Origin of the sequence: Nitrosomonas sp. (genome assembly GCA_016703745.1) — a bacterium.
GTDB lineage: Bacteria > Pseudomonadota > Gammaproteobacteria > Burkholderiales > Nitrosomonadaceae > Nitrosomonas.
This window is the reverse complement of record JADJBK010000004.1, coordinates 1-98165: the sequence shown is the minus strand read 5'-3', so window position 1 is coordinate 98165 and position 98165 is coordinate 1. Positions and strand designations below refer to the sequence as shown.

108 protein-coding genes and 17 pseudogenes are annotated in these 98165 nt (G+C 48.3%); 65 read left to right on the top strand and 60 right to left on the bottom strand.

Features of this window, described 5'->3' with window-relative positions; genetic code table 11:
- Window positions 1–87: 87 nt before the first annotated feature.
- From IPG31_00915 to IPG31_00885, 7 genes and pseudogenes are all read left to right on the top strand, one after another.
- A complete protein-coding gene (locus IPG31_00915) occupies window positions 88–321 on the top strand; it encodes a hypothetical protein (protein ID MBK6616976.1) in 234 nt (77 codons plus the stop codon).
- A 168-nt stretch (window positions 322–489) separates the two neighbouring features.
- The gene (locus IPG31_00910) at window positions 490–645 is read left to right on the top strand and encodes a hypothetical protein (GenBank protein ID MBK6616975.1); all 156 of its coding nucleotides are present in this window, start codon (window positions 490–492) and stop codon (window positions 643–645) included.
- 293 nt (window positions 646–938) lie between these two features.
- Window positions 939–1216 (top strand): annotated as a pseudogene (locus IPG31_00905) (hypothetical protein).
- 27 nt (window positions 1217–1243) lie between these two features.
- Window positions 1244–2225 (top strand): annotated as a pseudogene (locus IPG31_00900) (quinone-dependent dihydroorotate dehydrogenase).
- Between the two features lie 31 nt (window positions 2226–2256).
- Window positions 2257–3006 carry an RnfABCDGE type electron transport complex subunit B gene (locus tag IPG31_00895; protein MBK6616974.1) on the top strand — a complete coding sequence of 250 codons (750 nt, stop codon included), beginning with the start codon at window positions 2257–2259 and terminating at the stop codon, window positions 3004–3006.
- Window positions 2939–3560: pseudogene (gene nth / locus IPG31_00890) on the top strand (endonuclease III). The gene IPG31_00895 and the pseudogene nth (IPG31_00890) overlap by 68 nt, the downstream one beginning before the upstream one ends.
- Before the next feature lie 39 nt (window positions 3561–3599).
- Window positions 3600–4035, top strand: a pseudogene (locus IPG31_00885) (DUF1841 family protein).
- A 106-nt stretch (window positions 4036–4141) separates the two neighbouring features.
- Here IPG31_00885 and IPG31_00880 read toward each other — a convergent pair.
- The 10 genes and pseudogenes from IPG31_00880 to IPG31_00835 form a co-directional block, all read right to left on the bottom strand.
- On the bottom strand, window positions 4142–5326 hold the full coding sequence (locus IPG31_00880; protein MBK6616973.1) for a transporter: 1185 nt from the start codon (window positions 5324–5326) through the stop codon (window positions 4142–4144).
- Window positions 5327–5639: 313 nt separating this feature from the next.
- Entirely contained in the window at window positions 5640–6113 is a 474-nt protein-coding gene (locus tag IPG31_00875; GenBank protein ID MBK6616972.1) for a hypothetical protein, read from the bottom strand.
- Between the two features lie 36 nt (window positions 6114–6149).
- Window positions 6150–6852 (bottom strand): annotated as a pseudogene (locus IPG31_00870) (C39 family peptidase).
- A 7-nt stretch (window positions 6853–6859) separates the two neighbouring features.
- Entirely contained in the window at window positions 6860–7093 is a 234-nt protein-coding gene (locus tag IPG31_00865; protein MBK6616971.1) for a hypothetical protein, read from the bottom strand.
- Window positions 7053–7232: a hypothetical protein gene (locus tag IPG31_00860; GenBank protein ID MBK6616970.1), complete on the bottom strand. Its 180-nt coding sequence runs from the start codon at window positions 7230–7232 to the stop codon at window positions 7053–7055. Before IPG31_00860 ends, IPG31_00865 begins: the two co-directional genes overlap by 41 nt.
- 121 nt (window positions 7233–7353) lie before the next feature.
- Complete coding sequence (locus IPG31_00855; protein MBK6616969.1) at window positions 7354–8355, bottom strand: hypothetical protein; 1002 nt, start codon at window positions 8353–8355, stop codon at window positions 7354–7356.
- Window positions 8356–8400: 45 nt separating this feature from the next.
- Complete coding sequence (locus tag IPG31_00850) at window positions 8401–9408, bottom strand: hypothetical protein (protein ID MBK6616968.1); 1008 nt, start codon at window positions 9406–9408, stop codon at window positions 8401–8403.
- A 331-nt stretch (window positions 9409–9739) separates the two neighbouring features.
- A pseudogene (locus IPG31_00845) lies at window positions 9740–10375 on the bottom strand (response regulator transcription factor).
- Between the two features lie 16 nt (window positions 10376–10391).
- Window positions 10392–11333 (bottom strand): PAS domain-containing protein, encoded by a 942-nt coding sequence (locus IPG31_00840; protein MBK6616967.1) that lies wholly within the window; start codon window positions 11331–11333, stop codon window positions 10392–10394.
- Window positions 11275–11607 carry a PAS domain-containing protein gene (locus tag IPG31_00835; GenBank protein ID MBK6616966.1) on the bottom strand — a complete coding sequence of 111 codons (333 nt, stop codon included), beginning with the start codon at window positions 11605–11607 and terminating at the stop codon, window positions 11275–11277. The genes IPG31_00840 and IPG31_00835 overlap by 59 nt, the downstream gene beginning before the upstream one ends.
- A gap of 115 nt (window positions 11608–11722) precedes the next feature.
- Here IPG31_00835 and IPG31_00830 point away from each other — a divergent pair, with 115 nt between their 5' ends.
- Entirely contained in the window at window positions 11723–12676 is a 954-nt protein-coding gene (locus IPG31_00830) for an IS5 family transposase (GenBank protein MBK6616965.1), read from the top strand.
- A 152-nt stretch (window positions 12677–12828) separates the two neighbouring features.
- Here the strand turns inward: IPG31_00830 and IPG31_00825 are convergent, their stop codons facing one another.
- A complete protein-coding gene (locus IPG31_00825) occupies window positions 12829–13020 on the bottom strand; it encodes a transcriptional regulator (protein ID MBK6616964.1) in 192 nt (63 codons plus the stop codon).
- A 168-nt stretch (window positions 13021–13188) separates the two neighbouring features.
- Between IPG31_00825 and dcm the strand changes: the two genes are divergently transcribed.
- A complete protein-coding gene (dcm, locus tag IPG31_00820) occupies window positions 13189–14532 on the top strand; it encodes a DNA (cytosine-5-)-methyltransferase (protein MBK6616963.1) in 1344 nt (447 codons plus the stop codon).
- A gap of 1 nt (window position 14533) precedes the next feature.
- Window positions 14534–14998: a DNA mismatch endonuclease Vsr gene (gene vsr / locus IPG31_00815; GenBank protein MBK6616962.1), complete on the top strand. Its 465-nt coding sequence runs from the start codon at window positions 14534–14536 to the stop codon at window positions 14996–14998.
- A gap of 35 nt (window positions 14999–15033) precedes the next feature.
- On the opposite strand, the gene IPG31_00810 is transcribed toward vsr, so the two are convergent.
- The 4 genes and pseudogenes from IPG31_00810 to IPG31_00795 all read right to left on the bottom strand — a co-directional run bounded on the left by IPG31_00810 (window position 15034) and on the right by IPG31_00795 (window position 16338).
- Window positions 15034–15183 (bottom strand): IS3 family transposase, encoded by a 150-nt coding sequence (locus IPG31_00810; protein MBK6616961.1) that lies wholly within the window; start codon window positions 15181–15183, stop codon window positions 15034–15036.
- Window positions 15184–15240: 57 nt separating this feature from the next.
- A pseudogene (locus IPG31_00805) lies at window positions 15241–15486 on the bottom strand (transposase).
- Complete coding sequence (locus IPG31_00800; GenBank protein ID MBK6616960.1) at window positions 15453–16079, bottom strand: IS3 family transposase; 627 nt, start codon at window positions 16077–16079, stop codon at window positions 15453–15455. Before IPG31_00800 ends, IPG31_00805 begins: the two are co-directional and overlap by 34 nt.
- Window positions 16039–16338, bottom strand: coding sequence for a transposase (locus tag IPG31_00795; protein MBK6616959.1), 300 nt, complete (start codon window positions 16336–16338; stop codon window positions 16039–16041). The genes IPG31_00800 and IPG31_00795 overlap by 41 nt, the downstream gene beginning before the upstream one ends.
- Before the next feature lie 75 nt (window positions 16339–16413).
- On the opposite strand from IPG31_00795, the pseudogene IPG31_00790 reads away from it, so the two are divergent.
- A pseudogene (locus tag IPG31_00790) lies at window positions 16414–17140 on the top strand (IS5 family transposase).
- 223 nt (window positions 17141–17363) lie between these two features.
- Entirely contained in the window at window positions 17364–19478 is a 2115-nt protein-coding gene (locus tag IPG31_00785) for an AIPR family protein (GenBank protein ID MBK6616958.1), read from the top strand.
- Between the two features lie 15 nt (window positions 19479–19493).
- Here IPG31_00785 and IPG31_00780 read toward each other — a convergent pair whose 3' ends face one another.
- Together IPG31_00780 and IPG31_00775 are read right to left on the bottom strand one after the other, a co-directional pair.
- Window positions 19494–19937, bottom strand: a complete 444-nt coding sequence (locus tag IPG31_00780; GenBank protein ID MBK6616957.1) for a restriction endonuclease — start codon at window positions 19935–19937, stop codon at window positions 19494–19496.
- Complete coding sequence (locus IPG31_00775) at window positions 19934–21604, bottom strand: DEAD/DEAH box helicase (protein ID MBK6616956.1); 1671 nt, start codon at window positions 21602–21604, stop codon at window positions 19934–19936. The genes IPG31_00780 and IPG31_00775 overlap by 4 nt, the downstream gene beginning before the upstream one ends.
- Here IPG31_00775 and IPG31_00770 point away from each other — a divergent pair.
- Window positions 21557–21760, top strand: coding sequence for a hypothetical protein (locus IPG31_00770; protein MBK6616955.1), 204 nt, complete (start codon window positions 21557–21559; stop codon window positions 21758–21760). The two genes, IPG31_00775 and IPG31_00770, sit on opposite strands and share 48 nt — an antisense overlap.
- Here IPG31_00770 and IPG31_00765 read toward each other — a convergent pair.
- The 8 genes and pseudogenes from IPG31_00765 to IPG31_00730 all read right to left on the bottom strand — a co-directional run bounded on the left by IPG31_00765 (window position 21747) and on the right by IPG31_00730 (window position 30291).
- Entirely contained in the window at window positions 21747–22586 is an 840-nt protein-coding gene (locus tag IPG31_00765) for an HNH endonuclease (protein ID MBK6616954.1), read from the bottom strand. The two genes, IPG31_00770 and IPG31_00765, sit on opposite strands and share 14 nt — an antisense overlap.
- Window position 22587: 1 nt before the next feature.
- Window positions 22588–24216: an ATP-binding protein gene (locus IPG31_00760; GenBank protein MBK6616953.1), complete on the bottom strand. Its 1629-nt coding sequence runs from the start codon at window positions 24214–24216 to the stop codon at window positions 22588–22590.
- A gap of 180 nt (window positions 24217–24396) precedes the next feature.
- Window positions 24397–24897 (bottom strand): hypothetical protein, encoded by a 501-nt coding sequence (locus IPG31_00755; GenBank protein MBK6616952.1) that lies wholly within the window; start codon window positions 24895–24897, stop codon window positions 24397–24399.
- A 373-nt stretch (window positions 24898–25270) separates the two neighbouring features.
- A pseudogene (locus IPG31_00750) lies at window positions 25271–26421 on the bottom strand (IS3 family transposase).
- 32 nt (window positions 26422–26453) lie between these two features.
- Complete coding sequence (locus IPG31_00745; GenBank protein ID MBK6616951.1) at window positions 26454–27161, bottom strand: hypothetical protein; 708 nt, start codon at window positions 27159–27161, stop codon at window positions 26454–26456.
- 65 nt (window positions 27162–27226) lie between these two features.
- A complete protein-coding gene (locus IPG31_00740) occupies window positions 27227–27682 on the bottom strand; it encodes a zinc ribbon domain-containing protein (protein ID MBK6616950.1) in 456 nt (151 codons plus the stop codon).
- Between the two features lie 184 nt (window positions 27683–27866).
- Window positions 27867–28784: an ATP-binding protein gene (locus IPG31_00735; protein ID MBK6616949.1), complete on the bottom strand. Its 918-nt coding sequence runs from the start codon at window positions 28782–28784 to the stop codon at window positions 27867–27869.
- Window positions 28777–30291: an IS21 family transposase gene (locus IPG31_00730; protein MBK6616948.1), complete on the bottom strand. Its 1515-nt coding sequence runs from the start codon at window positions 30289–30291 to the stop codon at window positions 28777–28779. Before IPG31_00730 ends, IPG31_00735 begins: the two co-directional genes overlap by 8 nt.
- Before the next feature lie 555 nt (window positions 30292–30846).
- Between IPG31_00730 and IPG31_00725 the strand changes: the two genes are divergently transcribed.
- Together IPG31_00725 and IPG31_00720 are read left to right on the top strand one after the other, a co-directional pair.
- A complete protein-coding gene (locus IPG31_00725) occupies window positions 30847–31110 on the top strand; it encodes an antitoxin (GenBank protein MBK6616947.1) in 264 nt (87 codons plus the stop codon).
- On the top strand, window positions 31110–31436 hold the full coding sequence (locus IPG31_00720; GenBank protein MBK6616946.1) for a type II toxin-antitoxin system PemK/MazF family toxin: 327 nt from the start codon (window positions 31110–31112) through the stop codon (window positions 31434–31436). Before IPG31_00725 ends, IPG31_00720 begins: the two co-directional genes overlap by 1 nt.
- Window positions 31437–31477: 41 nt before the next feature.
- Here the strand turns inward: IPG31_00720 and IPG31_00715 are convergent, their stop codons facing one another.
- The 3 genes from IPG31_00715 to IPG31_00705 form a co-directional block, all read right to left on the bottom strand.
- Window positions 31478–32065, bottom strand: a complete 588-nt coding sequence (locus IPG31_00715; GenBank protein MBK6616945.1) for a recombinase family protein — start codon at window positions 32063–32065, stop codon at window positions 31478–31480.
- A 709-nt stretch (window positions 32066–32774) separates the two neighbouring features.
- Entirely contained in the window at window positions 32775–33053 is a 279-nt protein-coding gene (locus tag IPG31_00710) for a type II toxin-antitoxin system RelE/ParE family toxin (protein ID MBK6616944.1), read from the bottom strand.
- Window positions 33053–33262 carry a hypothetical protein gene (locus IPG31_00705; protein MBK6616943.1) on the bottom strand — a complete coding sequence of 70 codons (210 nt, stop codon included), beginning with the start codon at window positions 33260–33262 and terminating at the stop codon, window positions 33053–33055. The genes IPG31_00710 and IPG31_00705 overlap by 1 nt, the downstream gene beginning before the upstream one ends.
- A 140-nt stretch (window positions 33263–33402) precedes the next feature.
- Here IPG31_00705 and IPG31_00700 point away from each other — a divergent pair, with 140 nt between their 5' ends.
- A complete protein-coding gene (locus IPG31_00700) occupies window positions 33403–33681 on the top strand; it encodes an HU family DNA-binding protein (GenBank protein MBK6616942.1) in 279 nt (92 codons plus the stop codon).
- 110 nt (window positions 33682–33791) lie between these two features.
- Here IPG31_00700 and IPG31_00695 read toward each other — a convergent pair whose 3' ends face one another.
- From IPG31_00695 to IPG31_00675, 5 genes are all read right to left on the bottom strand, one after another.
- Complete coding sequence (locus tag IPG31_00695; protein ID MBK6616941.1) at window positions 33792–34064, bottom strand: hypothetical protein; 273 nt, start codon at window positions 34062–34064, stop codon at window positions 33792–33794.
- Between the two features lie 46 nt (window positions 34065–34110).
- Window positions 34111–34485, bottom strand: coding sequence for a hypothetical protein (locus IPG31_00690; protein ID MBK6616940.1), 375 nt, complete (start codon window positions 34483–34485; stop codon window positions 34111–34113).
- Entirely contained in the window at window positions 34482–35087 is a 606-nt protein-coding gene (radC, locus tag IPG31_00685; GenBank protein ID MBK6616939.1) for a DNA repair protein RadC, read from the bottom strand. Before radC ends, IPG31_00690 begins: the two co-directional genes overlap by 4 nt.
- A 236-nt stretch (window positions 35088–35323) precedes the next feature.
- Window positions 35324–35644: a hypothetical protein gene (locus IPG31_00680; protein ID MBK6616938.1), complete on the bottom strand. Its 321-nt coding sequence runs from the start codon at window positions 35642–35644 to the stop codon at window positions 35324–35326.
- On the bottom strand, window positions 35631–36437 hold the full coding sequence (locus tag IPG31_00675; GenBank protein MBK6616937.1) for a DUF1738 domain-containing protein: 807 nt from the start codon (window positions 36435–36437) through the stop codon (window positions 35631–35633). Before IPG31_00675 ends, IPG31_00680 begins: the two co-directional genes overlap by 14 nt.
- A gap of 93 nt (window positions 36438–36530) precedes the next feature.
- On the opposite strand from IPG31_00675, the gene IPG31_00670 reads away from it, so the two are divergent.
- Window positions 36531–36884 carry a hypothetical protein gene (locus IPG31_00670; protein ID MBK6616936.1) on the top strand — a complete coding sequence of 118 codons (354 nt, stop codon included), beginning with the start codon at window positions 36531–36533 and terminating at the stop codon, window positions 36882–36884.
- Between the two features lie 130 nt (window positions 36885–37014).
- Here the strand turns inward: IPG31_00670 and IPG31_00665 are convergent, their stop codons facing one another.
- On the bottom strand, window positions 37015–37224 hold the full coding sequence (locus tag IPG31_00665; GenBank protein MBK6616935.1) for a hypothetical protein: 210 nt from the start codon (window positions 37222–37224) through the stop codon (window positions 37015–37017).
- A 29-nt stretch (window positions 37225–37253) separates the two neighbouring features.
- On the opposite strand from IPG31_00665, the gene IPG31_00660 reads away from it, so the two are divergent.
- A complete protein-coding gene (locus IPG31_00660; protein MBK6616934.1) occupies window positions 37254–37424 on the top strand; it encodes a hypothetical protein in 171 nt (56 codons plus the stop codon).
- Between the two features lie 95 nt (window positions 37425–37519).
- Here the strand turns inward: IPG31_00660 and IPG31_00655 are convergent, their stop codons facing one another.
- From IPG31_00655 to IPG31_00625, 7 genes and pseudogenes are all read right to left on the bottom strand, one after another.
- Window positions 37520–38575: a recombinase RecT gene (locus IPG31_00655; protein ID MBK6616933.1), complete on the bottom strand. Its 1056-nt coding sequence runs from the start codon at window positions 38573–38575 to the stop codon at window positions 37520–37522.
- Window positions 38576–38833: 258 nt separating this feature from the next.
- Window positions 38834–40054: a toprim domain-containing protein gene (locus IPG31_00650; protein MBK6616932.1), complete on the bottom strand. Its 1221-nt coding sequence runs from the start codon at window positions 40052–40054 to the stop codon at window positions 38834–38836.
- Window positions 39996–40328 (bottom strand): hypothetical protein, encoded by a 333-nt coding sequence (locus IPG31_00645; GenBank protein MBK6616931.1) that lies wholly within the window; start codon window positions 40326–40328, stop codon window positions 39996–39998. Before IPG31_00645 ends, IPG31_00650 begins: the two co-directional genes overlap by 59 nt.
- Window positions 40329–40339: 11 nt before the next feature.
- Complete coding sequence (gene ssb, locus IPG31_00640) at window positions 40340–40720, bottom strand: single-stranded DNA-binding protein (protein ID MBK6616930.1); 381 nt, start codon at window positions 40718–40720, stop codon at window positions 40340–40342.
- Between the two features lie 298 nt (window positions 40721–41018).
- Window positions 41019–41903 (bottom strand): PD-(D/E)XK nuclease-like domain-containing protein, encoded by an 885-nt coding sequence (locus IPG31_00635; protein MBK6616929.1) that lies wholly within the window; start codon window positions 41901–41903, stop codon window positions 41019–41021.
- A 325-nt stretch (window positions 41904–42228) separates the two neighbouring features.
- A pseudogene (locus IPG31_00630) lies at window positions 42229–43314 on the bottom strand (transposase).
- 53 nt (window positions 43315–43367) lie between these two features.
- Window positions 43368–44595, bottom strand: a protein-coding gene (locus IPG31_00625; protein MBK6616928.1) for an IS3 family transposase whose coding sequence is annotated in 2 segments (ribosomal slippage) — window positions 43368–44301 and window positions 44300–44595 — 1230 coding nt in all. Because the reading frame shifts where the segments join, the coding sequence is not laid out codon by codon here.
- 364 nt (window positions 44596–44959) lie between these two features.
- Here IPG31_00625 and IPG31_00620 point away from each other — a divergent pair.
- From IPG31_00620 to IPG31_00605, 4 genes and pseudogenes are all read left to right on the top strand, one after another.
- Complete coding sequence (locus IPG31_00620) at window positions 44960–45592, top strand: ParA family protein (protein ID MBK6616927.1); 633 nt, start codon at window positions 44960–44962, stop codon at window positions 45590–45592.
- Window positions 45593–45597: 5 nt separating this feature from the next.
- Window positions 45598–45891, top strand: a complete 294-nt coding sequence (locus IPG31_00615; protein ID MBK6616926.1) for a hypothetical protein — start codon at window positions 45598–45600, stop codon at window positions 45889–45891.
- 120 nt (window positions 45892–46011) lie between these two features.
- Window positions 46012–46338: a hypothetical protein gene (locus IPG31_00610; protein ID MBK6616925.1), complete on the top strand. Its 327-nt coding sequence runs from the start codon at window positions 46012–46014 to the stop codon at window positions 46336–46338.
- Window positions 46339–46580: 242 nt separating this feature from the next.
- Window positions 46581–47776: pseudogene (locus IPG31_00605) on the top strand (replication initiation protein).
- An 85-nt stretch (window positions 47777–47861) separates the two neighbouring features.
- Here the strand turns inward: IPG31_00605 and tnpA are convergent.
- Complete coding sequence (tnpA, locus tag IPG31_00600; protein ID MBK6616924.1) at window positions 47862–48278, bottom strand: IS200/IS605 family transposase; 417 nt, start codon at window positions 48276–48278, stop codon at window positions 47862–47864.
- A 21-nt stretch (window positions 48279–48299) separates the two neighbouring features.
- Between tnpA and IPG31_00595 the strand changes: the two genes are divergently transcribed.
- The 5 genes and pseudogenes from IPG31_00595 (at window position 48300) to IPG31_00575 (ending at window position 52576) form a co-directional block, all read left to right on the top strand.
- Window positions 48300–49535, top strand: coding sequence for a transposase (locus IPG31_00595; protein MBK6616923.1), 1236 nt, complete (start codon window positions 48300–48302; stop codon window positions 49533–49535).
- A 91-nt stretch (window positions 49536–49626) separates the two neighbouring features.
- Entirely contained in the window at window positions 49627–50124 is a 498-nt protein-coding gene (locus IPG31_00590) for a thermonuclease family protein (GenBank protein ID MBK6616922.1), read from the top strand.
- Between the two features lie 83 nt (window positions 50125–50207).
- Window positions 50208–50843, top strand: coding sequence for a hypothetical protein (locus tag IPG31_00585; GenBank protein MBK6616921.1), 636 nt, complete (start codon window positions 50208–50210; stop codon window positions 50841–50843).
- Window positions 50844–51019: 176 nt separating this feature from the next.
- A complete protein-coding gene (locus tag IPG31_00580) occupies window positions 51020–52258 on the top strand; it encodes an IS701 family transposase (protein MBK6616920.1) in 1239 nt (412 codons plus the stop codon).
- Between the two features lie 90 nt (window positions 52259–52348).
- A pseudogene (locus IPG31_00575) lies at window positions 52349–52576 on the top strand (transposase).
- Window positions 52577–52628: 52 nt separating this feature from the next.
- Here IPG31_00575 and traD read toward each other — a convergent pair.
- A complete protein-coding gene (gene traD, locus IPG31_00570) occupies window positions 52629–54431 on the bottom strand; it encodes a conjugative transfer system coupling protein TraD (protein ID MBK6616919.1) in 1803 nt (600 codons plus the stop codon).
- On the bottom strand, window positions 54424–54810 hold the full coding sequence (locus IPG31_00565; protein ID MBK6616918.1) for a hypothetical protein: 387 nt from the start codon (window positions 54808–54810) through the stop codon (window positions 54424–54426). Before IPG31_00565 ends, traD begins: the two co-directional genes overlap by 8 nt.
- A gap of 126 nt (window positions 54811–54936) precedes the next feature.
- Here IPG31_00565 and IPG31_00560 point away from each other — a divergent pair, with 126 nt between their 5' ends.
- The 17 genes from IPG31_00560 to IPG31_00480 all read left to right on the top strand — a co-directional run bounded on the left by IPG31_00560 (window position 54937) and on the right by IPG31_00480 (window position 70116).
- Window positions 54937–55656: a DUF1845 family protein gene (locus tag IPG31_00560; GenBank protein ID MBK6616917.1), complete on the top strand. Its 720-nt coding sequence runs from the start codon at window positions 54937–54939 to the stop codon at window positions 55654–55656.
- A gap of 95 nt (window positions 55657–55751) precedes the next feature.
- The gene (locus IPG31_00555) at window positions 55752–56291 is read left to right on the top strand and encodes a DUF4400 domain-containing protein (GenBank protein MBK6616916.1); all 540 of its coding nucleotides are present in this window, start codon (window positions 55752–55754) and stop codon (window positions 56289–56291) included.
- Between the two features lie 68 nt (window positions 56292–56359).
- Window positions 56360–56791, top strand: coding sequence for a lytic transglycosylase domain-containing protein (locus IPG31_00550; GenBank protein ID MBK6616915.1), 432 nt, complete (start codon window positions 56360–56362; stop codon window positions 56789–56791).
- A complete protein-coding gene (locus tag IPG31_00545) occupies window positions 56791–57372 on the top strand; it encodes an OmpA family protein (GenBank protein MBK6616914.1) in 582 nt (193 codons plus the stop codon). Before IPG31_00550 ends, IPG31_00545 begins: the two co-directional genes overlap by 1 nt.
- Window positions 57369–57599: a hypothetical protein gene (locus IPG31_00540; GenBank protein MBK6616913.1), complete on the top strand. Its 231-nt coding sequence runs from the start codon at window positions 57369–57371 to the stop codon at window positions 57597–57599. Before IPG31_00545 ends, IPG31_00540 begins: the two co-directional genes overlap by 4 nt.
- Window positions 57586–57885, top strand: a complete 300-nt coding sequence (locus IPG31_00535) for a hypothetical protein (protein ID MBK6616912.1) — start codon at window positions 57586–57588, stop codon at window positions 57883–57885. Before IPG31_00540 ends, IPG31_00535 begins: the two co-directional genes overlap by 14 nt.
- Window positions 57886–57899: 14 nt before the next feature.
- Window positions 57900–58196, top strand: coding sequence for a type IV conjugative transfer system protein TraL (gene traL, locus IPG31_00530; protein ID MBK6616911.1), 297 nt, complete (start codon window positions 57900–57902; stop codon window positions 58194–58196).
- Window positions 58197–58198: 2 nt separating this feature from the next.
- Window positions 58199–58792 carry a type IV conjugative transfer system protein TraE gene (traE, locus tag IPG31_00525; GenBank protein MBK6616910.1) on the top strand — a complete coding sequence of 198 codons (594 nt, stop codon included), beginning with the start codon at window positions 58199–58201 and terminating at the stop codon, window positions 58790–58792.
- Window positions 58767–59432 carry a type-F conjugative transfer system secretin TraK gene (locus IPG31_00520; protein MBK6616909.1) on the top strand — a complete coding sequence of 222 codons (666 nt, stop codon included), beginning with the start codon at window positions 58767–58769 and terminating at the stop codon, window positions 59430–59432. The genes traE and IPG31_00520 overlap by 26 nt, the downstream gene beginning before the upstream one ends.
- Entirely contained in the window at window positions 59425–60675 is a 1251-nt protein-coding gene (locus tag IPG31_00515) for a conjugal transfer protein TraB (protein MBK6616908.1), read from the top strand. The genes IPG31_00520 and IPG31_00515 overlap by 8 nt, the downstream gene beginning before the upstream one ends.
- A gap of 2 nt (window positions 60676–60677) precedes the next feature.
- Window positions 60678–61403, top strand: coding sequence for a DsbC family protein (locus tag IPG31_00510; protein MBK6616907.1), 726 nt, complete (start codon window positions 60678–60680; stop codon window positions 61401–61403).
- Window positions 61400–62059, top strand: a complete 660-nt coding sequence (gene traV / locus IPG31_00505) for a type IV conjugative transfer system lipoprotein TraV (protein ID MBK6616906.1) — start codon at window positions 61400–61402, stop codon at window positions 62057–62059. Before IPG31_00510 ends, traV begins: the two co-directional genes overlap by 4 nt.
- A complete protein-coding gene (traC, locus tag IPG31_00500) occupies window positions 62056–64611 on the top strand; it encodes a type IV secretion system protein TraC (GenBank protein ID MBK6616905.1) in 2556 nt (851 codons plus the stop codon). Before traV ends, traC begins: the two co-directional genes overlap by 4 nt.
- A gap of 15 nt (window positions 64612–64626) precedes the next feature.
- A complete protein-coding gene (locus IPG31_00495) occupies window positions 64627–64968 on the top strand; it encodes a hypothetical protein (GenBank protein MBK6616904.1) in 342 nt (113 codons plus the stop codon).
- A 3-nt stretch (window positions 64969–64971) separates the two neighbouring features.
- Window positions 64972–65754, top strand: coding sequence for a conjugal transfer protein TraF (locus IPG31_00490; protein MBK6616903.1), 783 nt, complete (start codon window positions 64972–64974; stop codon window positions 65752–65754).
- A gap of 21 nt (window positions 65755–65775) precedes the next feature.
- Window positions 65776–67197, top strand: a complete 1422-nt coding sequence (locus IPG31_00485) for a conjugal transfer protein TraH (GenBank protein ID MBK6616902.1) — start codon at window positions 65776–65778, stop codon at window positions 67195–67197.
- 3 nt (window positions 67198–67200) lie between these two features.
- The gene (locus IPG31_00480; GenBank protein MBK6616901.1) at window positions 67201–70116 is read left to right on the top strand and encodes a conjugal transfer protein TraG N-terminal domain-containing protein; all 2916 of its coding nucleotides are present in this window, start codon (window positions 67201–67203) and stop codon (window positions 70114–70116) included.
- A 1-nt stretch (window position 70117) separates the two neighbouring features.
- Here the strand turns inward: IPG31_00480 and IPG31_00475 are convergent, their stop codons facing one another.
- From IPG31_00475 to IPG31_00465, 3 genes are all read right to left on the bottom strand, one after another.
- Window positions 70118–70456 (bottom strand): hypothetical protein, encoded by a 339-nt coding sequence (locus IPG31_00475; GenBank protein ID MBK6616900.1) that lies wholly within the window; start codon window positions 70454–70456, stop codon window positions 70118–70120.
- A gap of 99 nt (window positions 70457–70555) precedes the next feature.
- On the bottom strand, window positions 70556–71185 hold the full coding sequence (locus tag IPG31_00470; GenBank protein ID MBK6616899.1) for a hypothetical protein: 630 nt from the start codon (window positions 71183–71185) through the stop codon (window positions 70556–70558).
- The gene (locus IPG31_00465) at window positions 71186–71458 is read right to left on the bottom strand and encodes a hypothetical protein (protein MBK6616898.1); all 273 of its coding nucleotides are present in this window, start codon (window positions 71456–71458) and stop codon (window positions 71186–71188) included. It lies immediately after the preceding gene.
- 81 nt (window positions 71459–71539) lie between these two features.
- On the opposite strand from IPG31_00465, the gene IPG31_00460 reads away from it, so the two are divergent.
- Window positions 71540–71962, top strand: coding sequence for a helix-turn-helix transcriptional regulator (locus IPG31_00460; protein MBK6616897.1), 423 nt, complete (start codon window positions 71540–71542; stop codon window positions 71960–71962).
- A 59-nt stretch (window positions 71963–72021) separates the two neighbouring features.
- On the opposite strand, the gene IPG31_00455 is transcribed toward IPG31_00460, so the two are convergent.
- On the bottom strand, window positions 72022–72288 hold the full coding sequence (locus tag IPG31_00455) for a hypothetical protein (GenBank protein ID MBK6616896.1): 267 nt from the start codon (window positions 72286–72288) through the stop codon (window positions 72022–72024).
- A complete protein-coding gene (locus tag IPG31_00450; GenBank protein ID MBK6616895.1) occupies window positions 72285–73247 on the bottom strand; it encodes a ParM/StbA family protein in 963 nt (320 codons plus the stop codon). The genes IPG31_00455 and IPG31_00450 overlap by 4 nt, the downstream gene beginning before the upstream one ends.
- Before the next feature lie 748 nt (window positions 73248–73995).
- Here IPG31_00450 and IPG31_00445 point away from each other — a divergent pair.
- From IPG31_00445 to IPG31_00395, 11 genes are all read left to right on the top strand, one after another.
- Window positions 73996–74469, top strand: a complete 474-nt coding sequence (locus tag IPG31_00445) for a hypothetical protein (protein MBK6616894.1) — start codon at window positions 73996–73998, stop codon at window positions 74467–74469.
- Window positions 74470–74643: 174 nt separating this feature from the next.
- The gene (locus tag IPG31_00440) at window positions 74644–75138 is read left to right on the top strand and encodes a hypothetical protein (protein MBK6616893.1); all 495 of its coding nucleotides are present in this window, start codon (window positions 74644–74646) and stop codon (window positions 75136–75138) included.
- Entirely contained in the window at window positions 75135–75638 is a 504-nt protein-coding gene (locus IPG31_00435) for a Dna2/Cas4 domain-containing protein (GenBank protein MBK6616892.1), read from the top strand. The genes IPG31_00440 and IPG31_00435 overlap by 4 nt, the downstream gene beginning before the upstream one ends.
- Window positions 75639–76289: 651 nt before the next feature.
- Complete coding sequence (locus IPG31_00430) at window positions 76290–76793, top strand: S26 family signal peptidase (GenBank protein ID MBK6616891.1); 504 nt, start codon at window positions 76290–76292, stop codon at window positions 76791–76793.
- A gap of 47 nt (window positions 76794–76840) precedes the next feature.
- Window positions 76841–78907, top strand: coding sequence for a TraI domain-containing protein (locus IPG31_00425; protein ID MBK6616890.1), 2067 nt, complete (start codon window positions 76841–76843; stop codon window positions 78905–78907).
- Complete coding sequence (gene traW, locus IPG31_00420) at window positions 78904–79527, top strand: type-F conjugative transfer system protein TraW (GenBank protein MBK6616889.1); 624 nt, start codon at window positions 78904–78906, stop codon at window positions 79525–79527. The genes IPG31_00425 and traW overlap by 4 nt, the downstream gene beginning before the upstream one ends.
- Window positions 79511–80524, top strand: a complete 1014-nt coding sequence (locus tag IPG31_00415) for a TraU family protein (protein ID MBK6616888.1) — start codon at window positions 79511–79513, stop codon at window positions 80522–80524. The genes traW and IPG31_00415 overlap by 17 nt, the downstream gene beginning before the upstream one ends.
- A gap of 65 nt (window positions 80525–80589) precedes the next feature.
- Window positions 80590–81339, top strand: a complete 750-nt coding sequence (gene trbC, locus IPG31_00410) for a type-F conjugative transfer system pilin assembly protein TrbC (protein ID MBK6616887.1) — start codon at window positions 80590–80592, stop codon at window positions 81337–81339.
- Window positions 81336–83312, top strand: a complete 1977-nt coding sequence (gene traN / locus IPG31_00405) for a conjugal transfer protein TraN (protein MBK6616886.1) — start codon at window positions 81336–81338, stop codon at window positions 83310–83312. Before trbC ends, traN begins: the two co-directional genes overlap by 4 nt.
- Window positions 83305–84069 carry a hypothetical protein gene (locus IPG31_00400; GenBank protein MBK6616885.1) on the top strand — a complete coding sequence of 255 codons (765 nt, stop codon included), beginning with the start codon at window positions 83305–83307 and terminating at the stop codon, window positions 84067–84069. The genes traN and IPG31_00400 overlap by 8 nt, the downstream gene beginning before the upstream one ends.
- Complete coding sequence (locus tag IPG31_00395; protein MBK6616884.1) at window positions 84069–84467, top strand: hypothetical protein; 399 nt, start codon at window positions 84069–84071, stop codon at window positions 84465–84467. Before IPG31_00400 ends, IPG31_00395 begins: the two co-directional genes overlap by 1 nt.
- A gap of 60 nt (window positions 84468–84527) precedes the next feature.
- On the opposite strand, the gene IPG31_00390 is transcribed toward IPG31_00395, so the two are convergent.
- A complete protein-coding gene (locus IPG31_00390; GenBank protein ID MBK6616883.1) occupies window positions 84528–84854 on the bottom strand; it encodes a type II toxin-antitoxin system PemK/MazF family toxin in 327 nt (108 codons plus the stop codon).
- A complete protein-coding gene (locus IPG31_00385) occupies window positions 84851–85075 on the bottom strand; it encodes an antitoxin MazE family protein (protein ID MBK6616882.1) in 225 nt (74 codons plus the stop codon). The genes IPG31_00390 and IPG31_00385 overlap by 4 nt, the downstream gene beginning before the upstream one ends.
- Window positions 85076–85373: 298 nt before the next feature.
- Here IPG31_00385 and IPG31_00380 point away from each other — a divergent pair, with 298 nt between their 5' ends.
- Window positions 85374–85988, top strand: coding sequence for a recombinase family protein (locus IPG31_00380; protein MBK6616881.1), 615 nt, complete (start codon window positions 85374–85376; stop codon window positions 85986–85988).
- Window positions 85989–86207: 219 nt separating this feature from the next.
- On the opposite strand, the gene IPG31_00375 is transcribed toward IPG31_00380, so the two are convergent.
- From IPG31_00375 to IPG31_00360, 4 genes and pseudogenes are all read right to left on the bottom strand, one after another.
- Complete coding sequence (locus IPG31_00375; GenBank protein MBK6616880.1) at window positions 86208–86627, bottom strand: transposase; 420 nt, start codon at window positions 86625–86627, stop codon at window positions 86208–86210.
- Window positions 86628–86764: 137 nt separating this feature from the next.
- A complete protein-coding gene (locus IPG31_00370) occupies window positions 86765–86926 on the bottom strand; it encodes a hypothetical protein (GenBank protein MBK6616879.1) in 162 nt (53 codons plus the stop codon).
- Window positions 86927–87146: 220 nt separating this feature from the next.
- Window positions 87147–87391: pseudogene (locus IPG31_00365) on the bottom strand (DUF1640 domain-containing protein).
- Window positions 87392–87915: 524 nt separating this feature from the next.
- On the bottom strand, window positions 87916–88125 hold the full coding sequence (locus IPG31_00360) for a hypothetical protein (GenBank protein MBK6616878.1): 210 nt from the start codon (window positions 88123–88125) through the stop codon (window positions 87916–87918).
- A 207-nt stretch (window positions 88126–88332) separates the two neighbouring features.
- Between IPG31_00360 and IPG31_00355 the strand changes: the two are divergent.
- From IPG31_00355 to IPG31_00325, 7 genes and pseudogenes are all read left to right on the top strand, one after another.
- A pseudogene (locus tag IPG31_00355) lies at window positions 88333–89759 on the top strand (IS21 family transposase).
- A 30-nt stretch (window positions 89760–89789) separates the two neighbouring features.
- The gene (locus IPG31_00350) at window positions 89790–90527 is read left to right on the top strand and encodes an ATP-binding protein (GenBank protein MBK6616877.1); all 738 of its coding nucleotides are present in this window, start codon (window positions 89790–89792) and stop codon (window positions 90525–90527) included.
- 24 nt (window positions 90528–90551) lie between these two features.
- Entirely contained in the window at window positions 90552–90956 is a 405-nt protein-coding gene (locus IPG31_00345; GenBank protein MBK6616876.1) for a hypothetical protein, read from the top strand.
- The gene (locus IPG31_00340; protein MBK6616875.1) at window positions 90953–91933 is read left to right on the top strand and encodes a quinone-dependent dihydroorotate dehydrogenase; all 981 of its coding nucleotides are present in this window, start codon (window positions 90953–90955) and stop codon (window positions 91931–91933) included. The genes IPG31_00345 and IPG31_00340 overlap by 4 nt, the downstream gene beginning before the upstream one ends.
- A 32-nt stretch (window positions 91934–91965) precedes the next feature.
- Window positions 91966–92631, top strand: coding sequence for an RnfABCDGE type electron transport complex subunit B (locus IPG31_00335; GenBank protein ID MBK6616874.1), 666 nt, complete (start codon window positions 91966–91968; stop codon window positions 92629–92631).
- Between the two features lie 17 nt (window positions 92632–92648).
- Window positions 92649–93314: pseudogene (gene nth / locus IPG31_00330) on the top strand (endonuclease III).
- Window positions 93307–93740 (top strand): annotated as a pseudogene (locus IPG31_00325) (DUF1841 family protein). The pseudogenes nth (IPG31_00330) and IPG31_00325 overlap by 8 nt, the downstream one beginning before the upstream one ends.
- Window positions 93741–94102: 362 nt before the next feature.
- Here the strand turns inward: IPG31_00325 and IPG31_00320 are convergent.
- The 3 genes and pseudogenes from IPG31_00320 to IPG31_00310 form a co-directional block, all read right to left on the bottom strand.
- The gene (locus tag IPG31_00320; GenBank protein MBK6616873.1) at window positions 94103–94450 is read right to left on the bottom strand and encodes a hypothetical protein; all 348 of its coding nucleotides are present in this window, start codon (window positions 94448–94450) and stop codon (window positions 94103–94105) included.
- Window positions 94451–94699: 249 nt separating this feature from the next.
- The gene (locus IPG31_00315; protein ID MBK6616872.1) at window positions 94700–95053 is read right to left on the bottom strand and encodes a hypothetical protein; all 354 of its coding nucleotides are present in this window, start codon (window positions 95051–95053) and stop codon (window positions 94700–94702) included.
- Window positions 95054–95847: 794 nt separating this feature from the next.
- Window positions 95848–96550 (bottom strand): annotated as a pseudogene (locus IPG31_00310) (C39 family peptidase).
- A gap of 85 nt (window positions 96551–96635) precedes the next feature.
- Between IPG31_00310 and IPG31_00305 the strand changes: the two are divergent.
- Entirely contained in the window at window positions 96636–96800 is a 165-nt protein-coding gene (locus IPG31_00305) for a hypothetical protein (protein ID MBK6616871.1), read from the top strand.
- A 385-nt stretch (window positions 96801–97185) separates the two neighbouring features.
- Here the strand turns inward: IPG31_00305 and IPG31_00300 are convergent, their stop codons facing one another.
- Complete coding sequence (locus IPG31_00300) at window positions 97186–97635, bottom strand: hypothetical protein (protein MBK6616870.1); 450 nt, start codon at window positions 97633–97635, stop codon at window positions 97186–97188.
- Window positions 97616–97900: a hypothetical protein gene (locus IPG31_00295; GenBank protein ID MBK6616869.1), complete on the bottom strand. Its 285-nt coding sequence runs from the start codon at window positions 97898–97900 to the stop codon at window positions 97616–97618. Before IPG31_00295 ends, IPG31_00300 begins: the two co-directional genes overlap by 20 nt.
- Between the last annotated feature and the right edge of the window lie 265 nt (window positions 97901–98165).

Below are 98165 nucleotides of genomic sequence, written 5' to 3'. Positions count from 1 at the left end.
AGCCGGACATCCCAATCAAACAACACACTGCGGATACCTACGATCAACTCCTCAGCGGAAACTGGGCAACACAAGGAGGGCCAACTCATGTCTGAATCGCTCCCCACTGATGCTCAAGGAACTCAGACTCCCCTGCCTTTGGCCAGCATTACCGGCACTTCCAGGATCAAAGCCGCAGCACACGCCTGGGCTACACCCACATCTCACGCCGCCCTGTGCGAACAGGAAGTCGCCCAGCAAAGCTTCCAAAGCAGAATCAGAAACTGGACGCGATGGAAGCCAGACTACCGCGCGGCAAAAGCGATGCCACTCTGGCTCTGACCGAACTGGCCTCAAGCCGCTCAGAGAAAAATCATCGCGCTGCGCGACAGGCTACCTACTGAGGCGAGCCAGGCGACAATGTGTTGCTGATCGGATCTCCGGTGTCGGCAACTGCCATGTGGCGGCAGCATTGGGGTTGCATTTGATTGAACAAGGCATCCGCGTCAAGTGGATATCGGCTACCGCACTGCGTTCAACTCCTGCAGTAAGCCGAAAGAACTGGACTTGATGTCCGCCATGACGCGGCTGGATAAATACCGTGTACTGATCGTTGATGATATCGGCTATGTCAAAAAGACCGATTCGAACACAAGTATTGTTTGACTTCATTGCCCATCGCTGAAAGCGGAAGTCTCATCATTACTTCAAACCAGCCTTTAGCCAGTGGGATCAAATCTTTCTTACTACACGATGACTGTTGCCGCCATCGACCGGATCATCCATCACGCAACTATCATCGAAATCGACAGTGAAAGTTACAGGAGGAAAAACCAGAAAAAAATCATGAAGTAGCTAATAAACTCAACCGGCCATCATAATTGTCTAAAGCGGCCAAGATAATTCACGCGGATATCATGCACAATATCGTGATTTCCTGCTAAAAGTAATGTCAATTCATGCGGTTACTTTTCATGAAAATAATCAACTTCGGATGGTCATTATCAATCGATCAGGTGCCAGATGGTTTGCTCATCGGTTTATACCTTCTTGATCCGGATATTAAAGCAATGCCAGTTACGGAACATTCAACATCCTCTGGCAGATCGAACAGTGTCGCAGCAAGCACCTGCCCTATCTTTATTTAGGTTACTGGATCGCAGATAATCGCAAAATGTGCTACAAGTCGAATTTCAGACCCTTACAAGTTTTCGTAGATAACCAGTGGCAAGAAAGCATGCTATTCCCCAAACAAACGGTCTCGATGCCCTATAACCTGCTGCGCCCACTCCTTTTCTGCTGGATCCCGACACCGCCCATACGGTAACGCTTCGGTCTCTCGATCTACTCCATCGTACAGGTTTAATGACCTGCCAACCCATTGCCTGCACGCCAATACAGGTAATGGGGTTATCCTTTCCCAATCCGGTGGGACTGGCGGCCGGTCTCGACAAAAACGGCGCTTACCTCGATGCACTTGCCGCGCTGGGTTTTGGTTTCATCGAAATTGGCACAGTCACACCCCGTCCCTGTCAGGCAATCCCCGACCACGATTATTCCGGATTCCTGAAGCACAGGCGATCATCAATCGTATGGGTTCAACAATGAAGGCGTGGACAGCCTCCTGATCAATGTTGCCAATGCTCGTTATCAGGGAATATTGGGCATTAATATCGGAAAAATGCGGATACTCCACTGGCAAGTGCCGTTGATGATTATCTGATCTGTCTGCGCAAGGTATACTCCATTGCCAGTTACATCACGATCAATATTTCATCACCCAACACCGTTGGACTCAGACAGCTGCAGCAAACAACAGAACTCGACAATCTGTTACAGGTGTTAAAAAAGAGCAAACTCGCTTAAGTGATCAGTACAGCCGCTATACGCCACTGGTAGTCAAAATTTCACCTGATCTGGAGTCACAACAAATTGAGCAGATCGCCCAGCTGCTTATCAAGTACCGCATGGATGGGGTTATCGCAACCAATACCACCCTTTCCCGGAATGAAGTGGAGAACCTTCCACACAGCAACGAAAGCGGCGGTTTAAGTGGTGCACCGCTTACAATACGCAGCCATGCCGTCATTCAACTACTCGATGAGTATCTGCAAGGAGCTATTCCCATTATTGGTGTCGGTGGCATCATGCAACCTGCCGACGCGCAATCAAGAATTATGGCAGGCGCCAGTCTCATCCAGCTTTACTCCGGCCTGATTTACCAGGGGACCCGATCTGGCAACTGAAACGATCCGAATATTGTGTGAGAAAACACTCATGGCTGACAAATCTACACTCATCAAGCAAATTGATGCAATTCTGCCGCAGATCCATTGTGGTCAGTGTGGTTATGACGGCTGCCAGCCTTACGCGGTGGCAATCGCCAACGGTCAGGCCAACATCAACCAATGCCCTCCAGGCGAGAATGCCGTAATTGAACAGCTTGCACGGCTGCTCAACCTTGCTTCCAAACCACTTGATACGACTTACGGTTACCCCAAACCGCGAGCGGTAGCTGTCATCGATGAAACTCAATGTATCGGCTGCACATTCTGTCTGCGCGCCTGCCCGGTGGATGCCATCGTGGGTGCGGCCAAACTGATGCATACTGTCATTACACAGGAATGCACCGGCTGCGAGCGCTGTCTTGCGCCTTGCCCCGTGGATTGCATCCACATGCAGGCTGTACCGGAACTTGTCGTCAACGAAAGTGAGGGACAGAAAACAGCGTACATGCAGCAAGCGCGGGAACGTTATCATTTTAGGAAACAAAGGCTTGCCAAAAATCAGCAAAAAAACCCAACCCGGAAATTAATCAAAGCCAGCAAATATTCTCTGGTGATATTTTCCAGCAACCAAACCGTCACACAAAACAAGCAACCATCGAGGCCACGATGGCTCGCGCTCATGCTAATCTCGCCACACCCACCGGCAAACCCTAGCAGCTTCTATTTTAGAAATGAATGCCTCCAAACGTCAACAAATCTTCACACGCTTTCGGGAAACCAATTCCGCCCCAACGACTGAACTCGAATATCAAACCACTTTTCAATTGCTGGTAGCCGTCATTCTCTCTGCTCAGGCGACTGATAAAAGCGTCAACCTGGCAACCAGAAAACTTTTGCGGTGGCTGACACCCCTGAGAAAATCCTGGCGCTCGGCGAAAGTGGCCTGAGTGAATATATCCAGCGTATCGGGTTGTATCGCACCAAAACCCGGAATATCCTTGCTACCTGTGTATTGTTACTAGAACACCATGCTGGTGAGGTTCCACGTACCCGTGAAACGCTGGAGCAATTGCCGGGAGTGGGACGAAAAACCGCCAATGTCATTTTAAATACGGCGTTTGGCGAACCCACCATTGCCGTGGATACCCATATTTTCCGCGTGGCCAACCGTACTGGTCTGGCGCCAGGAAAAAATGTGCTGGAAGTGGAGCAAAAACTTGTCAGGTGGTGCCGAAAGAATTCCTCCAGGATGCTCATCACTGGCTAATTCTTCATGGCCGTTATATCTGCAAGGCGAGAAAACCTGAATGCAATATTTGCCTGATTGTGGATTTATGCGAATTCAGGCATAAAAAAACTTACCCAAAGATAGGGAGCTCACCACGAATCAACATGTTTAATCCGAGCAGAGCCGAGGTCCGGCAATTTTTCTTTGATACCTGGCAAAAATATCAGCTCAGGCAGACTCTATCCAATATGGAGACCATTACGCTTGAAGTCATACTTCAGCACCCCGAATATCATCCCATCCTGAAAAACAGCGAACATTATCTGGAACAAAATTATCCACCCGGAGATGGGTACAACCAATCCTTTTTTGCACATGAGCATGCACGTTGCCATTCGTGAGCAACTGGCGATTGATCAACCTGTTGGCATTCGTACAAAATTTGCGCAACTTTGCAAATTGACAGGAGACGAACATGAAGCGGCACACCACACGATGGAGTGCCTTGCGGAAATGCTCTGGCAGTCACAACGCAATCAGAGCGCGCCTGATGCCGTTATTTATCTTGACTGCATGGATCGCTGGCTTCAGAAAAGGTGATGGCAAACACCACTAGAAAGTCATGGGCACTCTAAGGTTAAGTCTTGCGTCTTGGGCGTTGTCCGTCGCTCCGATACCCACAGACAGGTTGATATTCGTTCGCAAGTTATACCTGTATGAGTAGCCTAGCAAGAACTGCCCGATATCCAAGGCACTCCCCTCCAATTCTGTCACCAGCAACTCGAGTATTGAAAAAATGCTGGTGCGAATAACCTAAATTAAACGACGTGCGATTATTAACCGTAAACCCCATACCGAATGTAATCCCCACACCATCACCCGCATCAACCCTACCAAAGCTTTCTTTGGTTGACATCGTATAGGTATAACTCAGACTACCAAAAAACACTGCGGGATCAGTTGGATAAAGCGCAGTTATGCTTGGTTGGAAAGTAAAGAAACCCGACCCCGTAGGCACCTCCAACGGGAATCTAAATGAAAGAGGCTCAACGGGGTTATTAGGGTCGATCTGTGTTACATCTAAGGTTTTGAGTCTGAAAGGACTTTTACCCGTTGGCAGTGTTGTCAACAAATTACCAACCAGAATTGGCCAGCCCCCAGTACCCCTGGTCAATTGATAACGGGCTGCAAACTCGATATCACCCAGACCATGCCCATCAGCATTAAAGATTTGATCGTTCGCAACACCTGTACTAAAAGGCCGAGCTCGCTGGATATCCGCCCGATAGGCATAAGGAACCCCGGCTTCCACCTCCAACCGCTCGGTCAGGCCGTATCGTAAACCCAGGCTACCAAAAAAACTGTGCCGTTTTACCTGGCGAATATCAGTTAAGCCAATTACGATGGCTGGTAAAAAAGTGAATGCGTCTACAAAAACACGATTATCGTCAGAAAAAGCGTAACTTAAGGAGGGTTCAAGAACATACTTCCCTTTTTGGTTAAAACCCCCCACCGTCTCAGACAATCGAGGCATTTCTGGCGGCCTTTCCGGTTCCGCAGGTTTAGGTGGAGCCTGGCCAACTGGCCCAGAGGGTACCTGCGCGGCCACAGTTTTGGGCTTATCCTCTTTTGTACCGACAATAGGCGACTGTGGTGTGCCAGACTGTTTAGAAAGTTGCTCAAATTGTTTTTTTAGCCGTTCAAGCTCTTTCGTTTGCTCCCCCAGTACTTGACGTTGCTGCTCCAGTTTTTTCTCTTGCTCAAGCAAAAGCTGCCTATACTGCTCTATCGAAATTTGTTGATTCCCTTCTTGCGCACAAACCGTATTGATGAGAAAAAAAACAACTGACAAAAGAAAGGTATTTTGAGATTCTCCAAAATAAGCACTCATTGCTAATTTTGTTGCCAACGTTTTCATCATTGTAATTTTCTTTCATTTTGGTTCAGCAAAGTGATATCAAGAAGGCCAGCCATACAGCTATCATTATATGACCGCTATCTTCAAAAATAGCGATGATTATATGAACGGGGAAAGATTATTTAACTTGAGAAGATTATGGAATTAAACAATCTTCGTGGTTCTATTCAAGCGAATATGACAACTATCTATTAAAGCTAAAGACGCTATCGGCAAGAAGGGGCAAATGCCATGCATTGCCAGTGGAGTTTTATTATTCTGCGGTATCTTTACTCAAAAATCAGCATTACTGTAAATTTGGCATAATCAGATCAGTAATAACTGTACTAGACCTCAAGTCCAGATTCTGCAGATTACTTATTTCTATATTGAGCTCATTAATACTTTTAATCGACTGATTATCCAAACTATTTTGAATAATAGAACCGATAACTGATCCGACCAAATCTTGCCCCAAGTTTCCACTTCCATTTTGGATCAACACACCGTCTATCGGGAATTGTATAAATGAGGAAGCCGTTTCAATTCCATTCAGAAAAATCAGTCTTTCCAGACTTATATTAACAACCATTCCATTTGGCAGGGTAAAGCCGCCTCTTTGCTGGGCCAACTCATCATCAGTCGCGCGTATCAATTGGCTGTATGGGTCACTAAAAATATCGTCAGCATATCCAGCATCTGCCAGCGTATCTCGGGCAACAGCAAGATTTACCAAGAAAGTCAGCAACAACACCAACTGCAAAATTTTATGCTTGATCATATCGTTGCAAGTAAACATGCCAGACACCCAATATAGTTAAAAATCCAAAGGACCTGTCACCTGTCCGCGTATCAGCACGAAATATTCGCTTAAACTTAACTGGTCAACCGCACCCCTAACGGAGCCAAATGGGTATGCCATTCTTCTTGCTTGCGAGATGCTTCTGTCTGAATACCACCGTTATCATGGACCATAAATAAAATACGCTCACCCCACATCTTTTCAAATTCATCGCGAGGAATAATTTTGACACCTACCGCAGGATCACCAACCAGGACTTTTTGCTCGGTTACACCCTTGATAATAACGAAATGTAAATAGCCATTAAGATCAATAATTGTAATTGCCGGACTATTGAATTCGCGCAATTTATCCAGGTTTATCTTAAATCCATCCGAACCGTAACCATGCCGCCCCAGATAGTTTTTCATATCGAGCATTGAAAAACCTTGATCCTTAATTTTTCCTGATCGCCATGCTCATACATTTCTAGAAATACGGTCTTTTCGCTCACCACATTACCGTAATGAAACGTGAGCAGACTAGCCAACGCTGCAGAGCCGCAACTAAAATCAAATTCTTGTTTATAAACCGTATCAAACTTCATCTCGGCAAAACTTTTTGTCGAGACAAGATAATTCCCACCTCCCGCCATTCCATTCAGATCCAGCGCAACGAGATGGCTACTCACCAACATCGTCATAGCGGTCAAAAACAATTTATGCAAGAAGTTTTTCATAACAAAATCAATTCACTATGGTGACATTTACAATGGTTGAATCTTGAATAACCACATTGTTACCACTATTTTGAATAACCGAAAACATGCCGTTGGCTCCAGAAAAAGCGCTGGTATCAATTATGTTTGTGCCGGTGACATTGTTAGTTGCCGTGTTACCCGTCAATGTTGCCTTAACATTCATAGTATTCAGCACGGTGCTATCCACTCCCACCCATTCCTCGTACCTCGTCAAGTTCATCCAGCGAAACAATCCCAGTTGAAGGAAAGCCCGCAGTTATCGAATCATTTGCAAGCTGATCGGAAGAAGCATTAACGGTACAAACAGGCAATATCAGGGCAAAGAGAAAAGACACATTACCTTTTAATATTGGCTTCATTCTGTTCTCCAGAGTTTATAACTTCGTTATTTGGTGGAAGTTGCCGACAGGACCACCTTCCCCATCGGCAACTCTTCACTGACTAAAGTTCAGCTAAACACCGAACGATTAGTGAACGAAATTACTGGTTAACATTCACGTTACCCTGAAAAGACACTTGTTGCTGTGTCAACGCATTGGCAGCATGATTTTGTACAACCTGGTTGATACCAGCAGCACCGTTGAATGCAGCGCTAATAGTATTGTCAGCAGCATAAGCAGCATCAGCTGAACCTGAAGCTACGGATACACCTGATCCCGCACCTTCGCCTGTTACCGCACCGCTCAAGTCTGAGTTATTGACTGAGTAGGTGGCAGAAGCATTGCCGGTTTGTGCTGCAGCAGACCCATTACCATTTGCCGCTGTTTGGCTGTTGTCGCTGTTATTGGTGTTATCAACAGAAGCGGTACTGCCATTGTTGGCGGCAGCACTGCCAGAACCAGCATCTGCAAAACTGTTATCGCTGTTATCACTGTTATCCACGGTAGCAGTGCTGCCGTTGTTGGCAGCGGCACTAGCTGAACCTGCATCTGCGGAACTGTTATCGCTGTTGTCGCTGTTGTCCACGGTAGCAGTGCTACCGTTGTTAGCGGCGGCGCTAGCTGAACCTGCATCTGCAAAGCTGTTGTCGGAACGATCAGAAGTAGCGGTACTGCTATTGTTGGCTGCAGCATCTACACCAGTAGCCGAGCTGTTGTCGCTGTTGTCGCTGTTGTCGCTGTTGTCGCTGTTGTCGCTGTTGTTACTGTTGTCAGTATGATCATCAGTAGTAGCCACTTGGCTGTTGTTGCTGTTGTCGCTGTTGTTGCTGTTGTCGCTGTTGTCGCTGTTGTTGCTGTTGTCGCTGTTGTCGCTGTTGTCAGTATGGTCATCCGTTGCATTCGCCACGCTGTTATTGGTATTGTCATATGCGGTTGAATATTCGTTCGCAGCAATGCCAGCACTGTTTTGATCACTGGTTGCAGTTGCAGTTTGATCGTTTACGGTTTCAGCGGTATTCGTCGGATTGGCCCAAGCGTTACCCGCAACACCAAAAGCAAGTACCATACTCGCAACCAACACTTTTTTATTAAATTGATTCATGTTTTTTCTCCTTGATTAGATATTTCTTAATATGCTCAACTCAGATTACTGAGCATTAACATTTACGTTGCCTTGGAAAGACACTTGTTGCTGTGTCAAGGCATTGGCGCCGTGATTTTGGACAACCTGGTTAATTCCAGCCGCCCCGTTAAAAGATTCCGAGATGGAATTGCTGGCTGTCAGAGTTGCAGCACCTTCTCCGTCACCAGAAGTGACAACTGCACCAACACCCGCTCCCGTCACCGTACCACTAAGCGCAGAGTTATTAACCGAATAGGTCGCGGTTGCATCACCATTTTTAGCCGCTGCCGACCCGGTTCCGTCTGCTGTTGTATAGCTGTTATCAGAGTTATCGGTGTTGTCTACTGTTGAAGTACTCTGATTATTGGCTGATGCCGAACCTTCCGATGCAGTTGCATAGCTGTTGTCGCTGTTGTCGCTGTTGTCTGCGGAGGAAGTGCTGTTATTGTTTGCGGACGCAGAACCTTCAGAAGCATCAGCATAACTGTTGTCACTGTTGTCACTGTTATCTGCTGTTGAAGTGCTCTGATTATTAGCTGATGCTGAGCCATCTGAACCAATTGCATAGCTGTTATCAGAACGATCAGAAGTAGCGGTACTACCATTATTAGCAGCAGCATCGTCTGCACTGGCAAAACTGTTGTCGCTATTGTTGCTGTTGTCGCTGTTATTACTGTTGTCACTGTTGTCACTGTTGTTGCTGTTGTTATCAGTGGTATTCAGCACGCTGTTATCACTGTTGTTGCTGTTATCGCTATTGTTGCTGTTGTCGCTGTTGTCGCTGTTGTCGCTGTTGTTGCTGTTGTTGCTGTTGTTATCAGTCGATGTTGTCTGACTGTTGTTTGTATTGTCATATGCTTCTGAAAATTCATTCGCTGCGATACCTGCTCCGCTCTGGTTGCTGTCCGCAGTCGCTGTTTGATTTCCGGCAACTTCAGTCGCTGTATTAGTCGGATTCGCCCAGGCACTGCCTGCAGCGCCAAAAGCAAGCACAATACTCGCCACCATAACTTTCTGTTTAAATTGACTCATTTTTAATTCCTCTTAAGTTGAGAATCATAGGTTTTGAATTACGAGGTTACAACCCAATCATTTGAATCGCAGTCGGGTTATGAAACATTATCCGGCCACAACAAGAAAAGGAAATAAGCAGATTATTTATTTTGATATAAAGAAATTCTTTAAATTAATTGTATGGAGCCCGTACTGACGCAGATATCGATAGCTGCAATGAAGGCACTGATGCAGAGGCAAGGGCAGACTGAGGGTCTAGCAAAAATTGACAGCTGGTAATTTTTCAGCAATATCTCCCAGAAACAGGAGTTCAGAAAAAATACGAATTAAAAAAACAAAAAAACTGTGGCTATACGCGGATTAACCCACAATCAATCGCCAGCCGTACGAGTTGAACAGTATTCTGAAGCCCCAGTTTTCTCATGATGCTGGCATGATGAACACCGACTGTCTTGGGGCTGATGGAAATGATTTCTGCAATTTGCAGGACTGAATTACCCTCAGCAAGCAGTGTAAATATCTGAAATTCTCTTTGTGAAAGAATATGCAGGGGATGCTTATCACCATCGCCCTGCATGCCGTCGTTCAGCATATTTGACGCTAGTTTGGCATCAATATATGGTTTTCCCTGGCTTATCCGGTTAACTGCTTCCAGCAACTGTTCAGGGGTACATTGTTTGGTAAGGTACCCTGTCGCCCCCATATCGAGCACCCGCTTTACCATAATCTCACTACTATGCATACTCAACGCAAGTATGTTCGCTGCCGGATTTTTTGATTTGATACGATGAATGGTTTCCAGACCACCAATACCCGGCATATTGATGTCGATAATCACCATGTCTGGTTGATATTCCTGATAAAGAACACAGCCGGTTTCACCATCGCCAGCCTCCGCCAACACCATAATCTCTTTAGTACTTTCGAGAAAGTAGCGATACCCGGCCCGCACGACAGGGTGATCATCTATCAGAACGAGGGTAATCAGCTTGGCACTCACGTCAGTTAACTGTGCGACTCAAGCGGTAATCTGACAGCAATCTGAACGCCGTTGCCGGGTGAACTTTGCAGCAAAATTCGCCACCGGCAGCAATAACTCTTTCACGCATGCCAAGCAATCCCAAACCTACAGATTTTTGCTCAATATCAAAGCCGATTCCATCATCCTCCACACTCAAAAGCAAAGTATCAGGGAGTATAGGCGAGTTCTTTTCTCGACCCAATTGCACCACCACCTTCCTGGCTCGCGCATGCTTGCAAACGTTATTGAACGCTTCCTGAATCAAACGATAGATTGTAATAGAAACTATTTTGTCAAATGCGCCTGCGCCACCAATACTGTCCGATATCATCAGCTCAAAATTGATATGTGGATGGTGTCTACACCAGTCATTCTGTAATTCACGAAGACTATCGACCAGCCCCAGCTTATCGAGCATTACTGGCCGCAATTCCTGCAACATGTCATGAACGACGCCATGCATGGTATTTGCAATTTCTTTAATCGACTGGACACGCTCATAAATGGCGGAATCCCGCTCAACGTGCCCAATAACCACCTGCAATTCAGCGCGTAATGCCGTTAGCCACTGACCTAACTCATCATGCAATTCTCGCGCAATATGATGACGCTCGTCTTCCTGAATCTCATAGAGTCGACGGGTCAGCAATCTGTTTTCTGCCAAAAGTCTATAGTTATCCTCAGATGTTCTAGCTATGTCTAAACTGGCCTCTGTCAGCCTGCTGATATCGCTGCTAACCCCAACCAAACCAGCGATCTGGCCACTATTATCATAAAAAGGAGCGAGCTCAGTCGAAAAATGAACCTGCTGTCCATTCTTTTGGGTAATGCTGTAACTTAAGTCGGTAACAGATTCACCAGAATCAAGCGTATAGCGATATTTTTCCTGGAGATTTGTCGCCAGACCGGGGGAACAATTCAAAAACTGTTTTACCTATCACCTCACTGATCGTTAATCCGACACTTCTGGCAAACGCGAGACTGACACTGGTATAGCGCAAATCCGTATCAAGATAGAAAATGGCAATCGGGATTTCTTTGAGTAGCGCATCTCGCTCAGCACGCAATCGCTCAGCGTTCAAATCGGCACTGCGCCGACCGGGATTTTCTCTTTTCTGGAAAAGACTATTCAGCAACTCGATCTTGATATTATTTTTGATGCTGCTGACTTTGCCAACATCTAGTTTGTAACTCATGATACCTCCTCGATCAATACCTGCCGGAACCTGGCGTTGTTGAATAAATCGAACTGTCGGTAAAAAGATGGCACATCTGGCATAATTCTGCAGGATTTCACCTGCAGAGAAGCCAATGCCTTATAAACACAACGAAAGTCGCCGTCATAAGATCGAAAAATCTCGTTATAAAGTGATGAACTGGCATGAGTATAACAACGGATTGCGGCGACGGGGTGATATCACGATTTGGTTTACGGAAGCGGCAATTGCTGAGTGGCGCCCCACCAGAACGGGAGCTCGCGGCAGGCCGCAGGAATATTCTAATCTCGCCATAGAAACAGCTCTATTTATCCGCCAGGTCTTCCATCTGCCCTTACGTCAAACCGAAGGTTTCATGAACTCGCTTGCCGGTATCATGAAAGTTGACATCACCATTCCTGACTTCAGTAGCCTGTCCAGGCGCAGCATTAAGTTACCTCAGCATACCCTAACCAAAGCGATGGAACCGGGTAGTCTTGTTATTGTTGATTCAACCGGTCTCAAGGTTTACGGCAAAGACGACTGGCACCAGGAAAAGCATGACGTTGCGGCCCGGCGCACTTGGCGTAAATTGCATCTTGCGGTCGATGAGAACCATCAATTGTTGGCGTGCGAACTGACCCCACCTGAAATAGGCGACCCCACTGCAATCCCGGATTTGCTTGCCCAAATTGATACGCCTTTTGATACCTTCATCGCCGATGGCGCCTATGATGGTGAACCGATTTCCCAGGCGGTTTTGAATCATCAACCTGATGCACAAGTGATCATTCCACCGCACAAGACTGCCGTCCGCTCCGCTACAGGCGACAGTCAGCGGGACGGTCATATCAGGGTAATTGAACAGCATGGCCGCATTGCTTGGCAAAAGAAGACAGGATATGGTTTGCGCAACTATGCCGAGCTTGCCGTGCAACGCTACAAGCGTATTTTTGGCAACGCCATGAAAGCGCGTGCACTCCCACAGCAAAAAACAGAAGCGTGGATTAGTGCGTCTGCACTCAACAGAATGGCCAATCTAGGCATGCCGGTGTCCGTAAAACTCTAACAATTAACGGCAGAACGGAGCCATTTGGCTCATTTTGATTTATTCAACAACGCCCTTCTAATGTTGGTGTGGTCGCAGCCATTTCATTGCTCCTTTGTGTGTTGCGGTGAGTGGTTCAAGCATTTCTACCAATCTGGCATTTATCCAGATCTTCACCGAAAAATTTCCCGGATCAACATCCATACAGTTTCCGGCATCGGACGAAACCCCTTGGAGTCGGTGGGGAGCAGCCAATTATCGAGTGCGCGTTTGCTTGTTCCGATACGGTCAGCGAAATTCTGTCGGGTCATGTTCAGTTGCCGCATCGCATCACGCAAAAAATCCTGTTGGGCTTGCTTGGCCATTTTTGTTCCAACTCCAATGCATATACTCAGTGAGTATTGTACTCGCTGAGTAGTGCAGAGGCCATTAAAAATACAGGGGGTGATGCTGGTTATGAGACACCTGAGCCTCGACTTACTGGGTCAAATGAGTGACAATTAGTCACACATTTGACCCTGCGATATAATCACATGAAAGCTGAACACGAAGACTTGGATCTCATTAAAAGTCTCGCAGAAATTTATGATCAGAAATACCTTGGTGAGTATTTGAACAAAGTCTCACCGGGTCAATGGTGCAGGGAAACTGTCAACCGCTGGCTAAAGGGAAAAGCTTCGCCAAGACTCAGCCACCGTGAGTATGAAGCTTTGCGCAAACTCGCACCGTCCCCGCCCCGCAATCATCCCGACTATGAATTCGACTTCATCGACCTATTTGCAGGAATTGGCGGCATAAGGAGAGGATTTGAACTTGCTGGTGGCAGATGTGTTTTTACTAGTGAATGGAACAAGTATGCTATCAGAACATACAAGGGCAATTACTTTGCAGATCCGGAGAATCATAAATTTAATGACGATATCCGCAAAGTTACTCTGAGTGACCAAGAAGGTATTTCTGCAAAAGATGTGGCGGCAAACATTCACAAACTCGTTCCAGACCATGATATCTTATTAGCAGGCTTTCCATGCCAACCCTTTTCTATAGCAGGGGTATCCAAGAAAAATGCTCTAGGCCGCGCTCATGGGTTTGAATGCGAAACCCAAGGTACTCTCTTCTTTGATGTGGCTCGTATTCTGGAAGTTAAAAGGCCTGCAGCTTTCCTATTAGAAAATGTTAAGAACCTAAAGAGCCATGATAAGGGAAAAACATTCAAAGTTATTATGGAGACTTTGAACGAATTAGGTTATTGGGTTGCTGACGCTGATGCAAAAGGACCAGCCGATCCAAAAATTATTGATGCCCAACATTTTTTACCTCAACACAGAGAGCGGATCGTTTTGGTAGGTTTTAAGCGTGACCTCAAAGTGCACGATGGCTTTTCCCTTAAAGGCATAAGTAAGTACTACCCGAAAAAGAAGCCTGTATTGGGTGATATTCTTGAAAAAACAGTTGATGAAAAATACATACTCACTCCGAAACTTTGGGAATATTTGTTTAACTATGCAATCAAGCACAAAGCAAAAGGTAACGGTTTCGGCTACGGCTTAGTGACTGAAAACCATGTAACCCGAACTCTTTCAGCAAGATATTACAAAGATGGTTCTGAGATTCTGATTGATCGTGGTTTTAACCCAAATAGAGATTTCTATAGCTTAGCAAACCAAAAAAACAGACCTCGACGCCTCACCCCCCTAGAATGTTCAAGGCTAATGGGGTATGAAGAACCCGGGAAATCAACTTTCAAGATCCCGGTTTCAGACATGCAAGCATATAAACAATTTGGCAACTCCGTTGCTGTGCCTGTTTTTTCAGCCGTTGCAAAACTGATGAAACCAAGAATCAAGGAAGCCATTCTTCTGAAGAAGAAAAAGTGACATGACTGACGTACACAGTCCTGCTGTGCGCTCAAAGAATATGCGAGCGATACGATCAACAAACACAAAGCCAGAATTGAAAATTCGGTCCGCACTACATGGACGTGGCTTTCGTTATCGTTTAAATTATTCAGGTCTTCCAGGAAAACCTGATTTGGTACTGAAAAAATATAGGGCTGCAATATTCGTACATGGTTGTTTTTGGCATCAACATAGTTGCGAACTATTTAAGTGGCCTGCATCAAACCGTGAATTTTGGAAAGCCAAACTGACGCAAAACCATATCAGAGACTTGTCCAACGAAGCTAAACTCGCAGGGCTAGGTTGGCGCACCGCAACCATAAGGGAGTGTTCCCTCAAAGGAAGCAATAGAAAATCACTTGATGAAATAGTAGAGACGATTGCTAATTGGCTGATTAGCATGAATTGTCATCCCTTGGAAATTCAAGGGAACAAGAGTAAATGAAATTGTGTAATGATCAAGTAAAACCGGACACTTTTTTAAGCAGCCTTTCTATGAAATATACGTTCAAATTCTAACGGCGATTCGTAGCCTAATTTTGAGTGTGTACGTTTTCCGTTGTAGAAAGCCAAATAATCAATAATACTCAGCTTTGCTTCTTCCTTGGTTCTGAATTTTTCGTAATTCAATTGTTCATATTTAAGACTACGAAAGAACCGTTCTGTCGGAGAATTGACGCTCCTATGTCAAGTAATTGTGGCCGCATCTGACAAATCTGCGAGAATAAGCGGATACAGTTCACGAATAATGTACCGTTTCAGACAACGCTGAATTTCCTTATTTGACATCCCTTGAGCTATACGTCGTGTCACATAGGTTTGAGTTCTCGGCTCACTGCGCATGCGTACCATCGCGATAGTCCATAGCGCATTGTTTGCAGATCGATCACCTCCTCGATTTAATCGATGGCGGATAGTCTTTCCCGAAGACGCCAACAATTTCCTTTTCGGCTCATGCTCTGTTCCATTTGTATGATAGACAAATGTTCACGGTATTCATGGCTTGCATATTGGCTCCCCCGATCCGAGTGATGGAGCAAGCCAGGCTCCGGTTTTCTGCGCCAAAAGGCCATTTGTAGCGCATTCAAACACAATGTTGTTCGCATGTAGTCTGCAATAGCCCATCCCACGACTTGTCTGGAAAACAAATCAATGACTATCGCAACATAGAGCCAGCCTTCCAGCGTCCAAACATACGTGATATCCGTTGTCCAAACTTGATTAGGAGTAACGGCATCAAATTGCCGGTCAAGGCTATTAGCTGAAATCGCCTCGTTATGGTTGCTGTTAGTCGTCACTTTAAAGCGCTTGGGATATCGCGCTTTCAACCCCAGCCGAGTCATTAAGTGGCGAACTTGGTAATACCCCGACTTTATGCCAACTTTGCCTAACGCATCAGATAGCCGCCGATAGCCATAGATTTGCTTATTTTCATTAAAAATCTGGCGCGCCTTGGTCTCAAGCACTTCTTTTTCCCTAATCTTATCAGCATCTCCAGGTTTCTTGATCCATGCGTAACTGTTCATTTTCCCGGCGCAACCGAATCAATTCAGTTTGATCCGTCAGGTTTAAAATTGATTTTTTCTTTGATGATGACCTTGCAGGACTTCGCTCTGCCCTAGACCAACGCCCAATCGCGCTTAAGGAAATACCCAGATGATCCGCCGCTTGCTGATGGGTATAGCCCTCCTCATTAACTAATCTCGCTGCATCTTTCTTAAATTCTAGCGTGTATTTCGGAATCAATCGTTTTGTTTGTGCATTCATGTTCACCTCTAATGACATTATAAATTTGCCTCTAGAAGCGTAGTCTTGAGATAAGAAATATGAGATCCTTTTAAGAAATTAAAAGGGGTTCGCATGACACAACCACATCGCAGGTATGATATTTCAGATAAGGTATGGTCGCTACTTGAGGAGCATTTACCAGGCAGAGAAGGGGCATGGGGAGGGATAGCCACAGATAATCGTCAGTTTATCAATGCTGTTTTCTGGATTATACGAACAGGAGCCCCATGGAGGGATTTGCCGCCGGACTACGGGGGTTGGAGTAATACCCACCGCCGCTTTATTCGCTGGCGTGACAAGGGTATCTGGGAAAAATTGCTGGAAATCCTGATTGATGATCCGGATTATGAATGGCTGATGATTGATGCCAGTCACTGCAAGGTTCACCCACATGCCAGCGGGGCCAGAGGTGGTAATCAGGATATGAATCGGACAAAAGGGGGCTCAACACCAGGACACATCTGGCCGTGGATGCGCATGGTATGCCGGTCAGAATCCTTGTTACACAAGGTACCACTGCTGATTACACGCAAGTTGGCCGCCTGATCGAAGGAATTGATGCAGATCATCTACTGGCAGATCGTGGCTATGACAGTAATGCCATTATTGAACAGGCGGAAAAACAGGTATGGAAGTTGTTATTCCTCCAAAGAAGAACCGGAAGACGCAAAGACATTATGATAAAGCGCTGTATAAACTTAGGCATCTTGTCGAAAATGCTTTTCTTCATCTCAAAAGGTGGCGTGGCATTGCTACAAGATACGCCAAAAGCACTTCTTCTTTCCTTGCCGCCGTATAAATTAGATGTATCGCCCTTTGGGCGGGTATCTTGTGACTACATTATCTAGAAGTGTCCTGTTGTATTAAACCATTTCATTGCTTGATCCGTAAATTGAAAGAACGCTTGAAATAACTATTAAGGGGTATTCATGCTATACGAGTTTACGGATGTAACTGACGGCGAGCTCACGGTCGAAAATGGGCAACTACCAGTTGAGACGGTCAAGGAAGGTCAGAAATCTTTGGATGAATTCGGGGATTTCAATCTGGAACTTCGGGACGAAGTTATTCAGGACGCAGCAGATAGTGGAATTAGTATTGACGATGCATTCTTCGAGCACATGGCTGCACGTTTGGAGGCAGCCGGTGAAATAGAGACAGCTGACCGTGCATCCTTCGAGGGAGTGATTAGTAACAAGAACATCAGGATTGATGGCAGTGGAGGAAATCCACTGGATTCAGATGGCGTGTTGAGCGTCATAATCTGCGATTTTCATGAGGAAAGCAGACCGGTCACGATCAATGCGCCAGATGCAAAGCGCATGTTTGGTCGCTTAGCAAACTTTCTAATATTCGCTCGCCAGGCAGAATTCCGTTCGAAGCTTCAGGAAGGCAGTTCGGGGGCTGGTCTTGCGGATACAATTGCCGCCACATGGAGTTCATTGTCAAAGATAAAACTACTTCTGATCACAAATGCCATCTACAGAGCGCGGACTGATGCCGTTTCGGCTGGGCAAATCGACAATATCCCAGTCACATATAACATTTGGGACCTGTCCCGCTTCCATCGTTACGAGACCTCCGCCCAAGCTCGGGAGGATTTGGTAATCGATTTTCGCCACAACTATGGTGGTGCCATCCCAGCCTTGGCCGCTTCTATGCTTTGTGGAGAGCTTGAGAGCTATCTTATGGTGATCCCGGGCCACCAATTGGCAGAAATCTACGACAAATGGGGCGCTCGGCTACTTGAGTCTAATGTCAGGAGCTTTCTCCAAGCAAAGGGCAAGGTAAACCAAGGCATCAGGGACACCATCAAGAACGAGCCCACCATGTTCTTTTCATACAACAATGGAGTGTCCGCGACTGCAGATAGGGTCGAAACAGAACCCTCACCTGAGGGCCTTAGGATCGTTTCAGCAAGCAACCTCCAGATTGTGAATGGGGGACAGACAACTGCGTCGATCCATGCGGCGAAGCGCTCATCGCCTGAAAGCCTCGCAAATGTTCATGTCCAAATGAAGCTCACAGTAGTTCCGCCAAAGCGATCAGATGAGGTCGTTCCAAAAATCTCCGAGTACGCGAATAGCCAAAACAAAGTAAGTGTTGCGGATTTCTTTTCAAATAATCCCTTCCACGTCCGAATCGAAGAGTATTCCCGCCGCATACTCGCGCCAGCTGCTGAGGGAACCAACCGCGAAACGAAATGGTTCTATGAACGCGCTCGCGGTCAATACCTTGTTGAGCGTGCCAAGCGATCGGATGCAGAACGACGCAGGTTTGACATGGAGTTTCCTAAGGCACATTTCTTCGCAAAGACAGATCTTGCCAAGGCTGAGTTTTCGTTTCGTTGCAGGCCGGATACTGTCAGCAAGGGCGCGCAAAAGAACTTTGGTGAGTTCTCAAAGGAGATCGGTGGCCTGTGGGCAAAGAAAGATGCTCGTTTTGATGAGACTTGGTATCGCCGTCTCATTGCCAAGTTAATTGTATTCCGACATCTGGAAAAAGTTGTTCCAAGGCAGGAATGGTATCCGGGGGGGTATCGCGCAAATATCGTCACCTATGCGATCGCTAAGCTTGTAGCAGATGTTGAAGAAATGAACCTTCTGATCGACCTTGATGATGTGTGGAGGCTGCAATCAGTTCCTGACGAACTTGAGTGCGCACTTTTAAAATCCGCTGAGGAGGCCGCAAAAATACTCTCCCAGCCAATCTTAAACATCAAAAACATATCTGAATGGGCTAAGAAACAGGCATGTTGGGAAAATTTGAGATGCAAGAAAATCGAATATGGAACTTTATTCATTCACAGTCTAGTGAAGCCCGAAGAAGCTAAGGCTGTAGAGCGAGATGGACGCAGAGATTCCGCAATAGTATCTGGTATCGAGGCGCAGTCAAAAGTGGTCTCATTGGGAGGAGATTATTGGGCGCGGCTTCGCGCTTGGGGTAACGCAAATATGAATTTCGCCCCAAAAGATGACGGAATCCTAAAGGTATGCGCGACAATACCCGGACGTCTGCCCACTGAAAAACAGTGCCTTGCAGCTCTCGGGAGTCTTGAAAGAGCAAGAGCTAACGGCTATCACGACGAAAATGAAGTTCCCAGAGTAAAGATCTCCGGATTAAATCGTCCACACTAATGAAACTCAAATCTTTCAGTGAACCCGCCGCCACCCCGAAGATATCTTGATCCGGAATACTGAATCTGGTTCTTTCGGCTCGGTAGAATCTGCCAACAGGTGTATGACCCTGATGGCGTAGCGGGCCTTCCCGTCTATCCGGGAGATTTCAAAGGTATCGCCCTCGCTCGCAAACATTTCCCGGAAATAGCGAGTCATGTAAGTGATGCGATACTCGTTTCGCGTCCCTTTTGGGTCATGCAGTTTGTTGTTGTAGTACACAAACCGGAACCGCCTCAGGCTCCCGACCTCATCAATACATTCGATCCACGCATCCGGATTTTTGATTGCGGGGTCGAGAAGAGGCAGGAATGAAAGCAGCTCTGCTTCCGATTTTGGTATGAGGATTCCACCTTGGTGGGCTCCGGTTGCACCCACATCGTTGGCGCTCAACGTCTTACTGAAGGTCTTCTTCGTCATTGTTTCCTCGGTGCAATTTCTAACGCCCGCTTAAGGTCGGTTGCATCCCGCGACGATACCGGAATGCTTTCATTAGCCAGTTCACTCTTCCACAGGGAACGCCCAATCATTACCTCTTCCACGGTATCTTTGTAGAAAAGGCGATAGATTGTAACCGGCTGCGTCTGGCCTCGACGGTGAGCTCTTGCACTTGCCTGAACCTCCAACGCCGGATTCCAGACAGGCGTGAAATGGATCACCGCTGTTGCTGCGGTAATGTTCACGCCGGCTCCAATAGCTTTGGGATTCAAGACCAAACATCCAGGCCCCTCATGAGCTGAAAACCCGTCAATGATTGGCTGACGCTCATCTTGCGGAGTCGAGCCATTAATTGCGCTCCAATAAGCGTCAGGAAAGCTGGAAAACGCTTCTCTCAGGAGATCGCCGATTCTGTTGAAGATCGCGAAAACGATGACCTTCCGTCCGTTGAAAAATGCCTCCTGGAGAAGTGCCACTGCCCGCTCCATCTTTGGGGTTATCAGGGGATAAGTGTTCGAGGGTACAACTCCCGCGTCATCTCCTTCCGGATCGATTTGGGCCTTGCGACGAAGCCAAGGGTGAGCGCAAACCAGTTGTAGCTGAAGAGTTGCCACCAACGCTCCTGCAACAGGGTACTCGGCCATAGTGGTTTCGCGGACTTGCAAATAGTGATCGGCAAGCTGTTCGTCCAGTTCAAGCGGAATATCGATGTCAATTCTTTCGGGCAAGTCACCGGCTACGTCGGCCACCCTTCGCTTGAGAATCACAGGATCTGTTAGCAGCCCGAGTTCCTGAGCCGCCTCAATGGTATCCGGATACTTAGCTTCAAACTCTTGTCGCGAACCCAGCAGATTCGGAATGGCAAAATCCGCCAGCGACCACAAATCTAGGAGACTGTTTTCAACAGGTGTGCCGGTCATCGGGACGGCTCGACGGCGCGGAATAGTCACAATGGACTGACGTCGGTTCGATTCTGGATTTTTGATTGCTTGGGCCTCGTCGCAGATTACCCAAGACCACTCGAACGAGGAGAAAATCGATATATCATTGACCATCGTGTCATATGTGGTAATTACAACACTTGCCTTTTGTAATTCCCGATAGATTCCAGCCCTATGTGGACCCCGGTGCACCATCACAGTCATGCCTTCTGCAAATCGCGTAAATTCCCGCGTCCAGTTGGCTATCAGACTTGTGGGGCAAACAATTAGGGCTGGGGCGTCTGCCTTTGGCGGGTCCATCAGCAACAACGCAATGACCTGTAAAGTCTTACCCAGTCCCATTTCATCGGCAAGTATCAGACCTCCCGTATGGCTGATGGTCTCCCACATCCATCGGACACCGCGCGCCTGATATGGAAAAAGGTTCGCGGTTAGTCCTGGTATGGCAATTTCTCCCTCAAGGTCGTCCGCGGCTATCCGTCCGGCCTTAAGGAATGCCTCGGCCGGCTCTGCCCGCATTTCGGCACCCACGTTTCGAATCAGGCTAATTGCGTCGCTGTAGGATAGATTGTCCGGGTCAGCCCCGCGCAACATCTCGACAAAAATTTTGGCTGCATCCCGTGGAAGCGGCCGGATTGTCGTTCCATCCACTACCCAGGCGTGCGAATTATCGGGAGCCTGGCAGATGTTTTGAACTCCCCTCAGCATACGGACACCTGCAAGGCGCGCTACGATACATTTGTCGATCCTGTCGATAACAATAACCGGGTCAATTACGCGCTCAGAGAGCGCGAATCCCTCGGGCAAGCACGACCGAAGTGCCTCGAAGGTCACCGGCAGACCAGGGAGATCATCCACGGCTAGCCTCTATCATTGCCCTGAGTTCCTCAATGCCAAACGGAACCGGACGCCTCGTATGGATTGCGCGGTGACAACTCGGGCAAAGCGGCACCAGATCAGTGCGAGGATCATAAGAACGAGGTGCAGCAAGTGATGCCAATGGTTCGAGGTGATGGACCTCGATGATCGACCCTGCCACACCATATTTCAGCAGCGGCGCTTCACCGCAGGCCGCACACTTTTCTCCATGTATGCGGATACAAAGCAGCCGGTTTCGCGGGTTACGTTCGCGGCGCTTCACGACTGACTGCAAAATGGCTCCTTCAAAGGCTGACTCCTCGCCATGCTCCGGCTCTTCGATGACATCGTACCCAATGAGCTCAGCCATGGCGGCCATCATCGGTACGATAACGTCGTGACAGATATCAATCAACGCGGCATCTTCGAGCGGCTTCACCTGATCACGGATCGTTGCCGTCATCTTGAATGTGCCATCTGCCACGTCCCAATCGAAAAGTCTTTGTTCGGGAAGGTCTTGTCCTGACACCTCGATTCGGATGTCTTCACGGATCGAAGCCACCAATGCACGGGCCAGTTGGACATCCTCAGGCGATGCATTTCGAATCTGTCCGAGAACAGCACCTGAATAATCTCCGAACGTGAGCTCGACCCGATGTCCTCTCAGTCCGTATGGGTGAATATCTGCAACGGGGCCGTGCCGTTCATCCAGATCGCTGAACCAGATTCGCAGGCCGGTCCGAAGACCGCTATGGTCAACCGTTGCGGCAATTGCTGCACCTGTTCCTTCCTCGAGCTCACGCAGAATCAGCTTTTTCTTCGCGGCGATCATCTCACTCGTTTTCTTCAGCGATCAACTCACCCGGTTCGGGATCCGAAATATTGCGTAGAAGCTTCCTGAGATTATTTGAAATCTCATTGCGTATGTCCTCGAAAATCGGCTCCATCTCCGGATTCGTATTGTTCTGCTCTGCAACGGCAAACGCCCACAAAAGCAGATCCATGCCCTCAACCGCAAAACCATTCCCCGCTGCCCGCTGGTAGATTTTCTGGTAGAAATCGTGATGCTTGTTCAACAACACTGCGGGTACATGGCCGCTGACCCCGGCGCTGCGGAAAGCCGGCTGCCACAACTCACCGGAGTTAATGCTTTCAACAGCCTCAACATAGACAGTATCGGCACCCACATTGCTCTCGACAGGTAGTTTGAGCCGGATCTTGGGACCCATGTTGTTAGCAACAATGGCAGTTTGCGTAATTGGATCTACCGAGGTCACCATGGGCTTACTCGCATTGCCTGTATCCGCAATATTTTTGTTAGCGCTGGTGTGGTCGATATTGTGGGTGTTTGCGTGTTCACGGTTCTGTCGGCGATACCGAATCCCCGCTTCACGATAGACAGGCTGAAGCAGCACACGTAGGCCGTCCTCAAGATCCGGATGGAAGAGAATGCGGGACTTCTTCACGTCAATCCGGAATGCATCGTCAAGCTCGTAGCCGAAGTCGAATTCGATACGCAGCAGGGATGTATGCGGCTCGGGTGCTCCGAATACCTCCATCCAGCTCCCGTCCTGAATCAGGCGCCCCTCGCGATAGACGTAAAATCCCTGTGCCCGGTTTGATATACGCGCATGCGTCTTTTCCTCTTCCTTAGTCATATCATTGCGGTGCGGCAGGATCCACGCCCGGATGTTTGCTGTTTCCTCCGAGCCATCCGGCAATTCTACAAGTAGCTTTTGTTTACTTTCAGAAAGAACCTGTGCGGAGCATGCTGGATAGAAGGGGTTCCATGGTTCGACAGGCATCTGGTTGATGACAATATCAATGTTGCGCTCACGCCCATCGGACTTATCGAGGAAACGGTGGTAGACCAATGAAATGTGCTTGGACAGACTTTCGGCAAGCCTGTTGATCGCACCTTTCTCTTGCGTGCCTCCGGCTACATAATCCTTGTTGAGGATTCTGTCGCATTTCTCCCAGACAACAAGAGTCCCCGTTTCACCGCACAACTCATCAAACATATCGCGCTCATCCTGGGTCACCGGCTCTTGAAGCATCTCCCACTGTTCTTCCTTGGCGACATGATCGAGATCCCAAGCAAGTTTTGCCAGTGCCTGATCAGGAGAGTTGCGTGAAATCAGGGTGTACTTGAGGCATACCGAACTTGATGCAGTTTTTAGTCCTAGACCAAATTTGCCAAGGCTTTCGGGATTTCCACGAACAGCTGCTCCATAACGCATGGCGCCAAAGATGCCTTTGGGATCCATGCCCTCTCCGTTATCACCAAAGTAGACCAATTTTCGTCCATCATTGCGCAGGATAATCTCAACATTAATCTTGTCCGCTTTTGCGGCAATGGAGTTATCGATGATGTCCGCAGCGGCGGTCTTGACGTTATACCCTGTGTCACGGAGACCGAATATTAGCCGGTGGGCATTGGGTTCATTGATTAAATCTGTCATTACGATATCACCATTGGCAAAGAGTGGTGCACAAAAGTTGGAGCTCGGCTAAGGCTTACAAACGCTATGCAATTATCTCTAAAATTCGGCCTCGCATCGAAGGGCTGAGATACCAAAAGTCTTTTAAAAACCACTTTCAATATGAAAGTACCGTCAATGTCGGTGCCAAAAGTGTCTATTTCAGACATTTTCAGGGTGAGTTGAGTCAAACCTGCTGATTGCAACAGGTTTGCGGGGTGCGCTGCTTAGCGGAGCCGTAATATCCTTTAACCGCCTATCATTTAAAAACCTTTGTGTTGTTGTAATAACCCACCCATTTTGATGAATGTTTTTCACCCCGTATTCTCTGGCAATTTCGACTGGAGCTTCAAGTGCCCGTTTTATCCCGCCGTTTGCATCGAACAGTATTATTACAAGGTAATGAAAATTCCATGAACGGATGACGTTTAATTGAGTTGTTGGCGTACCTTTAATTTTCCGAGACTTAACTTGATACAGTGTTCCATCTTCAGTTCTTATATCTGCACCAGCTCCGCATATTTCGATCAGGCTGCCGCCATAATACTGATGTGCGAGATATTCAGCATACTCGCCAACAATGTTGCCTGTTCTACCGAGCGCATTTGCTAGCTTGTTGGAATACTCATTGAATTGGAGCCATAAAACTTTGACTTCTTCCATACGCTTCCTTTTGAAACATCACGCCTGAGTTAGGTTACTTCTTACTGGATGGCACTGGCCCATTTTCATTTAAATAGCTGGAAAGCAGTAAATAGCGAATTGCCAACTTGCTGTTTCCGGCGTTCTGATGCTTTTCGAGTTGTGATGCAGCGAACTCGCGAGCCTTTTCAAGAAGGAGAGAACCGTCGGGGCCAAGAATTCCATCCCACAACACGTCACCAAGATAATGTAGTATGTATAGTGGACCCCTCCGTCAAGACAATAATGTATCGAGTTTAAGAGGGTAACCTTCTTCATGCAGCGGAACGGCGCTGCCCCGGTTTTCGGTTTCTTTTTTTGTTTCTACTTCTGTGTGAGATTTTTCTTTCTCACTATATTTGTCCACAATCCTTGCTCCGCCACCACTCGCTGTACGGTATACCTGATCTGGCGTGTCGTAGCCCAGCGATTGGTGCGGTCTTTCTGTGTTGTAAAGCACAAAGTATTCTGTCAGACCTATCAGCAATTCAGGCATCGTGGCGTAACCTTTCAGATACACGTCCTCGTGTTTGACGCTGCGCCAGAGCCGTTCCACAAAGATGTTATCCAGTGCCCGGCCACGCCCGTCCATGCTGATGGCGATTTCTTTTTTTAACAGCACACCAGTAAAAGCTTCGCTGGTGAACTGGCAGCCCTGATCGGTGTTGAATATCTCGGGCGTTCCATATGTCTGCAATGCCTGCTCCAGGCAGTCCACACAGAATCCGCTATCCAGCGTATTCGATAACCGCCACGACAGCACTTTACGCGAGTACCAGTCGATCACGGCCACCAAGTACACGAACCCGCGTGCCAAGCGGATGTATGTGATGTCCGTACTCCATACCTGATTGGGGCGGATCACATTCACGCCTCTGAGCAGGTACGGATAAACTTTGTGCTGCGGGTGCGGGCGGCTGGTATTCGGCCCCGGCGCCATGCCGGCAAGGCCCAGTATGCCCATCAACCTCTGTACGCGCTTGCGGTTGATCTTGTAACCTAAACCACGCAGATAATGCTTGATCTTGCGGCTGCCGTAAAACGGATGACGTGTGTATTCGGCGTCAATCAGTCCCAGCAGTACCAATTCCTGCTCGTCCGGTTTTGCGGCCATGTGCGGCGCATAGACCGTGGAGCGGTTAACTCCCGCCAGTTCGCATTGCCGAGTCAGCGCCAGTGGTTCGATGGCGCTGACCCATTGCTTGCGGTTTTCTACTGGCTGATCCCGGACTTTTTTTTGAGCCAGTCCAGTTCCATCTTCAACCGCCCGATCTCGGAACACAGGCGCTCCGGGCTAGCTGACGGGTCGGCAGGCTTTGGACCGCGCTTGGAATCAAACAGGCTGGATGCCTGCTCTTGCAGCTCCTTCTTCCACATACCAACCTGTGTCGGATGAACCCCAAACTCCTGGCCAATTTCGTTAACCGTCTTGATGCCACGGACCGCTTCAAGTGCCACCTTGGCCTTGAACTCGCCACTAAAATTCTTGCGCTTCGTTTCGCTCATAACCTGCTCCTCAATTGCAGCAGGTTACCACCTTAATTTATTGTCTGAAAATCGGGGGCCACTATAATGGGAATGCCATCAACATCATGGGCGATCATTCCCGTACAGATTTCCCCCATACGCTTGAGATACTTCCCTTCGTTAGTTTTAGGGTTGTCAATCGAAGCATGCTTAGCAACGTACTCCGCTACGGATGGATGAACGACGATTCTGGGGTACTGTGCAAGTTGGCTTTCAGCTTCGTGAGCGCGCCCAACAACTGGCCCGAATAGTTCACCTTCATCAAGCTCGATGCCGCTGCCAATCGCGATTCCTCCGCGAATTGGAGACCCTTTAGCTAATGACATGAGGAGAAGCATTGCTGCCGCTCCCAAGGCTTTATAAACCGACCCAATTGGAAAATGAGATTCGTCTTGCCTAAGTGGCACAAAAATTACCAAGCCATCGGAGAACCGCTGAATTTTGCAGATTCTTTTGGCCATTTTCTCCTTAAATTCGCGTAATTCCTCAGGCCACGGCGGTTCCGACTGAAACGAATCGTGGCAGGTGAAATACTCCTCTACGTCTTTTTTCAGATATTCGATTGATTGAATGAATTTAATAACCTGAGATGTGAACTCGGGTAGTTCAGTGCTCTCGTCTTCGGGAATATCTGCAATTTTCTGATAGAGATTTCGATGGCCAAGCAAATCGACAATCACGGTCAGATAGTTGGCAAATTGATACGGCGCATCAGACATGTGCAAGTAACCTAACGTTTGCCATAACCGCCAGAAGAAGGGCGCTTTAGAGCATCCTTCTAACTTTATTTATAATTCTGATTTAAGTTCATGTTGTTTTTTGCTTGCTGTACGTAATCTTGATATGCAGGGATTACTAGAAAGGCACTTGCGATATCTAGAGATATGACGGTAATGATAAGTACCCCTCCCCAGAATGACCATTTCTTTTGAACACGATTAAAATGTTCGATGCTTTCCCATTCCTTGTTTCTCCAAGCCCATTCCCGACCTTTAATACCGAGTATTACACACATAATAATACCTACAATAGGAATAAATGATAATAATCCAACCCAAGTCCGATTTCCTATCGCCCAAATTCCATTAAAGATAAAAGCCCCCCAAGACCAGCCTTTAATGCCATCCGGGATGGCTGGATTCTCATGTTTTTTACTAAACAACGATGTTTTGCAATATGTGCATATATTTGCGGTTTTTTTTATTTCTTTGCGACAATTTCTGCAGAAAACCATAGCCATTTTTCGGCATCCTTTCTATAAAGATGAGAATAATAACTACGACAAAACCAGTGGATTATTTAGGATTCTGTCGGGTACGAACCAAGTCCGTGTGCGTATTCCATCCAATATATGTTGGCGCCGGTTGAAAACTGACCATCTGTGCCGGTTTAAAATTGACCAGGTGTTATAGCTGTGTAGCGTACTACACAGCTGTGGATAAGTCGACCAGACTGCAGTTGGTTTTGAGCTCCTGTTCAGGTTGAATGATTGCTGACCGACAGCCATGTGGCGGCTGATTTTCATGTTTCATGAATGGTTCTGTCTCTTCCATTGCCAAAGATCGTTTCGCTTTCTCCCGCAACTGGATTCGATCCTTGGCGATTGCGCTGCTTTGCTTGAAACGGAATGACTCGTTGCCGGTTTCGATGATGTGGCAATGATGAGTCAGTCGATCTAGTAACGCGGTGGTCAGCTTGGCATCAATGAACACGCTGCTCCATTCCGAGAAGGTGAGATTGGTGGTAATGATGACACTGGTTCGCTCATAGAGCTTGGAGAGTAAGTGGAACAACAAAGCCCCGCCAGCCTGCGAGAACGGCAAATAGCCAAGCTCGTCCAGAATGACCAGATCCATCTGCATCAAGCTCAGTGCCAACCTTCCCTGTTTGCCAGTGGCCTTCTCTTGCTCCAGCATATTAGCCAAATCCACGGTAGAGTAGAAGCGCACCCTTTTGCCGTGATACTGAATGCCTGAGACACCGATTGCGGTTGCCAGATGGGTCTTGCCGGTACCGGTTCCACCGACCAGCACCAGATTCTGTGCAGCATCGGTAAATTCCATCGTGGCGAGCCGGCTGATTAATGATTCATCCACTTTGGATTGACTGAAGTCGAAGCCTGGCAAATTACGATGAACAGGAAATTTGGCAGCGTTTATCTGATAGCGGATAGAGCGGATTCCCCGATCGGTGGATTCGGCTTCCAGCAAAAGACGGAGTAGCCATACCGACGAATCCAGCGAAGCGGTTGCACCTGACACTCCTTGGCTTTGCAGTTCAGTGTAGCATTCTGCCATGCCATGTAACTTGAGCGCCTTGAGCTGGGTGGTAATGTCAGACATGGGACACCTCCTGTGCATTCAGGCTGTCATAGCGGGCAGTATCCGCCAGCGGTTCCTCGGTGAGTTTAAGGCTGGTTTCTACCTGCGCTGGAATTTGTGACTGATTAAGGCGTGCCAGCACGTTCAGCACATGTTCGGCGCTAGTCACACCTGATTCCAGTACCAGTTCGACCGCAACCAGAACCGCCTCCAGGCCATGCAATGGAACAGCGGCAAGTACCTTGGCCATGGTTCTGTCACCCTGCTGCCGTTCACGTCGTCGTAACGCAGTTTGTAGTTGTGCGAAAGGAGCTGGCAATTCGGCGAATGGTGCGCCGTTGCGCAGCGCGCCGGGCTTCTTCTCGATTAGCGGAATGTAGTGTTGCCAGTTGTAGCTGATTTGATCACAATCCAGCAGACGCGTATGGCAGGCAACGATCGCATTCTCGGAAGACACCTCGATCCGGTCAGGATAGAGATGGATCGCCACTTTGTGGTTGGCCAGATGGCAGGGAACGGAATAGCGATTGCGCTGCACCGTAACCAGACACGTACTGGAAACACGCGCCAGCACCTCGACATAGCCATCGAATGGGGTTGGCATCGGCATCAAATGCATCTGTTCCTGTTCGAGCGCATCGGCGACGGTAATGTCTGCTGAGTGCGGATGCTGCACTTCCGACCACAGGGCGCGGCAACGTGCTTCTAGCCAGATGTTGAGCTCCGTGAATGAACTGAACTGTTGCTGTTTGGCTTCGATCCAGACACGACGGCGGGTATCCTGCACGTTCTTCTCGACGATTCCCTTTTCCCAGCCAGAAGCAATGTTGCAGAAATCCGGATCAAACAAGTAGTGCGCCGTCATGGCGAAGAAGCGCGTGTTGACGATGCGACCATTGCCTTTGGAAACCTTGTCCACAGCGGTCTTCATGTTGTCGTAAATGCCGCGCTTGGTAACACCGTCAAAAGCTGTAAAAGCTCGGGTATGCGCATCGAACAACATCTCGTGGCTTTGCATCGGATAGCCCGATAGCATGAATGCACGGCTGGCGCATAGCTTGGTGTGAGCCGCCAAAATCTTGCGATGGATGCCGCCAATTACCAGCCACTCCTCGCTCCAGTCAAACTGAAATGCTTCGCCGAACTCGAACTTGAGCGGCACAAAAGCAGATTTGCCGGTAACTGTGGCAGCGTGGCTGCGCCGATTGCGGATGAAATCAGTGACGATGGTATAGCCGCCAGTGAAGCCTTCCTTCTGCATTGCCTCGAACAGCATCAAAGCAGTGCGCCGATCTCGCTTCGGGCGATGCGAATCAGCTTCCAGCGCCAGCAGCAGCCTGGGTTCAAACGGAGTCAGCTTGCCGGTAGTCTTGGCCCTTTGATACTTGGGCTCAGATCCGCCGGGCTCTTGCAGCCATTTCTTGATGGTGTTGCGCGACAGACTTGTCCGCCGCTGGATCTCACTGATAGTGAGATGTTCACGATAAAACATCCGTCGAATCTTTGCATATATAACCATGGTAATCACCCCTGTTTGCTCCTGCTTAGAAATTAAGCAGGGTACGTGGATTACCTGGTCAAAATTCAACCGGTACAAATGGGCTTATCTGGTCAGTTTTCAACCGGCGTCAACACGAGATGGATGTGCTGCATAACACACTGTCCAGGCCTGCCACCAAGAAGCTCATGAGATTACTGTGACAGTTTACTAAATATACTCGTCGATTCCATTGCTACCGTATCCACGCCGCAGCACACCAGCCAGTCCGCCAACTCCTCCAGGTCTTCGGTGAAACTTTTAAACTCCTGGACCGGTTCATCGTCACGATCCGGCGACACCGCCACAAAATGGCTTGCCGAACCGATGTCGATTCCCGCCGCAGCCGCAACGGTTCGGGTACGTCGTTATACTCACTCTCTCAAACGGGATGGCTGCTTTCGCGGCCTCACCAATGTCGCAGACGTGACCCGCGACCACGCTCATTTCTGGATTGGAATATACTTTTTAGTCGCTAAAAATGTTTAGCAGGGATTTGGTCAAAATGTTATATTTAAGTATAACCTAACGAAGGGAGTATTTACCATGCACACAACGAATCTCCGCAAGGTCGGCGGATCGATCATGTTATCCGTCCCTCCGACGATCCTCGACCTGCTGCATTTGCAAGCCGGTGATACGGTTGGCGTAGCCATCGTTGATGGTCGCCTGGTGGTCGATCCCAAGCTCCGCCCACGCTACACGCTGGCCGATCTGCTGGCCGAAGCCGAAGCATCCGGCGCATATCCTCTGTCGGAGGAAGAACGCGAATGGATCGACGCCCCGGCAGTTGGAAAAGAGCTGATTTGATGAAGCGTGGCGATATTTACCTCGTCGATCTGGAACCAACAGCGGGCCATGAACAGCGCGGCCATCGACCGGTGCTGGTCGTGTCGTCGGAAGCCTTCAACCGGCTGACCCGATGCCCTGTTGTCCTGCCCATCACCAATGGTGGCGGATTTTCCCACCGTGTCGGTTTCGCGGTGCCGATCAGCGGCATCAAGACTACGGGTATCGTGCGATGCGATCAGCCTCGTGCCATCGATCTGTCCGCTCGCAATGGTCGCAAGGTTGGCACGCTGCCAGCGGAGATCATGGATGAAGTCTTGGCCACGGCAGCCACCTTGTTCCAATAGCTCGATCCGCGTCCGTTCGTCCATACCTAAAGTGAACTGTTCTAACCACGCATCGCCCACACTCTTTTGACCTGGCTTTTGCTGCATCCGGCCAGCTTCGCGGTTTCCGCAATGCTGTTGCCGCCCGCTCGCAGTGCCGCGATGCGTTCGTGCATGGACGTATCGGTTTTGCGACCGGCGTACCGGCCCGCAGCCTTCGCCAGTTCGATGCCCTGGCGCTGACGTTCGCGCCGGTCTTCATAGTCGTCATGAGCTATTTGCAAAGCCAGCTTCAGGAGCATATCTTGCACGGACTCAAGAACGATGCGGGCAACACCCTGTGTGCCGACCGCCAGTTCGCTCAGGTCGATGATACCGGGTACCGACAGCCGCGCACCCTTTGCGCGGATTGATGCCACCAACTTTTCGGCATCTTCCAGGGGCAAGCGGCTGATGCGATCGATTTTTTCGGCCACCACAGCTTCACCAGGTTGCAGATCGTTGATCATTCGCAGCAGCTCGACGCGATCCGCCCGAGCGCCAGAAGCTTTTTCGCGGTAGATACCGGCAACGTAGAAACCCGCTGCCTTGGCCGACGTGGCGATGGCCTCTTGCCGGGCCAGGTCCTGTGCGTCCGTGCTTACCCGCATGTAGATTCTGGCCACCTTGAATGGGGCATCCGTATTGTCTACTTTCTTCTTTGTCTCCATACCTTAGCTTTTTTGTGTATAGCCATCTTAGCCTATTATAGGCTACCTGGCCAATAATGCAAAATCCAATCTAAATTGGCTATGTAGTTTTTGACTACCTAAATTGACCATGTAGAGCAAAAAACTTACTCTTGTTTGTCAGCTACCCCGGCCTAAAGACCGGAGCTTGGAAGAGTAGTAAGAAGCTCAGTTGACCAGCCTCAGTTACAGCAAACTGTAACTACGTTGTAACGAAGTACAAGACACACCAGCGAATGCTTCCTCAGTTCGCTGCTCTGTATCTGGCCTAAGCTGCGTTTCAACATTGGCGAGGGGAGCGAACCGAAAGAACGCCGCGTGAGGCGATTGGAACGCCGGAAGGATTGGAACAGGTGAAATTCTTGCTGCATACATACGAACACGACGAAGCACAGCAGGCTAAAGCTCAACACCGCGCACAGGTTTCCTATGAATTTCTTTGGCAGTCGGTAGGGATAACACCATAGGTAAACCGTCGCCATCGATGGATGTCTATAAGCATTTCCTAATTTTTACCTTTTCGAGGATATGCGGAGATCAGCATATTCGAGGGGATGGGCAAAAATAGCCTTGTTAGCCTGTGGAGAATTGGCGCATTCATGCCGGGGAGGACGTCAATCATTTTTGAATATTACTTGTCTTGCCGCTTGAGATCGCGATAAAAATTCTCGTGAGGACCAAAGGTCAGCAGTCTCAAGTTTTTCTCATCTAGAATACGGTAGGCCAATATGCATAACTGGTTCGATGAACGGAACTTGTAGACTCGAATGCCTTGCAGATCTCCCACCTTTGCTTCACCACACTCAGGGTTGTCGGCGACAGTACGTACTGCCTCATCCAGCTCGGATTTCCGCTGGGAATGTAGTTTTTTTACCGCACGCTCGAACGTAGGGGTAACAAGCAGTCGCATCAGCCGAACTTATATTCGCCGACAGGTTCCTCCTGATCAGCGAGCAAGATGTCGCGAATCACGCTAAACGGTAAATCGGGATTTTCTTCGGCGATTCTGCCAATCTGCGACCAGTATTCGATTTGCTTGGGTACCGACCGATGTTCAATTTGTGCATAACGCTTGGCTTGAGCGATCAGATTCTCTGATAACTTTACGTTCACAGACATGAAAATCTCCAGTTAAAAGCCCATTATAGTCCAATTGGTTCCATAATGGCACCTTAGTATTTCCTCATCTGCTTTCATGCTGGCAACAAAGCTAAACGGCTATACTGCAGGCTTTCCAACCAACAGGAGTATTTTGAGCGATGAACAAGACCGAACTGATTGAGCAGATTGCCATCCGCACCAACTTAACCAAGGCCGATGCGGGTCGTGCCTTGAGCGCCGTGCTGGATACCATCGTTGAAACCGTGAGCGACGGTGATGATGTGACGCTGCCCGGTTTTGGTTCGTTCAAAGCAACTCAACGCGCTGCCCGTGAAGGCAAGAATCCCAGGACGGGCGAGAAACTTTCGATTGCTGCGTCAACCGTGCCCAAATTCTCTGCTGGAGCAACTTTCAAGAGTGCGGTTGCCAAGAAATAATCGGGTTAGAACCAAGACCATCTTCTGCAATGTGTATCGCTCAAAAAAATTCACCCCTAGCGGTAAAACCGCCAGGAGTGAATTCATCAGTTTGGATCAATCACAATGTCTTAAGACATCGCTGATTCATAACAGTAAGGATTAAAACTACGGATTTCTGAATATTCAGAATGGTATTCAAGAAATCCAGGTTCAATGCCCCGCTGTCTCAGTGACTTTATGAAAGTGGACAAATCAACATCCTCCTCCAGATAAGCATAATCACCCCGCTGATAGCTGAAAGAAGTGATTTTCTCCGCGATACCCAAATCATCCAGTAGAAGTTTGGGAACCTGGAGCCAACCGTGACCGGCATCTGAATAAAACTTAAACACTGTTTTCATGGCAGCTCCTTGTAACAGCCTCTATGAGACTATCGAGATCATCTGACTAAAACAAAACACCATTCAGCGAACGATAGCTATCGTGATGTTTTTCATTCTCAGTTAAACCGACGATCTCACTGATGCGCACCAGCTCTGTTTCAACGACATCATCAGAATGCTTGTGATATGCCTTGAAATAGAACATGTTACCCAGCACGCAAAGCCTATGTCCTGAGAGCCGATACTCGTCTTCGTTCCCCCAGCGATCCGGACACATTCGACACTCGATACTCTCCAGATCGAATTCGGTACAAATCTCAGCCATCTGTTGCAGACGATGTATAAATGCCTGATTGACCGTGAATTCAGTCCAGAATGGCACTTCATCGCAGCCAATACATCTTGTATACGATGAAACAATCATTTTGAATGTTTTCATAACAGCCCCCTTTCGGCAAATGATATGCCGACAGAGTTTGCTATCACGAAATGATCCAGTAGCCTCACTTCCACGAGATCAAGGACTTTCTTGATATGCACCGTCAACTGAATATCTGCCGACGATGGATCAGGAAGACCGGATGGGTGGTTGTGAGCCAGAATTACTGCTGCCGCATTCACGGATAGCGCCTGCTTCACAATTTCCCTTGGATAAACACTGGCCTGGTTGATCGTTCCCCGAAACATTTCTTCGGCTGTGATCAGTCTGTGCTGCGTATCCAGCCACAGGCACCAGAAAACCTCATGTTCAATATTGCCAATTCTGGTGCATAACCAGGTTTTAACAATATCCGGCTGAGAAAATGCTTCGCCGGAAGTCATCTGTTGCAGGTAACAGCGGGATAAAAGCTCCTTGGCTGCTCCCAGGTTTGGATGAACATGGTAGGATGCGTGATGTTCACCGCTTGATAATGTTTCTGATCTTGGATTCATGAAACCAAACAACTCGGGGAGATATTTGGTTTCAATATTGCTGGCGAGTTCTTCGCCGACAAGCAATGCCAGAAGTTCGACATTGCTCATTTCGTTGAATTGCTTCATGGTGCTACTCCTTTTAGAGGGGCACCATATCCCCAACAGGGGAAATGATGTCCCCTGTTGGGAAAGAGTATGCCTTGACAGACATACCCGGCTTGTACTGCTTGTTTTGAGCGGCCAGTTACCGCTTGCTTCCACTGTTGGTATAACCGACAGGTAGAAAATATGCTTTTCAAAAAACACTTTTCAATGCGTTTTGAAAAGCCCCCGCACCTTGCGGCACAGGGGTAAATCAAAGATCAAACTACATCCGATACCTCACTTTCAGCATCTTCTGTAGCCTGTATCAGGGAAATTGTGTGTAAAACACAATCCATCGCTTCCCGGCAGATAAACCCATCTCCGTCCTTATCTACATTGATTAGACAAATAACTGAGATTAGCTCATCAAGGTCAAGCAATGCCTGTTCTGCCATATCCTCGGCCTGCAATGACTCATCAATGGCTCGCTGTATTGAACCATCACGATCAAAATACATGCCTTGCATCGTGCAAGCTGCTTCACGAAGCTCGGACATGACGTGTAAAAGTCTACGGAATCTGGATTCAAGCGTTGTCATAAATTCCTCCTTTATTGCCAGCCGAAAGGATTTTGTTGGCTGCACCAAAAACCCGCTGTATATTTTTACCAGCGAGTTGTCTGAATTTAGACTGCCGCAACCAATGCTGAATGTATCCCCGGCTTTCTTCCAGTCCTGGCAAGCCAAGTGAAGCACAGCACAGATAAGCTACCGACTCGGCTTCTACCTCGATGAGACTGTAATCGAGCACCTTTCCATCGGAGAGCATCGCCTCTTCTGTGTGGAGCAGACAATGGGTAATTTCATGAAACCTTGTTTTCCATGGCAACGGATTGAGCGGATTAACCGCGATCATGCCCCTGTATGGAAATGAATAGCCCATTTTGTTGCCATCTATATCGGAAAAGTCTACTTCCCGGATAATCAAGGCATCCAGCGCCGTTGCGTAGTTCCATTCTGGAACCAGCAACTCAGGCTCGTATGCTTCGCCTTCGGTTTGATTCAGGCTGAACCAGAATTTCTTCAGCATGAATCCTTTGAAATGAATTTTTCCAGTTTCGTCATTTTCATCACTGGTATCACTCCTTTTCCGAATCTTTATCGGCATGAATAACGACAAGGCTTTTTCACCCTTCTTGACTTTACGGCCAAGCTTTTTCCAGCCGTTGAAGCTGGCGATAGGTGATACTGGCAATCCTCGTTCATCAAGCTGTGCTGTTGCAAGCACCCTGTTGCAGAGGGAATAGTTGTACATGGCAGAATATGCGCTGGATAGTTTTCCAGGCATCGTCAACGCTTCATGCAGCAATTGATTCCAGTCGAATTTTTCCATCATGGTGTCTCCAAAAGAAAAAGCGGAGACACCATGCCCCTGCGGGAATAATGTCCCCGCTTAGGGTTGTGGTTAGCGTGATAGACTAATTACATGATAAAAAAATGTAATTCATCTTTCACGGTCTTCAGTGGTGGCAAGGATGATCAGGATCGCAAGAAATATCTCCTGCGCAACCAGCCATGGATATTCTGTCAGGAAGAATTTGATCAGCTTTGCGAGCTTTTTCAACTATCGAGATCAGAAGTATTTGACTTGTGTCTGGATAGAATCAGACACAAAGCCTTCAACAGTGATGAGGCTGCCGCAGTTGTTGCCGTCATGGAAGGAAGAAGTAACGCTCCCGAAATTCTGGCAAAAATGCGGCGTATGAGCTTCAGACTCGAAACCTCCGAGCCACAAGCTCCTCCTCAATCAAACGAACCAGGCGACAAAGACCCTGCTTGAGGCCGTCATCGCTGATGCAGTTTTTATGTTAAGAGCATCATCCCGACGAGCAAGAAGCTCACGATCTGACGCCTGCTCAAGCCACCGGTAAAAGGCGGCCATATCAAACAGGATACCCATAGCATTCTCCTTATTGGCTTAGGAGTTTGCTCTTGGCATCTTTTCTGCCTGTGATACGAACACCCCTGCGTAACCAGGTAGGGGTATCGTATTTGCGCCATTCTTCATTTGGCGCAAATACAGGAGCTGTTTCCAGCCATTGGACCGGCTGAAAACATTTTTTACTGCGTTTGCAATTCATCCAGGCAAACGCTGCTTTTATAGAAAATAATATTTCCATGATGTCGCTCCTTGAAATACGGAGACACCATGCCCTGCGGGGAGTGGTATCCCCGTGGGACTGATGAAATAGACACCCAATCACCCGGATGCTTGTTGATGCTGTTTTATTTACTTCCCCAGCTTGGAAGATCAGCCATGGATAACCACGGACATGAATCCTGCTTTCCTCAGCACACCTTGATGCGCTCAGGAAAATAGTCATTGATAGCTATATAGCTATCAAGATATATAGCTATCAGGAAACCCCTACGCCGAAGCATAGGGGTAGGTGGTATAAGATAGCTAGCTATCTACTATTTTGATTCGATCAGATCCCTGATTCGTCGGTACTGACGCATCAGAAATTCAAGATCAGTATCAGCAAAGTCTGCCTCCAGTCGGATATAGACCTCATCCAACTGATCGACAGTCTTTGCGTTCTCCAGCGCCAGTACCGCAGCCTGCAATACTGGATCACTGATTGCCGCTTCAGATGTTCTCGCAGTTTTGGCAGAAGGTGGTGTATCTGTCTCTACTTCGCTGGATTCATCCTGATCATCTGCGATAACCGGCACAAATTCTCCTGTGGCGGCATCGATCAGATTGAGATGCTGATCCTTGCCTTGCTCTAATACTGAGTCGAGCGACAAGGCAGTTGCCAGCTCAGGTGATTTCGGCAAAAACTTGCATAATCGCCGGATTGCTGTTTTAAGGCCCATCGCGACAAAATCGGAATCCCAAACAGATTCCTTTTTGCTACGCTTTGCTGCCTGATAACCGCGTGAATTATCACGTATACGCTCGACCTCGGCGACACCCATTGCCACGAATGTCCGGCTTCCGTCTTTGAATACAGCCACCGCATAAAAACCGGCTATGGCTCCCCGCTCCTCTTCGGATGAGGGAAATCCTCCCGCGCTGGTCATAGGCTTGTGTTCAAGGCTACGTTCCATGCCGAGATTCAGGATAAACGTATCGTTCATTCTGACTTCATGTGCGTAGATGTCCTGCACAAAACCACTTTGTCTTGCAAGCTTGATCAATCCTGTATAACCAGGAATGAGCTGGCATTCATTTTTGAATGGAACGAGATGCGCTTCTCCCATCAAGCCAACTTCCAGTCCCAGTTGCGAGGACTGGACGATTGCTGCGAATACTGAGCGCGGATCGCACTCAGCCAGTCGCGGATTCATACGAAATGCGGTTAGTGCAATTCGGGTCATCCGATCTGGATTGATATGCTTGGGTAAGGCCCGTGCAATCTCTCCTTTGAACTTATCCAGCATGGCCGGGAAGTTCTTCGGTTCGTTTCCGTTAACTGGGTTAGCAGCCTGAGAACGATTGATATTTTTCAGTGCTTGAAAAGCCATGATGTTGCTCCTTGATAATGCGGAGACACCATGCCCCTGCGGGAATAATGTCCCCGCTTAGGGTGAAATGGATATAAAACACCAGACAGAAAGAAGCCCGTCAGGTACAGTTGATATACTGATTATTTGGATTCGCCAGTTGCGAATATCGTCTTCCATGATTACTCATGGCAGAAGAATACGGTGTTGATTATCCTAAACATTATCCATGATAACGCTTGGGATAATGCCCCACCCGATGGGCAGGGCTATCCTGGTTCAGGCGGACTTTTGCCTAAATCCATTTTCTTCAAGATCAACAACCGGAAATCCCAGCTTTCCCTGATGGAAAAATACGTCATTCCAGTCTATCGATTTCTGGCCTTGCTCAATCTCTGTAGAAGGTATGAATATCGATGTTTTGAACCCTTCCCGCCACAGACGCCGGGTGAGATTTCTCGCGGCTTCCTGACCATGACCCTTGGGGTGCTGATCAGTCTCAATATCCTTGTCGGCAAAGACAAGAACACGCGTCGTTCCTTCAGGTGGAACGAAATTCTCCAGCAAGGTGGCATTGATCACGCACCATGTTGGAACGCCTGTTCCCTCCATTACCGACAGTGCTGTTTCCAGCCCCTCGGCAATGGCGAGTATCTGCGTATCTCCGCTTGTTAGACGGATAGCGCCACCGGTTATCTGGCGTTCACCTGGATAGCCCATTAATTTCCTGGGCGCGTGAACCGGTGCTTTCCTGCCATCGTTCGTAATATAAGTGCGATGAATGGTGACAGGATTGCTTTCTGCATCACTGACCATGGCAACAATTGCAGGGAATCTGCCAATCAGTTGTCGATTGTCATAGTAGGCAAGCGACGGGTGAAATTTCACCGATTCTTCAGCAGGAAGAATGGATATCCCCCTTCTTGCCAGATACAGCTTTGCTGGCTGTGCCTTTATATCGGAGAGACTGAATGATTCCAGCCAAACACGATTAAGTGCCTGACGGAGCTTCTCATCACCATTGCCGATACTACTGGTACTGACTGATGTCCGTCTTATAGCCGGTTTTTCCTGACTACCAAAACCAAGATAATCTGCAACCGCCTGTAAGGTGGTTTTGAAATCCCAGCCATTCAGCCACATGATGGTTGCAAAGCCATTATTATTGAAACCACAGGTGTTGCATACGCTTCCACCTGTGATCGCAACATCTTTGAATACTCGGAAACCATCCTTACCACCGTGAACCGGGCATGGTACATGGCGTCCCTTGTATTTCAGCGCAACGATGGATTGCGGAGCAATAGCAGAAAGAATTGCTTCCCATCTGCCCATTGCCAAAGTTTTCAATTTTTCTGCTTTCATCTGATTCTCCTTGAAGAAAACCAGCCGAAGCGCATCCCAGGCGGGAATGATTCCCCGGCTGGGAGTGGAATGACAATCAATGATGACAATTTGATTGTCTGATTTCTGCAACGTAACGACGAATAATTTCAGCATCTATCACTGTTGATACGCCGCATTCGATTCGATGTAGAACCTGCTCAAAAAATAGGTTATTTTCCGTGCAGGTGTATTCCAGGCATTCTGTCATGTGGCCATCGAAATTGACGTACAGGGTTTCATTCCTGTACCCAATAACTGATAATCCAGATTCAATTTGCCAGGCTTTTGCATCGGCGGCCTGCTCCGGAAAATTCAGCTCAAGAGCAGCCCAGTCATTTCTGATAAGGGCGTCTTTCCACAGGGCCGGTAATATGATTTGATAACTCATGTTACCTCCTGTCAGAAAGGACCCGAATCATCAGCAGCGGTTTGTTGATTGCTGCTGTCGTTCTGCTTTTTGCCGTTTGGCAGCATTTTCATGCTGTCTGCGACAATTTCGGTCATGTACCTGGAATCTCCGTCTTTTTCGAAGGATCGCGTTTGCAGCCGTCCTTCGATATAGGCAAGTGAACCCTTCTTCAGATACTCACCAGTAATTTCAGCGAGCTTTCCGAAGAAAATAACGTTGTGCCATTCTGTTTTTTCCTGTTTCGCACCAGCTTTGTCTTTCCAGTTTTCACTGGTGGCAATGCGTGTGCGGGCAATCGCTTCACCTTGCTGGGTGTAGCGAATCTCCGGGTCAGATCCCAGATAACCAATCAGTTGCACTCTGTTTAACATGATTACTCCTTGATTCAGAAAAAGCCGGACATGACACTATTCCCAACCGGGAGCAGTGTTGACCCGGCAGGGTTTGAAAGAAACGCCCGGTTGCCCGGATGCCTAGTGATACGCTGTTTATTTCGGAAGGCCAGCTACCTTCATGTCCCTTGGCATAGCCAGAGAGAACAATCCTGTTTTCCTCAACACACCTTGATGCGCTCAGGAAAATAGTCATTGATAGCTATATAGCTATCAGGAAACCCCTACGCCGAAGCATAGGGGTGGGTGGTATAAATAAGATAGCTATATAGCTAGCTTAATCTTCTATATTGAAATTTGATGCCCAACGCGGCAAATCGATTTTTTCGATCTCGCCATTAGGCTGGTAGGAAGGGTAGCGACCTTTCTTGCGACACCACTGGAGTAATTCCAGTGATGCGCGATATTTGGCTCGACCAACCTCGATCATCTCAAGACTGGCCTCATAGACTGTCGTTGCATGTGGCGCATCCTTCTCCACAGCGACGAAGTAGAAACCAACTCTTTTGCCAGTTAGCTTTTCCAGTCCATCAATGTAGTAGGCTGCCTGCACGTCGTAGCCAAATGTGGCAATTGATTTGGCAAATCCTTCCCTGCTTGCATCGACACAGGTCTTGATGTCAACCAGGCTGGTAATGAGATCACCATTCGTTGCCAGAAAATCCGGGCGAAACTTGCAGGCAATGCCGGTTTCCTGGTCTGTCCAGAATCCAGACATTTCCGCCTGACCGCGCGCGAGTAGAAGTCTTGCCCCACCGTGTTCCTGTACCGATGAAATCATTTTCTCAACGGAATCCATATCACCAGGCGTCAGAGATGTTTTGCCAGCATTGGCTGCTTCCCATGCCTCAGCTTGAGCTTTACCGTCTTTGGTGCGCCGATCAAACTTAGGCGCGACGATATAGTTTTGCCTGAAAACATCTGGTTCCAGCAAGGCCGTATGGAAAGCACTTCCAAGCTGCATTGCGGGTGTCGGCTCACGTGGACTGGTCATGTAGTTGAAGTAATGCGCAGGTGAGCGCATTAATTTCAACAGACTTGAGTGTCCAACCGCCGGGTTACTGTGATATTCCTCCGCCGGTAGCGACTGAAGAATTCCCTGATGAGCGCTGTTATCAGGTATCGATTTTCTTGTGGATACTACGGATGATGATGTCTGCATGGTGGTTCTCCTGAAAACACGGAGACACCATGCCCCTGCGGGGATAATGTCCCCGTGGGATTGATGAGTGACAGACAGTAAAGCCCGTCAAAGTGATATAGAAACTGCTGCTTGTTTTGCTTCCACAGCTTGGAAGATCAGATCCTTTACTAGAAAGGACGAGATGAAATTATTCTACAACAGAATTTTTAATGTTTGCAGATTAATTGCACTCGATAGACAACCGTACAGGTTATTTATTGATAATTCCCAAAGTGAACTGCTCAAATTTCGGGCGATCCATTGACATCCTCACCTCCCTAAAGGAAGGTGATTCCTACGGTGCTCAAGCAGCTATTGCTTGAGTCGCTTCGGTGGGTTCCTGCTTCACGGAACGGCCTGACTGCACCGATTCTCCACAGGCTAACAAGCGGTATCCCCGCTCTAGCACGTTGATCGCACCGACTACATCGGCGTGATTTTCGTATCCGCAATCGACGCAAAGAAACGTTGCTTGCGTTTTCCGATTGTCTTTTGATACATGATGACAGCACGGGCAAGTTCGGCTGGTGTTATGGGGAGGCACGGCAAGCAATATCCCGCCATTCCATGCCACCTTGTAGTCCAATTGCCGCCTGAATTCGCCCCATCCTTGATCGAGGATAGAACGGTTTAGGCCGGACTTCTGCTTCACTCGCTTACCGTGCTGTTCGCTATTGCCCTTAGAAGACTTGGACATATTCCGTACTTGCAAATCCTCAATACAAACGAGCGCGTGGTTTTTGCTGATCGTTGTCGTGGTTTTGTGCAAGAAATCTTTTCTGGCGTTAGCAATACGGCTGTGAATCTTCTGAACTTTGGCTTTTGCCTTCTTCCAATTGTTGCTGAATTTAACCTTGCGGCTCATACGACGTTGGTAACGCGCGAGCCGTTGTTGGTGCTTCTTGAAGCTGTTTAACGGAGCGATATAGTTTTTATCGCTCATTGTGGCAAAACGGGCAATACCGACATCGATGCCAATAGCTGTTGTCGCTGTTGGCAGTGGTTGCTCTATTTCTCGCTGCGTCTGAATCGAGACGAACCATTTGCCTTGTTTGCCGGATACGGTGACGTTTTTCACAACGCCCAACACTTCACGGCTGTTGCGGTAGCGCACCCAGCCCAGTTTTGGCAAGAAAATTTGGCTATTGCCTTGGTCGAGCTTACAGCCTTGCGGATAGCGAAAGTTATCCGATTGGCCTTTCTTCTTGAAGCGCGGGAAGTCTGCGCGTTTCTCGAAGAAGTTTTTGTAGGCTCGCTCCAGGTCTTTAAGCGTTTGTTGCAAGGGTTGGGAATGGGTTTCAGATAGCCATTGCGTTTCGCTACTCTTCCGCCACTCGGTCAGATGTTTGCACAAATCGGCATAAGACAACTTCTTTTTGCCTTCTGCATAGTAAAGTGGACCCCGCAGTCAAGACAATAATAGATCGAATTTAAGAGGGCATCCTATTCATGCAGCGGAACGGCGCTGCCCCGATTCTTTGACTCTATTTTTGATGAAATTTTTTCTGTTTCGCTGTATTTGTCGATAATCTTTGCCCCACCTCCGCTCGCTGTCAGGTAAACCTCGTCCGGTGTGTGATATCCCAGTGACTGATGCATCCGTGTTGTATTGTAGAACGTAAAGTACTCTGTCAGACCAAGCATTAAATCAGTCATTGTTGCATACCCTTTCAGGTAAACATCTTCGTGTTTGACGCTGCGCCAGAGCCGTTCCACAAAGATATTGTCCGATGCTCTGCCACGCCCATCCATGCTGATGGTAATGTCGCGTGCTTTGAGTGCGCCAATGAAATCGTCACTGGTGAACTGACTGCCCTGATCGGTATTGAATACGTCAGGCACGCCATGTGTTTGCAGGGCCTGTTCCAGACAATCCACGCAAAATCGACTGTCCAGCGTGTTCGATAGCTGCCATGACAATACTTTGCGCGAGTACCAGTCAATGATCGCCACCAGATACACAAACCCTCGCGGCAGACGAATGTACGTGATGTCTGTGCTCCACACCTGGTTGGGGCGATTAATTGGCACGCCTCTGAGCAAGTACGGATAAACCTTGTGCTGCGGGTATCGCCGGCTGGTGTTTGGCCCCGGCGCCATACCCGCAAGACATAATATACCCATCAATCTTTGCACACGCTTGCGGTTGATTGCGTGCCCCAAACTTCGCAGATATTGCACAATCTTGCGGCTGCCGTAAAATGGGTGCCGTGTGTATTCTGCGTCAATGAGTTCCAGTAAAGCCAGTTCCTGCGCGTCCGGTTGCACAACCAGGCGTGGCGCATAGACAGTGGATCGCGCTACGTCGGTGAGTTCACATTGCCGCATCAGTGGCAATGGCGCAGTCGCATCGATCCATTGTTTACGCACCGCTATTGGCTGATCCAGGACTTTTTTTAAGCCAGTCCAATTCCATCTTCAATCGACCAATTTCCGAATACAGTCGCTCCGGACTCGATGACGGATCAACAGGCTTTAGCTTTACACCACGCCTGGTTCCAAACAGATTGAATGCCTGCTTTTGCAATTCCTTCTTCCACAAACCAACTTGCGTCGGATGCACTCCAAACTCCTGACCAATTTCGTTTACCGTCTTGATGCCACGAATTGCTTCAAGCGCTACTTTAGCCTTCAAATCACCCGTAAAATTCTTTCGCTTTATGCCAGTCATTGCCTGTTCCTTTTCTAGCAGGATACCATCTTAATTTGCTGTCCTGAAAGGAGGGTCCACTATAGCTGGCTTGCGCTATGTGCAACTGTATTACAACAAAACTTATCCCCCTTCAGGGTTTTGCGGTTTGGTTTCAACCGCACGTTTGGAGAGTGCGGCAATAGACAAGTGAGGGTAAGACTCCTATGTACGCACCGCAAATCTGCGCAGATCATTGCATCCTTGTCTCCTTTGATACCCAAAAATTTTTCTGTGAAAAAGATTTATTTCATCTCCTTATGATAGATAGCTAGCTATCTATCTATATAATCTCGATGTGTTTTGTGATAGCTATCTATCTAACTTAGCTCTGGAGAATAACGAAGTGACAATTTTTGCTGTGGTCAATACCAAGGGCGGCGTGGGCAAGACGACGACCGCTGTCCATCTCGCCACGATGCTCGCTCGGCAGGGCAAGACCTTGCTGATCGATGGCGACCCGCAAGCCAGTGCCGCGAGCTGGGCCGCGTGGCGGCGAGAAAATGAGAATTACACGCCTAGCCCAACGACAACCTGCCTAGCGGGTAAAGCAGTCCTGGCTGAAGGCAGACAGCTTGCTAGCGGCTTCGATCATGTGGTGGTCGATGCCGGTGGTCGCGACTCTGTGGGTCTGCGCTCCGCGCTGCTGCTAGCCCAGCGTGCGGTGATCCCGATTGGCGCGTCCAACCTTGATGCCGCAGCCATGACCGACTTGCTGACCGTGGTCGATCTGGCCCGTGACTACAACCCTGATCTCGATGTGCGGGTGCTGCTAACCCGTGTCGATCCGCGCACCAAGGATGCTGCCGAGATGCTGGAATTTCTGATGGAACAGGAGTTGGTCGTACTGCCAACCAAGGTCTGCGAGCGCGTGGCTTTCCGTCGCGCTATCGGTGAGGGCGCTATCGTGCAGGAGATAGGTAAGGATCAAGTTGCCATTACCGAGATAGAAGCCTTTTTCCGGGAGGCGACGGCGTGAAGAAGATGCGCGGAAAGCCCGACTTGGCGGGTATTGCTACCCCCCTGAAAGACCCGACTGCCTTTCTGGAGGGTGGGGCAGGAGATGTCGCGGACAATGTCCACCGGGATGTTTCCAAGCCTGATGCACCTACTGCAGATATGCCTCCTGTACCGACCGTCCAGAAGCTGTTTCGAATGCGATGGGACATTGCCAAAGCCCTTAAGGATGCTGCGAACTCGGAGTCAATGCCGGGCCATCGTGTGACGGAAACAGAGATCGTGGAGCGGTTGCTTAAGCAGCATTTCGGAATTGAGTGATAGCTATCTAGCTATATAGCTAGATAGCTATCTTATTCCTTGTTTGTCAGATACGCGGACTTTGTCTCGTATTAATGGAATAAGTTGCATATATGACATGGAGATGGTATAAATATGGCCATGAAAGGGATTAAATCAGCGGTTAGTCCAATGACATTGCGTGAATTGGTCGATGCCGGTGTCGTGACTGGTGCCGAGATTCGATTCGATGATGATGGCCAAGGCTTGGTCGGAGTTGTGCTCATCGGTGATGATGAGATTTTTCTCAGTACAGCGCGAGGCAATGGGCCTCGTTATTTCACCAGCATTGACGGTCTGGTGTCAGCAATGCTGGACTGTGGTATCAGTAAATTCAAGCTAGATGCGAGGGGCTTTGTCTCTCGCGGCAAGCAGGCATCAGCTCGGCGTGGATTTGGGCGAAGCACCCGAGGTAATCAGTCAAAGTAAATATTTAATCGTTCCCCGTGCAATGGGGATGAACCGGAGATGGCTATCGAGTAGCAACTAGGATTACAAGGCACTGAAAAAGCAAAAGCCCCGTTGGCGCGGGGCTTTTGCAACATTCCGGGGGCTTTGAGACGTAGAAGATAGGTTAGCCCTAGAAATGAGTCCTTAACAGCTCTCATTATACGTCCCAACCCCCCGTTAGGCAAGTTTTTGCCATCGTTTTTTGAAAGCGGCGGAGGGTTATGGCTCGGCAATCTACTATCGCAGCACGCGACGAAGCACCAACACAGCGGTTTTTTCAGGTCGGCACCGCCCTGAACCGTGTGCTGCTCGAAGCCCCGTATTTGTCACGGTGTTCTGACGACAAGACCGCCACGCGCATTCGTCCTCGCGAATACGCGATCCGCTACCCCTACATGCAGGTCAATCGGCCCGGCATGGTGAGCTGGCTGATCTTCGACCTTGATCATTCCAATGCGCTCATCTGGGAGGATGCGGGTCTGCCAGCTCCCAATCTAATCGTGCGCAACCGCCAGAGTGGCCACAGCCACTTGTACTACGCCATCCCCCTGTTTGCACGACTGAGAGTGCCAGACCCAAACCCATCGCCTACATGAAGGCGATCTATGAGTCATTCGCTGCGCGTCTGGACGCTGACACCAACTTCCACAGCGGACCGGTGGCCAAGACCCCTGGACATCCGTGGTGGCTGACGTGGGAGCTGCACAACCACGTCTATGAGCTGGGCGAGCTGGCCGACTATGTGGAGCTGGCCGTGCCCTCACCGTGGGGCAAGGGTCCGGAACTTGATGGTGTCAGCCATTCCCGCCACTGCATTCTGTTCGAGCACCTACGGTACTACGCCTATTCCATCATCAACCGCGAACGCAAGGAAGGATCATTTACGACTTTTACGCGCTTGCTGGAAGCCTACGCATACAACCGTAACAGCTTCCACAAGCTCGGCTTCACCGAAGACCTGCCGTTGTCCTCACTCCGGGCCACAGTGAAGTCCGTCGCCCGCTGGACGTGGGATCGCTACAGAGGCGATAGCCGCTGCCATAGAGGCGTGATGCAGCTCGACAAGGACTTGCCTCTAACCGAGCGGCAGCGTCTTGCCGCCATCCGCACGCATGAAGTGCGGCAAAAGAAAACAGAATCCAAGATTCGTGCCGCGTGCCGCCAGCTCCAGCAGAAGGGCGAAGCACTCACGCAAGCTGCTATCGCCCGCGTAGCACACCTTTCACGGCAGACAGTAGCTGCCTGCAAGCAGGTACTGACGGAAATGATCAAGCCTGTGGTTATCGCTGTGCTGGAGGTGACTACTGCACCGAAATCTGATGTTAAATATGGTGCACATCAGGTAACTGCTCCCTCTTCTGCTGTGTTTGATTTGGGTATTAGCGGCTTAGATCTGGAGCCGGTTGATTCATCGTAGTGCTGTTTGGGTTGGCTTTTGTTTTTGAGTAGCCCTGCATTGTTTAATAGAATGCGCGGACACCGCAGGTGTCCATGTTGTTAGCTTACTCAGGTGTTTGCTGTTGTTCTATATATTGGCGAATGATGGCAATCGGTGCGCCGCCGCAAGAGCCTGCAAAATACGATGGCGACCACAATGCACCTCCCCATAGTTTTTTGCGGATACAGGGATAGTTCTTTTTGCGAATCATCCTGCTGGACACCCCTTTGAGGCTGTTCACCAGTACCGATACCGCTAGCTTGGGGGGATAGTTCACCAGGAGATGCACATGGTCATGCTCGCCGTCGAATTCAACCAGCTCCGACTCAAGGTCGGTGCAGACACCAGCGAAGATGCCGCGCAGGTCGGCAATTACCTCCTTGGTGAACACACCACGGCGGCATTTCGTCACAAAGACCAAGTGAATGTGCATCTTGAAAACGCAATGCCTGCCGTGTCTTATTTCGTTGTTTTTCTCCATAGACCGAGTATAATTCAAAGCATGAAACGCTTGCAAGCCTACAAATTTCGTATTGAGCCAAACGGCGAACAACAACGCGCCATGCGTCGTATCGCAGGTTCCTGTCGGTTCGTCTGGAACAAGGCGCTTGCACTGCAAATAGCCAATCACGAAGCAGGCGAAAAGTTCATCAATCATTTTGATATGTGCAAATGGCTTCCGGTCTGGAAAAAAGAAACTGATACCTTGTGGCTCAAGGAAACGCCATCGCAGCTATATCAAGTCGTGCTCAAAGACCTGGCGCGCGCTTACAAAAACTTCTTCGAAAAACGTGCCGACTTTCCATCCTTCAAAAAGAAGGGTGTTAGCAGTAGTTTTTGCTTCCCTCAAGGATGCGAACTCGATGCTGGCAATAACCGCATCAAGTTTCCCAAGCTGAGCTGGATTCACTATCGTAAGAGCCGCGCTATCGAGGGTGTAATCAAAAACATCACGGTGTCCTGTGTCGCTGGCAAGTGGTACGCCAGCATTCAGACCGAGCGCGAGGTTGCAGAGCCAGTGCATCCGTCTACGTCTATTGTTGGCCTCGATGCAGGCGTTACGCTGTTCGCTACACTCTCCGATGGCATGATGTTTGAGCCGGTCAATGCTTTCCGCAAGAACGCCGTAAAACTGGCAAAATACCAGCGTTGTTTGAGCCGCAAAATCAAGTTCAGCAGCAACTGGAAAAAACAGAAACAGAAAATATCACGATTACATCAACGGGTAGCTCATACTCGGAATGACTTTCTCCACAAGACTTCTACTGTCATCAGCAAAAACCACGCGATGATTGTTATCGAAGATTTGAAAGTCACGAACATGAGCAAGTCGGCAGCAGGCACCATTGGTGCACCAGGGCGAAGTGTCAAAGCCAAGTCCGGCCTCAATAAGTCGATTCTCGATCAGGGCTGGGGTGAGTTTCGCCGCCAGTTGGAATACAAGCAAGCGTGGCGTGGCGGTGATGTACTTGCCATCAATCCGCGCAACACCAGCCGGACGTGTCCGGCCTGCGACCATGTATCTGCCAAGAACCGCAAGACACAATCCAAGTTTGATTGCGTCGAATGTGGGTATGCAGAAAATGCAGACCTCAATGCGGCCATCAATATTCTAAGGGCAGGACATGCCCGGCTCGCCTGCCAAGTGAACGATGCAGTAATGTCGTCAGCAACAGGAACTCACCGAAGCCATCAATCCCATTCCGGGGTTGAGGCAGCAGGAATCACCTTCCTTTAGGGAGGGGAGGATGTCAACTTATATCCAAAATAGTCGATACCAATAAAAAGTGTCTCTATCTTCATAAAATATAAATGAGTAGGAGAATTTGTTGAATCTCAAAAATTTCAAGCAAGTTTTATTTCTTGTTTTACTATGCGTCGCGCTCTTACCGTTACCCGCAGCAGCTCAGGAACACATTGGGCGAGTGGTGGGTGTGTCAGATGGAGATACGCTAACAATCCTGGACAATCGAAAAAAGCAAATCAAAGTACGGCTCGCTGAGATCGATACACCCGAATCAGCCCAGCCTTATGGAAAGCGTGCAAAACAGGAATTATCCAGGATTGTCTACGGTAAAACCATACTCGTCAAAGTACGGGATATAGATCGCTATGGGCGTACAGTTGGACGAGTCTATGCAGGTGAAATCGATGTAAATGCAGAAATGGTTAGACTTGGAGCTGCCTGGGTATATCGAAAATATGCCAAGGATCAAAATCTCTATGCTCTGGAAAAACAGGCCAGGAAGAATGGATCGGGGATATGGAGTCTACCGGAAGCTCAGAGAATTCCACCATGGGAATGGCGACAGGCAAAAAAAAGATGATTTACTTTTTTTTCTTTATAGCTGGTTTGTTTTTTTCAGATCCAGCTCATTCAAACGAAGCTCAGAAGTGGATCATAAAAGGCATGGAGCCTGGCGGCATTTCAATCATCGGTGAATACCATAAGCGACCTGAATCAGTCCAGTTTTTCCAGTCCGTAATATCCAAATATTTGCAGCAGGATAAATGCCTGGTTGTTGCGCTTGAGATTGCCAGCAATCAACAGATGATTCTTGATGGGATCGTAGAAGGCAAGTCAACGGTTTCTGATGTCGAAATCCCCTCCATAATCGATCACCCTGCTTTTCGTGCGATGATCAATGATCTGGCAGAAGTGGCAAGAAGAAATGATTGCCTAAAAGTGATTGCTATTGATGCCGGAACGGATATAGATATTAGGCGTGATGAGTGGATGGCCAAAATATTGGCAGAGCAGGTAAATCAGGCACCCATATTGGCTTTGTTGGGGAATCTGCATTCCCTGAAAAAAGTCGAATGGAATTTTGAAAAAACTACTCCTTATGTCGCAGAGATTCTTGCATCCCTGAATCATCGAATTAGAACTTACCCACAAGCCTGGGTGGATAAAACGTGTAGTGCTCATAGCCAGTTTATTCCATCAAATAGGAAAGAGGCCGTCGAGATTATCAACAATAATTTGATCTCTCTGCTTAATTCTACTTTGTCAGATTCAAATAATTCCAATGAGGCATCCAGTTGATGTATAATAAGTCATTGTTTTATATATGTTAATCACGATCATGTCGTGAAAATACTAAACAGTCTCTCAAATCTGCCCTACAGGGGCTCCCAGAAGCGCTTGGCGCGCATTTATCTTCATTTTCATCATTTTTCGTCTCCTCGACGCGCGATGCAACAGCGACGTTTTATGGTTATCTGCGTGGACTGTTTCAATCCGATCGGGCGACCATGCTGCGCATGGGCGAAGTAAACGAGGTTGATCACCAGGCTATGCAACACATGCTGACATCTGGTGCAATTGATTGGCATGGATTTGGTGCACAGATTGCGCGTGAAGCGGACGCGCTATTGGGTGGCGACAAAGCCACTTTGATCATTGATGAGAGTGGTTTTGCGAAGAAGGGTGAAGCCTCAGCAGGGGTTGCGAGGCAATGGAACGGCCGTCTGGGGAAGGTAGACAATTGCCAGGTTGGCGTATTTGCCAACCTGTGCCGGGACAGCATGGCAAGTTTGATTGATGCGCACCTGTATTTACCGGAACACTGGGCGAATGATTCGGATCGTTGCAATAAGGCAGCGATACCTGAAGCGCACCAGCGCTACCAAAGCAAATGCGAGATCGCGTTATCGATGATTGAAAAAGCGCTGCAACATGGTGTGCGCTTTGGTTATGTGGCCATCGATGCGGGTTACGGCAAGGATGCTGCCTTTTTACGGGGCGTTGATAATCTTGGTTGCACATTTGTTGCAGATGTTCATTGCAAGCAGATGATCTATCTTGAAGACCCAGCGCCGCACATTCCAGATTGGAATGGCCGTGGCAGGCGGCCAACACACATGAAAGCACAAAGTGAAGCAATACGTGTCGATCAATGGGCATCTGAGCAGCCGGATACAGCATGGCGGCACATCAAGCTGCGCGAGGGTGAAAAAGGCGCGCTTGAAGCGCAATATCTTCATACACTCGTTTGGGTATGGGATGGCACCGAGCCTCAAGCGCGCCGATGGCATTTGTTGGTCAGGCGGGAGATTGGCGCACGCGAAATATCGCACTACTGCCTATCCAATGCGCCATTTGAAACACCATTGCAGAGGCTGGCGCAGGTGCAGGCACAGCGTTTCTTTATCGAACACAGTTTTCATGAGGCAAAGAGTGAATGCGGCATGGCCGACTATCAAGTACGCCGATGGGATGCATGGCATCATCACATGGCTTTGGTCATGCTGGCAACGCTCTTCCTGGTCAAGCAAAAAATGCAGGGCAGAGAGCAATGGCCGATGTTATCCGTCAATGACTTGGTAACAGCATTAGCTCATATGCTGCCTCGAAGACAGCTCACAGCCGAGGAATTGGCTGAAATTATTCACAAGCGGCATCAGAGGAGATCCAGCGCAAAGCAGTCTTCTGTCAGGCAAAATAGGGCTCTGGAATAATCTGACAAAGTAGAATTAAAGAGCACAATTTCGTATCGTTTTTACGTCTACACGCTGATGCGCGAAAGGCGGCTATTTGCTTGGTCTAGAACGGATTTGTGTGCCGAGGAGATACTGCATCTGTATGCACGCCGCTGTGGCATCGAACCCTTGTTTCACAACCTGAAGCGCTGGTGGGGCGTGAACAATTTGTGGCAGCAGAAACGCACGGTGCTGGAGTTATGGATGCAGATTCGCTCGACGGCGTGGACATTGGTTCAGCTATTGAGTCTGGTTGCGGAAAAAGCTTTCCCTGTCGATGTCGTGGCACCATGGCGCTCCGCTATATGGGAACCGAACTGCATCTCGCGTTAGTAAATTGAGCACCCATTCATTTCAGGATCGGTATTCTCCCCTTGATCGTCTTTCCGCCCGATAAACGGGCAAAATAATGCAGTGGCGGTAATTCGCTCAGAATGGCTGGTGGAATGAGATCCGCTTCTTCCTGGGCAGCTTCCTCCCTGTACCCTGCATCGTTATCGTTCATGCTCGAATCAATACTGTGGTTGTACATAACCGACATGATGCGTGTCTTGATCTTTGGAATACCTTCCGATATATATTTCTGTGTTTCGGAATCCAGAATTCTCATGGCAATCTTATTGTTGGTATTGGCAAGAACCTGTCTTGCCTTGTTCTCATCCCCAAGACGGGAGGCAAAATCTGCGAAGGTTTGTGTTGCGATTGTCACCCTGAAGAGCGCCCCTCCACCTTTGTTCATTAACTGGATTGTTGGTTGATTAATGACTTCTGCCGCCTCATCGATGAACAGATTGACGGGTTTCATAGTTTTGATGCCATAGTTATACCGATCACCAGCAACCGCAGTCAGGTCGGCCAACAGCAGAGAACCAATGGCGCTGCCTACCATGCCATCAGCGAGTGAATCCAATCCAATATACAGCACCTTATCTGCTTTTATCGCCCTTGCTGCATCCGTCATTTCACGTTCATGCCCTGGCTCGAAATCGGGAGACAGCAGTTCTTTTAGTGGTTCACTCGTCAGCATGGACAGGATAGGAATAAGAGAGGCGATCATTTTCTGGAAATGCTCACGATTATGTTCGAATGTTGAAATCAGGCCATCGAGATCGACCGATTGGGCTTCATGAGCGACTACTTCCTTGTAGAAAGAAGTATAGGCAAGGACCTCATTACCACGATATTTCTTGATAAAACCGCCAGCTTTGGATTCCCAACCGGGAACGTATACCTTGAAATGCTGACGCAGTGCCCTTAGCAACAAACCGTCCGGGCCTCCTTCTATATATTTTCTCACCTGCACCAGATTTGGCCGTGTACCGGTTGCAATCAGACCATTCACAATGTCGTTCAATACTTTCCATCCGAAAGCAGTGAAAGGATCGGCACCGGTTTCGGATGGAATCAAGGATGCAATTCGGCTGGCCAGTTCTGTTTTCCGGTTCCAGTTGCGCAGTGGATCGATGCTGATCGATTTTTCTGGATAAGCTGGATGAAAAAACACAAAACGATCAGACTGTCCGAGTGCTTCACAGACTCGTCGTGCATTTTCGGCCAGTCCGTGATCACCCTTTGGATCGATGATGATGACTGGCTCATTTCTGACAATGGCTTGTGCGATCAGCAAATCAAGCATTCTTGTCTTCCCAACCCGCGTCGTGCCAACGATCAGAGTATGTCCAACCAGGCTACCAAGGTCGGTAAACATATCTTCCTCTCTGGATAATCCATGCAACCAGTAAGCACCTTCATTACTCAAAACTTCTTTGCCTAACTGGTTGGCGATTCCCTGATTGATCAGGGCGTGCATTCTGCCTGATTCGATGTCTGTCCACTGGAAACCATTGCCGAGCCACAGATTGTTCCTGCTGGCAGCCTTGCGTGCTATCTTCAGGACACTTTCCAGTTTTATGAACCGCTTGCCAGAAAGCTTCATACGATTAAAATCACTGTATCTTCTCCATGCCTGGATGCCGCGAACCATCCCAAAAACGGCACAAGCTCCGGCAAGAATAATGCCAAACCGGAACGGTATGATAGGTATCGTATAAACCAGTAGAAGCGTTACCCCAGAAGCAGTGAACCAGCCGAATGCCATCGGCCACTCATAGATCTTCCTCCAGGGGTTATCGAAATCATATACATCAGTCATCGCTATCGGGCATTGGTTTAGCCATGGCAAAGACATTTTCTGCTTCAGCGGTTAACGTTTCTCTATCGATGATATATCCGCCAGACTTTTTCATCCTGTATCCCTCGATATTTTTTTCGATATTCTTTTTTACCGACGTATAAAACAGGAAAGGTTGAGACACCATGATATGGTTGATTTCATGGAGATCATAGCGCCGTGCGGTATTACTCCAACTGGAAACACATTTCCCAGGATTGCGGCTTGCAAACAGCCAAACTGATCCATCATGCAGAAAAAAAAACAAAATATGCCCAATACTTAATGTTGAAGAAATCGCAGGTAGCTTGAGATCGGCATATTGTGGAGGCCCATCATAAATCCAGAATTTTTTTTGCATGAGTGTTTAATAATTTGATAAAAGCGAAGCAGAAATAGTATGCTGATCTAATAAATATAAACAATCCCAATAGATGACCAGATAGGTCATTTATCTGGTGTGCCATTTCTTCGTGAGACGGATAAAATGAATTTTTATCAATCTCATGGAAATGAAATGGAAACCAAACCAGCCAACAGTCGCCCTTATGTAGTGCAAAATATCCCGCTGCAATCCTTTCATGCACAACAGGTGTTCCGACGAGGATTCGATTCTTATTCTGATGCGATCTATTCGCTTTCCGTTGTGTTACGTGCAGTTGGTACTGAATCCCAGGTGTGTGATATGGAAGGTTTGATCGACGAAAAACTGAACAAGGCACAAGCTGACATTCATAATGAAATCATTAGACTCGAAAAAGTTGCCGAGAACAATGGAATTACTCTGGATGCGATCAATTATTCTCATCCTGCGGTCGTTGAAGCAAGGATTTCCTCTCACCGTTCGGCCAAATATGCAGGAATTATTCGTGAATTCGATGGAATGATAGCCAAACTGGATGCAATGTGGCTATCTGGCACCATTGCAGATCAGGAATACTCGCGAATCCTTTATGAATGGAAAAGAAGGATTCTCAGGATCGCAACCCACGTCCGTGGCGTTGTGCGCGAGGCAATGATTGAGTCCAGAAAAAAACCCCAACAGGAAAATCCAGTCGATGTGCCATCTGTATCTGATGATGCAGTATCTTTGCAGGAAACAGCAATCATAAATGACGCATCAAACAGTTCTGAATCATCGGAACCATCCATAACAAGGAATGCTGCCGCTCCCGGAGCCTTTTCATGGCTGAGGGCGGACAGATAACTGTATATCGATTTAATTCCTCGGCAAATCCCGCCTGAATCATGGCAAGAACCAACAGGACCAATCCCTGGTGGACATTTATAGCGTTCATCCTGTTGGCTGGACTGATCGCAACCTGGTTTCTGATTCCAAGACAGGTCTTAGAGCAGACGCGTATCGTGGATCGCCAGCAAATGGCATCTCTGGCTGGAGATAATGCCAATCACTGGGTAAATTCAAAAGCATCGGAGTCTATGCTGGAATTTTCCGGAGAATTAGCAAAAGCGGCATCTTTTGAAATTACTGATGAACTCAAGGGATGGGTGCTTGACCGGATTTATATCACGTTACTATGGAGTGATATTGTCTTTTATAGAGTGTATTCTTTCGCACTCTGGATTTTGATTGCATTCCCAATTCTGCTCGCTGCATCTTCGGATGGGGTGTTGGTGCGCGAGATCAGAAAAAATATGTTCATTTCGCAGAGTCCTCTGCGGCTTAGTATTGGCGCAAACCTCTTTGTTTTTTCCTTTGCTCTTCTCCTGCTCTGGCTGTTCATGCCATTTCCTTTACCGGCAATATTGGCTCCATGCCTGATTCTTCTTGTCGTTTTTTCACTCTGGATGTGGATGTCTAACATACAAAAGAGAATATGACAATACACGATAAATGACCTATCCGGTCATCTATCTTGGTTGTTTATTATTCAGAAAGTTTTTAGCATATGTGCATGAAAATACTCTTTCTGCTCACAATGTTACTGCTTTCGATGATTGCTGAAGCGGCCTGTTTTGATGAGGCATCACGGCGTTACCGTATTCACCCGGATCTGCTCAAGGCAATCTCGAAAGTTGAATCCAACGGTAATCCCAAGGCTGTCAACTACAGCAACAAGAACGGCTCTCGCGACATTGGCCACATGCAGATCAACAGCAGTTGGTTGCGCAAACTGGGTAAATACGGCATCACCGAACAATCCCTGTTCGATCCCTGTATCAACACTTTCGTTGGTGCCTGGGTGCTGGCAAACAATTTCAAGGATATTGGCTATAACTGGACAGCAATTGGTGCCTATAACGCCAAATCACCTGACAAGCGGATCATCTATGCCCGCAAGGTTAAGACAGCACTCAATCGCATCAGGAGCCAGCAGTAATGCAAAAGTTTTTCATCATCATGCCTGGATTAATGCTGATTGCCTGTGCTGGTCAACCGAAGCAACAACCCAAGATACTCATTGAAAAACCACCAAAAATATTCTATGAAATTGCCTGGTTCGACAATGAATGGCGCATCTGCGAAGTAGGTATCAATTGCACCAGACCAACCATGAAATCACCCATTCAGACTATTTCCTTTGCTGCTGTAAGCAGCAATGCAAACCAGGCTGGCGTGAAAGGTGATTCTCAACGAAAGATTGTGCTGCACTTCAATTTCGATCAGGCGGAAAGCCGTGGTATTCGTGATCTCAACGTATTTTTAACGACACTATCGGAAGGTGATCGTATACGTATCGATGGCTATACCGACAGCACCGGAGCAAAAGAATACAACCAGAAGCTCGCCGAGCGACGGGCTGAATGGGTAGCTGCGTGGATCAAATCACGCGGCATCAGGAATCCACTGGAAATCAGAGCCATGGGCAATTGTTGCTATCTGGCGGATAACCAGACGGATAAGGGGCGTGCGCTTAACCGTCGCGTTGAAGTGAGCTTAATCAGAAAGGAGACACTATGAACCAAACTGTAACCATTGAGAAGCTCCCTCGGACGAGGGAGGCAATCAAGGATATGGTCATTGCCGGTGCCTTTATTGCCATGGGGGTGTTGATGCCGGGCGGCATGCTCGACAACGACTTTCAGGCGCATATAGGCGGGATTGCCCTAGGCATGGGCTTCGGCTGGCTGGTCAAATCAATCATTTTTCATAAAACCAAATCAGGAGTAAATCATGTTGGTAATTAACAAAAAATCTTTAATCTTTTTAGCATTTGTAGTCATGTCGCTGGTCATTGTTAGTGATGCGGTGTCCGGCACGACCGGCACTTCGTTCTCCGCCCTGTACACTTTTTTCAAGGATCTGGTGCTGGGTTTTGGCGGTAAGGCCATATCGATTGCCGCTGTTGCTTTGGGCGGCATTATCTCCATCGCACGAGTCAATCCGGTTCCGGTACTGACGGGGGTCGGTTTTGCGATCTTCATGCAATTCACACCCGGCATCATCGAGGTCATCATGACTGCAACCATCTAGGTAGGAGGTGACAAATGAATGGCGATGAAACCGGATTTATACCAACTTTCCTCGATGCGCGGGAGCGATTTCTCTGGTGGGAAATCGATCAGCTTGTTCTGGCAATTATGCTGATTGGCATCGGTCTTGCCCTTGGCATGGCCATGCTTGGTCTGGTCGGTGGCACTTCGGCAGCGTGGGCTTATGGTCGGATGAAGGCTGGGAAACATTCGCGTTTCGCCATTCATGTCCTCTACTGGTGGTTTCCAGGCAGTCTGTTCATAAAACCCAAAACCCTGCCATCTTCCAGTCTGCGCTATTTTCTGGGTTGATCATGTTATTCAAAAAATACACTGATGAACGGGCCAACGCCGCACTGGAAATCCGTTTCATGCGCCTCCTGCTGGCAGCACTCGTGCTGATCATCATCCTTACGAGTCTAGCAATACTCAATTTACAGGGAGATGCCCGAACGGTACTGGTGCCGCCGCAGATCAAGCAGGGTTTCTGGGTATCGAACAACATGGTATCCAGGGAATACCTTGAAGAAATGGCGTACTGGTATGCCGGGCTGGCACTCAACGTCACGCCAGCCGGTATTGCTTATCAGAACGAACTTTTTCTCAAATATGCACTGCCATCCGAATTCGGCAGGCTATCGCAGGAAATGGCTTCCCGTTCCGATTTTCTGAGAAGAAACCAGACTTCCTCACAATTTTCGGTACAGGACATCACCGTCGATGAAAAGTATCTTCGAGTCGCACTTTCCGGCAAGTTGCATACGTGGGTGGCCGATAAACGGGCTGGTGAGCGTGATGCGACCTTCATGATCGGATTCAACTATCTAAATGGAAAACTCTATGTTTCGGATTTTCGTGAGACGACCCGGCAGAATCCTCTGGATGATGCTGACGCTGCTAAGTCTTGATACGACGGCAGCCCAGCTTTTACAGGGGGAACCGGATGAAACCCTGCATGCCACGGTTTCTCGCTCGGAACCGACGCTCGTGCGGGTGGAAGGCAGCCGTATCACACGGGTATACGGCGCAGAAGGAGACTTTACCGCAGTGCCAGACAGCGAAACCGGTGCCGCCTATATCAAGCCGATGGTGGACAAATCGCATATAAGCATATTCATCACCGATGAATCGAAGCATACCTGGAAACTTCTGCTGGCTATCATCGACAAGCCAGCCGACACCATCGTAATCCATAGGAGAAAAAAGTCTGTCAGAACAGTTGAGGCAGATCATGACATGGAGCGCAATCGCGCCATCAAGCGCATGATCCTTGTACTGGAATCGCCTCAGAACACGGACATGGAAGCACGTTCAGTCAACCGGGTGGTGCCACTATGGAACGATGTGATGTTTGTTCTCACTGCCACGGTAGAAGGTCGCTACACAGGGGAAAAGTACCGGATGAAGAACACATCCAGCCATCAACTGGTAATTGATGAGCGTGAGCTTTACCGGCCAGGAGTCGTCGCCGTATCAGTCGAGCGTCCCGTTCTGAATCCAGGAGAAGTATCGGATGTATTCATTATTCTGGAGAATTCGGATGAGTAATGATTCTGCTACAAGCTTTGCTGAATCCCTCAAGAATCTGTCGGTAAAAGCCAGGCAAAATTTGCTGCTCTCCGGACTGGCAGTTGTCTTTTTTGCGCTGGTATTTGGTGGAGTTTATCTATGGGACAACCAGGAACCAATGCTGATTCCTGCCATGGAACAGAAACCGGATACGCGCAACATTTCCGCGCCCGGTGCCCAGGTTGATCCACGCGAGGTCTGGATGTCGCAATCGGCACAACAGTTGTTGCAGATGGATGAAATCATTCGCGCCATGAAACAACAGATAACAGATCTGGAGCGCAAGCAGGAACAGGAACCACAACCCGGAAATTTCTTTGCCCCATTACCACAGCCCGTCCCGGAGCCAACCGCCCAAGCCGATTCCTTCAAGACGGAAATACCGCCACCACAGCCATATCTTCCTCCTCCCATGCTGGAACCAGGTACTGCTGTTGAAGCTGCACCACCGCCCGTGCCAGGTATCGCGGTATTCCAGATGACGGCAACCAACCCACAGGCTACGCCCGAAGCCAAACCGGAGCCACCCAAAACCTACATTCCTTCTGGCACATTCATGCGATCGGTGCTGCTGGGCGGAATGGATGCGCCAACCGGTGGCCAGGCACAGAACAATCCGATGCCTGCATTGCTTCGAGTGCAGGACAATGCTTTCCTGCCAAACCGTTACCGAGCGAAGCTTAGGGAATGCTTCGTTCTGGGTTCCGGCCATGGCGACATCAGCTCGGAGCGTGCCCACATAAGACTTGAATCGCTTTCCTGCACACTCAAAGACGGCAAGGTCGTCGATGTGCCTGCCAAGGGCTATATCGTGAGTGAAGACGGCAAAGCCGGATTGCGAGGGAGACTGATCAGCAAGCAGGGTCAGATAATCGCCAACGCGCTCATGACGGGCATCATTGCTGGTATCGGTCAGGGATTGCAACAAAGTGCCACCTCATTTTCAACCAGCGCACTGGGGACGGTCGGCACTCTCAACGGCGCGGGCAATCAGTTCCGCGCAGGAATGGGTGCGGGCATCGGTCGCTCGCTTGATCGCGTATCGCAATATTATATTCGCCTTGCTGAACAGCTCTTTCCGGTCATCGAGGTCGATGCGGGTCGAGTTGTAGAGGTAGTGCTGACCAAAGGCATCGAATTTGAAATAGGAGATGAGCAGGAAATGATCGGTCTTGGAGAACCGCGCAACAAGCTGCGCCGCACGGCAGGAAGAAGGGGCTAGACATGACATCGCAAAGGATGATTTCTGCCATTGCAGTATTGCTGATGGCTTTTTCCGTAAAAGCCAATGATGTTACCGCCGAAGTGAAGCACCGTCTGCAAACACTCTATCCTGCAACCGAATTCACCCGTGTCCAGCCAAGCCACATAGAAGGTGTTTATGAGGTCGTCATGGGCAAGAACATTGCCTATACCGACCCAAGCGCCCGTTATCTGATCTTTGGACATCTGTTCGATATGGCCGAGCAACGGGATTTAACCGCAGAAGTCCTGGAAACTCTGAACCGGATCGATGTGTCGTCGCTACCGCTCGATGATGCCATCAAAGTTATCCGGGGCCGTGGCAAGCGCAGGTTGTTCGTGTTTTCCGATCCCGATTGTCCTTACTGCCGCAAGCTGGAATCCGAGCTGTCGATACTGGATGACGTGACCATTTACACATACCTGTATCCCATCAAGGAATTACATCCCCAGGCAGCGCAGAAGGCGCGTCTTGTGTGGTGTGCCCAGGACAGATCCACCGCCTGGAATGATTTAATGATCAAAGGGCAGATACCACAGACCGGCACGGATGATTGCCAGAACCCCATTAACAATAACGTGGCGCTTGCCCGCAGCCTTGGAATAGATGCCACACCCACGTTGATTCTAGGCGATGGCAGCATGGTGCAAGGCGCAATAGCCGCGTCAGAAATCGAAGCATTACTAGCCAAAGGAGCGCAAGAATGATTAAACCTGTCTTCCTGATTCCACTGCTGCTGGTACTTGGCGGATGTACTACCCTCTCCGGGTATGACAGCGGGAGCAAATTTTCATGTAAGGCACCCGATGGCGTTTCCTGCTCGTCGATGTCCGGGGTTTACTCGAATGCTGTACAGGATAATCTTCCTGGTCTGCGCAAGGGAGGCGACACAGACAATCAATCTACATCCAGAACCAGTAGCGTTGGCAAAGCGGATACAACACAACAGCCAACGGGTATAGAGGAGCGCACTGCATCTCACATCACCGGCAGAACTCCCCAATCGGGTGAGCCAATCCTCATCAAACCCAAACTGCTGAGGGTCTGGATTGCACCCTGGGAAGATGCTGACGGCGACCTGCATGATCAGTCATATATCTACATGCTCGCTGACTATGGCCGTTGGGTTATCGAACACCACCGCCAGCACATCATCGATGAATACCATCCAACCTCTCTTGTGACTGGTGGCAATCTCAATGACAGGGCCAGCGAACAATCTGCAAAAACGGCAGACTTCCGGCAGTTCCCACCACTGCCGCAGCCATCTCAGCCATCGCAGTATTCAGCACCGCCATCACCTATGCGACAACAGCATGCTCCCTTACCACAAGATGACATCTATCCGGAGGAACAATTTTGAGTGTACTGGCCGATCTGAAAACGATTTTCATGGGCGAACGGCTCGATCCCTCTGATCTGGTGCCGCGCAAGCTGCTTAAAGAAATCGCTACGATTCCTCGACTGGCAGGAATTATGCCGTATTCATCCTGGCTACCGGAAGAAAAATTGTTTGTGCTGGATCATGGCGCATTCAGTGAGAAACCGACGCAAAATCTCGGTTTTTGTATCGAGACTCCTCCGCAGACCGGTTCCAATGAAGAAATGGAGCGGGTGTTGACCAGCCTGTTCCTGTCATGTCCTGCTGGAACTGGCATTCAGATAACGCTCTATGCCAGCCCACATATTCTGCCTGTTTTGCGCAAACAGTCAGAGATGCTGCCGGTAGATCTCGAAGAAGGCGGCTTGCGCAGCACCAACACGTTCCGAGAACTATCACGCCGCCGTATTGATTATTACCTGCAAAACAAGGGGAGATCATTTTTCTCCAACCATGCCTATCTGCTGCGTGATTTTCGTTGTGTGGTATCGGTAACATTGCCGCTCAATCCCATGAGCGTGGCGGATATTGAGGAAGCGATCCGCATTCGCGAGTCCGTGCATTCTGTCATGCGATCTTCCTTGCTGCCGGGATTCGACTGGCAACCGGAAGATCTGATCAATTTCGTAGCGGATTTCTTCGATCATGAACGTATTCTTGGCAGCAGACGCAGGCTGATCGAGTATGACAATTCACTTCCGATTCGCAGTCATATATCCAGTACCGAGATTGCCTCGGCAGTTGCCGATAGCTGCATCAAACAGCGTAAAAATGGGGATTCTGAGACGGCGTTGCAATGTTTTTCGGTAACACAGTATCCCAAGTATTTCAGGCTGGGCAATATGGATGCCTTGATTGGTGATTATTTTCGTCTGGCATTGGCTATTCCTTGCCCGTTTTTGATTACGATGGGTGCTGTCGTGCAGGATTATGAATCCGCGAGAACCAGAGCAACTGTAAAGGCTGCCCGAGCAACCCAGGCAGCAGAATCTGTGATGGCGAAATTTCAGCCGGATCTCCAGGACAAGAAGCGTGACTGGGATATGGTGCTGCGTGCATTTTCCAACGGCAGGAATATCGTACAAATGTATCACCAGGTGGTATTGGTGTCCCATCTGGAAGATGCTTCACGCTGCGAGCATGCGGTTCGGTCCGTCTGGCAGGCCAGAGGCATTGATCTGTCCAAGGATGTCTATCTTCAGCACCATGCCCTGGTGGCCGGTATGCCATGCGCTCTTACGCAAGGAATGCAGGCCGATCTGAAAACATTCGGCAGGATCGGCACCAAGACTTCCGATAACGCCATTATGACATCCCCTTTGCTCGCCGAGTGGAAAGGCTCCGGCACGCCGGTAATGACACTGTTCGGCAGGCGCGGACAGATCATGTCACTCGACCTGTTCGACAATAAAAGTGGGAATTTCAACTTTGCTGTAGCCGCTTTATCTGGCTCTGGCAAATCCGTCCTGATCAACGAGATGGCGTTCCGCTATCTCGGCACAGGGGCGAAGGTCTGGATCATCGACATTGGCCGGTCTTACAAGAATCTTTGTGAAATACTCGATGGCGAGTTCATCGAGTTCACGGATGAGCGCCATAACCGTTTGTGTCTCAATCCCTTCTCCATGGTAATGGACATCAACAGTGACATGGAAATGCTTCTGCCTCTGGTGGCGCAGATGGCCAGCCCGCAGGAGAAGCTCGACAATTATAGCTATTCGCTACTGGTATCCGCCATCAAACGAGTATGGGAAAGCAAGGGCAAGTTCGCCACCATCACGGATATTTATGATTTCCTGAAAAATAATGATTTATCGGAGAATGAAGAAAATATTCGCGATATGCACCGCCTGGCAACCGCACTGGAACCATACACCAAACACGGTGTTTATGCTTCCTACTTCGAGGGTGAATCAAACATCCAGTTCACCAGTAATTTCGTCGTACTGGAACTGGAAGAACTCAAGTCAAAAAAGAATCTGCAAACGGTAGTCATGCAACTGGTGATGTATCGCATCACCCAGGAAATGTATCTTGATCGGTCATTGAAGAAAATCGTCATTATCGACGAAGCCTGGGATTTGATGGGTGCGGGTTCCAGTGCTTCGTTCATTGAGGCAGGTTATCGACGGGCGCGCAAATACGGAGGAGCGTTTGGCACCATCACACAGTCCGTAGATGATTATTACAAGTCAGAGGCAACCCGAGCCATGATCGAGAATGCCGACTGGCTGTTTCTGCTGCGACAGAAGGCGGAATCCATCGAGCGGCTGGGTAAGGAAGGCAAGCTGACGCTCGATGAATACACCAAACGGCAGATGACCAGCGTCAACACGGAACATGGCATGTATTCTGAAATATACGTACATTGCCCAATAGGATCGGGAGTGGGACGACTGATACTCGACCCTTTCTCGATGCTGCTGTATTCCACCCGTGCGCAGGATTATGAAGCCATCAAATTGTTGACGAATCAAGGCATCGCTGTGACAGATGCGATCGAGATGATTCTGGATCAGCGGAGATCTGCGTAAATACAGGAGGACAGCTTGAAAAACCATATTCTGACCTGGGCATTATCGGTACTGTCTGCTGCCATCATTGGTGCGGCATGGATTCATACTCATCCTGTTCAGAAATTCGTAACGGTCGATCTGACCAGTCTTTTCAATGAATCTGCCGCCGCTTTTGCACAAAGAAAAGACGAGTCAGCATTAATGGAAGCGCAGGCACAGGCGATCCGCATTGATATGGCATTACAGCAGCTTGCCAATAGCTGTGGCTGTTTCGTGCTCAATTCGGCAAGTATCGCCAAACGGCCTGACGGTGCCAACCAGAAAAACATTCTCGATATGACCGATTGGGTCAGATCACATCTGGGACAGAAATAGACCATGTGGTTTCATGCGCTGATACTTTTGATCATTCCATTTTCTGCCTGGGCGATGCTAGATGAAGTATCCGGCATCGATTACCCTTCGGTATGGCAATGCGACCGCACCAAATTCCTCTGGTATTGCGAGGTTGAACCCGAAGAATATCAGGAACCACTGGCCAGACAGGAAACGCCTCATGAGGCGGCCATAAAGAAGCTTGAGGAATTGCAGAAAGAACTCAAAGGCAGACGGGCGCTTGCCATTCTGGAACCGACACCAGGGAATGTAACCGCCTATATCGACCTGCAAAACCAGTCGATGCAGATGGCATCTGTTTTCTCCGATGTCTGGCGCAGAGTGATCTGGCAGACACCAGAACTCAATTATGAGCTGAAACATCCGGTTAACAACGCGGCACTCGATATTCACAAGAAGGCGACCCGTGCTGCCCAACTGGACACGCTGGAGAAGATTGGCAGAGAGTGGGGAATATTCTTTTTCTTCAAAGCCGACTGTCCCTATTGCCACATGATGGCACAGACACTTGGTTATCTTACCCAGGCGCATGGAATCACGATTTTTCCAGTATCGCTCGATGGCAGCACGCTGCCGCAATATCCGAATGCCCGCATGGATAATGGGCTGGCGACACAACTGGGCGTCATGGAAGTTCCGTTGATGGTGCTGGGCAATATTCGCGACAAACGCCTGGTTCCTTTGGGTTCCGGCGTGATTTCGTCTCAGGAGATGATCGAGAGGATTCATGTCCTGACCAGCACGCAACCAGGTGAATCCTATTGATCCCAATTTGAGGCTGACGCCATGATCAAGTCCCGTTACATTCTGATTCTGCTATTTGCGCTACAAGGTAGTCCTGCACTTGCCAACATCAGCACCGACATGAACTCATGGTTCAATGCCATGGGAACCTACAGCAACGTCACAACACCGCAGGCCATCCAGGGACAGACTGGATCCTTTTTCACGGGCGGATCACTTTATATGCGTGCTCCCGTGACCAGCTACCAGTTGGGCAGCCTCGCCGCACCGACTTTTCGTGCAGGCTGTGGCGGCATCGATCTCCACGCGGGATCATTTTCGTTCATTAACACAGCGCAGTTCACAGCTCTGCTGCGCAACATAGCCAATAATGCGCTGGGTTACTCCTTTATGATCGCCGTACAAACGATTTCGCCTGATTTGGCTGATCTCATGAAAAGTCTGCAAAACGCAGCCCAGAGCGCGAACAGCCTGCTCAACATGAATTCCTGCCGTGCGGCAGAGGCGCTGATCGGCATGACACCGCTGCCGCAAATGGCACAAAAAGCCAAAGAACAGGTAAATGCACAGAGCAATGGCTCAAGTTTGATCAACAAGTTCACCGATTCACTCGATGGCCTCTCCAAATGGTCAAGTGATTTCACAACCAGAAAGGAGACATTAACCGAAACATCGAGCGCTGATCCTGCGCTCAAAACCTATCTCAATCCGGGTAATGTCGCGTGGAAAGCAATGAGCAACCTGAGCGCGCCGGATCACATCAAGGAACTGATGATGAGTCTGGTTGGCACGATCATTGTCAGGGCGACGGGAGATGCCGCCAACGCGGAACCACAGGTGCTGAGTTTTGGCAAGATTCTTGAATTCAAGGATCTGATCGGAAACGTTTCACAAAGCAGCAAGCCCATCAAGGTATGGCGATGCTCGGGTACTGATTGTGACAATCTCATTGAAGACACGATCGCGATTACACCTTTTGCGTGGCGGGTTCGTGAAATCATCAGGAAAGGTACGGACAAAATCCATGCCCGAGATGCGCAGGGTTTTTCCGATACCGATACCTTCTTCCTGACGCAATCGACCACCCCTTTGTGGAAGCTGTTGTCGATGTCCGCAACCGTCCCTTTCTCCCAGGCTGCCCTCGATGAATACGCGGAAATTATTGCCACTGAAGTTGCCGCCAATTTCGTTAATGCAGCGCTTCGGGAAATGAACAAGGCGCTTGTCCATGCGCGTGCGATGCAGGATCCTGCTGCAACCAAAAGCATTGAACAATTGCGGGATGATGCAGGCCAGGTCAGGATGGAAATGGCGGAAGGAGTCTCCCTTGCCTATCAGAAGGGCATCGGCATTGCAGAGCAGGCCAGAAACCTGCAAATGATCAACCAGACCATGATGAGCGCCGTATCCAACGATCTGCGTAATTCACTGTCACTTTTCAATTCCAATATCGATCTGAAATAGAAAATGAACTACGAAATTTATTCCTACTGGAACGCCACTGAACTGGTCACATTATTCAATGCTGTTGCTGCCCTGACCAACAGCTCGAATTTCCTGGGACTTCTTCGCCTGCTGGCGATTATCGCCCTGATCAGCGTAGCGATGGTGGTCGTAGCCGGACGGGGCCGCATGGATGATATGTGGCGATGGGTTGTCCTGCTCACTCTGTTTCATGGCCTGCTGCTGGTGCCAAAGGCCACGGTAGTGATAGTAGATCACACGAGTACCAACCCCACTCCGCAACTTGTCGGAAACGTACCTGTTGGTATCGCAGCATTGGCAGGCACGGTCAGCAAAATTGGCGATTTTCTGACAACATCTTTCGAGACGGTATTTTCGTTGCCAAATGACGTACAGTTTCGCAAATCCGGCACTCTGTTCGGCGCACGGGTGGTGCGCGAGATACTGGTGGCACGATCCGGCAGTCCGGTGCTATCAGCCAACATGATGGATTTCATACGGGAATGCGTCTATCCTGAATTTGTCACAGGCTTCGTTCCACCTCATGAGCTAATCCGCCAACCGGACATCTGGTCTTATCTCAACAACAAAACCAATATCGCCCGTTACGTGGAAATCAGGCAGATTCCATCGGGCATCATGATGCTTCCCAAAACCTGTCCGGAAGCCTATACAGAGATGAGCACTCAAATCAATACGGTGGTGGCTACCAGCATCACCGATCTGGGCAATGCACTCAACCCGCATGTGCCGCTTGCCAGCCGCCAGGCACTGACGCAAAGCCAGATCATGACCTCCGCCAACCTCTACACCAGCATTTCCTCTGCTGCACCGGAGATCATCCGGCAGGGCATGGTCATGAACCTGTTTCTGGATGCGCAATACAAGATTCCGGCACAAATCGGAGATACGGCAACCGCTACCACTGCTCTTGCCGAAGTACAGGCACTACGTTCCACCTCCGAATCCTACAAGGTCATGGCCTCCATTGGCCAGCAGGTAATGCCAAAGATGCGCAATATCATCGAGATGATTCAGTATGCGCTGGCTCCGCTTGCGCTGCTTATCATCGTCGTACTCGGGCAATATGGCCTGGCAGCGTTTGGCATGTATGCCAAGAGCCTGTTGTGGATACAGCTCTGGCCACCGCTCTATGCAGTCATGAATTTTATCATCACCATGTATTCGGCAAAACAGGCGGATGCACTGGCCAATGGTGGCATGTCGATGGTGACGTATACGTATCTCAACAACCTGATGATCTCCGATCAGGCAATCGCAGGCATGATAGCTGCGGTGGGCATTCCGACCATCTCCTGGATGATCGTGAGTGGCCTGGCCCTTGGCGCGAGTGCATTCGGTAATGTGCTGGGCTCCCCGATGGGTGCGGAAGCTGCCAGATTCGCCTCTGCCGCTTCCCAAGGCAATATCAACATGGGCAGCCTCAATGTCGATAACCAGACGATGGGGCAATATAGTCTTGCTCCCAATACGCACGTAGGTGCTCCGGTTCGTCGTGATGTTGCCAGCAATGGCATTATTACCACAACTACGGCAGATGGTCATCAGGTATTCGATTCTTCACTGATACGCCACAATACCAGCATGCGCTTGACCTTTGGCGAGCGCATGGCCAGCACCTTTCAGCAGCAATCGGAATCGGCACAATCGGCTGCTACCAGTGAAATGGTCACGTCCGGCAAAATGTATGCTACTGGCTTGCAGCAAGCTTTCGATTTCGTCAAAACTCGTGGCTCAAGTGAACGTAGCGGCACACAAACCGGAACCAGCAGCCAGATCGGATTTTCGCAAGCCGTGAACGAAGCGAGAGAAATCACCAATAATTTTGCCACGGATCATGGATTTAGCCAAAAACAAAGTGCAGAAATTCTGGGGACTGCACAAGCCATGCTCAAGAGTCCCAAAGCGCTTAATTCGCTTCTACCTCTTGCCGCCCAGGCAACTGCAACTATTACTGGTGGATCTTCAGCCAGAGCCGAGCAAACCTTGAAATCTGCCATTGGTTATTTGCAGAAGGATGGACACTCAGAGGCGCTGAACCGGGTAGAGCAGGCCGCCCGAAACACGAGTGTTGATACAAGCGATGAATCAGGTCGCAGAGCGGCGGAATCGATCGTCTCCAGCTTCAATCAGTCCAGCACCCGATCGGATTCGGCAACAGCCCAATACCAGCGATCCGAATCCCTCAAGGAACTATCCGGACAGTTGAAGGAAAACTCAGCCGGGTTTGAGGCAAGCATGTACCATCAGTTCATGGCATGGATGGGAACACAACGCAACCCATTCGATTTACAGGGCAGGGGGTTCGATGGCCCAACTGTCTCCCAGATGGCCGAGAAAAATCCTGAGCTGTTAGTGCCATTCCTCGATACCTTCTACAAGGAAAAGATGGAATCAATGGTGACGGCCAATGCGCCACAGTTCAATTCACCGGAAGACATTCGCCGCTTCTTCACGGAGCAGTCGCAAATGATTCGTAGCTCCGGAAGTGCACAAGGATGGAATGGAGGCCAGGCGGCATCCGCAGCAGCTAATGCCGGTCTGGATCCAAACAGTACCGTTACGAGCGGAATGCCTTCCAAATTCGATCATGTACGTGATCGTGTCATCAACGCCATGGATGCCGGTGGAACCTATGTTGATACGACAGGTACTCCAGTCAAGGATGAAGCAGAAAAACGTACCGAACCCGGCGCACAACCGTTGATGGGTACTGCCATAAGCAATACGTCAGGTGTTCTCCCTGACGGAATTGCATCCCAACTTCCAGGTATGCCCGGCGCTGCGGTTACCGAAGCCCAGCAACAGCGTACTGAGCAGGGAACTCCTTATAATCCCTTGATGGATAGTATCCTGGAACTGGTTCCGAAAGTACCAGGGAAAAAGGACAAGCAATGATTCATTCGTCACGCGGAAAATAAAGACGGTTGTGTGGATTCATTGAGTTAGAAAGATCTAATGATAAACCACCATCTTCTTCATACGCCTTAGCTATTCCCATATCTTCCTGTTCATACTGAGGAAGTGGGAATGCTGGTTTTTTCCAGCCGATTATGATAGCGGTATCCCGAACAACAACGTACAGAAGCCACAGTAACGCCCACAAAAAAACCGAATAAACCAGATTATTGATCACGGTTACCTTCGTAATCTCTTTCGTTGCCATTACTATCACGGTAATGACAACGAATAGCAGTATTTTTGCTTTACGCTCGAATTTTTCTTGTCTGGTATCCATTTTGTCAAATACTTGAACTTGAATTTTTAGAGATGGCCTTTACACAATTGCGGAACAGATGCCAGATTGGGTGGCATCATCTTCTTGATTACTAATTCCTTAAATATACTCTTTTGCATCATATCCTCTCGCTTCGCCATTCAAGTTTTTAGGTTCCAACTGAGGTGAAAGGTGTCCTGACACATAGGGTTGAGAACACTTTCGAGCACACGTTCTTTCCCTTAATCCTTTTTTCTGCGCTGTTATTTTGCAAAATGGACATATTTCTGTAATTCTCCTCGAATGATCATAAATGAAATTTGCATTACAGACACGACATTCCGTAAATTGTACAATCCCAGCACTTATATCCCTTATGGCATAATATGCCAGATTGATATTTATTTCATTGTTTAATTTTTTGAATTCATCCCATGTTTCAAGCAGTGTTTGAGTGTCAAATTGAATACTGTTGGAAGAAAATGTACATTTATTTTTGTTATGGTAAACCGTCTTGTAGATGGAAATGAAAGCTGCAAGTTTCGTGGCTTCTTCATAGCTCCTTATGGAATTGGAGACGGTATCCTTGAGTCGCCCACTACTTGGATTGTTCTGATTTATTTCATGCCAGAGTGAGCGTAATGTTCGAGAATTCACTCCGGTTACACGCTGAACGACAGTAAGCCTCATTCTCGCTCTGATCAAATCGCACGCGTTCTTCAGGTTTATTATTTCTGCCGCGCAGATCATCTAATGTTTTTCGGAAGGAATCGATACGATGTAATTCATTCTGCATGTTTCCGGCATTTGGATCAGTCTGGCCATTTCCGACTCATTCAGTCTTGTAGACAGCAGGCTTACTCCGGAAGACCGGGCAAGATTATCGATTTGATCGACGTTCATCTCAGACAGCTTGTCCAGGATTGCGCGGGACAGTCCAAACACTAATTCACCGGAATTCGATTTTGCCGCGTCTCTTGCCATAAGCAAAAATTGATAATTTATATAAAAGATGTCTTTCATGATATATTTTCACCTTTTCTAATATAACAATAATACTATTTAAATATATTCTGTCAATAATTTTAGTGGTTAGTATATAAATTGAATGCTAATGATAGTGCCTCAGAAATCGCCATCCGGTTAAGGCAATGGAGAAAGTCCATCCTTAAAAGTCAGGAGGAGTTTGCCTCCATGGCTGGTATTAGTGTCGCTATCATCAGGAAGTGTGAAGGGGGTTCGAGCATTCCCGGTGGCCATTCTCTAATCGCTTTCGCCAAAACTGGTGTTAATTTGCACTGGCTTTTAACAGGCACAGGAGAAATGGCCTCATCAGGGTCTGCAATCAGTTTTCGTCCCTTTATCTCGAAATTGCGCAGACTGGAAGAGCAAATGTTCGAGCTTGAAGACGAAATTTGTTCTGCCATACTGGACGTGTTATCAGCCAAAATTCATGAAGCGAAAAGGATCGCCGAACTGGAGCGGAAGCTTGTTGCTTTGAGACGAAGAATCGATAATCTGGAATGACTTAACATCCTCCCCGGCCTGAACATCGGGGCTTTTCGCGCATTCCGGTAAGATACTCATCACAGGTTATTGATAAGTTTTTTTGCTACCATCATGGCATGCTTTTTTCTGCGTATTAACTCATCCTCACTCTCGTCTTCTTTCTCTTTTGTCTGGATTTGATCTTCCGGTTGCGAATTGGGATCATTGGAGAATTTCAGCAATCCAATAGTAGCCAAAGTACGAATTCTTTCCGCCCTGTTTCTTGGCGGCAACCTGTTGATTTCTTCAAAAAGCTCTGTATTCGACTCACTACTGATCACCAGTTTTATCTTCACCGCGTTCATTCAGTAGCTGCTCCCATCATCCAAAACCCTCGGCAATTGGAATAAACAGCATCTCGTGTCATTAGAATTTTTAATCGTGGGAAAGCATCCTTTATTGCATCCATAAAAAAGGACGCACCCCCTCCTACCATCACCACCAGATCGACCATCTTATTTTCTTTGCGCAAGGACTTCTGAATTTCTTCGGTAACTACCGGACCTATCGAATTTTTTGCTCTATTCAAATATGACGCAATTTCAACGCGCTGCCCTATAACCAGAATGGTGGTTTTATTTTTACGGATGGCATTCTCAATTATCTCGGCGCTTACTTCGGTTCCATGATCCTTACTGATCAGCCTGGCAGCTTCCTCCAGTAACACAGATGATGCAGTCAGGCTCGTACCGGATGAATGTTTATGTATTTCATTATTGCTGATCACCACCCAATCGACCGAGAAGAATCCTGGGTCAATCACCAGTATGCTTGCATCCTCGATGTCCTCATTGCTTCTCGATATGAAATCCAGGAATCCGCCAATTGGTTGTGATACGACATTTACTTCTTTGACCCTAACAGTTTTCCCTGGTGATATTTCATGAATACCTGTCATGGAATGTATTAATGCGTTTTTTCTTTTCTCGTTGAGAGATTGGGAGACAGGCAGTCCTGTAATGAGTATATCTATATGTTCCATTCCAGTCAGGAGCAAACCGGCTTTGAAAAGTGCTTGATATGAATCACTGGAGGAATATTCAGCGTGCAAGGAGCGGCTCCACATCTGTGCCCGATCTGAAGAAACGCCCGCGACAAACGATTTACCTTTTACCGTCACTTTCAGAAAATCCTCATTATCTTTCCCGTCGATCCGTGATCCAAAGCAATCCACTGGTGCCGCACCTGCTGGTCTGAGTACGGTTTTTGGCGATTCAGAATTATTATTTTGGCCGTAAGCTACCTTGAGATTTGAATAACCAATATCTATACCGACAATGTTCAATTATTTTCTCCGTTTCTACCTGTGAAGGTCTACAGAAGGTCTACAGACCTTCTATGCCCGATAATTTTCCAAAAATTCATTATTTTTTTACTCGTGAAGGTCTACAGAAGGTCTACAGACCTTCACTATCCGGAAATACGGCTTTTCATCTTCCCAAAAAGCATCGCATGTGTCCCTGTGGGATACCTACAGGGCACCTACACCCAGAAAAAAGGCTCTGCATTTCCAAAAAAGTATTGCATGTATCCCTGTGGGATACCTACAGGGCACCTTTGCCAGGCAACACGGTTTTGTATTTCAGCCCAGACCTGGTATCCAGATGCACTCTAACAAACAAATCTAATGAAATATATCCAGATAGATGACTGAATATGTCAACTATCGTAGTTGGTTACCCGCGATCCTGCGTGTTAGCATTTCACGATTTTTTGGCATTGGGTTTTTTAAAATCCGCGCAATAAAAAAATAAATTGTTTTTCTGAAAAAGAATTTTTTTCTTTTTTATTTCTCAATGCAACAAAAAACTAACTATCTGATAATAAATATAATATTTTTTTCGTTTTTAATTAATTCTCGTAGTTTTCTGAATACGGAAAACAATATATTAAGAGTTGTTTTCTGCCAGGGAAACAACTCTTGAGATTTATCTCTAAATTTTCTGAAAACATTTATTTTTGCAACCAGCAGTAAAACAAACGCTGGCCAACATGGAAAGCAGGTATAGAGAATGGAAACGGTTGAACCAAAAATGCAGCATTCTATGGAAAGCCTGGAAACAATCTGGACATCTATCGAAAACCGGATCGATGAATTGGAGGCAATCGCCTCATCGATAATTGATCTCCATTGGGAACTGGTGATGCAGAACGAAAAACCAGGATGGCAAAACAAAAGCCATCTGAATTTAAGGATTCACCGAAAAGGGAATAATCTTCGAATCGACTGGACAGGGGTTAAATGGAGCAGCACTGCAAATGGCAAGAAATATCCGCTATACACACATATTACGAAAGGCAAAGGATCGCACACCTACACCCTGTCAAAACTATTTGCTTTTGCAAGGGAATGGGAAAAGCCGTTAATTGAGGAAACAGAGAAAGAGCTTGCCTGGATCAGGCGGGAAGCATTTCATCTGAACAGGGCGCTATTTTCGATTCGTTATGCGAAAGCTGCTGCAATGCGATCTAAGGAAGGCGAGTAATGTACCAAGCAAATTATCGAACCGACAGGCGTGGCTACTCAATGGCAATTTTTAAAGATTTGTTTGGTGAATACACACTTTGCTGCCATTGGTATGGGCTGTCGAACAGGAGACATGGTGCCAGGATAAGATTATTTTCTGATCTGGAAACAGCCCTGAAAGAATATAACCGGATTGACAAACTCAGAAAAAGGCATGGGTATGAGCGGCTATCGCCACAGCAGGAAGAAACGCTACCATAGCATTTCAGACATCGTATCTGCGGTTTATTGCGAGCAGAAAATGATGTTTGATCGACGGCTTGGTGACGCATCCCCCGATTTTGTTCGCAAGCGTGCGGTTGAGGGTGTAATTGAGCACAGACGGTTTGAGATCGAGCAGAAAATCCGTGTGCTGCAAAACAAGCCAGGCGAGCTAATCGACAAACGCTGTTTCATTGCCTCCAGTATCTATGGAATCGATTCGCTTGAGGCCGTAACGCTACGGAAATGGCGCGATGATGTGCTGCTGCAATCGGTAATTGGGCAAATTTTCGTCAGATGGTATTACTGGTTTTCACCTTTCATGGTAAGCAAGATGGCACACCACACATGGTTGACATCACTGATGCGCGTCGGCCTGGATAGATTCGTTGCTGTGCTCGACAAGAGCAATAAGCAAACAAAATGATGCTCGAATCAATAGCGATTACGCTGGCAATCATCGCCGTTTACTGGGTATATCTGACATGGCGCAGGTTATCCAGAGATTGGCGGCCTGCCGAGTTGAAAGCAGGAAAAGTGGTGATTATAGAAAAGGATCTGCGAATGGATAGTCCTTACCCTGTGATTGGCCGTCCCGACCAGGTATACCAACTGGAAAATGGTTTGCATGTTCCTTTGGAAAGCAAGAATCGCAATACCTATCAGGTTTTTGAAACAGACATCGCCCAGCTATCATTGCAGGCATGGCTGCTGAGACACAATGGAATGCCCACCGCCAACTATGGCTTTGTGGCGATCAACAATCGCCAAACGGGTAAACGCCGTGCGATCAGGGTGCAACTGATGGGTGAAGAGGAATGCTCCAGACTGGTTGAGCGTTATCTGAATGTTATCGAATGCAGGGTATTGCCGGAGAAAAATTATGGCCATAAATGCAAATCGTGTGGGCACCAAATGATCTGTTGATGGCAAAAGCTGCTGTCCTATAATGCCTCGGCCTTTTTCGTATCTGTGACCATTTTACTTCTTTCTGAGCTTGTCCATTTTCTAAATAATCCGCTTCTGTTTTTAACAGGGGTGAGTTTAACCACCAGCGGACCTTTCTATTTAGGAGAAAGGGGGCATTACTACTTGTGGCTAACAGTTGGGCTGGAGCATGTCTTAGTAAGAGCTAAAATCCGATATTATACCCGCCTCATTTTCCGCATACCTGACCGCGCCGAGTATAATTGCAACATAGCCTAATTTAAGCTTGATTGCCTTGGCGAAGTATCCAGTTTAAGTTGACCACAACAAATAATAAGTGGGGTATCCAGCTAAATGCGGTAAATATTTTCATGCGTTTAACTTATTGATAAAAAAGTAAAGTTTATGGTTTTTTTTGTTGTATTGAAAGTGGTATGTGTTTAGCACGTGTTACAACTTATTGTAATTTAAGAAAAATTTATTTCACATATCAAAATCACAGCATTTAGCTGGATACCCCACAAAAGATATGTGTGTTTTGACAAGTGAAGTCTAAATCATAAAAATAATGATATAACAATCCCCGATAAACGACATATCCGGTCATCTATCTGAGGTGGTTTTCTATTCTGATTGTGTAGCATGTTGTGCATGTTGAACAGAACTTATGCACATTTTTCCAGATACACACCGCTATACCTATGGCTGATAGTCGGGTGCATCGCTTTTGGCAGAAGCTACGCCATCTCTTTCAATTTAAGTGACTCATTACCGGGCACGGTTTTTCTGATCGAGAAAAATCAGGGTCTGAACCCTGAGCCTGGCGAAACAATCGCCTTCCTCTACGAAGGTGGTGCCTTCTATAGAAAAGGAGCCGTCTTTGTCAAGATCACGAAAGGACTGCCTGGCTCTATCATCACATCCACGGAAGTAGAAATCGGTCATCACGATTATTTTGTGAATGATGTTTTTGTCGGACGGACAAAACCATATTCCCAGACTGGTATTCCCATAAAAAGAGCATCGGTTGGCATCGTTCCTGAAGATCATTACTACATGGCCGCAACCCATCCAGACAGTCTGGATTCGAGATATGAGCTGGTCGGTTGGGTGCGTCGTGACCAGATCATTGGTCGTGCCCACAGGGTATTCTGATTGTGTTTGCCCGTCTGCTGAAATTTTTGGGTGTGTCAGGCGATACCATGGCATCTCCTGGCAAGCGATCCCTATCGAAACAATTTCGTGACGAAGACATTCCGCGTTACCCGCCTTTCGTTCAGGGTTTGCCAGTCATTGCGGTTGATCGGCTTATGTACACCCAGGAAGACATCATTGATCGCATCCAGCGCACCATTGGCAATCAGACTCACTTCAATCAATACTACATTCCTGTAATTGAAAGATTTGCTGCTTATGCACATCTTTTGCCTGCTTCACAATCGCATCATCACCGTGGCGCTGGGGGATTGTTCCGGCATTCTCTGGAAGTTGCACTGTATGCGCTGCAATCAGCAGAAAAAGCCCTGCCGAACATCGCGCAGACTCCAGCAAAGCGACGAGAAATGGAGACGAGCTGGCAACTGATCGTGTTTCTGGCCGCCCTGTGTCACGACGCTGGCAAGCCTGTTACCGACATGACGATTGCCAATCATGACCGCTCAAAGATATGGCGACCCATCAGGGAAAGCCTGCTTGCCTGGGCAACCCGATCAAAAGTGGAATCCTATTATCTCGATTGGCGCGAAGGCCGTGATCGCCAGCATACCGTTATGGCAAATCTGGTAGCGGACAGAATCATTGGCACCGAAACACTTGCAGGAATAGAAGAAATCAGTATCGAGATGATCATCTGGCTGATGGAGTCCTTGAATTCCAATCCTTCTGCTGCCAACCCCGTTCATGATCTGGTCATCAGGGCGGATCGGATCAGTGTGGAACGCGATCTTAAAACTATCGGCGCGACCATGGCTGGCTATGATCTTGGTGTGCCAGTCGAACGCATGCTGACCGACATCATGCGCCGCCTGATCAAAGAAAGTATCTGGCTGGTCAATGAGCCTGGTGCGCGTGTGTGGAAGCTTGCGGGCAATACTTATATCGTCTGGCCTGCTTCTGGCGAGGATATGGTGCGTGTCATTCGTGAAGAAAAGATGCTGGGGCTTGCGCATACCCCGGAAGGCATTCTCGATATGCTGGTTGAACGGGATATTGCGCAAATCAGGGAAGGTCAGTCGCCTTACTGGAGAATTGCGCCTGCCTGCCTCAAGGAGAAGATCGCGGATATTCGTTTGCAGGTAATACGCCTGAAAGACGATGTGATGGTATCCGCAATGCCCCTGCAAACGGTAGAAGGAGAAGTGATCGATGTAACTTGTGTGCAGTTGGAAGCGCCAGAAATAGCCACCCAGACACCGCAGATGGATAGCGCGCCCGCTTTTTCTGCCAAGAGTTCGCAGCAATTGGAAAATACTAATACCATCGGTGCAGTAAACCAAAAACCATCGCCAACCCTACAGGAAAACCAGCCTGTTCAGAAAGAAGCTGCTTCGCCGTCATATCCAGCATTGCCAGTATTGCCGGAAGGATTGAAACTGGATTTTCCTGACAATGAAGCAGGCAGGATTCTGCAAGTATTGCGCGATGATGTTGCATCAAACCGCAAACAGTGGGGGCAGGATGTTCTGCTCGATGAAAACGGGTATCTGCTGATCCACTGGCCAGATGCTTTTAGTGGTTGCACTTTTCCGCTAAAGAGCATTCTGGATGCGCTGTCTGATCAAAGATGGTTGTGGATCGATCCTGTAACACCCTGGAAGAAAGTAATCGATACCGAAATAAATGGCCAGACTATCAAGGTCATCCGACTGGAAAAAACCATTAGTGCTGTTTTCGTTAGGATACCTGGCAAGCCGGTATCCGGTTCCAGCAACAGTCACCCGGAAACTCAATCGACAAATTCAAAACCCGAAACCGGCATACAGCAGTCACCGCCATTACAACAATCTACTCCGTCATCAAAAGTATCAGTCAGCGGGCCTGGCAACGCATCGGACAATTTCCCCTCGCTCGATGAGCTGCTGGCAGTCGTTCGCGCAATGGATGATTTGCAAACCGATCAGGATGGCTGGCTCGAACTTGACAGAAAAATCCTGGCCAAGGCGGTCAGAAGAGCAGGATACCGTTTCACGGTGGTGCTTCTGAACAAGCTCATCAAGGAGCATTCGGACAGATTGTCGAGCGAAGGCACATTACTGCGGTGCAGGCCATGATACGCATTCATCTGCTCATCTGCTGCCTGCTTGTATTGATTGCCGGGAAACTCATGGCCGAAGACCTTGGTGTAATTGGTCCGACGTATCCAATACAGGAACGTGACCTGATCGAAGTCATGCAGTCCAGACTGAAGCACATGGAACAGACTGGCGAGCTTGCCGAATTGCAGGAAAACTACAAACAGAAGGTGATTGCAGGTATTGAGCGACCACAACCGGTTGCCGGTATCAGCACATCTGAAACCAACAAAACCTTTTATATTGATCCCTCCTTCATCCTTGACCGGGATATGGTGGACGAACATGGCCGGATCATGTTCAAGGCGGGTTACAAGGTCAATCCGCTCGATTATGCCGGTTTGAGCAAGATACTGGTGTTTTTCAATGGCGATGATGAGCGCCAGGTAGTTTTCGTCAAGCGTTTTATCGAATCAGCGGACATGCCGGTCAAGCTCATACTGATTGCCGGAGCGCCACTGGAACTGATGCGCGAATGGCAACGGGAAGTATTCTTTGATCAGGGCGGCGTTTTGTCGAAGCACTTCAGAATCACGCATTCGCCCGCAACGGTCAGGCAGGAAGGCAAAAGGCTGAGAATCGATGAAATCCACCCTTGAAAAATTGCTTTCAGCCCTGCTACTGCTTACCGTTTGCAGCGTATCCCATGCCGCTACCTGTACCGGCAAGTTTGCCAACCCAATCACCGATATTTGCTGGTCGTGTATTTTCCCGATCAACATAGGTGGGGTAAGAATCTCCTCTCTTGACCAGGAAGATACATCCAATCCGGGTGATATTGCCTGCGCCTGCGGCAATCCGCCCAGAGTAGGCATTCAGGTGAGTTTCTGGGAGCCGGTCAGGCGTGTCGATGTGGTACGTGATCCCTTTTGCCTGACCAGCCTGGGTGGGATCAGCCTCAATCCGGGGTTCGAAGCGCCCGTCGCGTCGAGAAACCGGCGTGAGGGACATGACCAGTCTTCCTTCTATCAAGTTCACTGGTACGTCGATCCGATCATTTTCTTCCTACAGGCAATATTGGACAACGGTTGCCTGGAAAATGTCGGCTTCGATATTGCCTATCTCACCGAACTCGACCCGATGTGGAAGGATGATGAGCTGACTGCCCTGTTGACTCCAGAAGTCTTTCTCTTTGGCAATCTTCCCGCACGGGCGGCTTGTGCAGCCGATTGTGTAGCAGCAACCGCAGGTTTTCCTAATAATGCTTTCTTTTGGTGCGCGGGGTGCCAGGGCAGCCTGCATCCGCTCAATGGCAATATCCAGGCACATATTAGCGGGGTACAGGCATCCAGCCTGATGGTAAACCGCATTATCGCCAAACTGCATCGAGAACTATTGATGTGGTCTGCCGCTGGTAATAATTCGATCTGTGGCTATACCCCGCAGCCAGTCATGGACAAGACCGGCTACAAATACCAGATGCTCTACCCGATTCCCCAAACTCTGAAAATTGCAGGCAAATGCTGCCAGCCGCTCGGACGCTCAACCGTATTGTGGGGCGCGGGTCGGGAGTTTCCAATCCAGGGTGAAGATTTTGCCTACCAGATCTTCAGGAAACGCAACTGTTGCCAGGGTGCCATTACTCTGGGGGAATGATGATAGCTATATAGCTATCTATCAGAATATTTATATAGCTATATAGCTGGCTATGAGGATAAGAGATGCAAAATAACCGATTTCTGTTTTTGCTTGCTGTTGTCGCAGCCCTCGTGTTCCTGCCGTCATTCTCCCAGGCGCAGGAACACCTTTTTTCGGGGAATATGATTACTGACCATGAGGCTGTAAGGCTGCCCGACGACCAGGACATAGAGAATGCCATCCATCGTGCGCGTAAAACCATGCAGCAGCTCGATGTACTTGAAAAGGGTCACGCTATTGCCATCCCTCGAATGCCCGACATCGATGCCTTGCCAAAACCAGATGTTCCGGCGGGAGACATTTCTGTCATTGCCGAGAAATTCAGGAATATGGGACAAGCCAATGCCGACAGAATGCGCTCACATGATCTGCTGGTGCTGGTGTCCCTCTCGATGCCGGAAGCAGCGTTGCGCAAACTGGCTGACCAGGCGGAAAAAGCTGGGGCCACGTTGCTGTTTCGTGGATTGAAAGACGACTCGATGATGAAAATGGGTGAAGCGGTCAAGGCTATCCTGGGGAGCCGTAACGTGCCTGTTTCCATCCATCCTCCCGCTTTCCAGCAATTCAGCGTGACCCGTGTGCCTGCTTTTGTCCTGGCCAGTCAGGAAGCAGGCAAAGTAATGGAAAATGGTTGCGCAAAACCGAAGACCTTTGTCAAGGTAAGCGGTGATGTGTCACTGGACTACGCACTCGAATACATAGAACGTACCAGTCCTGCCTGGTCGATGACAGCCAGGTCGTTTCACTCACGGATCGTTCGAGGCATCCAATGAAACATACGCTTCACCTGCTGCTGATCGGGCTGTTGTGGGTGCTGTCCGGGGCGATTTTCGCCGATGATCTGAATAATGCCTTCGAGGATGCGAAAACATTTGCCGAGAGCAGGAATGCGGGTATTTTTTCGGGGATCAATGAACAGGCGATTGCCGATAAACTGGATTATTACGGTATGCCTGCTGCCGAAGCCAGTCTTTTCCAGGATGGGCAGGGAGAGCTTACCCAGCCAGGACTCGACAAGGTAAGCAATTGTGCAGGCTATATACCCACCGGCAATGCCATGTTCGACCAGGAATGCGAAGCGGTCAACTTTATTGTTGGCAACCGGCAAACCAGGCAGCATGTCCCGCTCGCACCGGATGATCCTGTTCTGCAAAATACCCGCAATGCCAGAGACAATGCGCCAGCGGTTTTTCAGAGTAGTACCGGAATTAGCTCCAATACCGAAGGCCAGTGTGTAACTCAGACCAGTACCACCCCAGCGATTTATGCGGAAAAATCCTGCGCAGTCATCAAGGAGGTTGCGCCGCATGAATGTCTGGCTCCACGGAACATCATCATTACTCAACAGCAGGATCCCATTACCGGTGCCATTGTGCATGTGCTGGTATCCAGTGATTACGATCTAAGCGCCTGCCGCCAGTGGCATAACAATCCAAACTATCAATATGTTGGCCAGGAATGTGTATCGACTGTACCTCCATTCCCGTTGCCTCCGGAAATCAGTTTGGCAGATGTCGCTCCAGATGGCTGTTTCACCCAGAAGCGTGGATATGTTGGGCTGACCGGGGTGGAAGATCATACGGAATGCCTGGTTTATGAGAATAATCCTGAATGCACGTTTCAGTCCGACGGTGCGTGCCAACAGACCGTAACCATTAATGGCCAGCAGATATGCGTTGATCAGGAAAAAATATATAGCTGTAGAACGGCACCATCTCTGGAAAGTACGTTTCTCAACTGCTCTGGACAAAAATTCTGCATCAATGGCAATTGCTTCAATACCGGCCATCAGAATGACACTGATTTTCCGCAGGCAACGTCATCGGTCGAGATAATGAGGGAAGCCGGTGTCTACCTGAATGAAAACACTCAGCGCATATTCGATGGTGACAAGGGAAAGTGCCGCATAAAGCTTGGCGGCATCATGAACTGCTGCGCTGGAAGTTCTGGTGGTAGCACCTTCAACAATAACCTGCTGTTCAATCTGACGGTTCAGGCAGGCAAGAATGTACTGTCCTATGGTAGCAAGTATCTGTATGACGCACTTTATACTTCGACGGCACCCGATTGGATAATCAAGGGTATGTCGGCCATGATGGGAGTAGATCCGCTGAAGATTCCTTCCGGCGGGTTGCTGAGCGCATTTTCTCCCTCATTGAGTTACTTTGGGTTCAGTGCAACGCTGGGAACCACGTCAGCACCTGGGTTTGTAACCAGTGCGTTAGGCTTTGAAGGAGCGATCATACCGCTAGGAAATTCTATACCTTTTCTAGGCGGAAATATAACATTTGGTTTCGACCCGACATCCTTTGCAATAGCGGTGGCCATCATGGTTCTTCAGGAATTGTTATCCTGTGAACCGGATGAACAGATACTATCGATGAAGAAGGGGCAGAATCTTTGCCATCGGGTAGGATCGTACTGCTCGAAGAAATTCTTCGGAGTCTGTTTAGAACGGAAGCGTTCCTACTGCTGCTACAACAGTCGCCTTGGCCGTATCATCAATGCCCAGGGAAGAGCGCAAATCGGTAAATCATGGGGAACTGCCAAAAGACCCAATTGCGAAGGATTCTCTCATGCTGAATTTGCTTCAATCAATTTTGCAGCACTTGATTTATCGGAATTCTCCCGTGAAGTAATGGCAGCCGTGAGACTGCCAAATACATCGGATTTATCCGATAATGCAAGGGACGTAATCAACAGAAGGACACAAAGCTATTATGATACCGGTTCTCAAATTGAATGATTCTGCAAAGTTTCTCTTTATCGTATTACTGGTTTTACTCATCACGGGCTGCCAGTCAGTTGTTGAGCATTCCCCCCTTTCAAATTCAAGTATCCATTCGTTAGTAATGGATAAAACGGCTTTGCTTAGTTCTCGCGACTTCGATGCAAAAAAGACTGTTTACGTTAAAACATCGACATTCAAATCTGAGCATTTGCCATTGCTGGCAAACCTTATGAACGAATACGGATTTAACGTTACATCAGTCAAGGAAAATGCTTATTACAAAATGTCCGTTACGGCGTTCGTTACCATGCCATTCAAGGAAGATGGCCGTGCAATGCCTTATACAGCGGAATATCTGTTGTCGATGCGCGAGGAGCTGCCTGTCATCAAACCGCTGCTTTTACCAGGAGAACCCACGAAAAAACAGATGGAAAAAATGGTGAAACTGGTGAACAAGGCGACCAGCAACGGGGCTAATTTCGATATGGGGCCTAATCCCATCTCACTTGGTTCAACATTCGGAGGAAGTCTTGGCGGAATCGTAGCTGGTGCAGCAGTTGGCGTACTTACGACAGCAATGGGTATCGCCTCACAGAACAATATTCAGGAAGGATTGGCTGGTTTTGGATTTTCTATTATAAAAAACAAATTAATTGGGAATCAGGTTGTTGGATTCAACATTTATACCGCATCAACCCAACCCGAACACCCGGAAACATTATTGCGGGCAGCGATAAAACATGCTGCCAATGAACTAGGCGTCAGAAAATAATGTTGAGAATCACGTCAAAGATAGTCTTTCTGCCTACATCCATCTTTATAGGGATTTTCTCCTGGCAAGCCATGGCGGAAATGCCGACATACCCCAACATCAAGCCTTTACTGATCGAAGCAATTGATGCGCCGGATGGAAAGTCAGGTGGAGTCGTGACAGGTCCGCTTACCGGATTTTTCCGTCAGACGACTGGATCACAACAGCCAGTCATTGCCACGGTGACTACGGTAGCTAAATTCGATCAGCCCGGCTGCAAGCGCCTTAACCTTCACCTGAAGCAACCCGGTGTTCAGACGACATCTGGCGAGAAAAAAGATTTTGATGTGAACTATGGGTTCAACCTTTGCAGGAATGGCGATGCCCCTGACAAGCAAAGTCGAATGATCAGCAACTAGCATACGAGAAACTTATCGGTTGCGCCGTATATGATGGCGTCCGGTGGGCGAAACGACGGGTCACTTGGCGATGCCCAGGAAAACGGCCAAGCAACGCTCAACCTCCACTAATACATCCGCATCAATGTGTCCAAAGGCTGGTCCTACCTTGTCGCGCTTAACCGTCATGGCCTTATCCACCATTATCTGTGAAGGTTTCTGCAAGCCGTTCTCCGCGCTCGGCTGAACAGTAACGCGCAGCAATGGCGCAGCAACAAGCGTGCTGGTAATGAGTAGAACCGTTGCACTTACATGCTCGCTGAACTGATTGGCTTGAATTACCAACGCGGGCCGTGGCTTGCCAAAGTTTCCTTGCATGGCAATAGTCACCAGGTCGCCGCGCATCATTCCGTCCAGCCCTCTGCGTCTGCCAAGGCATCATCCATGAACTGCTGCATGGGCATATCGGCGCTGTCTGCCTGAGCCACCAGAAGGGATTGGCGGCGGCACTCCTCCGCGAAGCCTGGGTGGCGTGTGTCCGGAACCCAGATCTGCACCGGACGTAGTCCTGCCATGCGCAGCGCGTCGCGGTGCTTTTGAACTCGTGCATTTACGTGCGTAGTTCCCATGTGAAATCTCCTATCAAGTTACATGCAACATTATATCAAGATGCACGTCCATTTGGTCTTTGTGACGAAATATCGCCGCCCTGAACGACGGGGTTTTACGGCGCAACCGATAACGAGATCTTCAACTTGGACGCATTTTGCATTCGTAGTGCTCACGCAAAATTCTTGTCACATTATGATCCAAATAAACCTTTTACAATACATAGATTAAATGACGGGTTATATGACTAATATTGACAGTATTTTTCTCTTGATTTATATTGTCACATAATCGAACGTATATGTGACAAGTGAAAAAATGTTAATCGGCTACATGAGGGTATCGAAGGCGGATGGTTCTCAGTCCACTGACTTGCAGCGGGATGCGCTGATCGCGTTCGGCGTCGATCCGGCACATCTCTACGAGGATCGGGCGTCGGGAAGGCGCGATGATCGCCCAGGATTGGCAGCTTGTCTAAAGGCACTCCGTGAAGGGGACGTTTTGATAGTATGGAAGCTCGACAGGCTGGGCCGTGATCTGCGTCACCTGATCAATACCGTGCATGACCTGACTGCTCGCGGCGTTGGATTGAAGGTCCTGACCGGTCACGGTGCATCTGTAGACACGACGACGGCATCTGGCAAGCTTGTGTTCGGTATTTTTGCTGCACTGGCCGAATTTGAGCGCGAGTTAATTTCCGAGCGAACTATTGCGGGACTGGAATCGGCACGTGCTCGCGGCAGGAAAGGTGGGCGTCCCTACAAAATGACGGCCTCAAAGCTACGGTTGGCCATGTCCAGTATGGGACAGCCAGAAACAAAGATTGGTAACCTCTGCAAGGAGATTGGAATTACCCGGCAGACACTCTATCGCCATGTGTCCCCCAATGGAGAATTGCGCTCGGATGGGATTAAGCTGCTCTCTCTCGGTTGAGCAGATTGGGTATGTATTTTGGATGACTTACCGGTCAGTTTGACGACCAAACCGTTTCCCGGTACATTCGGTTCTTATGAAAAAGGGCGTTTATTTTTCCGGGTCTGCGTAAAATCGTGTAGAAAACGTGTTTTTACGAAATGTCGGGCTCATGTGGAATTTCAACGCTATAATTGATAAACAGATCATCCGGCAGAGCATAACCAATCGTTTTTTCAGCTACCCCCTGCTTAAATGGTTTTGGTCTAATTTTATGTTTTGCGCCGATGAACAATACCCTGCCCTCAATACGTAAAAGCTGTAGCCCCGTCCTTGCTTAGCTATTGATTTAATGTGATTGTTAGCCGATTCCGTGTAGGCGTTAGTTACTCGATGATCGAAGTAATTGAACGCCTCAATCTGCCAATTTCTGACGGTTGAAATCATGCCATCAAAATAGTTGAAAACTGACTCAGGTATGGAGTTAATCCACAAATCAAAGGCATTAATAGCCTCAGTTCGGCTGTAGTGTTGATCCCAAATATCGCAAAAACCCTCTTTCGCTTTATGAAGTTCATAAAGATCGGGATAGTTTTCCACCCATCCACTCAACAAAGCCTCATCCATTGGCCCCAAGTCCCGTTGGCGCTTTAATAGCAGCCAACGATCACGCTTTAATTGTAACGACTGCTCTTTAGGGTCTGTTGACGTTTTGAGATAAGCATTTCATAGATAGAAACAAACTCGTAATATTGGGGTTCCTACACACCAACAAAACGAGTTTGCGATGCCCCTGATTAATGCCGTTGCGACTTCTCCACCCGCACACCTTGCTCAATCCTGCGGCCACTACGGATACTTACCCCCGCTTTCGCAGCCGCTGTCTCCTGACCATGCCCTATCTGACGATTCTTCATATAAATAGCTTCCTGTTGATGAGTGATATGTTTTCCAGGCAAGTTCTTTCTCCTTATATAGAAAAGAACTCATACTGATACTTTCACTCAACCGGTCAAGATAATTGTCGCCTGACCGGACAGGTTAATTGTCGTCTAATACATAACGCTTAATTACAAGACCTATTTCCCCCGGTTTCCCAGGGGCGGTTTGATTGGTTTGGTGTTTGTGTTGGGGTTCGCAAGCTCACCCCAACCTACGGGCCATTCCAGGGATCTCAAGTTACAAAAATTGCCTGGAGAAATTAGCAATGGAGAGGGCAATAAGAGCCCCCATCATCCATTTGAGTAGATTAAGATCAGCTTTAATCGGCGCGATCTCGATTTGTAAATCTTTTTAGTGACCAGCTCAGATTCTTCAATTGCCGCTCGCATTGCCTCAGTCAAACCCTCCGCTTGCTTTTGGTCAAAGCCCGCCTCTTCCAATTTACGAACAAATTTATGTGTATCAAAGGTAATCATCGCCATTTCATTTTTCCTGATGCGCAAAATAAAAGTGTATCACAACAAAAAATCCCGGAGCAGCAGACCCGATTAGCCTCGCGTAATCGGGCTTTTTATACTGGTTACACCCTGCGCGGACTCATGCCAGAAGGCTACGCGCATTGAAAAGGCTATGTCATCGTTAGTTAGTGGTTGTTATGTAACCAAATGAATTTAAATAAAAATATCAATTATTGGTTTTTGGCTAATGGCTTGTTTATAAATGATAAATAGTGTTTATTTGCAGTGACCAACAATTAACGATGACATAGCCATTGAAAATTTTAGTCAATTTCGCCTGTAGAAGGGAATAAAGGAAGAATAATTGTTGGATAACAAAAAACCGCCCCCGGTTTCCCATAGGCGGTTTTTTTGGTTTGACGTTTGTGTTGGGGTTCGCAAGCTCACCCCAACCTACGGAACTACGGGCTGTCTACGAGCGGTGTTTATCGGCATATAAAGCAACCAACATCATAATCGCCGCGAAAATAGCCAAGCCTATCAATGATTCAATAGCCATTCTCTTCTCCTTTACGCAATATATATGAAACCATCAGAAAAATAACAGCTAACAAAAATAATGTTAATACACCAATAATGGTCACCTTCTCTTCAACAAATCCACCCAGTAATGCCGCGATAACCGAAGCGATGGCGACGTTATCTGAAACACTGGCCAACCCCTCTCTTTGATCTTTGTTGAATATTATTTTGTACATCGATAAATCCTACAGCACCCGTCTCGTAGAAGCAAAACTTTCCTTGTTACGTTTGCGCTTGCCCCCTATTAGACGACAATTAACCTGTCCGGTCAGGCGACAATTATCTTGACCGGTTGAGTGAAAGTATCAGTATGAGTTCTTTTCTATATAAGGAGAAAGAACTTGCCTGGAAAACATATCACTCATCAACAGGAAGCTATTTATATGAAGAATCGTCAGATAGGGCATGGTCAGGAGACAGCGACTGCGAAAGCGGGGGTAAGTATCCGCAGTGGCCGCAGGATTGAGAAGGGTGTGCGGGTGGAGAAGTCGCAACGGCAATGGCGCACGCGCCAGGATCCTTTGCGCTGGTTTGGGAGACCGAATTGGTTCCATTGCTGTACGGGGAACTTGAACTGACCGGGACTACGCTTTGGGAGTACCTGGATGATCGATATCCCGGCCAATACCCGGAGAAATTTCTCAGAAGCTTGCAGCGCCGTGTAAAACACTGGCGGGCAACGCAAGGTCCCGGTAAGGCGGTCATGTTTTGCCAGTCGGTGCCTGCCGGGCACCAGGGGTTGTCCGATTTTACCCGGCCGCGCACGGCAATTACGATTGCAGGCAAACCATTTGATCACCTGCTGTATCAGTTTCGTCTGGCTTATAGTCATTGGCGCGCGGTTCATATCATCCGGGGCGGGGAAAGTTATAGTGCGTTGGCCGATGGATTGCAGACCGCCTTGCATAAACTGGGCGGCGTGCCCAGGGAACATCGCACCGACAGCCTGAGTGCCGCATACGTCAATGCGAGCCAAAAACAAGAACTCACGCAATCTTATGCGGCGCTGTGTCAACACTATGGCATGAAGCCTACGGTCAATAACCTGGGCGTCAGCCATGAAAATGGCGCCGTAGAAAATGCCCATGGTTCGCTCAAACACCGGATTGAGCAGGCGATCAAACTGCGGGGATCTGCGGATTTCGAAAGTGTGGGTGCCTACCGCCGTTTTCTTGAACGGATCGTCGATAAGCTCAATCTGCGCTGCAGGGGGCGATTGGCGGAAGAGCAATCGCATCTCCAGCCACTGCCACGCTACCGCTTCATGGACTTCAGTGAACTGACCGTCAAAGTGACCACCAGTAGCACCATAGCGGTCAAACGGGGACTCTACAGTGTGCCATCCAGACTCATTGGCGAGAACATCCGGGTTCATCTCTATCACGATCGTCTGGAATGCTTTGTTGGCCAAACACCGGTCATTACCTTACCGCGCGCGTATCCGAAAGCGCCAGAAGGACGCGCCCGGCGCATCGATTACCGTCATGTGATTCATGCATTGGCGGCAAAGCCACAAGCCTTTCGCTTTTCCCGGCTGCGGGATGATCTGTTGCCAACGCCACAGTATCACCAGCTGTGGGCGCGGGTACAACAACAATTTGATCCCGGACTCGCTTGCAAATGGATGGTATCGGTGCTGCGTTTTGCCTACGACTATGATTGCGAGAGCCAGTTGGCCGCTGAATTGTTGCAACAACATCCGCTACCTGAACTGCAAACACTGCAAAAGCGATTTCTGCGACAGCATGCGCCGCAGCCGGACATCCCAATCAAACAACACACTGCGGATACCTACGATCAACTCCTCAGCGGAAACTGGGCAACACAAGGAGGCAGCCTCATGTCTGAATCGCTCCCACTGATGCTCAAGGAACTCAGACTCCCTGCCTTTGGCCAGCATTACCGGCACTTCCAGGATCAAGCCGCAGAACACGCCTGGAGCTACAGCCAATATCTCGCCGCCCTGTGCGAACAGGAAGTCGCCCAGCGCTTCCAAAGCAGAATCAGAAACTGGACGCATGAAGCCAGACTACCGCGCGGCAAAAGCTTTGCCACTCTGGCTCTGACCGAACTGCCTCAAGCCGCTCAGAAAAAAATCATCACGCTGCGCGACAATACCTACTGGGCGAGCCAGGCAGACAATGTGTTGCTGATCGGTCCCTCCGGTGTCGGCAAATCACATGTGGCGGCAGCATTGGGGTTGCATTTGATTGAACAAGGCATCCGCGTCAAGTGGATATCAGCTACCGCACTCGTTCAACTCCTGCAGCAAGCCAAGAAAGAACTGGATTTGATGTCCGCCATGACGCGGCTGGATAAATACCGTGTACTGATCGTTGATGATATCGGCTATGTCAAAAAGACCGATTCGGAAACACAAGTATTGTTTGACTTCATTGCCCATCGCTATGAAAGCGGAAGTCTCATCATTACTTCAAACCAGCCTTTTAGCCAGTGGGATCAAATCTTCCCCGACACCATGATGACTGTTGCCGCCATCGACCGGATCATCCATCACGCAACTATCATCGAAATCGACAGTGAAAGTTATAGGAGGAAAAACCAGAAAAAATCATGAAGTAGCTAATAAACTCAACCGGCCATCATAATTGTCGTCAAAGCGGCCAAGATAATTGACGCGAGATATCATGCACAATATCGTGATTTTCTGCTAAAAAGTAATGTCAATTCATACTTGGTTACTTTTCATGAAAATAATCAACTACGGATGGTCAGTATCATCGATCAGGTGCCAGATGGTTTATCATCGGTTTATACCTTCTTTGATCCGGATATTAGTAATGCCAGTTACGGAACATTCAACATCCTCTGGCAGATCGAACAGTGTCGCAGCAAGCACCTGCCCTATCTTTATTTAGGTTACTGGATCGCAGATAATCGCAAAATGTGCTACAAGTCGAATTTCAGACCCTTACAAGTTTTCGTAGATAACCAGTGGCAAGAAAAGCATGCTATTCCCCAAACAAACGGTCTCGATGCCCTATAACCTGCTGCGCCCACTCCTTTTTTCTGCTGGATCCCGAAACCGCCCATACGGTAACGCTTCGGTCTCTCGATCTACTCCATCGTACAGGTTTAATGACCTGCCAACCCATTGCCTGCACGCCAATACAGGTAATGGGGTTATCCTTTCCCAATCCGGTGGGACTGGCGGCCGGTCTCGACAAAAACGGCGCTTACCTCGATGCACTTGCCGCGCTGGGTTTTGGTTTCATCGAAATTGGCACAGTCACACCCCGTCCGCAGTCAGGCAATCCCCGACCACGATTATTCCGGATTCCTGAAGCACAGGCGATCATCAATCGTATGGGGTTCAACAATGAAGGCGTGGACAGCCTCCTGATCAATGTTGCCAATGCTCGTTATCAGGGAATATTGGGCATTAATATCGGAAAAAATGCGGATACTCCACTGGCAAGTGCCGTTGATGATTATCTGATCTGTCTGCGCAAGGTATACTCCATTGCCAGTTACATCACGATCAATATTTCATCACCCAACACCGTTGGACTCAGACAGCTGCAGCAAACAACAGAACTCGACAATCTGTTACAGGTGTTAAAAAAAGAGCAAACTCGCTTAAGTGATCAGTACAGCCGCTATACGCCACTGGTAGTCAAAATTTCACCTGATCTGGAGTCACAACAAATTGAGCAGATCGCCCAGCTGCTTATCAAGTACCGCATGGATGGGGTTATCGCAACCAATACCACCCTTTCCCGGAATGAAGTGGAGAACCTTCCACACAGCAACGAAAGCGGCGGTTTAAGTGGTGCACCGCTTACAATACGCAGCCATGCCGTCATTCAACTACTCGATGAGTATCTGCAAGGAGCTATTCCCATTATTGGTGTCGGTGGCATCATGCAACCTGCCGACGCGCAATCAAGAATTATGGCAGGCGCCAGTCTCATCCAGCTTTACTCCGGCCTGATTTACCAGGGGACCCGATCTGGCAACTGAAACGATCCGAATATTGTGTGAGAAAAACACTCATGGCTGACAAATCTACACTCATCAAGCAAATTGATGCAATTCTGCCGCAGATCCATTGTGGTCAGTGTGGTTATGACGGCTGCCAGCCTTACGCGGTGGCAATCGCCAACGGTCAGGCCAACATCAACCAATGCCCTCCAGGCGAGAATGCCGTAATTGAACAGCTTGCACGGCTGCTCAACCTTGCTTCCAAACCACTTGATACGACTTACGGTTACCCCAAACCGCGAGCGGTAGCTGTCATCGATGAAACTCAATGTATCGGCTGCACATTCTGTCTGCGCGCCTGCCCGGTGGATGCCATCGTGGGTGCGGCCAAACTGATGCATACTGTCATTACACAGGAATGCACCGGCTGCGAGCGCTGTCTTGCGCCTTGCCCCGTGGATTGCATCCACATGCAGGCTGTACCGGAACTTGTCGTCAACGAAAGTGAGGGACAGAAAACAGCGTACATGCAGCAAGCGCGGGAACGTTATCATTTTAGGAAACAAAGGCTTGCCAAAAATCAGCAAAAAAAACCCAACCCGGAAATTAATCAAAGCCAGCAAATATTCTCTGGTGATATTTTCCAGCAACCAAACCGTCACACAAAACAAGCAACCATCGAGGCCGCGATGGCTCGCGCTCATGCTAATCTCGCCACACCCACCGGCAAACCCTAGCAGCTTCTATTTTAGAAATGAATGCCTCCAAACGTCAACAAATCTTCACACGCTTTCGGGAAACCAATTCCGCCCCAACGACTGAACTCGAATATCAAACCACTTCTCAATTGCTGGTAGCCGTCATTCTCTGCTCAGGCGACTGATAAAAGCGTCAACCTGGCAACCAGAAAACTTTTGCGGTGGCTGACACCCCTGAGAAAAATCCTCGCGCTCGGCGAAAGTGGCCTGAGTGAATATATCCAGCGTATCGGGTTGTATCGCACCAAAACCCGGAATATCCTTGCTACCTGTGTATTGTTACTAGAACACCATGCTGGTGAGGTTCCACGTACCCGTGAAACGCTGGAGCAATTGCCGGGAGTGGGACGAAAAACCGCCAATGTCATTTTAAATACGGCGTTTGGCGAACCCACCATTGCCGTGGATACCCATATTTTCCGCGTGGCTAACCGTACTGGTCTGGCGCCGGAAAAAATGTGCTGGAAGTGGAGCAAAAACTTGTCAAGGTGGTGCCGAAAGAATTCCTCCAGGATGCTCATCACTGGCTAATTCTTCATGGCCGTTATATCTGCAAGGCGAGAAAACCTGAATGCAATATTTGCCCGATTGTGGATTTATGCGAATTCAGGCATAAAAACTTACCCAAAGATAGGGAGCTCACCACGAATCAACATGTTTAATCCGAGCAGAGCCGAGGTCCGGCAATTTTTCTTTGATACCTGCAAAAATATCAGCTCAGGCAGACTCTATCCAATATGGAGACCATTACGCTTGAAGTCATACTTCAGCACCCCGAATATCATCCCATCCTGAAAAACAGCGAACATTATCTGGAACAAAATTATCCACCCGAGATGGGTACAACCAATCCTTTTTTGCACATGAGCATGCACGTTGCCATTCGTGAGCAACTGGCGATTGATCAACCTGTTGGCATTCGTACAAAATTTGCGCAACTTTGCAAATTGACAGGAGACGAACATGAAGCGGCACACCACACGATGGAGTGCCTTGCGGAAATGCTCTGGCAGTCACAACGCAATCAGAGCGCGCCTGATGCCGTTATTTATCTTGACTGCATGGATCGCTGGCTTCAGAAAAGGTGATGGCAAACACCACTAGAAAGTCATGGGCACTCTAAGGTTAAGTCTTGCGTCTTGGGCGTTGTCCGTCGCTCCGATACCCACAGACAGGTTGATATTCGTTCGCAAGTTATACCTGTATGAGTAGCCTAGCAAGAACTGCCCGATATCCAAGGCACTCCCTCCAATTCTGTCACCAGCAACTCGAGTATTGAAAAAATGCTGGTGCGAATAACCTAAATTAAACGACGTGCGATTATTAACCGTAAACCCCATACCGAATGTAATCCCCACACCATCACCCGCATCAACCCTACCAAAGCTTTCTTTGGTTGACATCGTATAGGTATAACTCAGACTACCAAAAACACTGCGGGATCAGTTGGCTACAGCGAAGTTATGCTTGGTTGGAAAGTAAAGAAACCCGACCCCGTAGGCACCTCCAACGGGAATCTAAATGAAAGAGGCTCAACGGGGTTATTAGGGTCGATCTGTGTTACATCTAAGGTTTTGAGTCTGAAAGGACTTTTACCCGTTGGCAGTGTTGTCAACAAATTACCAACCAGAATTGGCCAGCCCCCAGTACCCCTGGTCAATTGATAACGGGCTGCAAACTCGATATCACCCAGACCATGCCCATCAGCATTAAAGATTTGATCGTTCGCAACACCTGTACTAAAAGGCCGAGCTCGCTGGATATCCGCCCGATAGGCATAAGGAACCCCGGCTTCCACCTCCAACCGCTCGGTCAGGCCGTATCGTAAACCCAGGCTACCAAAAAACTGTGCCGTTTTACCTGGCGAATATCAGTTAAGCCAATTACGATGGCTGGTAAAAAAGTGAATGCGTCTACAAAAACACGATTATCGTCAGAAAAAGCGTAACTTAAGGAGGGTTCAAGAACATACTTCCCTTTTTGGTTAAAACCCCCCACCGTCTCAGACAATCGAGGCATTTCTGGCGGCCTTTCCGGTTCCGCAGGTTTAGGTGGAGCCCGCCAACTGGCCCAGAGGGTACCTGCGCGGCCACAGTTTTGGGCTTATCCTCTTTGTACCGACAATAGGCGACTGTGGTGTGCCAGACTGTTTAGAAAGTTGCTCAAATTGTTTTTTTAGCCGTTCAAGCTCTTTCGTTTGCTCCCCCAGTACTTGACGTTGCTGCTCCAGTTTTTTCTCTTGCTCAAGCAAAAGCTGCCTATACTGCTCTATCGAAATTTGTTGATTCCCTTCTTGCGCACAAACCGTATTGATGAGAAAAAAACAACTGACAAAAGAAAGGTATTTTTGAGATTCTCCAAAATAAGCACTCATTGCTAATTTTGTTGCCAACGTTTTCATCATTGTAATTTTCTTTCATTTTGGTTCAGCAAAGTGATATCAAGAAGGCCAGCCATACAGCTATCATTATATGACCGCTATCTTCAAAAATAGCGATGATTATATGAACGGGGAAAGATTATTTAACTTGAGAAGATTATGGAATTAAACAATCTTCGTGGTTCTATTCAAGCGAATATGACAACTATCTATTAAAGCTAAAGACGCTATCGGTAAGAAGGGGCAAATGCCATGCATTGCCAGTGGAGTTTTATTATTCTGCGGTATCTTTACTCAAAAATCAGCATTACTGTAAATTTGGCATAATCAGATCAGTAATAACTGTACTAGACCTCAAGTCCAGATTCTGCAGATTACTTATTTCTATATTGAGCTCATTAATACTTTTAATCGACTGATTATCCAAACTATTTTGAATAATAGAACCGATAACTGATCCGACCAAATCTTGCCCCAAGTTTCCACTTCCATTTTGGATCAACACACCGTCTATCGGGAATTGTATAAATGAGGAAGCCGTTTCAATTCCATTCAGAAAATCAGTCTTTCCAGACTTATATTAACAACCATTCCATTTGGCAGGGTAAAGCCGCCTCTTTGCTGGGCCAACTCATCATCAGTCGCGCGTATCAATTGGCTGTATGGGTCACTAAAATATCGTCAGGGTATCCAGCATCTGCCAGCGTATCTCGGGCGAGAGCAAGATTTAGCTAGAAAGTCAGCAACAACACCAACTGCAAAATTTTATGCTTGATCATATCGTTGCAAGTAAACATGCCAGACACCCAATATAGTTAAAAATCCAAAGGACCTGTCACCTGTCCGCGTATCAGCACGAAATATTCGCTTAAACTTAACTGGTCAACCGCACCCCTAACGGAGCCAAATGGGTATGCCATTCTTCTTGCTTGTGAGATGCTTCTGTCTGAATACCACCGTTATCATGGACCATAAATAAAATACGCTCACCCCACATCTTTTCAAATTCATCGCGAGGAATAATTTTGACTCCTACCGCAGGATCACCAACCAGGACTTTTTGCTCGGTTACACCCTTGATAATAACGAATTGTAAATAAGCCATTAAGATCAATAATTGTAATTGCCGGACTATTGAATTCGCGCAATTTATCCAGGTTTATCTTAAATCCATCCGAACCGTAACCATGCAGCCCCAGATAGTTTTTCATATCGAGCATTGAAAACCTTGATCCTTAATTTTTTCCTGATCGCCATGCTCATACATTTCTAGAAATACGGTCTTTTCGCTCACCACATTACCGTAATGAAACGTGAGCAGACTAGCCAACGCTGCAGAGCCGCAACTAAAATCAAATTCTTGTTTATAAACCGTATCAAACTTCATCTCGGCAAAACTTTTGTCGAGACAAGATAATTCCCACCTCCCGCCATTCCATTCAGATCCAGCGCAACGAGATGGCTACTCACCAACATCGTCATAGCGGTCAAAAACAATTTATGCAAGAAGTTTTTCATAACAAAATCAATTCACTATGGTGACATTTACAATGGTGAATCTTGAATAACCACATTGTTACCACTATTTTGAATAACTGAAAACATGCCGTTGGCTCCAGAAAAAGCGCTGGTATCAATTATGTTTGTGCTGGTGACATTGTTAGTTGCCGCGCTACCCCGTCAATGTTGCCTTCTCAACATTCATAGTATTCAGCATTGTGCTATCCACTCCCCACCCATTCCTCGTACCGTCAAGTCTATCCAGTGAAACATCCCCAGTCGGAGGGGTAGCCCTCAGTTATCGAAACCTTTGCAAGCTGATCGGAAGAAGCATTAACGGTACAAACAGGCAATATCAGGGCAAAGAGAAGACACATTACCTTTAATATTGGATTCACTGTTCTCCAGAGTTTATAACTTCGTTATTTGGGAGGCTGCTGACAGGACCACCTTCCCATCGGCAACTCTTCACTGACTAAAGTTCAGCAACACCGAACGATTAGTGAACGAAATTTGGTTAACATTCACGTTACCCTGAAAAGACACTTCTAGCTGTGTCAACGCATTGGCAGCATGATTTTGTACAACCCGGGTGATACCAGCAGCAACGTGAATGCAGCGCTAATAGTATTGTCAGCAGCATAAGCAAGGTATCAGCTGAACCTGAAGCCGGATACACCTGATCCCGCACCTTTGCCTGTTACCGCACCGCTCAAGTCTGAGTTACTGACTTCGTAGGTGGCAGAAGCATTGCCGGTTTGTGCTGCAGCAGACCCATTACCATTTGCCGCTGTTTGGCTGTTGTCGCTGTTATTGGTGTTATCAACAGAAGCGGTACTGCCATTGTTGCTGGCAGCACTGCCAGAACCAGCATCTGCAAAACTGTTATCGCTGTTAATACTGTTATCCACGGTAGCAGTGCTGCCGTTGTTGGCAGCGGTACTAGCTGAACCCGCATCTGCGGAACTGTTATCGCTGTTGTCGTTGTTGTCCACGGTAGCAGTGCTACTGTTGTTAGCGGCGGCGCTGAAGGAACCCGCATCTGCAAAGCTGTTGTCGGAACGATCAGAAGTAGCGGTACTGCTATTGCTGCGCTGCAGCATCTACACCAGTAGCCGAGCTGTTGTCGCTGCTGTCGCTGTTGTTGCTGTTGTCGCTGTTGTCGCTGTCGTTACTGTTGTCAGTATGATCATCAGTAGTAGCCACTGGCTGTTGTTGCTGTTGTCGCTGTTGTTGCTGTTCGCTGTCGCTGTTGTTGCTGTTGTCGCTGTCGTCGCTGTTGTCAGTATGGTCATCTGTCGTATTTGCCACGCCGTTATTGGTATTGTCGATATGCGGTTGAATATCCGTTCGCAGCAATGCTAGCAACGTTTTTGACTACTTGTCGTAGTTGCAGTTTGATCATTTACGGTTTCAGCGGTCTTCGTTTGATTGGCCCTGGCGTTACCCGCAACACCAAAAGCAAAGTACCATACTCGCAACCAACACTTTTTTATTAAATTGATTCATGCTTTTCCTGATTAGATATTTCTTAATATGCTCAACCTGATTAATGAGCATTAACATTTACGTTGCCTTGGAAAGACACTTGTTGCTGTGTCAAGGCATTGGCGCTGTGATTTTGGACAACCTG

Excerpts from the sequence above, each read along its gene's own strand:
- IPG31_00915 (MBK6616976.1), top strand. The coding sequence starts at position 88 with ATGTCTGAATCGCTCCCCACTGATGCTCAAGGAACTCAGACTCCCCTG.
- IPG31_00895 (MBK6616974.1), top strand. The coding sequence starts at position 2,257 with ATGGCTGACAAATCTACACTCATCAAGCAAATTGATGCAATTCTGCCG.
- IPG31_00880 (MBK6616973.1), bottom strand. The coding sequence starts at position 5,326 with ATGAGTGCTTATTTTGGAGAATCTCAAAATACCTTTCTTTTGTCAGTT.
- IPG31_00875 (MBK6616972.1), bottom strand. The coding sequence starts at position 6,113 with ATGATCAAGCATAAAATTTTGCAGTTGGTGTTGTTGCTGACTTTCTTG.
- IPG31_00865 (MBK6616971.1), bottom strand. The coding sequence starts at position 7,093 with ATGAACTTGACGAGGTACGAGGAATGGGTGGGAGTGGATAGCACCGTG.
- IPG31_00860 (MBK6616970.1), bottom strand. The coding sequence starts at position 7,232 with ATGAAGCCAATATTAAAAGGTAATGTGTCTTTTCTCTTTGCCCTGATA.
- IPG31_00855 (MBK6616969.1), bottom strand. The coding sequence starts at position 8,355 with ATGAATCAATTTAATAAAAAAGTGTTGGTTGCGAGTATGGTACTTGCT.
- IPG31_00850 (MBK6616968.1), bottom strand. The coding sequence starts at position 9,408 with ATGAGTCAATTTAAACAGAAAGTTATGGTGGCGAGTATTGTGCTTGCT.
- IPG31_00835 (MBK6616966.1), bottom strand. The coding sequence starts at position 11,607 with ATGAGTTACAAACTAGATGTTGGCAAAGTCAGCAGCATCAAAAATAAT.
- IPG31_00830 (MBK6616965.1), top strand. The coding sequence starts at position 11,723 with ATGCCTTATAAACACAACGAAAGTCGCCGTCATAAGATCGAAAAATCT.
- IPG31_00825 (MBK6616964.1), bottom strand. The coding sequence starts at position 13,020 with ATGGCCAAGCAAGCCCAACAGGATTTTTTGCGTGATGCGATGCGGCAA.
- dcm (MBK6616963.1), top strand. The coding sequence starts at position 13,189 with ATGAAAGCTGAACACGAAGACTTGGATCTCATTAAAAGTCTCGCAGAA.
- vsr (MBK6616962.1), top strand. The coding sequence starts at position 14,534 with ATGACTGACGTACACAGTCCTGCTGTGCGCTCAAAGAATATGCGAGCG.
- IPG31_00800 (MBK6616960.1), bottom strand. The coding sequence starts at position 16,079 with ATGAACAGTTACGCATGGATCAAGAAACCTGGAGATGCTGATAAGATT.
- IPG31_00795 (MBK6616959.1), bottom strand. The coding sequence starts at position 16,338 with ATGTCATTAGAGGTGAACATGAATGCACAAACAAAACGATTGATTCCG.
- IPG31_00780 (MBK6616957.1), bottom strand. The coding sequence starts at position 19,937 with ATGACGAAGAAGACCTTCAGTAAGACGTTGAGCGCCAACGATGTGGGT.
- IPG31_00775 (MBK6616956.1), bottom strand. The coding sequence starts at position 21,604 with ATGCTGAGGGGAGTTCAAAACATCTGCCAGGCTCCCGATAATTCGCAC.
- IPG31_00765 (MBK6616954.1), bottom strand. The coding sequence starts at position 22,586 with ATGATCGCCGCGAAGAAAAAGCTGATTCTGCGTGAGCTCGAGGAAGGA.
- IPG31_00760 (MBK6616953.1), bottom strand. The coding sequence starts at position 24,216 with ATGACAGATTTAATCAATGAACCCAATGCCCACCGGCTAATATTCGGT.
- IPG31_00755 (MBK6616952.1), bottom strand. The coding sequence starts at position 24,897 with ATGGAAGAAGTCAAAGTTTTATGGCTCCAATTCAATGAGTATTCCAAC.
- IPG31_00745 (MBK6616951.1), bottom strand. The coding sequence starts at position 27,161 with ATGTCTGATGCGCCGTATCAATTTGCCAACTATCTGACCGTGATTGTC.
- IPG31_00740 (MBK6616950.1), bottom strand. The coding sequence starts at position 27,682 with ATGGCTATGGTTTTCTGCAGAAATTGTCGCAAAGAAATAAAAAAAACC.
- IPG31_00735 (MBK6616949.1), bottom strand. The coding sequence starts at position 28,784 with ATGTCTGACATTACCACCCAGCTCAAGGCGCTCAAGTTACATGGCATG.
- IPG31_00725 (MBK6616947.1), top strand. The coding sequence starts at position 30,847 with ATGCACACAACGAATCTCCGCAAGGTCGGCGGATCGATCATGTTATCC.
- IPG31_00720 (MBK6616946.1), top strand. The coding sequence starts at position 31,110 with ATGAAGCGTGGCGATATTTACCTCGTCGATCTGGAACCAACAGCGGGC.
- IPG31_00715 (MBK6616945.1), bottom strand. The coding sequence starts at position 32,065 with ATGCGGGTAAGCACGGACGCACAGGACCTGGCCCGGCAAGAGGCCATC.
- IPG31_00710 (MBK6616944.1), bottom strand. The coding sequence starts at position 33,053 with ATGCGACTGCTTGTTACCCCTACGTTCGAGCGTGCGGTAAAAAAACTA.
- IPG31_00705 (MBK6616943.1), bottom strand. The coding sequence starts at position 33,262 with ATGTCTGTGAACGTAAAGTTATCAGAGAATCTGATCGCTCAAGCCAAG.
- IPG31_00700 (MBK6616942.1), top strand. The coding sequence starts at position 33,403 with ATGAACAAGACCGAACTGATTGAGCAGATTGCCATCCGCACCAACTTA.
- IPG31_00695 (MBK6616941.1), bottom strand. The coding sequence starts at position 34,064 with ATGAAAACAGTGTTTAAGTTTTATTCAGATGCCGGTCACGGTTGGCTC.
- IPG31_00690 (MBK6616940.1), bottom strand. The coding sequence starts at position 34,485 with ATGAAAACATTCAAAATGATTGTTTCATCGTATACAAGATGTATTGGC.
- radC (MBK6616939.1), bottom strand. The coding sequence starts at position 35,087 with ATGAAGCAATTCAACGAAATGAGCAATGTCGAACTTCTGGCATTGCTT.
- IPG31_00680 (MBK6616938.1), bottom strand. The coding sequence starts at position 35,644 with ATGACAACGCTTGAATCCAGATTCCGTAGACTTTTACACGTCATGTCC.
- IPG31_00675 (MBK6616937.1), bottom strand. The coding sequence starts at position 36,437 with ATGGAAAAATTCGACTGGAATCAATTGCTGCATGAAGCGTTGACGATG.
- IPG31_00670 (MBK6616936.1), top strand. The coding sequence starts at position 36,531 with ATGATAAAAAAATGTAATTCATCTTTCACGGTCTTCAGTGGTGGCAAG.
- IPG31_00665 (MBK6616935.1), bottom strand. The coding sequence starts at position 37,224 with ATGGAAATATTATTTTCTATAAAAGCAGCGTTTGCCTGGATGAATTGC.
- IPG31_00660 (MBK6616934.1), top strand. The coding sequence starts at position 37,254 with ATGCCCTGCGGGGAGTGGTATCCCCGTGGGACTGATGAAATAGACACC.
- IPG31_00655 (MBK6616933.1), bottom strand. The coding sequence starts at position 38,575 with ATGGCTTTTCAAGCACTGAAAAATATCAATCGTTCTCAGGCTGCTAAC.
- IPG31_00650 (MBK6616932.1), bottom strand. The coding sequence starts at position 40,054 with ATGCTGAAATTATTCGTCGTTACGTTGCAGAAATCAGACAATCAAATT.
- IPG31_00645 (MBK6616931.1), bottom strand. The coding sequence starts at position 40,328 with ATGAGTTATCAAATCATATTACCGGCCCTGTGGAAAGACGCCCTTATC.
- ssb (MBK6616930.1), bottom strand. The coding sequence starts at position 40,720 with ATGTTAAACAGAGTGCAACTGATTGGTTATCTGGGATCTGACCCGGAG.
- IPG31_00635 (MBK6616929.1), bottom strand. The coding sequence starts at position 41,903 with ATGCAGACATCATCATCCGTAGTATCCACAAGAAAATCGATACCTGAT.
- IPG31_00615 (MBK6616926.1), top strand. The coding sequence starts at position 45,598 with ATGCGCGGAAAGCCCGACTTGGCGGGTATTGCTACCCCCCTGAAAGAC.
- IPG31_00610 (MBK6616925.1), top strand. The coding sequence starts at position 46,012 with ATGAAAGGGATTAAATCAGCGGTTAGTCCAATGACATTGCGTGAATTG.
- tnpA (MBK6616924.1), bottom strand. The coding sequence starts at position 48,278 with ATGGAGAAAAACAACGAAATAAGACACGGCAGGCATTGCGTTTTCAAG.
- IPG31_00595 (MBK6616923.1), top strand. The coding sequence starts at position 48,300 with ATGAAACGCTTGCAAGCCTACAAATTTCGTATTGAGCCAAACGGCGAA.
- IPG31_00585 (MBK6616921.1), top strand. The coding sequence starts at position 50,208 with ATGGAGCCTGGCGGCATTTCAATCATCGGTGAATACCATAAGCGACCT.
- traD (MBK6616919.1), bottom strand. The coding sequence starts at position 54,431 with ATGACTGATGTATATGATTTCGATAACCCCTGGAGGAAGATCTATGAG.
- IPG31_00565 (MBK6616918.1), bottom strand. The coding sequence starts at position 54,810 with ATGCAAAAAAAATTCTGGATTTATGATGGGCCTCCACAATATGCCGAT.
- IPG31_00560 (MBK6616917.1), top strand. The coding sequence starts at position 54,937 with ATGAATTTTTATCAATCTCATGGAAATGAAATGGAAACCAAACCAGCC.
- IPG31_00550 (MBK6616915.1), top strand. The coding sequence starts at position 56,360 with ATGTGCATGAAAATACTCTTTCTGCTCACAATGTTACTGCTTTCGATG.
- IPG31_00545 (MBK6616914.1), top strand. The coding sequence starts at position 56,791 with ATGCAAAAGTTTTTCATCATCATGCCTGGATTAATGCTGATTGCCTGT.
- IPG31_00540 (MBK6616913.1), top strand. The coding sequence starts at position 57,369 with ATGAACCAAACTGTAACCATTGAGAAGCTCCCTCGGACGAGGGAGGCA.
- IPG31_00535 (MBK6616912.1), top strand. The coding sequence starts at position 57,586 with ATGTTGGTAATTAACAAAAAATCTTTAATCTTTTTAGCATTTGTAGTC.
- traL (MBK6616911.1), top strand. The coding sequence starts at position 57,900 with ATGAATGGCGATGAAACCGGATTTATACCAACTTTCCTCGATGCGCGG.
- traE (MBK6616910.1), top strand. The coding sequence starts at position 58,199 with ATGTTATTCAAAAAATACACTGATGAACGGGCCAACGCCGCACTGGAA.
- IPG31_00520 (MBK6616909.1), top strand. The coding sequence starts at position 58,767 with ATGATGCTGACGCTGCTAAGTCTTGATACGACGGCAGCCCAGCTTTTA.
- IPG31_00515 (MBK6616908.1), top strand. The coding sequence starts at position 59,425 with ATGAGTAATGATTCTGCTACAAGCTTTGCTGAATCCCTCAAGAATCTG.
- IPG31_00510 (MBK6616907.1), top strand. The coding sequence starts at position 60,678 with ATGACATCGCAAAGGATGATTTCTGCCATTGCAGTATTGCTGATGGCT.
- traV (MBK6616906.1), top strand. The coding sequence starts at position 61,400 with ATGATTAAACCTGTCTTCCTGATTCCACTGCTGCTGGTACTTGGCGGA.
- IPG31_00490 (MBK6616903.1), top strand. The coding sequence starts at position 64,972 with ATGTGGTTTCATGCGCTGATACTTTTGATCATTCCATTTTCTGCCTGG.
- IPG31_00485 (MBK6616902.1), top strand. The coding sequence starts at position 65,776 with ATGATCAAGTCCCGTTACATTCTGATTCTGCTATTTGCGCTACAAGGT.
- IPG31_00480 (MBK6616901.1), top strand. The coding sequence starts at position 67,201 with ATGAACTACGAAATTTATTCCTACTGGAACGCCACTGAACTGGTCACA.
- IPG31_00475 (MBK6616900.1), bottom strand. The coding sequence starts at position 70,456 with ATGGATACCAGACAAGAAAAATTCGAGCGTAAAGCAAAAATACTGCTA.
- IPG31_00470 (MBK6616899.1), bottom strand. The coding sequence starts at position 71,185 with ATGATCTGCGCGGCAGAAATAATAAACCTGAAGAACGCGTGCGATTTG.
- IPG31_00465 (MBK6616898.1), bottom strand. The coding sequence starts at position 71,458 with ATGAAAGACATCTTTTATATAAATTATCAATTTTTGCTTATGGCAAGA.
- IPG31_00455 (MBK6616896.1), bottom strand. The coding sequence starts at position 72,288 with ATGAACGCGGTGAAGATAAAACTGGTGATCAGTAGTGAGTCGAATACA.
- IPG31_00445 (MBK6616894.1), top strand. The coding sequence starts at position 73,996 with ATGGAAACGGTTGAACCAAAAATGCAGCATTCTATGGAAAGCCTGGAA.
- IPG31_00435 (MBK6616892.1), top strand. The coding sequence starts at position 75,135 with ATGATGCTCGAATCAATAGCGATTACGCTGGCAATCATCGCCGTTTAC.
- IPG31_00430 (MBK6616891.1), top strand. The coding sequence starts at position 76,290 with ATGTTGAACAGAACTTATGCACATTTTTCCAGATACACACCGCTATAC.
- IPG31_00425 (MBK6616890.1), top strand. The coding sequence starts at position 76,841 with ATGGCATCTCCTGGCAAGCGATCCCTATCGAAACAATTTCGTGACGAA.
- traW (MBK6616889.1), top strand. The coding sequence starts at position 78,904 with ATGATACGCATTCATCTGCTCATCTGCTGCCTGCTTGTATTGATTGCC.
- IPG31_00415 (MBK6616888.1), top strand. The coding sequence starts at position 79,511 with ATGAAATCCACCCTTGAAAAATTGCTTTCAGCCCTGCTACTGCTTACC.
- trbC (MBK6616887.1), top strand. The coding sequence starts at position 80,590 with ATGCAAAATAACCGATTTCTGTTTTTGCTTGCTGTTGTCGCAGCCCTC.
- traN (MBK6616886.1), top strand. The coding sequence starts at position 81,336 with ATGAAACATACGCTTCACCTGCTGCTGATCGGGCTGTTGTGGGTGCTG.
- IPG31_00395 (MBK6616884.1), top strand. The coding sequence starts at position 84,069 with ATGTTGAGAATCACGTCAAAGATAGTCTTTCTGCCTACATCCATCTTT.
- IPG31_00390 (MBK6616883.1), bottom strand. The coding sequence starts at position 84,854 with ATGATGCGCGGCGACCTGGTGACTATTGCCATGCAAGGAAACTTTGGC.
- IPG31_00385 (MBK6616882.1), bottom strand. The coding sequence starts at position 85,075 with ATGGGAACTACGCACGTAAATGCACGAGTTCAAAAGCACCGCGACGCG.
- IPG31_00380 (MBK6616881.1), top strand. The coding sequence starts at position 85,374 with ATGTTAATCGGCTACATGAGGGTATCGAAGGCGGATGGTTCTCAGTCC.
- IPG31_00360 (MBK6616878.1), bottom strand. The coding sequence starts at position 88,125 with ATGTACAAAATAATATTCAACAAAGATCAAAGAGAGGGGTTGGCCAGT.
- IPG31_00350 (MBK6616877.1), top strand. The coding sequence starts at position 89,790 with ATGTCTGAATCGCTCCCACTGATGCTCAAGGAACTCAGACTCCCTGCC.
- IPG31_00335 (MBK6616874.1), top strand. The coding sequence starts at position 91,966 with ATGGCTGACAAATCTACACTCATCAAGCAAATTGATGCAATTCTGCCG.
- IPG31_00315 (MBK6616872.1), bottom strand. The coding sequence starts at position 95,053 with ATGAAAACGTTGGCAACAAAATTAGCAATGAGTGCTTATTTTGGAGAA.
- IPG31_00305 (MBK6616871.1), top strand. The coding sequence starts at position 96,636 with ATGCCGTTGGCTCCAGAAAAAGCGCTGGTATCAATTATGTTTGTGCTG.
- IPG31_00300 (MBK6616870.1), bottom strand. The coding sequence starts at position 97,635 with ATGCTGCAGCGCAGCAATAGCAGTACCGCTACTTCTGATCGTTCCGAC.